The sequence below is a fragment of the Microbacterium tenebrionis genome (assembly GCF_020682665.1).
GTDB classification, from domain to species: domain Bacteria; phylum Actinomycetota; class Actinomycetes; order Actinomycetales; family Microbacteriaceae; genus Microbacterium; species Microbacterium tenebrionis.
In genome coordinates this window covers 391,861-505,334 of record NZ_JAGTTM010000001.1, presented here as the reverse complement: position 1 = coordinate 505,334, position 113,474 = coordinate 391,861, and the positions used below count along the sequence as shown (strand labels likewise).

110 protein-coding genes and 4 pseudogenes (2 of these 114 only partly in view) are annotated in these 113,474 nt (G+C 68.8%); 80 read left to right on the top strand and 34 right to left on the bottom strand.

The features are described from left to right. The 7 genes from KEC56_RS02535 to KEC56_RS02505 all read right to left on the bottom strand — a co-directional run. Positions 1-723: the 5' portion of a DNA-directed RNA polymerase subunit beta family protein gene (locus KEC56_RS02535; protein ID WP_227529680.1), read on the bottom strand. The gene continues 822 nt to the left of window position 1, outside the view; the window shows 723 of its 1,545 coding nt (coding positions 1-723); its start codon is at positions 721-723; its stop codon lies beyond the left edge, outside the window. Continuing rightward, positions 720-1,376 (bottom strand): prepilin-type N-terminal cleavage/methylation domain-containing protein, encoded by a 657-nt coding sequence (locus tag KEC56_RS02530; RefSeq protein WP_227529679.1) that lies wholly within the window; start codon positions 1,374-1,376, stop codon positions 720-722. Before KEC56_RS02530 ends, KEC56_RS02535 begins: the two co-directional genes overlap by 4 nt. Beyond that, complete coding sequence (locus tag KEC56_RS02525; protein ID WP_227529678.1) at positions 1,373-1,990, bottom strand: type IV pilus modification PilV family protein; 618 nt, start codon at positions 1,988-1,990, stop codon at positions 1,373-1,375. Before KEC56_RS02525 ends, KEC56_RS02530 begins: the two co-directional genes overlap by 4 nt. Before the next feature lie 102 nt (positions 1,991-2,092). Then, positions 2,093-2,518 carry a type IV pilin protein gene (locus tag KEC56_RS13990; RefSeq protein ID WP_276573118.1) on the bottom strand — a complete coding sequence of 142 codons (426 nt, stop codon included), beginning with the start codon at positions 2,516-2,518 and terminating at the stop codon, positions 2,093-2,095. Between the two features lie 345 nt (positions 2,519-2,863). Then, positions 2,864-4,108, bottom strand: a complete 1,245-nt coding sequence (locus KEC56_RS02515; protein ID WP_227529677.1) for a type II secretion system F family protein — start codon at positions 4,106-4,108, stop codon at positions 2,864-2,866. A gap of 2 nt (positions 4,109-4,110) precedes the next feature. Then, positions 4,111-5,640, bottom strand: coding sequence for a type IV pilus twitching motility protein PilT (locus KEC56_RS02510; RefSeq protein WP_227529676.1), 1,530 nt, complete (start codon positions 5,638-5,640; stop codon positions 4,111-4,113). Between the two features lie 97 nt (positions 5,641-5,737). After that, positions 5,738-7,774 carry a GspE/PulE family protein gene (locus tag KEC56_RS02505; protein ID WP_227529675.1) on the bottom strand — a complete coding sequence of 679 codons (2,037 nt, stop codon included), beginning with the start codon at positions 7,772-7,774 and terminating at the stop codon, positions 5,738-5,740. 254 nt (positions 7,775-8,028) lie between these two features. Between KEC56_RS02505 and KEC56_RS02500 the strand changes: the two are divergent. The 12 genes and pseudogenes from KEC56_RS02500 to KEC56_RS02445 form a co-directional block, all read left to right on the top strand. Next, positions 8,029-8,292 (top strand): annotated as a pseudogene (locus KEC56_RS02500) (hypothetical protein); the annotation flags it as partial. Positions 8,293-8,429: 137 nt separating this feature from the next. Beyond that, positions 8,430-9,875, top strand: coding sequence for a CCA tRNA nucleotidyltransferase (locus tag KEC56_RS02495; protein WP_227529674.1), 1,446 nt, complete (start codon positions 8,430-8,432; stop codon positions 9,873-9,875). A gap of 19 nt (positions 9,876-9,894) precedes the next feature. Next, complete coding sequence (locus KEC56_RS02490) at positions 9,895-10,044, top strand: hypothetical protein (protein ID WP_227529673.1); 150 nt, start codon at positions 9,895-9,897, stop codon at positions 10,042-10,044. A gap of 69 nt (positions 10,045-10,113) precedes the next feature. Next, the gene (locus tag KEC56_RS02485; RefSeq protein ID WP_227529672.1) at positions 10,114-10,740 is read left to right on the top strand and encodes an alpha/beta hydrolase; all 627 of its coding nucleotides are present in this window, start codon (positions 10,114-10,116) and stop codon (positions 10,738-10,740) included. Between the two features lie 73 nt (positions 10,741-10,813). Next, the gene (locus tag KEC56_RS02480; RefSeq protein WP_227529671.1) at positions 10,814-11,839 is read left to right on the top strand and encodes an LLM class flavin-dependent oxidoreductase; all 1,026 of its coding nucleotides are present in this window, start codon (positions 10,814-10,816) and stop codon (positions 11,837-11,839) included. A gap of 109 nt (positions 11,840-11,948) precedes the next feature. Continuing rightward, complete coding sequence (locus KEC56_RS02475; RefSeq protein WP_227529670.1) at positions 11,949-13,271, top strand: GAF domain-containing protein; 1,323 nt, start codon at positions 11,949-11,951, stop codon at positions 13,269-13,271. Positions 13,272-13,381: 110 nt separating this feature from the next. Then, entirely contained in the window at positions 13,382-14,929 is a 1,548-nt protein-coding gene (gene exaC / locus KEC56_RS02470) for an acetaldehyde dehydrogenase ExaC (protein ID WP_227529669.1), read from the top strand. A 4-nt stretch (positions 14,930-14,933) separates the two neighbouring features. Next, on the top strand, positions 14,934-15,323 hold the full coding sequence (locus tag KEC56_RS02465) for a DUF779 domain-containing protein (protein WP_227529668.1): 390 nt from the start codon (positions 14,934-14,936) through the stop codon (positions 15,321-15,323). Between the two features lie 140 nt (positions 15,324-15,463). Then, a complete protein-coding gene (locus KEC56_RS02460; RefSeq protein ID WP_227529667.1) occupies positions 15,464-17,104 on the top strand; it encodes an ABC transporter substrate-binding protein in 1,641 nt (546 codons plus the stop codon). A gap of 63 nt (positions 17,105-17,167) precedes the next feature. Further along, positions 17,168-18,268, top strand: coding sequence for an ABC transporter permease (locus tag KEC56_RS02455; RefSeq protein WP_175987786.1), 1,101 nt, complete (start codon positions 17,168-17,170; stop codon positions 18,266-18,268). A 1-nt stretch (position 18,269) separates the two neighbouring features. Further along, the gene (locus KEC56_RS02450; RefSeq protein ID WP_227529666.1) at positions 18,270-19,259 is read left to right on the top strand and encodes an ABC transporter permease; all 990 of its coding nucleotides are present in this window, start codon (positions 18,270-18,272) and stop codon (positions 19,257-19,259) included. After that, positions 19,259-20,886: pseudogene (locus KEC56_RS02445) on the top strand (ABC transporter ATP-binding protein). Before KEC56_RS02450 ends, KEC56_RS02445 begins: the two are co-directional and overlap by 1 nt. 108 nt (positions 20,887-20,994) lie before the next feature. On the opposite strand, the gene KEC56_RS02440 reads toward KEC56_RS02445, so the two are convergent. Beyond that, entirely contained in the window at positions 20,995-22,146 is a 1,152-nt protein-coding gene (locus KEC56_RS02440) for a hypothetical protein (RefSeq protein ID WP_227529665.1), read from the bottom strand. A gap of 63 nt (positions 22,147-22,209) precedes the next feature. On the opposite strand from KEC56_RS02440, the gene KEC56_RS02435 reads away from it, so the two are divergent. The 5 genes from KEC56_RS02435 to KEC56_RS02415 all read left to right on the top strand — a co-directional run bounded on the left by KEC56_RS02435 (position 22,210) and on the right by KEC56_RS02415 (position 28,121). Further along, positions 22,210-23,190 (top strand): glycosyltransferase family 2 protein, encoded by a 981-nt coding sequence (locus KEC56_RS02435; protein WP_227529664.1) that lies wholly within the window; start codon positions 22,210-22,212, stop codon positions 23,188-23,190. After that, positions 23,187-24,536, top strand: coding sequence for a polysialyltransferase family glycosyltransferase (locus tag KEC56_RS02430; RefSeq protein WP_227529663.1), 1,350 nt, complete (start codon positions 23,187-23,189; stop codon positions 24,534-24,536). The genes KEC56_RS02435 and KEC56_RS02430 overlap by 4 nt, the downstream gene beginning before the upstream one ends. Then, complete coding sequence (locus KEC56_RS02425; protein ID WP_372456224.1) at positions 24,512-25,720, top strand: cytidylyltransferase domain-containing protein; 1,209 nt, start codon at positions 24,512-24,514, stop codon at positions 25,718-25,720. The genes KEC56_RS02430 and KEC56_RS02425 overlap by 25 nt, the downstream gene beginning before the upstream one ends. A 138-nt stretch (positions 25,721-25,858) precedes the next feature. Beyond that, a complete protein-coding gene (locus KEC56_RS02420) occupies positions 25,859-26,731 on the top strand; it encodes an N-acetylneuraminate synthase family protein (protein WP_227529661.1) in 873 nt (290 codons plus the stop codon). A gap of 4 nt (positions 26,732-26,735) precedes the next feature. Continuing rightward, complete coding sequence (locus KEC56_RS02415) at positions 26,736-28,121, top strand: DUF6716 putative glycosyltransferase (RefSeq protein ID WP_227529660.1); 1,386 nt, start codon at positions 26,736-26,738, stop codon at positions 28,119-28,121. A gap of 125 nt (positions 28,122-28,246) precedes the next feature. On the opposite strand, the gene KEC56_RS02410 is transcribed toward KEC56_RS02415, so the two are convergent. Then, the gene (locus KEC56_RS02410; protein ID WP_227529659.1) at positions 28,247-29,206 is read right to left on the bottom strand and encodes a hypothetical protein; all 960 of its coding nucleotides are present in this window, start codon (positions 29,204-29,206) and stop codon (positions 28,247-28,249) included. Between the two features lie 138 nt (positions 29,207-29,344). On the opposite strand from KEC56_RS02410, the gene KEC56_RS02405 reads away from it, so the two are divergent. From KEC56_RS02405 to rplI, 5 genes are all read left to right on the top strand, one after another. Continuing rightward, positions 29,345-30,349 (top strand): cation diffusion facilitator family transporter, encoded by a 1,005-nt coding sequence (locus tag KEC56_RS02405; protein WP_227529658.1) that lies wholly within the window; start codon positions 29,345-29,347, stop codon positions 30,347-30,349. 153 nt (positions 30,350-30,502) lie between these two features. Continuing rightward, entirely contained in the window at positions 30,503-30,871 is a 369-nt protein-coding gene (rpsF, locus tag KEC56_RS02400) for a 30S ribosomal protein S6 (protein WP_147038991.1), read from the top strand. Positions 30,872-30,876: 5 nt separating this feature from the next. Continuing rightward, positions 30,877-31,383: a single-stranded DNA-binding protein gene (locus tag KEC56_RS02395; RefSeq protein ID WP_175987729.1), complete on the top strand. Its 507-nt coding sequence runs from the start codon at positions 30,877-30,879 to the stop codon at positions 31,381-31,383. 45 nt (positions 31,384-31,428) lie between these two features. Continuing rightward, positions 31,429-31,683 (top strand): 30S ribosomal protein S18, encoded by a 255-nt coding sequence (gene rpsR, locus KEC56_RS02390; protein ID WP_071641238.1) that lies wholly within the window; start codon positions 31,429-31,431, stop codon positions 31,681-31,683. Positions 31,684-31,697: 14 nt separating this feature from the next. After that, positions 31,698-32,150 carry a 50S ribosomal protein L9 gene (gene rplI, locus KEC56_RS02385; protein ID WP_227529657.1) on the top strand — a complete coding sequence of 151 codons (453 nt, stop codon included), beginning with the start codon at positions 31,698-31,700 and terminating at the stop codon, positions 32,148-32,150. A 105-nt stretch (positions 32,151-32,255) separates the two neighbouring features. Here the strand turns inward: rplI and KEC56_RS02380 are convergent, their stop codons facing one another. Next, positions 32,256-33,575: a chaplin family protein gene (locus tag KEC56_RS02380; protein WP_227529656.1), complete on the bottom strand. Its 1,320-nt coding sequence runs from the start codon at positions 33,573-33,575 to the stop codon at positions 32,256-32,258. A gap of 93 nt (positions 33,576-33,668) precedes the next feature. Then, on the bottom strand, positions 33,669-34,781 hold the full coding sequence (locus tag KEC56_RS02375; protein ID WP_227529655.1) for a hypothetical protein: 1,113 nt from the start codon (positions 34,779-34,781) through the stop codon (positions 33,669-33,671). Positions 34,782-35,137: 356 nt separating this feature from the next. On the opposite strand from KEC56_RS02375, the gene dnaB reads away from it, so the two are divergent. The 3 genes and pseudogenes from dnaB to KEC56_RS02360 all read left to right on the top strand — a co-directional run bounded on the left by dnaB (position 35,138) and on the right by KEC56_RS02360 (position 39,970). Next, positions 35,138-37,873 (top strand): replicative DNA helicase, encoded by a 2,736-nt coding sequence (gene dnaB / locus KEC56_RS02370; protein WP_308012990.1) that lies wholly within the window; start codon positions 35,138-35,140, stop codon positions 37,871-37,873. Between the two features lie 259 nt (positions 37,874-38,132). Continuing rightward, a complete protein-coding gene (locus KEC56_RS02365) occupies positions 38,133-38,738 on the top strand; it encodes a type I restriction-modification system subunit M N-terminal domain-containing protein (RefSeq protein WP_227529654.1) in 606 nt (201 codons plus the stop codon). 46 nt (positions 38,739-38,784) lie between these two features. After that, positions 38,785-39,970, top strand: a pseudogene (locus tag KEC56_RS02360) (IS3 family transposase). 412 nt (positions 39,971-40,382) lie between these two features. Here the strand turns inward: KEC56_RS02360 and KEC56_RS02355 are convergent. Then, positions 40,383-41,582, bottom strand: coding sequence for an ROK family transcriptional regulator (locus tag KEC56_RS02355; protein ID WP_227529653.1), 1,200 nt, complete (start codon positions 41,580-41,582; stop codon positions 40,383-40,385). An 89-nt stretch (positions 41,583-41,671) separates the two neighbouring features. Between KEC56_RS02355 and KEC56_RS02350 the strand changes: the two genes are divergently transcribed. From KEC56_RS02350 to KEC56_RS02290, 13 genes are all read left to right on the top strand, one after another. Then, on the top strand, positions 41,672-42,943 hold the full coding sequence (locus tag KEC56_RS02350) for an extracellular solute-binding protein (RefSeq protein ID WP_227529652.1): 1,272 nt from the start codon (positions 41,672-41,674) through the stop codon (positions 42,941-42,943). Beyond that, the gene (locus tag KEC56_RS02345; protein ID WP_227529651.1) at positions 42,943-43,899 is read left to right on the top strand and encodes a carbohydrate ABC transporter permease; all 957 of its coding nucleotides are present in this window, start codon (positions 42,943-42,945) and stop codon (positions 43,897-43,899) included. The genes KEC56_RS02350 and KEC56_RS02345 overlap by 1 nt, the downstream gene beginning before the upstream one ends. Continuing rightward, entirely contained in the window at positions 43,896-44,735 is an 840-nt protein-coding gene (locus KEC56_RS02340; RefSeq protein WP_227529650.1) for a carbohydrate ABC transporter permease, read from the top strand. The genes KEC56_RS02345 and KEC56_RS02340 overlap by 4 nt, the downstream gene beginning before the upstream one ends. A 2-nt stretch (positions 44,736-44,737) precedes the next feature. Further along, positions 44,738-46,330, top strand: a complete 1,593-nt coding sequence (locus KEC56_RS02335) for a glycoside hydrolase family 66 protein (RefSeq protein WP_227529649.1) — start codon at positions 44,738-44,740, stop codon at positions 46,328-46,330. Further along, positions 46,317-48,053 (top strand): glycoside hydrolase family 13 protein, encoded by a 1,737-nt coding sequence (locus KEC56_RS02330; protein ID WP_227529648.1) that lies wholly within the window; start codon positions 46,317-46,319, stop codon positions 48,051-48,053. Before KEC56_RS02335 ends, KEC56_RS02330 begins: the two co-directional genes overlap by 14 nt. A gap of 56 nt (positions 48,054-48,109) precedes the next feature. Then, a complete protein-coding gene (locus KEC56_RS02325; RefSeq protein WP_227529647.1) occupies positions 48,110-50,641 on the top strand; it encodes a glycoside hydrolase family 66 protein in 2,532 nt (843 codons plus the stop codon). Positions 50,642-51,261: 620 nt separating this feature from the next. After that, entirely contained in the window at positions 51,262-52,707 is a 1,446-nt protein-coding gene (locus KEC56_RS02320) for an MFS transporter (protein ID WP_227529646.1), read from the top strand. Positions 52,708-52,727: 20 nt separating this feature from the next. After that, on the top strand, positions 52,728-53,468 hold the full coding sequence (locus tag KEC56_RS02315) for a TetR/AcrR family transcriptional regulator (protein ID WP_227529645.1): 741 nt from the start codon (positions 52,728-52,730) through the stop codon (positions 53,466-53,468). A gap of 275 nt (positions 53,469-53,743) precedes the next feature. Continuing rightward, on the top strand, positions 53,744-53,947 hold the full coding sequence (locus KEC56_RS02310; protein ID WP_227529644.1) for a hypothetical protein: 204 nt from the start codon (positions 53,744-53,746) through the stop codon (positions 53,945-53,947). Then, positions 53,944-54,333, top strand: a complete 390-nt coding sequence (locus KEC56_RS02305) for an NADPH-dependent F420 reductase (RefSeq protein WP_227529643.1) — start codon at positions 53,944-53,946, stop codon at positions 54,331-54,333. The genes KEC56_RS02310 and KEC56_RS02305 overlap by 4 nt, the downstream gene beginning before the upstream one ends. A 93-nt stretch (positions 54,334-54,426) precedes the next feature. Then, positions 54,427-54,900 (top strand): carboxymuconolactone decarboxylase family protein, encoded by a 474-nt coding sequence (locus KEC56_RS02300; protein ID WP_227529642.1) that lies wholly within the window; start codon positions 54,427-54,429, stop codon positions 54,898-54,900. Continuing rightward, positions 54,897-55,892, top strand: a complete 996-nt coding sequence (locus KEC56_RS02295) for a pirin family protein (protein WP_227529641.1) — start codon at positions 54,897-54,899, stop codon at positions 55,890-55,892. The genes KEC56_RS02300 and KEC56_RS02295 overlap by 4 nt, the downstream gene beginning before the upstream one ends. Positions 55,893-55,932: 40 nt before the next feature. After that, entirely contained in the window at positions 55,933-56,328 is a 396-nt protein-coding gene (locus KEC56_RS02290) for a hypothetical protein (protein ID WP_227529640.1), read from the top strand. Positions 56,329-56,336: 8 nt separating this feature from the next. Here KEC56_RS02290 and KEC56_RS02285 read toward each other — a convergent pair whose 3' ends face one another. The 3 genes from KEC56_RS02285 to KEC56_RS02275 all read right to left on the bottom strand — a co-directional run bounded on the left by KEC56_RS02285 (position 56,337) and on the right by KEC56_RS02275 (position 58,218). Further along, on the bottom strand, positions 56,337-57,122 hold the full coding sequence (locus tag KEC56_RS02285; protein WP_227529639.1) for a DNA/RNA non-specific endonuclease: 786 nt from the start codon (positions 57,120-57,122) through the stop codon (positions 56,337-56,339). A 70-nt stretch (positions 57,123-57,192) separates the two neighbouring features. Then, complete coding sequence (locus KEC56_RS02280; protein ID WP_227529638.1) at positions 57,193-57,849, bottom strand: histidine phosphatase family protein; 657 nt, start codon at positions 57,847-57,849, stop codon at positions 57,193-57,195. 144 nt (positions 57,850-57,993) lie between these two features. Next, positions 57,994-58,218 (bottom strand): RNA-binding S4 domain-containing protein, encoded by a 225-nt coding sequence (locus KEC56_RS02275; protein WP_227529637.1) that lies wholly within the window; start codon positions 58,216-58,218, stop codon positions 57,994-57,996. A 39-nt stretch (positions 58,219-58,257) separates the two neighbouring features. Between KEC56_RS02275 and KEC56_RS02270 the strand changes: the two genes are divergently transcribed. Continuing rightward, positions 58,258-58,437 (top strand): hypothetical protein, encoded by a 180-nt coding sequence (locus KEC56_RS02270; protein ID WP_227529636.1) that lies wholly within the window; start codon positions 58,258-58,260, stop codon positions 58,435-58,437. A gap of 16 nt (positions 58,438-58,453) precedes the next feature. Here the strand turns inward: KEC56_RS02270 and KEC56_RS02265 are convergent, their stop codons facing one another. From KEC56_RS02265 to KEC56_RS02250, 4 genes are read right to left on the bottom strand one after another with little or no spacing between them, the layout of a single operon-like run. After that, on the bottom strand, positions 58,454-59,389 hold the full coding sequence (locus tag KEC56_RS02265) for a J domain-containing protein (protein ID WP_227529635.1): 936 nt from the start codon (positions 59,387-59,389) through the stop codon (positions 58,454-58,456). Beyond that, on the bottom strand, positions 59,389-60,105 hold the full coding sequence (pnuC, locus tag KEC56_RS02260; RefSeq protein WP_227529634.1) for a nicotinamide riboside transporter PnuC: 717 nt from the start codon (positions 60,103-60,105) through the stop codon (positions 59,389-59,391). Before pnuC ends, KEC56_RS02265 begins: the two co-directional genes overlap by 1 nt. 8 nt (positions 60,106-60,113) lie before the next feature. Continuing rightward, positions 60,114-61,034 (bottom strand): DUF808 family protein, encoded by a 921-nt coding sequence (locus KEC56_RS02255; RefSeq protein WP_227529633.1) that lies wholly within the window; start codon positions 61,032-61,034, stop codon positions 60,114-60,116. 59 nt (positions 61,035-61,093) lie between these two features. Continuing rightward, positions 61,094-61,924 carry an SDR family NAD(P)-dependent oxidoreductase gene (locus KEC56_RS02250; protein WP_227529632.1) on the bottom strand — a complete coding sequence of 277 codons (831 nt, stop codon included), beginning with the start codon at positions 61,922-61,924 and terminating at the stop codon, positions 61,094-61,096. Positions 61,925-62,118: 194 nt separating this feature from the next. Here KEC56_RS02250 and msrA point away from each other — a divergent pair, with 194 nt between their 5' ends. After that, positions 62,119-62,652 (top strand): peptide-methionine (S)-S-oxide reductase MsrA, encoded by a 534-nt coding sequence (msrA, locus tag KEC56_RS02245; protein ID WP_175987677.1) that lies wholly within the window; start codon positions 62,119-62,121, stop codon positions 62,650-62,652. A gap of 24 nt (positions 62,653-62,676) precedes the next feature. On the opposite strand, the gene KEC56_RS02240 is transcribed toward msrA, so the two are convergent. Then, the gene (locus KEC56_RS02240) at positions 62,677-63,477 is read right to left on the bottom strand and encodes an alpha/beta fold hydrolase (protein WP_227529631.1); all 801 of its coding nucleotides are present in this window, start codon (positions 63,475-63,477) and stop codon (positions 62,677-62,679) included. 122 nt (positions 63,478-63,599) lie between these two features. On the opposite strand from KEC56_RS02240, the gene KEC56_RS02235 reads away from it, so the two are divergent. Together KEC56_RS02235 and KEC56_RS02230 are read left to right on the top strand one after the other, a co-directional pair. Continuing rightward, a complete protein-coding gene (locus KEC56_RS02235) occupies positions 63,600-63,995 on the top strand; it encodes a hypothetical protein (RefSeq protein WP_175987673.1) in 396 nt (131 codons plus the stop codon). 150 nt (positions 63,996-64,145) lie between these two features. Beyond that, positions 64,146-65,618 carry an MATE family efflux transporter gene (locus KEC56_RS02230; RefSeq protein WP_175987671.1) on the top strand — a complete coding sequence of 491 codons (1,473 nt, stop codon included), beginning with the start codon at positions 64,146-64,148 and terminating at the stop codon, positions 65,616-65,618. Between the two features lie 3 nt (positions 65,619-65,621). On the opposite strand, the gene KEC56_RS02225 is transcribed toward KEC56_RS02230, so the two are convergent. Continuing rightward, positions 65,622-66,086, bottom strand: coding sequence for an Lrp/AsnC family transcriptional regulator (locus tag KEC56_RS02225; protein WP_175987669.1), 465 nt, complete (start codon positions 66,084-66,086; stop codon positions 65,622-65,624). 112 nt (positions 66,087-66,198) lie between these two features. On the opposite strand from KEC56_RS02225, the gene KEC56_RS02220 reads away from it, so the two are divergent. The 4 genes from KEC56_RS02220 (at position 66,199) to KEC56_RS02210 (ending at position 70,678) form a co-directional block, all read left to right on the top strand. Next, positions 66,199-67,398: a trans-sulfuration enzyme family protein gene (locus KEC56_RS02220; RefSeq protein WP_227529630.1), complete on the top strand. Its 1,200-nt coding sequence runs from the start codon at positions 66,199-66,201 to the stop codon at positions 67,396-67,398. A 95-nt stretch (positions 67,399-67,493) separates the two neighbouring features. Beyond that, on the top strand, positions 67,494-69,281 hold the full coding sequence (locus KEC56_RS02215; RefSeq protein ID WP_227529629.1) for a YhgE/Pip domain-containing protein: 1,788 nt from the start codon (positions 67,494-67,496) through the stop codon (positions 69,279-69,281). 167 nt (positions 69,282-69,448) lie between these two features. Next, positions 69,449-69,571, top strand: coding sequence for a hypothetical protein (locus KEC56_RS13870; RefSeq protein WP_264674994.1), 123 nt, complete (start codon positions 69,449-69,451; stop codon positions 69,569-69,571). Between the two features lie 87 nt (positions 69,572-69,658). Further along, positions 69,659-70,678, top strand: coding sequence for a zinc-dependent alcohol dehydrogenase family protein (locus KEC56_RS02210; protein WP_227529628.1), 1,020 nt, complete (start codon positions 69,659-69,661; stop codon positions 70,676-70,678). Positions 70,679-70,753: 75 nt separating this feature from the next. Here KEC56_RS02210 and KEC56_RS02205 read toward each other — a convergent pair whose 3' ends face one another. Beyond that, positions 70,754-71,731, bottom strand: coding sequence for an acetylxylan esterase (locus KEC56_RS02205; protein ID WP_227529627.1), 978 nt, complete (start codon positions 71,729-71,731; stop codon positions 70,754-70,756). Positions 71,732-71,858: 127 nt separating this feature from the next. Between KEC56_RS02205 and KEC56_RS02200 the strand changes: the two genes are divergently transcribed. The 4 genes from KEC56_RS02200 (at position 71,859) to KEC56_RS02185 (ending at position 75,263) form a co-directional block, all read left to right on the top strand. Next, complete coding sequence (locus KEC56_RS02200) at positions 71,859-73,271, top strand: coiled-coil domain-containing protein (protein WP_308012989.1); 1,413 nt, start codon at positions 71,859-71,861, stop codon at positions 73,269-73,271. Between the two features lie 18 nt (positions 73,272-73,289). After that, positions 73,290-74,111, top strand: coding sequence for a sulfurtransferase (locus KEC56_RS02195; RefSeq protein WP_227529626.1), 822 nt, complete (start codon positions 73,290-73,292; stop codon positions 74,109-74,111). 157 nt (positions 74,112-74,268) lie between these two features. After that, entirely contained in the window at positions 74,269-74,889 is a 621-nt protein-coding gene (locus tag KEC56_RS02190; RefSeq protein ID WP_227529625.1) for an acyl-CoA synthetase, read from the top strand. Then, positions 74,886-75,263 carry a hypothetical protein gene (locus tag KEC56_RS02185; RefSeq protein ID WP_227529624.1) on the top strand — a complete coding sequence of 126 codons (378 nt, stop codon included), beginning with the start codon at positions 74,886-74,888 and terminating at the stop codon, positions 75,261-75,263. Before KEC56_RS02190 ends, KEC56_RS02185 begins: the two co-directional genes overlap by 4 nt. Before the next feature lie 120 nt (positions 75,264-75,383). Here KEC56_RS02185 and purB read toward each other — a convergent pair whose 3' ends face one another. Beyond that, on the bottom strand, positions 75,384-76,766 hold the full coding sequence (purB, locus tag KEC56_RS02180; protein ID WP_175987772.1) for an adenylosuccinate lyase: 1,383 nt from the start codon (positions 76,764-76,766) through the stop codon (positions 75,384-75,386). 23 nt (positions 76,767-76,789) lie between these two features. Continuing rightward, positions 76,790-77,314: a low molecular weight protein-tyrosine-phosphatase gene (locus tag KEC56_RS02175; RefSeq protein ID WP_175987651.1), complete on the bottom strand. Its 525-nt coding sequence runs from the start codon at positions 77,312-77,314 to the stop codon at positions 76,790-76,792. A gap of 113 nt (positions 77,315-77,427) precedes the next feature. Between KEC56_RS02175 and KEC56_RS02170 the strand changes: the two genes are divergently transcribed. Then, a complete protein-coding gene (locus KEC56_RS02170; protein WP_175987649.1) occupies positions 77,428-77,724 on the top strand; it encodes a hypothetical protein in 297 nt (98 codons plus the stop codon). After that, on the top strand, positions 77,721-78,944 hold the full coding sequence (locus KEC56_RS02165; protein ID WP_227529623.1) for a hypothetical protein: 1,224 nt from the start codon (positions 77,721-77,723) through the stop codon (positions 78,942-78,944). The genes KEC56_RS02170 and KEC56_RS02165 overlap by 4 nt, the downstream gene beginning before the upstream one ends. 6 nt (positions 78,945-78,950) lie before the next feature. Here KEC56_RS02165 and KEC56_RS02160 read toward each other — a convergent pair whose 3' ends face one another. From KEC56_RS02160 to KEC56_RS02150, 3 genes are read right to left on the bottom strand one after another with little or no spacing between them, the layout of a single operon-like run. Further along, complete coding sequence (locus KEC56_RS02160; protein WP_175987645.1) at positions 78,951-79,352, bottom strand: phage holin family protein; 402 nt, start codon at positions 79,350-79,352, stop codon at positions 78,951-78,953. A gap of 60 nt (positions 79,353-79,412) precedes the next feature. Then, positions 79,413-79,775, bottom strand: coding sequence for a type II toxin-antitoxin system death-on-curing family toxin (locus KEC56_RS02155; RefSeq protein WP_175987644.1), 363 nt, complete (start codon positions 79,773-79,775; stop codon positions 79,413-79,415). Beyond that, positions 79,772-79,978: a ribbon-helix-helix protein, CopG family gene (locus KEC56_RS02150; protein ID WP_175987642.1), complete on the bottom strand. Its 207-nt coding sequence runs from the start codon at positions 79,976-79,978 to the stop codon at positions 79,772-79,774. The genes KEC56_RS02155 and KEC56_RS02150 overlap by 4 nt, the downstream gene beginning before the upstream one ends. A 60-nt stretch (positions 79,979-80,038) precedes the next feature. Between KEC56_RS02150 and KEC56_RS02145 the strand changes: the two genes are divergently transcribed. The 17 genes from KEC56_RS02145 (at position 80,039) to KEC56_RS02065 (ending at position 95,063) form a co-directional block, all read left to right on the top strand. Continuing rightward, a complete protein-coding gene (locus KEC56_RS02145; protein WP_227529622.1) occupies positions 80,039-81,109 on the top strand; it encodes a pyridoxal phosphate-dependent aminotransferase in 1,071 nt (356 codons plus the stop codon). Between the two features lie 85 nt (positions 81,110-81,194). Further along, positions 81,195-82,322, top strand: a complete 1,128-nt coding sequence (locus tag KEC56_RS02140; protein ID WP_175987638.1) for a thiamine pyrophosphate-dependent dehydrogenase E1 component subunit alpha — start codon at positions 81,195-81,197, stop codon at positions 82,320-82,322. Continuing rightward, complete coding sequence (locus KEC56_RS02135; RefSeq protein WP_175987635.1) at positions 82,319-83,299, top strand: alpha-ketoacid dehydrogenase subunit beta; 981 nt, start codon at positions 82,319-82,321, stop codon at positions 83,297-83,299. The genes KEC56_RS02140 and KEC56_RS02135 overlap by 4 nt, the downstream gene beginning before the upstream one ends. Positions 83,300-83,323: 24 nt before the next feature. Then, the gene (locus KEC56_RS02130) at positions 83,324-84,658 is read left to right on the top strand and encodes a dihydrolipoamide acetyltransferase family protein (RefSeq protein ID WP_227529621.1); all 1,335 of its coding nucleotides are present in this window, start codon (positions 83,324-83,326) and stop codon (positions 84,656-84,658) included. Between the two features lie 169 nt (positions 84,659-84,827). Next, complete coding sequence (locus KEC56_RS02125; protein WP_227529620.1) at positions 84,828-85,826, top strand: metal ABC transporter solute-binding protein, Zn/Mn family; 999 nt, start codon at positions 84,828-84,830, stop codon at positions 85,824-85,826. Then, complete coding sequence (locus KEC56_RS02120; protein WP_227529619.1) at positions 85,823-86,671, top strand: metal ABC transporter ATP-binding protein; 849 nt, start codon at positions 85,823-85,825, stop codon at positions 86,669-86,671. Before KEC56_RS02125 ends, KEC56_RS02120 begins: the two co-directional genes overlap by 4 nt. Then, positions 86,671-87,558 (top strand): metal ABC transporter permease, encoded by an 888-nt coding sequence (locus KEC56_RS02115; RefSeq protein ID WP_372456239.1) that lies wholly within the window; start codon positions 86,671-86,673, stop codon positions 87,556-87,558. The genes KEC56_RS02120 and KEC56_RS02115 overlap by 1 nt, the downstream gene beginning before the upstream one ends. Before the next feature lie 10 nt (positions 87,559-87,568). Further along, positions 87,569-87,982 (top strand): Fur family transcriptional regulator, encoded by a 414-nt coding sequence (locus tag KEC56_RS02110; RefSeq protein WP_227529617.1) that lies wholly within the window; start codon positions 87,569-87,571, stop codon positions 87,980-87,982. Continuing rightward, entirely contained in the window at positions 87,979-89,007 is a 1,029-nt protein-coding gene (locus tag KEC56_RS02105) for a permease (protein WP_175987625.1), read from the top strand. Before KEC56_RS02110 ends, KEC56_RS02105 begins: the two co-directional genes overlap by 4 nt. Further along, positions 89,000-89,767 carry a TIGR03943 family putative permease subunit gene (locus KEC56_RS02100; protein WP_227529616.1) on the top strand — a complete coding sequence of 256 codons (768 nt, stop codon included), beginning with the start codon at positions 89,000-89,002 and terminating at the stop codon, positions 89,765-89,767. Before KEC56_RS02105 ends, KEC56_RS02100 begins: the two co-directional genes overlap by 8 nt. Further along, on the top strand, positions 89,757-91,433 hold the full coding sequence (locus tag KEC56_RS02095; protein WP_227529615.1) for an Ig-like domain-containing domain: 1,677 nt from the start codon (positions 89,757-89,759) through the stop codon (positions 91,431-91,433). The genes KEC56_RS02100 and KEC56_RS02095 overlap by 11 nt, the downstream gene beginning before the upstream one ends. Beyond that, entirely contained in the window at positions 91,433-92,107 is a 675-nt protein-coding gene (locus KEC56_RS02090; protein ID WP_227530126.1) for a DNA-3-methyladenine glycosylase, read from the top strand. Before KEC56_RS02095 ends, KEC56_RS02090 begins: the two co-directional genes overlap by 1 nt. A gap of 134 nt (positions 92,108-92,241) precedes the next feature. Next, positions 92,242-92,478, top strand: coding sequence for a 50S ribosomal protein L28 (rpmB, locus tag KEC56_RS02085; RefSeq protein ID WP_025102729.1), 237 nt, complete (start codon positions 92,242-92,244; stop codon positions 92,476-92,478). Further along, on the top strand, positions 92,478-92,648 hold the full coding sequence (gene rpmG / locus KEC56_RS02080) for a 50S ribosomal protein L33 (RefSeq protein ID WP_046014935.1): 171 nt from the start codon (positions 92,478-92,480) through the stop codon (positions 92,646-92,648). The genes rpmB and rpmG overlap by 1 nt, the downstream gene beginning before the upstream one ends. Before the next feature lie 2 nt (positions 92,649-92,650). Next, a complete protein-coding gene (gene rpsN, locus KEC56_RS02075) occupies positions 92,651-92,956 on the top strand; it encodes a 30S ribosomal protein S14 (RefSeq protein ID WP_175987619.1) in 306 nt (101 codons plus the stop codon). Between the two features lie 389 nt (positions 92,957-93,345). Beyond that, positions 93,346-93,633, top strand: coding sequence for an HU family DNA-binding protein (locus KEC56_RS02070; protein ID WP_017203554.1), 288 nt, complete (start codon positions 93,346-93,348; stop codon positions 93,631-93,633). Between the two features lie 119 nt (positions 93,634-93,752). Beyond that, positions 93,753-95,063 (top strand): FGGY family carbohydrate kinase, encoded by a 1,311-nt coding sequence (locus KEC56_RS02065; protein ID WP_227529614.1) that lies wholly within the window; start codon positions 93,753-93,755, stop codon positions 95,061-95,063. Here KEC56_RS02065 and KEC56_RS02060 read toward each other — a convergent pair. From KEC56_RS02060 to KEC56_RS02050, 3 genes and pseudogenes are all read right to left on the bottom strand, one after another. Then, a pseudogene (locus tag KEC56_RS02060) lies at positions 95,060-96,030 on the bottom strand (IS481 family transposase). The gene KEC56_RS02065 and the pseudogene KEC56_RS02060 sit on opposite strands and share 4 nt — an antisense overlap. A gap of 94 nt (positions 96,031-96,124) precedes the next feature. Next, positions 96,125-96,733, bottom strand: coding sequence for a beta/alpha barrel domain-containing protein (locus KEC56_RS02055; RefSeq protein WP_227529613.1), 609 nt, complete (start codon positions 96,731-96,733; stop codon positions 96,125-96,127). Further along, complete coding sequence (locus KEC56_RS02050; RefSeq protein ID WP_227529612.1) at positions 96,733-97,683, bottom strand: sugar-binding transcriptional regulator; 951 nt, start codon at positions 97,681-97,683, stop codon at positions 96,733-96,735. The genes KEC56_RS02055 and KEC56_RS02050 overlap by 1 nt, the downstream gene beginning before the upstream one ends. A 141-nt stretch (positions 97,684-97,824) precedes the next feature. Between KEC56_RS02050 and KEC56_RS02045 the strand changes: the two genes are divergently transcribed. From KEC56_RS02045 to KEC56_RS02035, 3 genes are read left to right on the top strand one after another with little or no spacing between them, the layout of a single operon-like run. Continuing rightward, positions 97,825-98,475, top strand: coding sequence for an SIS domain-containing protein (locus KEC56_RS02045; RefSeq protein ID WP_227529611.1), 651 nt, complete (start codon positions 97,825-97,827; stop codon positions 98,473-98,475). Then, positions 98,472-99,929 carry a xylulokinase gene (gene xylB, locus KEC56_RS02040; RefSeq protein ID WP_227529610.1) on the top strand — a complete coding sequence of 486 codons (1,458 nt, stop codon included), beginning with the start codon at positions 98,472-98,474 and terminating at the stop codon, positions 99,927-99,929. Before KEC56_RS02045 ends, xylB begins: the two co-directional genes overlap by 4 nt. 8 nt (positions 99,930-99,937) lie before the next feature. Next, positions 99,938-100,579 carry a transaldolase family protein gene (locus KEC56_RS02035; protein WP_227529609.1) on the top strand — a complete coding sequence of 214 codons (642 nt, stop codon included), beginning with the start codon at positions 99,938-99,940 and terminating at the stop codon, positions 100,577-100,579. Between the two features lie 14 nt (positions 100,580-100,593). Here KEC56_RS02035 and KEC56_RS02030 read toward each other — a convergent pair whose 3' ends face one another. After that, positions 100,594-101,661 carry a LacI family DNA-binding transcriptional regulator gene (locus KEC56_RS02030; RefSeq protein WP_227529608.1) on the bottom strand — a complete coding sequence of 356 codons (1,068 nt, stop codon included), beginning with the start codon at positions 101,659-101,661 and terminating at the stop codon, positions 100,594-100,596. A 179-nt stretch (positions 101,662-101,840) separates the two neighbouring features. Here KEC56_RS02030 and KEC56_RS02025 point away from each other — a divergent pair, with 179 nt between their 5' ends. The 7 genes from KEC56_RS02025 (at position 101,841) to KEC56_RS01995 (ending at position 110,021) form a co-directional block, all read left to right on the top strand. Then, complete coding sequence (locus KEC56_RS02025) at positions 101,841-102,896, top strand: NAD(P)-dependent alcohol dehydrogenase (RefSeq protein WP_227529607.1); 1,056 nt, start codon at positions 101,841-101,843, stop codon at positions 102,894-102,896. Then, entirely contained in the window at positions 102,893-104,392 is a 1,500-nt protein-coding gene (locus KEC56_RS02020) for a sugar ABC transporter ATP-binding protein (protein WP_227529606.1), read from the top strand. The genes KEC56_RS02025 and KEC56_RS02020 overlap by 4 nt, the downstream gene beginning before the upstream one ends. Positions 104,393-104,394: 2 nt before the next feature. After that, positions 104,395-105,432, top strand: coding sequence for an ABC transporter permease (locus KEC56_RS02015; protein ID WP_227529605.1), 1,038 nt, complete (start codon positions 104,395-104,397; stop codon positions 105,430-105,432). A 52-nt stretch (positions 105,433-105,484) separates the two neighbouring features. Next, entirely contained in the window at positions 105,485-106,495 is a 1,011-nt protein-coding gene (locus tag KEC56_RS02010) for a sugar ABC transporter substrate-binding protein (protein ID WP_227529604.1), read from the top strand. 78 nt (positions 106,496-106,573) lie between these two features. Beyond that, complete coding sequence (locus tag KEC56_RS02005) at positions 106,574-107,188, top strand: nucleoside/nucleotide kinase family protein (protein ID WP_227529603.1); 615 nt, start codon at positions 106,574-106,576, stop codon at positions 107,186-107,188. Then, positions 107,185-107,955, top strand: a complete 771-nt coding sequence (locus KEC56_RS02000; RefSeq protein ID WP_227529602.1) for an SDR family NAD(P)-dependent oxidoreductase — start codon at positions 107,185-107,187, stop codon at positions 107,953-107,955. Before KEC56_RS02005 ends, KEC56_RS02000 begins: the two co-directional genes overlap by 4 nt. A 47-nt stretch (positions 107,956-108,002) precedes the next feature. After that, complete coding sequence (locus tag KEC56_RS01995; RefSeq protein WP_372456222.1) at positions 108,003-110,021, top strand: bifunctional copper resistance protein CopD/cytochrome c oxidase assembly protein; 2,019 nt, start codon at positions 108,003-108,005, stop codon at positions 110,019-110,021. Here KEC56_RS01995 and KEC56_RS01990 read toward each other — a convergent pair whose 3' ends face one another. Beyond that, the gene (locus KEC56_RS01990; RefSeq protein ID WP_227529601.1) at positions 110,022-111,086 is read right to left on the bottom strand and encodes a hypothetical protein; all 1,065 of its coding nucleotides are present in this window, start codon (positions 111,084-111,086) and stop codon (positions 110,022-110,024) included. A gap of 70 nt (positions 111,087-111,156) precedes the next feature. Here KEC56_RS01990 and KEC56_RS01985 point away from each other — a divergent pair, with 70 nt between their 5' ends. Further along, complete coding sequence (locus KEC56_RS01985) at positions 111,157-112,548, top strand: ATP-dependent DNA helicase (RefSeq protein ID WP_227529600.1); 1,392 nt, start codon at positions 111,157-111,159, stop codon at positions 112,546-112,548. A 10-nt stretch (positions 112,549-112,558) separates the two neighbouring features. Here the strand turns inward: KEC56_RS01985 and KEC56_RS01980 are convergent, their stop codons facing one another. Both KEC56_RS01980 and KEC56_RS01975 read right to left on the bottom strand, forming a co-directional pair. Continuing rightward, positions 112,559-113,206 carry a biliverdin-producing heme oxygenase gene (locus tag KEC56_RS01980; protein ID WP_227529599.1) on the bottom strand — a complete coding sequence of 216 codons (648 nt, stop codon included), beginning with the start codon at positions 113,204-113,206 and terminating at the stop codon, positions 112,559-112,561. A 47-nt stretch (positions 113,207-113,253) separates the two neighbouring features. After that, positions 113,254-113,474, bottom strand: partial view of a DUF2470 domain-containing protein gene (locus KEC56_RS01975; RefSeq protein WP_175987609.1) — the 3' portion only. The gene runs 94 nt beyond the window's last position; 221 of the gene's 315 nt are visible here — the last part of the coding sequence; its start codon lies beyond the right edge, outside the window — the gene reads right to left on this strand; the stop codon is at positions 113,254-113,256.

Below are 113,474 nucleotides of genomic sequence, written 5' to 3'. Positions count from 1 at the left end.
GGTCGAGGCGAGCTTGAGCTTGTAGTCGGTGTCGTACACCCACATGTTCAGGGTGTTGTCGGTGCACTGCGCGATCGGCACGACGTTGATCGTGCTTCCCGCCGTGGCCGACGTCGCCTTCAGGCACCTGGTGCTGTCGGTGTTGCGGATCAGCCCGCCGGGGATGTTCACGGTGGTCGTGGTGAACGTGTACAGGGCCGTGATGGTGCGGGTGCTGCCACTCGCGGCGGAGTCGCTGCCCTGCGAGACGATCCGCACGTACTTCGGCTGCTTGGTGAGGTCCGCCGAGAGCGGGTACGGCAGCGCGTTGGCGGCGAGCCACGCGTCGCTGCGCGCAGTCGGGTCGAGCTGGTAGTACTTCAGGGTGACGCTGTAGCCGAGGGTGCTGCCGGCGACGCCGTCGACGGTGCCGGTGACGGTAGCCGGGAGCTTGGTCGGGTCGCCGTAGGTGACGGCCGACGGCCCGACGCCGACGGTCTTCGTGTTCGAGCGCAGCACCGAGAGGGTCGATTGGATGCCGGCTTGAGCGGCGTAGCCGGTTCGGGTGTTCTTCTGCGCGAGCTGGGCGGCCTGCGCCTGCGAGAGCAGCACCGTGAGCAGCACGAGCATGACACCGCCGGCGAAGACCGAGAAGATGACGGTCATGAGCAGGGCTGAGCCGCGCTCGCCATCGTGAGCGGAGCGGGTGGATGCCGGGCGGGCGAGTCCGCGGAATCTGATCACGGTCGGTACCCCGTTCCTGCGCACACCGGGTTGGCGCTCTGCCCATTCGTGCCCACCGCGTTGGAGATCGAATCGAAGGAGCTGTTCTTGGCGTAGATCGTCGTGGTGGTCTCGGTGCCTGCGGAGTCGGAGGTGCCGGCGATCACGTGCACGGTGAGCCCCTGGTAGTTGCTGATGCCGCCGGCCGCGGCGACGACGCTGAACGGGTAGGTCGTGGTCGCGGCGCCGCGCACGTCGCGGAGGATCACGCCCCAGGTTCCGGTGGCGGGCGAGGCGGAGGCCTTCCAGGTGCGCAGCGCCACCGTGCCGTCGTCGCTGTTGTATCGCAGCTGCGAGCACGTCTCGACTCCGGAGGATGCCGAGACGGCACTGGTGCGCCATTCCACGTAGGCGCGGTGGCCGACGGTGCCGGGGCGGTTGATGGCGTCGGCGTAGCGGACGGAGCGCTCGAGGCGCTGCAGCGAGATGCCGATCGCGCTGGAGGTCTGCGCGTCGGTGCGCGCGTCGTTGGTCACCCGCGAGACGGCGACGATGCCGCCGATGAACATGGCGAGGAAGATCGAGAAGATGCCCATCGCGATCATGATCTCGATGAGGCTGTAGCCGCGCTCGTGCTCTCGCTCGTATTCGCGGTCGTGTTCGTGCCGGGTCACTCGGTCCGCCACTTCAGGTCTCCCCTCGTGTCGAACAGGCCGGAGGCGGTGTAGCGGCAGGTGCTGCCGCTGTCGCAGGCGCCGGGGTAGGTCACGACGACGATCACGCGGATCATCTGGCTGCGGCCGGCAGCCAGGGTCGATTCGGCTCCGGGGTCGTTCGATGCGCCCGAGATCCTCGTGCACGCGCCGCCGGCGACGGGCTGGTAGCAGGTGCCGATGAGCACCGTGGAGGCGTAGGCCGATCCGCTGCGCGTCGTGGTCTGCTGGATCGGGATGGCTGGCGGGCCGCCGGAGACGACCGGCCAGGCGGGGTAGGTCTGGGCGAGACCGGGAACGCCGGATGCCGCGCTCCAGGCGGTCTTCACGGCGGTCTCGCTGCGGCCGGCGACGAGAGTGGCGAGCTGGGCGTTGGAGGTCGTCAGGCGCTGGACCTCGTCCATGCGCTGGGTGGCGACCGTGACGGCCACCTGGGTGCGCTGCTGCTGGGCCGCCAGGCGCAGGCTCTGCATCGCGAAGGCGCCGAGGGCGACCGCCACGCCGAGCAGCAGGGCGACGGCGATGATCACCTCGATGAGGGTGAAGCCCTCGTCGTGCTTCGGTCGGGTGCGCATGGGCGTCCTCCTCTCGGCGCCGGGATGGGAATCGGTTGTGCCTGCACGCCGGGGACGTGCAGGCACAACCGGTTGGGTGATGCTGTGAGCTACGGAGTCACGTCAGTCCCACGCACCGGAGCCGGTCTCGCTGTCGTAGGTGTAGGTCTCGCCCTCCACGTTTTCGTTATCACCGGTGATCGTGTAGGTCTGCCCGGTGATCGTGATCGAGATCGTGTTGCCAGGGGACACTGTGCCGTCGAACGTGCCGACGCTGTAGCCGGCTCCCGGCTCAGCCGAGTTCTCGACGGGGACCGAAGCAAGGCTGCCGTTGTTCGCGGTCGCAGCCTGCTCGACGACGAGGACGGCGTTCGCGACGTCGGTCTCGACCGAGGCCTTCCATGCACCGGTGCGCATGTTCAGGAAGATCGGGATGGCGACGGCGGCCAGGATTCCGATGATGATGACGACGACGAGGAGCTCGATCAGGGTGAAGCCCTTCTCGCCCTTCTCCTTCTTCGCGAGGGTCTCAGCGACCAGCTTGTTCATGGTGATTCCGTTCTTCTTTGTGCAATGACTATGTGCCGGCTGGGATAGACGACAGTCGAAAAATAGCGGGCCATTCAGGCGGATCACAAGAACCGAGAATCCCGGGCGTGTCGCAAAAATCCCTGGTCAGATCACATATTTTTGGGTCGACTTGGAGCGCGATGACCTCGTGTGCTTTTCACCGTCGGTGACGGCGTCCACGCAGCGGATTCGCGTTCGGAACGACGCGGCAACTGGGTCCGATGCCGGTCGTGTTGTGAGCAGTTTTGGTTGTGAGCAGTTTTGGCGGTGAGCAGTTTTTCTTCTGGGTCGGGTATTCGAAATGGGAACAGGTGCTGCAGGGGATTACATGGACTGGATGTTCTGGAAGATCATGAACATGGGCAGGTACAGGGCGACGATCATGTACCCGAGCAGACCGCCCATGAACACGATCATCAGCGGCTCGAGCATGGCGGTCAGGCCCGCGCTCATGGTCTCGACCTCGTCGTCGTAGAAGTCGGCAGTCTTCGAGAGCATGGTGTCGATCGACCCCGACTCCTCGCCGATCGCGACCATCTGCACGAGCATCTCGGGAAAGACGTCCGTTGCGGCCAGCGCCTCGGCGATCGGCCGGCCCTGGCGTACGGCATCCTGAACGCTGGTGAGCGCCTGGTTGATGACGTAGTTGTCGCTGGTCGCCCCCACGATCGCCAGCGACTGCAGGATCGGCACACCCGAGGCGAGCATGGTCGCGAAGTTGCGGGTGAAGCGCGTCAGCGCGATCTTCGAGTTGAGCTTGCCGAACACCGGCATCTTCAGCTTGACGGGGTCGACGACCCGGCGCACGGCATCCGTGTTCTTGCTGCGCCCCCACCAGATCAGGAACGCGACGACCACGACGATCGTCACCGGCGCGATGATCGGCATGGCCTTAGAAAGGTCGACCAGGCCCTGCGTCGGGCCCGGCAGCGCTCCACCCAGATCGGCGAACATCTTCTCGAACACCGGGACGATGAAGATGAGCATCGCCGCCACGGCGAGCACCGCGACGATCAGCACGACGATCGGGTACGTCAGGGCCGATTTCACCTTGCCGCGCAGCTTGCTCTCGGCCTCGAAGTTGTCGGCGACCATGACGAGCGACCGGTCGAGGAATCCGCCGGTCTCGCCCGCGCGCACCAGGTGCACCATGATGGGCGGGATCACCAGGGGGAACTCCTCCAGCGCGACCGACAGGGCCGTGCCGCCCTCGACCTTCGCGGCGATCTGCTCGACCGTGCGCCGCAGCATCGGGTTGTCGATCTGGCCCTGCACGATCGACAGGGTGCGCAGGATCGAGACGCCCGCGTTCACCATGGTCGCCATCTGGCGGGTGAGGACGGCGAGGTCCTTGAGCGAGGCCCGCTTCTCGAGCCCGGGGATCGAGATCTCCTGCTGGAGCCCGGTGCCGGCGCCCTTCGCGGTGAGCTTCTCGGGCATGACCCCGCTCGCGCGCAGCTGCTGGATCGCACTCGCCTCGGACGCGGCATCCACCACGCCCTTGACCTTGTTGCCGCCGGCATCCGTTCCGCGGTACGCCCACTGCGGGGTCTTCGCACTCGTCGCCATGATCAGTCACCGCCTCCCCGGCCGCCCACGCTCTGGCGGGTGCCCTCGGGGGTCAGGTCGACGGCGGCGCCGGCGGTGATGCCGCGCCGCCCGACCAGCTGCTCGAACTCTGTGACGTCCTGCGCGAGCTCCTGCGCCGCCGCGTACTCGATCTCGCCCGCGCGCACGAGGCGGGCGAGATCCTGATCGAGCGTGTGCATGCCGATGTCGTTGCCGGCCTGCAGCGCGGTGCGCAGCTGGTGCGTCTTGCCGGCGCGGATCAGGCTCTGGATCGCCGGGGTCGTGAACATGACCTCCGTCGCCACCGCTCGGCCCCGGCCGCCGGCGCGCGGGATCAGCGTCTGCACGACCACGGCGCGCAGGGTGGCCGCCAGCTGCGTGCGCACCTGGGCCTGCTGGTGCGAGGGGTAGACGTCGATGATGCGGTCGATCGTCTGGCCGGCATCCTGCGTGTGCAGGGTCGCGAAGACGAGGTGACCGGTCTCAGCCGCCGTCAGCGCCGTCGAGATGGTCTCGAGATCGCGCATCTCGCCGACGAGGATGATGTCGGGGTCCTGACGCAGCGCGTGCTTGAGGGCATCCGAGAAGCTGTGGGTGTCGGCGCCGATCTCGCGCTGGTTGATGATGCCGCGCTTGTGGTGGTGCAGGAACTCGATCGGGTCCTCGACGGTGATGATGTGCGAGGCGCGCGTGGAGTTCGCGCGGTCGATGATCGCAGCGAGCGTGGTCGACTTGCCGGAGCCGGTCGGGCCGCAGACCAGCACGAGGCCGCGCGGCAGGTTGGCGAGGGCGACGAGCTCGCGCGGCAGGCCCAGCTGCGAGACCGACTTGATCTCGGTGGGGATGATGCGCAGCGCCGCGCCGATGCCTCGCTGGTCGCGGAAGACGTTCACGCGGAAGCGGGCGATGTCGCCGACGGCCCACGCCAGGTCGAGCTCGAGGTCGCGGGCGAACGCCGTCATCATCGTTTCGGGAACGAAGCCGCGGATGACGCGCTCGGTGCGCTCGCGGTCCCACACCGACGTGTCGGTCACGGTCTTCAACTGGCCGTCCAGGCGCACGACCGGAGTCGACTCGGCCACGATGTGCAGGTCGGATGCGCCGAGATCGAGGATCGCTGTCACGGCCGCGACGAACTCCGGGTCGACCTCGGGATTCTCGGCGATCATCGCCTGTTCGATCTCGGTGGCGCGGCTGGGGCGCGCGGGCCGGGTCGAGCGCTCGCTGAAGTCGGGCAGGCCCGGTGCCAGTTCGGCGTCGACTGCGGCGTCCAGCGCCCTGGTCGGAGCGGCGGCGATCGCGTGGGCGGTGTCGAGGATGCTCGGGGGCGCTGGCGCCGCTGCGGTCGGTGCGTCGGCAGCGGGGTCCGTCGGCGCCGGGGCCGCCGCAGGCGGGGTCTGCGCGCCGGGCAGGGTGACTCCGGGGATGCCGGTGAGGAAGGAGTGCAGCTCGGTGTCGGCCTCGGTGCCGCCGAACAGCGCATCGAAGCGGGAGACGCCCGGTGGGAAGGCGGGCTCGTTCTCGGTCGTCACTGACGGACCTTTCGTGATCTGGGGAAGGGGTGCGCCTGGGGAGCGCACCTGGGTGAGCAGGAAGTGGGAGGTGAGCAGGAAGTGGGAAGCGGGTGGGTCAGACGGTGACGCGGAGGATCTCGTCGACCGAGGTGAGGCCGAGCAGCACCTTCGCCCAGCCGTCCTGACGGAGCCGGGTCATGCCCTGGCTCGTGGCGTACTCGGCGATCCGGGCGGTGGGGGCGTTGGCGACCGCCATCCGCTCGACCTCGTCGTCGACGGCCATGACCTCGTGCACGGCGATCCGGCCCCGGTAGCCGGTGTTCGAGCACTGCGAGCAGCCCTTGGGACGGTGGATCATCGGCGGATCCTGCAGCATCTCGGGCGGCGCGCCCACGATGCGCAGCTCGGTCTCGGTCGCCGGCGACGACGTCTTGCACCGCTCGCACAGCCGGCGGGCCAGACGCTGGGCGACGACCGAGTCGAGGGCAGAGCCGACGAGGAACGGCTCGACGCCCATCTCGATCAGTCGGGTGACCGAGCTCGGGGCGTCATTGGTGTGCAGCGTCGAGAGCACGAGGTGTCCGGTCAGCGACGCTTCGATCGCGATCTTCGCTGTCTCCTCATCGCGGATCTCGCCGAGCAGGATCACATCCGGGTCCGAGCGCAGGATCGAGCGCAGGGCGGCGGAGAACGTCAGCCCCGCACGGTTGTTGACCTGAACCTGGTTGATCCCCGGCATCCGGTACTCGACGGGATCCTCGACCGTGATGACGTTGACCGTCGGCTTCGCGATCGCCGCGAGCGTCGTGTACAGCGTGGTCGACTTGCCGGATCCGGTGGGGCCGGTGACGAGCATCATCCCGTACGGCTTGGTGAAGCTGTTGCGGAAGACCTCCATGTTGCGGTCGAGCATGCCGAGATCGCTGAGCTTCAGGCTCGCGACGGGCGAGTCGAGCACACGGGCGACGACCTTCTCGCCCCAGACCGTCGGCAGGGTCGCCACGCGCAGGTCGACCGTGCGGCCGCCGTGCATGATCGAGATGCGGCCGTCCTGCGGCTTGCGGCGCTCGCCGATGTCGAGCTCGGCCATCACCTTCAGACGGCTGATGACGCCGGCGACCATGTTGCGCGGCACGCGCTGCACCTCGGTGAGCACGCCGTCGATGCGGTACCGCACACGCAGATCCTCGCGGCCCGGTTCGATGTGGATGTCGGAGGCGCGGTCCATGACGGCCTGGCTGATGATCAGGTTCACGAAGCGGATGATCGGCGCCTCGTCGTCGCCGGCGGCATCCGCGACGTCCTGCGTCCACACCTCCTTCTCGAGCGGCGAGTCGCTCTCGAAGGCGGAGGTGAGCTCTTCGAGCTCGGAGTCGACGCGGTGATAGCGGTCGATCGCGGCGAGGATCGCCTCGCGCTCGGCGACGACGGGAGCGATCGGCATGCGCACGACCGCGGCGACGTCGTCGAGCACGATGACGTTCTCGGGGTCTGCGACGACGACGACCAGGCGTTCTCCGACGCGCGAGATCGGCAGCACGGCCTGACGGCGGCACATCTGGTCGGGGATGAGGTTCACCACACCCGGCTCGACGACGAACTCGGTCAGATCGACGTAGGCCAGCCCCAGGCGCTCGGCGAGGGCTACGGCCCGCTCGCGCGGCGTGCGGGTGTCTTCCTCCTCCACCGGTTCGACGACCGCGGCGGGGATCTCGGGTGCCGCAGGGGTAGTGGCCTCACCGGCGGCGCCGTCCGGCGCGACTGGAGCCGCAGCCGGCGCGAAGGTGGAGGCGATGGACATCGCTCGGCGGCGGGCTCGCCGCGAGGTCGGCGCCGGTTCAGCCAGCTGCGCGACGGTGGCATCCTCGGTGAAGAGCTGGTCGGCGGCATCGGTCGCCTGCGCAGCCGGAGCGCTCTGCTGCGCGGGCGCGCTGGGCGTCACGGGCAGGGGGGATGCCGGCGCCAGGGTGTCGACGGCGGTCGCCGTGCCCGCAGCGGCAGAACCTTCGGCGGTGAGCAGCGCGTTCCAGGCGAGGTCGCGGGTGGTCGGGTGCGGCTCCGCCGCCACCGTCAGCTGTCGGCGTGGACTCGGACGCGTGTTCTGAGCCCCACCGGATGCAGCATCCGGACGCTCGCGACGGAATATGGACACGGCTTTCCCCTTGTTCGCCCTGAGTCTGGCTCGCTGACGAAGCGCTGGTCAGCGCCTCGACTGCGATTCGTCTCAGGCGAAACTCGGATAGTGCCTGAAACGATGTCACGGGTCGACAGAGCAAGCCCCGAAAAATCAAGCACGATCTCCCCTAATGACTCACTATGGAGCAAAACCGGCTGTCAAGCCAAGCGCTTCTGTGAATTCGCTTGCATAGACGCCGCTTCGCCGCCTGCCGTTCACTCGCCGTCGCCTTCCCCTCCATGTTCGGCAAGACCTACGCCGCGGAACCCGACGTGCTCATCGAGCAGCTCGAGCAGGTCGACGCGGTCATGGCCGCCGCCACCCTGATGCTCACGATCCCGGCCCCCCTCCGTGCACAGCTTCGGATCGTGGGCCCGACACGCCGGGTGGGTGCTGGATGCCGCGGCGTGTCGCCCTCGGCATCCGAAGCTGTGCGCGGACCGCAGCGGGCTGCGCTGGAGCACGGCGCCGCTACGCTTCGAGCATGGGTGTGATGTCCCAGCCGCGTGCACAACTTCGGACGCCCCGTCTGACACGCCGCTCGATGGCCGCATGCCGCGGCGGGTCGCCCACAGCATCCGAAGCTGTGCACGGGGGAACCGGCGATCGTGCGCCCGGTAACCTGGAACCCATGCTGAACATGGCCGAGGGGCTTGCACGCCTGCGCGCGCTCGCCGAGGCACCGGTCGTGTCCGAGGTCGCCTCCGCGTTCCAGGCCGCCGGTTTCGAGCTCGCCGTCGTCGGAGGACCGGTGCGCGACGCGTTGCTCGGCCGCGAGACGAACGACCTCGACTTCACGACGGACGCCTCGCCCGACGAGATCCTGCGCATCGTCACGCCGATCTCCACCGCGCAGTGGGACATCGGCCGCGCGTTCGGGACGATCGGAGCCCGCGTCCAGGGCGAGCAGGTCGAGATCACGACCTACCGCGCCGACAGCTACGACGGCGTGACGCGCAAGCCTACCGTCGAGTTCGGCGACACGATCGACGGCGACCTCGCGCGCCGCGACTTCCGCGTCAATGCCATGGCCCTGCAAGTCGCGTCCCCGGAGTCCGGGCGCGAGATCAAGCTCATCGACCCGACCGGCGGCGTCGAGGATCTCGTCGCCGGCATCCTGCGGACACCTGCGGACCCGACCGTGAGCTTCGGCGACGATCCGCTCCGGATGCTGCGGGCCGCCCGCTTCAGCGCGCAGCTCGGCTTCGACATCGACCCCGCTACGCACGACGCGGTCGCGCAGTTGCGCGAGACGCTGAAGATCGTCAGCCCCGAGCGGGTGCAGGGCGAGCTCGTACGGCTCATGCAGACGGATGATCCGGTGCGCGGCATCCGCGTCCTCGTCGAGACCGGACTCATCGACGAGTTCCTGCCCGAGATCAGCGCGCTGCGGCTCGAGGTCGACGAGCACCACCACCACAAGGACGTCTACGAGCACTCGCTCACCGTGCTGCAGCAGGCGATCGAGCTCGAGCACTCCCGGCATGCCGGCGAGGCGCCGGACGTCGCGCTGCGCATCGCGGCGCTGCTGCACGACATCGGCAAGCCGCGCACCCGCAAGCTCGAGCCCGGGGGAGCGGTGACCTTCCACCACCACGACGTCGTCGGATCGCGCATGGCGCGCAAGCGCCTGCAGGCGCTGCGCTTCGACGGCGAGACGACGGATGCCGTCGCGAAGCTCATCGAGTTGCACCTGCGGTTCTTCGGGTACGCGGAGGGGGCGTGGACGGATGCCGCCGTCCGCCGTTATGTGCGCGACGCGGGCGATCTGCTCGAGCGTCTGCACATCCTGACCCGGGCCGACGTCACGACGCGCAATCGGCGCAAGGCGGCCCGGCTCGCGAGCGCCTACGACGACATCGAGACGCGCATCTCGGCCCTCGCCGAGCAGGAGGAGCTCGACGCCATGCGGCCGGAGCTCGACGGCAACCAGATCCAGGAGATCCTCGGCATCGGCCCCGGCCGGGAGGTCGGCGAGGCCTACCGGTTCCTGCTTGACATCCGCCTCGATGAGGGGATCATCGGGCCGGATGCCGCCGAGCAGCGCCTCCGCGACTGGTGGGCGGCCCGGGCGTAGCCCGCGAGAATTGCTCTGCGTGCCGAAAACGGCGCCGTCAGCGGCAGTCTCGTGCGACAGGGCGATTCTCACTGCGGCCACGCTCGCGACGGTGCGCGCGTCCGACGCCGAGGGCGCTCTCACCGGCGTTCTGGATGCCGTCACGGAGTCGTGGGCGAGGACCGCATGATCTCGCGCTCGGAATAGTTCCGACCGAGATTGGTTGCATCTGCAAGTAGCACATCGCAGAGGAGCATCCATGACCGCCATCGTCTCGGACGATTGGGAGCAGCCGGCCCCCGCCGCAGCGCTGTTCCTGCACGGCTACGGATCGAACGAGCGCGACCTCGTCGCCCTGGCATCCGCCCTTCCCGAAGGGATGCCGTGGGCGTCTCTGCGCGCCCCGATCGAGCTCGCCCCTGGCGGCTACGCGTGGTTCCGGATCGTCACACCGGGGCATCCCGACCAGGACGCGTTGGATGCCGCGACCGCCGCGATCTGGTCATGGGTGGATGCCGCACTCCCGACCTCGACGCGAATCGTGCCGATCGGATTCTCGCAGGGCGGCCTCATGGCGACCCAGTTGCTGCGCACGGCGCCGGAGCGCGTGCTCGCCCCCGTCGTCCTCGGCGGATTCGTGGCCGCGGGGGAGCAGAAGGCGGATGCCGTGCTGCGCGCGACACGTCCCGCGATGTTCCTCGGCCGGGGCGAGCAGGACAGGGTCATCGCGCCCGATGCGGTGCGCCGGACCGACGCGTGGGCACCCGAGCACACCGAGCTCGAGGATCGCCGATACCCCGGACTCGGCCACGGGATCGACGCCCGTGAACTCGCGGACGTGCAGGCGTTCCTCGCTCGCGAGACCGAGACGGGGTTTCCAGCATGAGACCCGTGTCAGCAACCCCCGTTTCATGCAGCAGACCCCGTCTCGCGACGGCGAGCAGGAGAGACGACACGCGATGACCTCCCCCTTCGAGATCGGCATCTTCACGTTCGGCGAGCTCAGCCGCACCGCGGGCGGCGCCTTCACCCCTCCGGCGGCGCGCCTCGAGCAGCTCCTGGAGTGGGCGCGCGTCGCCGACCAGGCGGGCCTCGACGTCTTCGGCGTCGGCGAGCATCATCGCCCCGACTTCGCGGTCTCCTCTCCGCAGATGGTGCTCGCAGCCGCGGCGCGCGAGACCGAGCGGATCCGCCTGACGAGCACCGTCACCGTGCTCTCCAGCGCCGACCCGGTGCGCTTGCACGAGGAGTTCGCGACCCTCGATCTGCTGAGCGCCGGCCGCGCCGAGATCACCGCCGGTCGCGGAGCCTACGTCGAGTCGTTCCCGCTCTTCGGCCAGGACCTCGCCCGCTACGACGAGTACTTCGACGACCGCCTCGACCTGCTGCTCGCCGCCCGCGAGAATGCCGAGGTCACGTGGTCGGGCACGACGCGCGCTCCGCTTCAGGATGCCGGCGTCCACCCGCGCCCGCTGCAGGAGAAGCTGCCCGTGTGGATCGCGGTCGGCGGCACACCGGCATCCGCTGCACGCGCCGGCACCCTCGGGCTGCCGATGTATCTCGCGATCCTCGGGGCACCGGCGCGGTTCACGGCCCTCGCCGACCTGCACCGGAAGGCTGCGAGCGCGGCCGGGCATCCGGCCCCGAGGCTCGGCGTCACCTCGCACTTCCACGCGGCCGAGACGACGCAGGCCGCCCGCGACGCGTTCTTCCCCCACTACGCGGCGTACTTCGCCGAGAACATGCCCCGCGGCGGACGCCTCGACCGCGACACCTTCGACGCCTGGGCGAACCCCGGCGGCGCCCTGTTCGCCGGCAGCCCCGCCGAGATCGTCGACAAGATCCTGTGGGAGCACGAACTGCTCGGGCACACGCGCTTCCTCGCACAGGTGGGTCTGGGTGGGATCGGCCAGCGCGAGACGCTCCGGTCGATCGAACTGCTCGCCACCGAGGTGCTGCCCGAGGTGCGCCGGGTGATCGGGTAGGCGGGACGCGCACCGGGCTGCAGCCGCGAAGATCCGTCGGAGCCCCTGTCCCCACGGCATCCGCCCTCGTACACTGGCCGTAGCTCCGTCACCGACGATCGGAGGCCTCATGCCGTCACCGTGGGCATCGTCACGCGATGCCGGGAGCCCTGCGTCGCGTCTGATCATCGAACGCGCGCACGAGGAGCTCGTCGCGGGCAACGTCGACGACCACCGGCTGGAGCAGGTGCGTCCGCTCGTGCGCGAGTCGTGGAAGCGCGCGTGGCAGCTGCGCGTGCGGGCCGAAGGGCTCCCGACGATCGACCTCGGCGGCGACGAGCTCGAGACCTATCGAAGCGGGCATCCGCTCGCCGGCGTCATGGACATGATCCGCGGGCTGCTGCTCCCCGGCGACCCGACCGACTCCGGGGTCATGGTCGCCGTGGGCGATCACGTCGGGCGGCTGCTGTGGGTGGAGGGCGATCTGCATCAGCGCGTCCTCACCGGCGAGATGGGCTTCATCGAGGGCGCGAACTGGTCGGAGGAGTCGGTCGGCACAGCCGCCCCCGGACTCGCCATCGCGCTCGGTCAGTCGGTGCAGGTGCACGAGGCCGAGCACTACAACCGGCTCGTGCACCCCTGGTCGTGCACGGCAGCGCCCGTCTTCGACCCCGAGACCCGAAGCCTTCTCGGTGTCATCGACGTCACCGGCGGCGCCGAGGCGGCAACGCCCCAGGCGCGCATGCTCGTGGATGCCACCGCCAGGGCCGTCGAGTCCGAACTGCTCGTCTCGCGACTGAAGGCGCGCAGCGCCGAGACTCCGGCCGTCCGGCTGCCGCGTCGCCCCGCCGTCACCCGCGCGATGCTCCGGGTGCTCGGTCGCGACAAGGCGCAGCTCGAGGTCTCCGGTCCCGAGTCGGATTCGGTCATCGCGCTCAGCGCCCGGCACGCAGAGATCCTGCTCATGCTGGCCGTGCACCGCCAGGGGCTCTCCGCCGACCGCCTCACCCAGCTCGTGTACGGCGAGGACGCCTCACCCGACACGCTCCGGCCCGAGGTCGTCCGGCTGCGCAAAGTGCTCGAGCGCCTCTCGCCCGACCTCGCCCCGGAGTCGCGTCCGTACCGGCTGACCGTGCCGCTCGAGACGGATGCGCAGAACGTGCTCTCCCTGCTGGCGCGCGGCGCGCATCGCGTCGCGCTCACCTCGTACCGCGGGCCGGTGCTGCCGGATTCGGCATCCCCCGGGGTCGAGGAGTTCCGCGACGAGGTGCGCGGCGCACTCCGCGAGGCGATGCTGACCGAGGCCAGCGTCGACGTGCTGCTCGCGTACGCCGAGATCCCCGAAGGCGCCGGCGACGTCGAGGCCCTGCGGCTCTGTCTGGAGATGCTGCCGCCGCGTTCGCCTCGCCGCGCCGGGCTCGTCAGCCGCATCGAGCGCCTCGAGCGCGACTGACCGCACCCTGCAACCGGATGCAACGTTGCGCATCTGCGTGCAACGTCCTGCGGCCTACCGTCGACGCAACGATGCAGCACCGAGGCTGCGCGAGCGTCGAAGGAGACAGCATGACCATCGTCGAAGAAACCACGTCCACGGCCTACGCCGCTCCCGGTCAGCCAGGAGCCGTGGCGAACTATCGCCCGCGCTACGGCCACTACATCGGCGGCGAGTTCGTCGAACCCGTCAAGGGCCAGTACTTCGAGAACATCAGCCCCGTCAACGGCAAGCCCTTCACCGAGGTCGGCCGGGGCACCGCCGAAGACATCGACCGCGCCGTCGACACCGCGTGGAAGGCGTTCCAGGGCTGGAAGCGCACGACCCCCGCCGAGCGCAGCGTCATCCTGAACAGGATCGCCGACCGCATCGAGGAGCACCTCGAGGAGATCGCGGTCGCCGAGACGTGGGAGAACGGCAAGCCGGTGCGCGAGACGCTCGCCGCCGACATCCCGCTCGCCGTCGACCACTTCCGCTACTTCGCCGGCGTCCTGCGCGGACAGGAGGGTTCGCTCAGCCAGCTCGACGAGAACACCGTGGCGTACCACTTCCACGAGCCGCTGGGCGTGGTCGGCCAGATCATCCCGTGGAACTTCCCGATCCTCATGGCGACGTGGAAGCTCGCCCCCGCGCTCGCCGCGGGCAACTGCGTCGTGCTCAAGCCCGCCGAGCAGACGCCGGCATCCATCCTGTATCTGTTCGAGATCATCGGCGACCTGCTGCCGGCCGGCGTCGTGAACATCGTCAACGGCTTCGGGATCGAGGCCGGCGCTCCGCTCGCGCAGCACAAGCGCATCCGCAAGATCGCCTTCACCGGCGAGACGACCACCGGTCGCCTGATCATGCAGTACGCCTCGCAGAACCTCATCCCCGTCACGCTCGAGCTCGGAGGCAAGTCCCCGAACGTCTTCTTCGAGGACGTCGCCCGTGAGGACGACCCGTTCTACGACAAGGCGCTCGAGGGCTTCACGATGTTCGCGCTGAACCAGGGCGAGGTGTGCACGTGCCCGTCGCGGGCGCTCATCCAGCGCTCCATCTACGACGGCTTCCTCGCCGACGGCCTGGATCGGGTCGGGAAGATCGTGCAGGGCAACCCGCTCAACCCTGACACGATGATCGGCGCGCAGGCCTCGAACGACCAGCTGGAGAAGATCCTCAGCTACATCGACATCGGCAAGCAGGGCGGGGCCCGTCTGCTGACGGGCGGAGAGCGGGTCGACCTCGGCGGCGACCTCTCTGGGGGCTTCTACGTCGCCCCGACGGTGTTCGAGGGCACCAACGACATGCGCATCTTCCAGGAGGAGATCTTCGGGCCGGTTCTCTCGGTGACGAGCTTCGAGAACTTCGACGACGCCATCTCGATCGCCAACGACACCCTCTACGGTCTGGGCGCCGGCGTCTGGAGCCGCAGCGGCGACACCGCGTACCGGGCGGGCCGGGCGATCGAGGCCGGTCGGGTCTGGACGAACACCTACCACCAGTACCCGGCGCACGCCGCGTTCGGCGGATACAAGCAGTCGGGCATCGGCCGCGAGAACCACCTGAAGATGCTCGACCACTACCAGCAGACCAAGAACCTGCTGGTGTCGTACGCCGAGGGCCCGATGGGCTTCTTCTGAGCTCATGGTCAGCATCGGCACCTACCAGCGGGTGGATCTGACGGATGCCGCCGCCGTGCTGCTGCGTGAACTCACGCAGCAGCACGGCCCGCTGATGTTCCATCAGTCCGGCGGATGCTGCGACGGCTCATCGCCCATGTGCTACCCGGTCGGGATGTTCATCACCGGCCCGAGCGATGTGCTCCTCGGGACGGTGGATGCCGGAACGGATGCCCCGGTCGAGGTGTACATGTCGGAGTCGCAGTTCGAGTACTGGAAGTACACCCACCTCACCATCGACGTCGTGGAAGGACGCGGCGCCGGATTCAGCGTCGAGGGCCCGACGGGGAAGAGGTTCCTCATCCGGTCCCGGATGCTGAACGACGCGGAGCTTCAGTACTTCGGACTCGCATAGAGATCCGGCGTCGCGGGGGCACGTTGCGGTCTCGTTACGAATGGCGCGCCGGATTCGTGTTGCGTCGCCCCCGCGCGCATTATTGATGGATCGCCGCGTCCGCCCGACGCGGCACCCACCTTCACAGAAGAGGGAGATCCATGTCTCTGCACATCCACAGCCGGGGCCGAGTGAGCCTGGCGATCGGCGCGATCGGCGCCACGAGTCTGATCCTGGCCGGCTGCGCAGCCGGCGGCGGAGGAACGGGCGACGGTGACGGCGGCGGAGGCGGCGGAACGGTCATCGTCGGCACGACCGACAAGGTCACCACCCTCGACCCCGCAGGCTCCTACGACAACGGCTCCCTCGCCGTCCAGACCCAGGTGTTCCCGTACCTGGTCAACACCGACTACAACAGCACCGAGGTCGTGCCCGACCTCGCCGAGTCGGCCGAGTTCACCTCGCCCACCGAGTACACGGTCACCCTCCCTGCCGACCTGAAGTGGGCCAACGGCAACGACCTGACGTCGGCCGATGTCAAGTTCTCGTTCGACCGCAACCTGAAGATCGCCGACCCGAACGGCGCGTCGAGCCTGCTGTACAACCTCGACAGCATCGACACCCCCGACGAGACCACCGTGGTCTTCAACCTGAAGACCGAGAACGACCAGGTGTTCCCGTTCATCCTCACGAGCTTCCCCGGCGCCATCGTCGACGACGAGGTGTTCTCGGCCGACGCACTCACCCCCGACCAGGACATCGTCGACGCGAACGCGTTCGGCGGCCCGTACGCGATCACCTCCTGGGACTTCAACAAGACCGTCGAGTTCGCACCGAACGAGAACTACAAGGGCCTGTTGGACGCACCCGTCAACGACGGCGTCATCCTCAGCTACTACGCCGAGTCCTCGAACCTGAAGCTCGCCGTGCAGCAGGGCGACGTCGACGTCGCGTACCGCAGCCTGTCGGCCACCGATGTCGAGGACCTCGGCAAGAACGACAAGGTCCAGGTCATCGACGGCCCCGGCGGCGAGATCCGCTACATCGTTTTCAACTTCAACACGCAGCCGTACGGCGCGACGACCGCCGACGCCGACCCGGCCAAGGCACTCGCCGTCCGCCAGGCCGTCGCCGACCTCATCGACCGCGACGCCATCTCCGACCAGGTCTATAAGGGCACCTACACCCCGCTGTACTCCTACGTCCCCGAGGGCTTCGCCGGTGCCACCGAGTCGCTGAAGGGTCTGTACGGCGACGGCAACGGAGCACCGGATGCCGACAAGGCCAAGGCCACGCTCGAGGCAGCCGGCGTCACCACCCCGGTATCGCTGAGCCTGCAGTACAGCCCCGACCACTACGGCCCGTCGTCCGGCGACGAGTACGCGCTGATCAAGTCCCAGCTCGAGGACAGCGGCCTGTTCACCGTCGACCTCAAGTCGACCGAGTGGGTGCAGTACTCCAAGGACCGCACCGCCGACGTCTACCCGGCCTACCAGCTGGGCTGGTTCCCGGACTACTCCGACGCCGACAACTACCTGACGCCGTTCTTCCTCAAGGAGAACTTCCTCGGCAACCACTACGACAACGCCGAGGTCAACGACCTGATCCTGAAGCAGGCCGTCGAGCCGGATGCCGACACCCGCACCGCGGACATCGAGAAGATCCAGGACCTCGTCGCCCAGGACCTGTCGACGGTGCCGTACCTGCAGGGCGCCCAGGTGGCTGTGGCCGGAACGAGTGTGGACGGCGTCATCCTCGACGCTTCGTTCAAGCTCCGGTTCGCTCCGATCACCAGCAACTAGCGTGTCTGGCCGTCGGGTGTGCGTGGCAAACGCACACCCGACGGCCGATGCCTGTACTTCGTCATGACGACAGATATCTCCGTCCCCTCCGCGGGCGCGCCCGACGCTCCCGGCTCTCCCGCCGCACGCCGTCGCCGCAGCGGCGGCAACTCGCTCGGGCGCTACATCCTCGTGCGGTTCCTCCTGATGATCCCCACGGTGCTGATCCTCGTCACCCTGGTGTTCTTCCTCATCCGCCTCACCGGCGATCCGATCACGGCCGCCCTCGGCGGCCGGCTTCCCGCCGACCAGCTCGCCGACCGCATCCATGAGGCCGGCTACGATCGTCCGGTTCTCGTGCAGTACTTCGAGTACCTCGGGCAGATCCTCACCTTCAATTTCGGCAACACGATCACCGACAACCAGCCGGTGACCGACGTGCTCATCAACTACGGCGGCGCCACGCTCGAACTGGTCTGCTACGCCCTCGTGATCGCCTTCCTCATCGGCATCCCGTTCGGCATGATCGCCGCGGCCAAGCGCGACCGCTGGCAGGACGCGACGCTTCGCGTCTCCGCGATCCTGTTCTACGCCACACCGGTCTTCTTCTCCGGTCTGGTCGCCAAGCTCATCTTCTCGGTGTGGCTCGGCTGGCTGCCCGTCTCCGGGCGAGCGGACGTGCGCACCGAGGTGGCGCTCAACCGCAGCGGTGGCACCGGGATCTACCTGATCGACGCGATCGCGTCCGGCAACCCGGCGTACATCCAGGACGTCCTGCTGCACGCGATCCTCCCCGCGATCACGCTCGGGCTCCTGACGGCCGGGATCTTCCTGCGCCTCGTGCGCACGAACGTCATCGGCACGTTCAACATGCCGTACATCGATGCCGCACGCTCGCGTGGCGTGCATGAGGGGCGTCTGGTGCGCAAGCACGCGTACCGGCCAGCGCTGATCCCGATCATCACCGTGATCGGACTGCAGATCGCCCTCATGCTCGGTGGCGCCGTGCTCACCGAGACGACGTTCGAATGGAACGGCCTCGGTTTCCAGCTCGCCGGGTATCTCGGATCCCGCGACTTCGTCGCCGTGCAGGGCATCGTCGCGATGATCGCCGTGATCGTCGCCGTGACGAACTTCCTCGTCGACATCATCGCGGCCTTCATCGACCCGAGGGTGAGGTACTGACATGGCTCGCACCGGCTTCTTCGCCCGGGTCCCCGTGATCCGTCAGCTGCGTCAGAGCGTGGGGCTGCAGCGCGGGATGCTCGTCGCCGGCCTGGTGCTGACAGCGGTGTTCCTCATCTGCGCGATCTTCGCGCCGTGGATCGCCCCGTACTCGTTCAATCAGCTCAAGGGCCCCGACGGCGGCTTCGGCGCGCAGCAGCCGCCGAGCTCCGCACACCTGCTCGGCACCACAGTGGGCGGCTACGACGTCCTGTCGCGAGTGATCTGGGGCGCGCAGACCGCGCTCTTCGTCATCATCGTCGCCGTCGCGCTCTCGGTCGTGGCCGGCGTGCTGCTCGGTCTCCTCTCCGGTTATCTCGGCGGCTGGATCGATCGCGTGGTCGTGGTCATCGCCGACGCCATCTACGCGTTCCCGACCCTGCTGCTGGCCATCGTCGTCGCGATCGCGATCTCGGGCGGGCAATCCGGCCTCTGGCCCGGCGTGATGGCCGCCGCCGTCTCGATCACCGTGGTCTTCATTCCGCAGTACCTGCGCGTCGTACGCGCAGAGGTCGTGCGCGTGAAGGCCGAGGCGTTCGTCGAGTCGGCCAGGGTGATCGGCGCGTCGAACGGACGGATCATGTTCCGCCACGTGCTGCGCAACTCCACGAGGACGCTGCCGCTGATCGTCACGCTCAACGCCTCCGAGGCGATCTCCACGATGGCCGCCCTCGGCTTCCTCGGATTCGGCATCGAGCCGACTGCGGCCGCTGAGTGGGGCTATGACCTGAACAAGTCGATCAGCGACGTCTCGGCGGGGATCTGGTGGACGGCCATCCCGCCAGGGCTCGCCATCGTGCTGGTGGTGCTCGGCATCACGCTCATCGGTGAGAGCCTGAACGACCTCGCCGACCCGCGCCTGCGGGCACGGCGCCGCGCAGGCAAGACTCCGGCCGACGCCGTCGCCGCGTCTCAGCCGGTCGCGCGTGAGTTCATGGGAGAGGTGGAGTGATGGCATCCGCTGTGGAGATTCGCGATCTCGACGTCACGTTCGTCACCGACTCCGGTGATGTGCACGCCGTGCGCGGCGTGAGCCTGGACGTGCGTGCCGGCGAGGTGCTCGCCATCGTGGGCGAGAGCGGATCGGGCAAGACCGTGACGGCTCGCTCGATTCTCGGGCTCCTCCCCGAGACGTCGACGATCCGCGGTGCCGTCGTGGTCGACGGCACCGACGTGACGGCTCTGGATGCTGCTGGACTGCGGTCGCTGCGCGGCGAGAAGGCCGCGATGGTCTTCCAGGAGCCGTCCACAGCGCTGAACCCGGTTTTCCCGTCGGGTGGCAGATCGCCGAGGGACTCCGGGCGCACGGCAACGTCTCCAAGCAGGAGGCCCGTCGCCGAGCCGTCGACATGCTGCGCCGTGTCGGCATCCCCGAACCGGAGCGCCGTGTCAACGACTACCCGCATCAGTTCTCGGGCGGTCAGAAGCAGCGCGTCGTCATCGCGATGGCGCTCGCGCTCGACCCCGCCGTGATCATCGCGGATGAGCCGACGACGGCCCTGGACGTCACGGTGCAGGCCGAGATCCTCGAGCTGCTGCGCACGCTCCGCGACGAGGAGGGCACGGCGATCGTGCTCATCACGCACAACATGGGCGTCGTCGCCGACCTCGCCGATCGCGTCGCCGTCATGCTCGAGGGAGAACTCGTCGAGACCGCTCCAGTGGGCGAGCTGTTCGCCCACCCGCAGCACGAATACACGAAGCGGCTGCTGGCCGCTGTGCCGCGGCTGCAGATCAGCGAGCGCGAAGCGCCGGTGTCCGAGACGGGTCCTCTGGTCAAGGCCGAGGGGCTTGTGATCGAGTACCCGGGACGCTTCGGTCGCAGTGCCTTCCAGGCCGTGAAGGGCATCGACTTCACGCTGTCGCCGGGTGAGGTCGTGGGGCTGGTCGGTGAGAGCGGATCGGGCAAGACCACGATCGGACGCGCGATCGCCGGCCTCACCCCGGTCGCCGGAGGATCGCTCGAGGTGCTCGGCGTGGAGATGAACGGCGTGAAGGAGCGGCAGTTCCGCCCACACCGCAAGGACCTCGGTTTCGTCTTCCAGGACCCGGCGACGAGCTTCAACCCGTTGCTGACGATCGCGCAGAACGTCGCCGAGCCGCTGATCGTGCACGGGCTGGCGAAGAACCCGGCGGATGCCAGGGGCAAGGTGGACGAGCTGCTCGACGCCGTGCAGCTGTCGGGGGCGTACGGCGACCGCTTCCCGCACGAGTTGTCGGGCGGTCAGCGTCAGCGCGCCTCGCTCGCCCGAGCCCTGGCCCTGGACCCGAAGCTGCTCATCGCCGATGAGCCGACCAGTGCGCTGGACGTGTCGGTGCAGGCGAAGGTGCTCGAGCTGTTCGGCGAACTGCAGGAGCGGTTCGGGTTCGCGACGCTGTTCATCACGCATGACCTCGCCGTCGTCGACATGCTCGCGCACAAGGTGGTCGTGCTGCACCATGGTGAGATCGCCGAGGCGGGCCCTACCGCCGAGGTGCTCGGCAACCCGAAGGACGACTACACGCGCAGGCTCATCGCGAGCCTGCCCGTCCCCGACCCGGAGGAGCAGGCCGCCCGCCGTGCCGCCGCCCGCGCCTGACTGCGAGACGGGGCTTGCTGCACGAGACGGGGGTGTATGGCCCGGGTATCATGCTGCAAACCCCGTCTCGTCCGTCTGGTAGCGCACGAGGACGCGCGCGGCCGCGCGTCAGCCGAGCGTGAAGTCCACGACGCGGCCGAACACCCACACCACGGCGAAGAGGATCGCCAGGGCGATGAACACCCAGCGGCCGCTGCGCTTGAGTCGACGGCCCTGCCGGGCGACACCGGGCGGCGGGCTCAGCATCCCCGCCGGCGCGGCGAACGGCAGCGCGTGCGATCCGGCGGTCGGCGTCGAGGATGACGCGGCACCGACCGTCTGCGCGTAGGTGCGCCCCTGCTCCTCGAGCAGGCGGTCGTCGCGCCACCGCGCCCACTGGTCGAGCTTGGTCATGAGCGCTCCGACGGCGCCGAACAGCCAGGCCCAGGTCGCGGCATCCAGCGTCGACGCCTCGCGCTTGGTGTACAGGAACAGCCAGTCGTCGACGATCTCGACGTCGAGCTGGGCGGCGCTGTCGATGAAGCGCGCCATGATGTCGGGCGTGAACAGGTACAGGGCGTCCCGCTCGTAGCCCTGCGGGCAGTACAGCGTGAAGTACTGGTCGAAGTCGCCCTCGAGCGACAGGCGCTGATCCTTGCCGAAGGACGCCGGCAGGTTCGACCCGAACCCGTTGTTGCCGAGGGCGTCGAGCACGATGTTCGGCAAGGGAACGTCGAGCTTCACGGCGACGTACCCCCAGCGGTACGTCGTGGAGTTCTTGCCGGACTTCACCGTGTACCGGTAGTTGCCGAACTCGACGAACCGCGGCGTGCTGCCCCGCACGAGCTGCTCCGAGACCCGGGAGCTGCCGATGCCGAAGATCATCCCCGGCAGGGGAGGGTCGAACACCTGATCCTCGTACGTCATGCCGTTGGCCGCCGCGAACCGGCTGATCCGGTAGCGGGCGACCCGCTTTCGCCGCGAGGTGACGAACGCGGCGACGCCGATGCCGACGAACACCACGAGGAACAGCACGAACGGAAGGCCGATCACGCTCGAGCCGCTGCGGATCGCCGCCGTCACCCCGAACACGAGCATCGGCACGGCGATCGCCGCCATGATCACCACGACGACGATCGCGATCACCGTTCCGGCCGCGATCCCCCGGCCGGACGAGCGGGCCCGCATGTCACGGACGAACGCCGAGACCGCCTTCGGATCGACGGGCTCGGTGAGCGGTCGCGCGTCGAATGCGATGGGCTGGGGTGCAGGCGTCGTCACGCCTCCACGGTAGCCGCCGCGACGTCACCTCGCGTTAAGGTGCGGGTGCCAGCATCCGAACCCATGCGCAGCGCACAGGTCACCGCGATCCTCCCCGCGAAGGATGCAGAGCCCTACATCGGCACGACGCTCGAGACGCTGCTGCGCCAGTTCGACGACGCCTCCGCCCTCAAGCTCATCGCGATCGACGACGGCTCGACCGACGGCACCGGCGACATCATGCGCGCGTACGCTGAACGGTTCGCGCACGCCGAGGTGCTCGTCAACGCCCGGCCGAGCGGACTCGCCACCGCCCGCAACCAGGGCCTCGGCCACGTCGAGGGCGACGCGTTCTGCTTCATCGACGGCGACGACTGGATGCAGCCGCGCCGCCTGCAGGTGCTCGCCGAGCAGTTGCAGGCCCTGGACTGCGACTTCCTGCGCACCGATCACGTGCGCGTGAGGGGGCAGGATCGCCGGCTCGTGCGTGCACCGCACCCGTGGCGCGGCATCGCCGCCTCGCCGCGCGAGGCGATCCTCCCCGCCGACGACAAGACCATGGTCGACTACCCGTACGCGTGGGCCGGCATCTTCCACCGCCGCGTGATCGACGAGGGACTCGCGGCATTCCCCGACGGGCTGTTCACCGCCGAGGACCGCCCCTGGATCTGGCGCCTGCACCTGCAGGCCAGCCGGTTCGCGGTCGTCGACGCGCCCGCGATCCTCTACCGCCGCGGGGTCACGACCTCGCTCACGCAGGTGCACGATCGCCGCCAGCTCGACTTCGCGCGCGCGATGGCGCAGGTGCTCGAGATCGTGCAGCAAGACGCCGAGGCCGAGCGCTTCCTGCCCAAGGCCGTGCAGACCGTCCTGGCGCTCAGCTCGCACCACATCGTCCGCTCGCGCCGTATGGACCCGGGGCTGCGCCGCGACATGCGCCGGAGCATCCGCGGTCTTCTCGCCACCCTTCCCGTCTCGGATGCCGCGCGGGCCCTCGCGCGGCTGGACGGCTCGCGCAGGCGAGTGCTGGCGCGATCGCTGCGCACGGCGGGGCGCGCCGCATGACGGTCCTGTTCGCGCTGCACAGTGCGTACGGTCTGGCGACCGCCGCAGCCGCGATCGACGAGGGGCGCTTCGAGGGCGGCGGCGAGCGAGTGCTCGTGCCGTTCAACTCGGCGCGCGTGCCCGAGACGACGATCGGCATCGACGAGCATCCGCAACTGGCGACCCTGCGTGCGCGCTTCGATCCCGTCGAGTCGCTCGACGCGCTGCTGCAGCCGCGGCATCCGAGCGCGTGGGAGCCGGACGACGAGGAGTTCCCTGTCCTCCAGCGGCTGCTCGAGCGGGCGTGGAGCATCGACGGCGACCTCGAGCTGTGCGTGCAGAGCCCGCAGGTGGCCCCAGCCCGCACGCTCATGGCGCTGTTCCCGGGCGCCCGGCTGACGATCATCGGCGACGGACTGATGACCTATTCGCCGATCCGCGTCGAGCTGCCCCGATCGATCGTCTCGCGCGTCGGCCGCGTCGTCTACGCCGATGTCGTCCCGGGTGTGGAGCCGCTCGTGTTCCGCGAGACGGGGGCTGCGCGGACGCCGGTTCGCGCCGCGGCGTTCGCCGCCGCACTCGCGGAGACCGGGGGAGAGGATGCCGAGCTCGACGCCCTCGTCGACGGCGCCCCGACCGCCCTCGTGCTCGGCCAGTACCTCGCGGCGCTCGGTCTCGTCTCGCCCGACGAGGAGATCCGGATGCAGCAGGACATGATCGATCGCGCGCGGCCATGGAAGCCCGCCCGCATCGTGTTCAAGCCGCATCCGTCCGCGCCTCCCGCGCTCACCGACGCCGTGCGCGAGCGCGCCGAGGAGCACGGCCTCGCGTTCGTCGTCTACCGCGGCCCGGTGCCCGCCGAGATCGTCGCCGAACGGCTGGGCGTCGTCGGCGTCGTCGCGGGGTTCTCGACCGCGCTGCCCACGATCCGCACGCTCTACGGCCGGCCCATCGCGTCGGTCGGAACGCTCGGGATGCTGCGCCGGCTGAAACCGTTCGAGAACAGCAACCGCGTGCCGACCACGATCGTGGACGCCCTGACCCGCGCGGATTCGCCGTACGCCGAGCCTGCACGGCTGCAGCTGCTGATCGACGGCGTCGGATACGCGATGCAGCCGAAGCTCGCGGCATCCTTGCGTCCGCGCGCGGAAGAGCTGCTGCGGGGCATGCCCCTGGCCGAGCGCGACCGGTATTTCGACCCTGCTCGCCTTGCGCGGCTGCGGCTGCCGGGCGCTCCCGCCGAGAGCCTGTCGCGGCGCCTGCTGCGCTCGGCAGGAGGAGTGGGGCGCGTTGAGGAGCTGCGCCTGACGGTCCACGCCGCCCGCCGCCGGCTGGCACGAGCATGGAAGGCGGTGCGGGGCCTGTGACGCACGCACTCACGGTCGCGATCATCCCGGCCCGCGGCGGGTCGAAGGGCGTTCCGCGCAAGAACCTGCGGCCGGTCGGGGGCGTGCCGCTCGTCGTCCGAGCCGCGCGGGCGGCCGCTGCGGCATCCGCCGTCGATCTCGTCGTCGTGACCACCGACGATGCCGAGATCGCGGAGGCCGCCGCCGCAGCCGGCGCGCGCATCGTGCGGCGCCCGGCCGAACTGGCCGGCGACACCGCATCGTCGGAGAGCGCCGTGCTGCACGCCATGGACGAGCTCGAGGGCGATGGCCTGACGGTCGGCGCTGTGGTGTTCATCCAGGCGACCTCGCCGTTCATCCCGTCAGGCGGGGTCGACGAGGCGATCGAGCACATTCGCGCTGACCGCTTCGACAGCGTCTTCTCCGCCCACGAGACCTACGGGTTCCTGTGGCGCCGCGACGACGACTACGCAGCCGCGATCAACCACGACGCCGCTCATCGCCCGCGCAGGCAGGATCGTGAGCCGCACTACCTCGAGACCGGTGCGTTCTACGCCTTCACCGCTGAGGGGTTCCGCGCGGCGGGGCACCGGTTCTTCGGACGCATCGGCATCGTCGAGGTTCCGGAGCGGACCGCGATCGAGATCGACGACGAGCAGCAGCTCGCCGTGGCATCCGCGATCGCCGACGTCGTCGAGCCGGGCGACGAGCCGATCCCGGCGAAGGCGATGGTCACGGACTTCGACGGCGTGCACACCGACGACACCGCATTCGTCGACGCCGACGGCCACGAGTTCGTGCGGGTGAGCCGGTCGGACGGCATGGGGGTCTCGCGGCTGCGCCGTGCCGGCATCCCGATGCTCATCCTCTCGACCGAGACGAACACCGTCGTCGGTGCGCGGGGGCGCAAGCTCGGCGTGCCGGTGGCGCAGGCGATCGACGACAAGGCGAGCGCGCTCGCCGCGTGGGCGGCGGACGAGGGGATCGACCTGGCCGATATCGCGTACCTCGGCAATGACGTCAACGATCTCGGCGCCATGGGGATCGTCGGGTGGCCGGTCGCCGTGGCGGATGCGCGCCCGGAAGTGCGTGCGGCAGCCCGCGTCGTCCTGACCCGCCGCGGCGGCGACGGCGCCGTGCGCGAGCTCATCGAGCGGGTTCTCGTCGCCGCGCCCCCTGCCGCCGAAACAGGTCCTGCCGCCTGAGACACGTGCCGTGGCACGGCCTGTGTCGGCGGGGTGGACCTGTTTCGAGGCGGACGGCCGCACGTAACCTGCCCGTCGCGCGCTGTTCAGAGTCGGAGCGTACCCAGGAGGGATGGGGGCTCGACGACAGGAGGCGACATGACCGTCAGCATCGGATCGCGCGTGATCGGCGGAGGCCGGCCCACGTACGTCATCGCGGAGATCGGCCTGAACCACAACGGCGACGTGGAGATCGCGAAGCGGCTCATCGACGTCGCCGCGAACGCCGGCGCGAACGCCGTGAAGTTCCAGAAGCGCACGCCCGAGATCGCCACCCCGGAGCACATGCGCGACGTCCCGCGCGAGACGCCGTGGGGCACCATGAGCTATCTCGACTACCGCCGCCGCGTGGAGTTCGGCCGCGACGAGTACATCGAGGTCGGCGACTACGCCACGATGCGCGGGCTCGACTGGTTCGCGTCGCCGTGGGATGTGCCGAGCGTCGAGTTCCTCGAGGAGCTGAACGTCGTCGCCCACAAGGTCGCGTCCGCCAGCCTCACCGACATCGAGCTGCTCGAGGCGCTGCGGGCCACGGGCAAGCCGATCATCCTCTCCACGGGCATGTCGACGCCCGAGCAGATCGACCGGGCGATGCAGACGCTCGACACCGATCGGGTCATCCTCATGCACGCCACCTCGACCTACCCGATGGAGCCCGAGGAGGCCAACCTCCGCGTCATCACGACGCTCCGCGACCGGTACCCCGGCGTTCCGATCGGCTACTCCGGCCACGAGCGCGGACTGCAGATCTCGCTTGCGGCCGTCGCCCTGGGCGCGGTCGCGGTCGAGCGGCACATCACGCTCGATCGCACGATGTGGGGATCGGACCACGCGGCATCCCTCGAGCCTGGTGGTCTCGAGCACCTCGTGCGCGACATCCGCATCATCGAGACAGCGATGGGCGACGGCGTCAAGCGCGTCTTCCCGGGCGAGCAGGCTCCGATGGCGAAGCTGCGCCGGGTGGGCGTCTGAGTCCATGAACGCGGAGCTTCGCGTCGTCGCGATCGCGGATGCCGACTCCTTCGTGAAGTGGTCGGCGGCGCTGCTGGATGCGGTGCCCGGCATCAGCCGGCACATGCTGCTCGTGCGGACGCCGCTGACGGTCAGCCGCGAGCAGGAGCACATGGCTCTGGCCGGTACCGTCTTCGGCACCGATTCGGTCACACGCCTGGGGTTCGACGAGCTCACCGGATGGCTGAACGGACACCTGCCCGACGTCGTCGTCCTCGCCGGGAGGGGACCGTTCGTGCGACTCGTCGCCCGGGTCATCGACCGCCTGAGGCGGCGGCCGGTCGTCGTGAGCGGCCTGCCGGGGATGTCGATCCCGGCGCTGCGCGGAGCACTGGAGTATCGCCGCGAATCCGACCTGCTCGTGCTGCACTCGCACCGCGAGATCCGGGCGTTCGAGGTTCTCGCCGACCGGCTCGGCCTCGTCGTGCCGATGGCCCTCGCCACCCTCCCCTATGCGCGGCCGGCTTCGGCGCGGGGTGCGCGCGGGCGGGCGTCGCGGGGCAGGGCGGAAGGTTCGGATGCCGTCGGCACACCCCGTTCGCACTCCGGCGGCGTGCTCGTGGCCGAGCGCGAGCGTCGGGGCACGGATCTCGTGTTCGCCGCGCAGGCGCTCGTTCCGGCGCAGCGTCACGAGCGGGAGGAGCTCGCCTGTATCCTGCGGCGCGCGGCTGAAGCGCGGCCGAACCGGCGGGTCGTCGTGAAGCTGCGCTCGCGGCCGGGGGAGGCCGAGACGCACCTCGAGCGCGATGCGTATGCCGAGCTGCTCGCGAACAGGCCCGCGAACCTCGTGCTGTCGTACGAGCCGATGGCTCTCGCGCTCGCGCGCGCCGAAGGACTGGTCACCGTCAGTTCGACGGCGGCGGTCGAGGCGATCGCCCGCGGCGTCCCGGTCATCGCGCTCGACACGTTCGGTGTCGAGAAGCGGCTCCTGAACACCGTGTTCACGGGCAGCGGCCTGCTCGCCGGGGCGGATGACGTGGTCGCGCGCCGGTTCCGGCATCCCGACCCCGCGTGGATGCAGGACAACTACTTCCACGCCCCCGAGCAGTCGGAATGGTGGATGCGCGTCGAGGAGCTCGTGATGCTCCGCCGGGGCGGAGCGCTGCCGGCGAAGACCGTGCCGACCGGACGCGGGGGAGCGCTGCGCGCCGCCTGGCATCGCAAGAGCGTGCTGGGTTCGGAAGACCGCTCGCTCGCGGGAGCCGTGGCGCTCGGCGTCGGGGCACCTCTGGTCGACGGCATCCTCGGGATGCGCCGTGCGCGCGGCCGCGCCGGCGAAGACACCTGGTCGGATGCCACGACCGACTACACGCTCGAACCCCGCCCGCAGCGCGACCCCGTCCGCCGCTGAGCATCCGCCCCACCTACCCGCCGCTACCCGTCGCCCTCACGAGACGGGGTTTGCGGCACGAGACCCGGGTCACCCACACGCGTTTCATGCTGCAGACCCCGTCTCACGCTCGGAGGCGTCGCTGTTCAGCGGTTGATCTCGTCGTCGTCCCAGTTCAGCCACGAACCTTCCCGGATCGGCAGCGCCTCGATCGCCGGATCCGCGCAGATCGCGCGGACCAGTTCGCGCGAGCCGGCCACGATCGTCGAGTCGTAGTCGATCTCGCTCACCATCACCCAGGCGAGGTCTTCGGGCCACAGGATGCTGGGATGCTCCGCGTCGGGGGCGAAGCCGCGCGCTTCGGCCTCGTGATCGCGCCAGGGCACGTCGAGGATCCAGTCGGGGTGCGCGAACGCCGAAGGGGCGGCGCTGAAGAGCACGTGCGAGCGGTCGGGCAGCTCGAGCCGAGGCCCTTTGGAGATCTCGTCGGAGAGGATGCCGGGGTGCCACCGGGGCTTGCGGAACGGGTTCTCGAAGCTCGTCTTCAGGCTGCTCCACCCGGACGGTTCGGGGAGCGGGCCGTCGCTGAACTCGAAGAACCCGCGACCGTTGCCGCCGCGTCCGCCGAGCAGCCCGCCCCAGCCCTCCCAGACCGCGACGAATCCCGCGTCCGGAGTCGAGGTGTGCGCGATGAGTGGCACGGAGAGGGCGGCAAGCAACGAAGGGGGCATCCGGCCCTCACCCGGACCGGTGTACTCGCGTCCGTCCGGTGCGATGCGGACGTCGCCGTCGCGCGGAGTGCGGACGAGCGGGTACCACTGCGCGAGCGCGTGCATGGTCGTGCCGAACACCTCGGCAGTGTCGGCCCACGTGATCTCTTCGTCGATCACGAGCTCCATCAGGTGCTGCTGCTCGGCATCCGGCATCCGGACCCAGTCGTCCATCGGCGGCATCGCACGATCCGGCAGCGACCGCACCTGTGCCGGGTGGAACACCCGTGCATACGCCTCGTACCCGTGCGGCACGAAGTGGTGCATCGACCAGTCCTCGTCCAGGCGCTCGCACAGCCACCCACCCGCCGTCGCCGGGTCCGAGATCCATTCCATGCCGCTCACGCTACCCGCCGCCCATGCGAGACGGGGTTTGCAGCACGAGACCCGCGTCACCCACACCCGTCTCATGCTGCAGACCCCGTCTCACGCATTCGGCGATGCGCGGAGCAGCACCAGGCGTACCCTGGGCGAGTGACGGTGCTCATCGCCTTCCTCGCCAACGTCCTCGTCGCGATCGCCAAGACGGTCGCGGCGATCATCACGTCCTCTGCCTCCATGGTCGCCGAGGCCGCGCACTCGTGGGCGGATGCCGGCAACGAGATCTTCCTGCTCATCGCCGACCGTCAGGGAGCGCGCAAGAAGGATGAGCGGCATCCGCTCGGCTACGGCCGCAGCGCGTTCGTCTGGTCGCTGATCGCGGCATTCGGCATCTTCACCGCCGGGGCGATCGTGTCGATCATGCACGGTATCCAGGAGCTCGGCTCCGACGAGCCCGTCGAGAGCCCGGTGATCGCGTACATCGTGCTCGGCATCGCGTTCGTGCTCGAGGGCGCGTCGTTCACGCAGGCGGTCATCCGCTCGCGCCGTCTGGCGCGCGAGCGGGGCTCCTCGACCTGGGACTTCGTGATCGAGACGAGCGATACGACGCTGCGGGCAGTGTTCTTCGAGGATGCTGCGGCGCTGATCGGCCTCGTGATCGCCGGTGGCTCCATCGCGATCCATGAGGCCACGGGCGAGGCGATATGGGATGCCGTCGGCTCGATCCTCGTCGGCATCCTGCTGGCGGTCGTCGCGGTGCTCCTCATCGGGCGCAACCTGGCGTTCATCGTCGGAACCAGCGCTTCGCCCGAGCTGCGCTCGCGCGTCGGGCGGGCGCTGCTGGAGGATCCGGCGATCGAACGGGTCACCTACCTGCACATCGAGTACGTGGGTCCGAATCGGCTGTTCATCGTCGCCGAGATCGACCTCTCCGGTGACGAGCGCGAGCACGACGTCGCCCGCCGGCTGCGGGAGGTCGAGCGGCAGATCGAGGCGCACGAGGTGGTCGAGACCGCCGTGCTGTCGCTTTCCGTCGACGACGAGCCGTCTCTGGATTTCGGCCGCGACGCTGAGGCTCTCGATTACAGCGCCACGTTGCGTGCCGGCGCTGCGACCGACCTCGTCGACCCGGGTGTGGTCGACGGCGCGCAACGATGACCCGGTTCGCGACACGCCCGCAACTGAAGTAGACTTCTGTGGTTGTCTGCCCTCCGGACCGCACTCTGCGGCGAGAATGGCCGGCACGTGCAACACACCCTCCTGCTTCCGGGAAAGTCTCGGAAGCCGTTCAAGTCCGAAGGAGGTGGGTAAGTGACGCACCAGTACGAACTCATGGTCATTCTGAACCCTGAGATCGACGAGCGCCAGGTCGCACCCACGCTCGACAAGTTCCTGAAGGTCATCACCAACGATGGCGGTTCTGTGGACAACGTCGACGTCTGGGGCAAGCGCCGGCTCGCGTACGAGATCCAGAAGAAGAACGAGGGCATCTACGCCGTCGTCAACTTCACCGCAACCAGCGAGGCCACGCAGGAGCTCGACCGTCAGCTCAAGCTGAACGAGCAGATCATGCGCACCAAGGTCCTCCGCGCTGAAGAGGCACAGGCGATGATCGCGTCTGAGGCCAAGCGCTCCGAAGAGAAGGCTGCCCGCAAGGCGGCCAAGGCTGCGAAGGCTTAAGGCTCATGGCCGGCGAAACCGTCATCACCGTGGTGGGCAACCTCACGGCCGACCCCGAACTGCGCTACACGCAGAACGGGCTGCCGGTGGCGAACTTCACCATCGCGTCGACCCCGCGGACCTTCGACCGTCAGGCGAACGAGTGGAAGGACGGCGAAGCGCTGTTCCTCCGTGCGTCCGTGTGGCGCGAGTTCGCCGAGCACGTGGCAGGGTCACTGACCAAGGGCATGCGCGTCATGGCGCAGGGCCGGTTGCGTCAGCGCTCCTACCAGGACCGTGAGGGCAACAACCGCACGGCCATCGAGCTCGAGGTCGACGAGATCGGTCCGTCGCTGCGCTACGCGACCGCTCAGGTCACCCGCGCGGCATCCGGTGGAGCCGGTGGCGGCGGCGGACAGCGTCCGGCGCAGCAGCAGCAGGTGTCGGAGGAGCCGTGGTCCACGCCCGGTTCCTCGACGAGCGCGGATGCCTGGAGCACTCCGGGCAGCTTCGGCGACGACACCCCGTTCTAACAACTTCTGGATGCCTCGGCATCCGTTCATCCCAAAGGAAAAACCATGGCTGGAAAGTCGAGCGGCGACCGCCGCAAGCCGCGGAAGGGTGGCAAGCCCACCGCTCCCGCGAAGTCGATCCGGGTCGGCGTCATTGACTACAAGGACGTCGCGACCCTTCGCAAGTTCATCTCGGAGCGTGGAAAGATCCGCGCCCGTCGTATCACCGGAGTCTCGGTGCAGGAGCAGCGTCTGATCGCCAAGGCGATCAAGAACGCGCGCGAGATGGCTCTCCTGCCCTACGCCGGCGCTGGCCGCTAAGGGGTACCGGACAAATGGCAAAGCTGATTCTCACGAACGAGGTCGCCGGGCTCGGAAGCGCCGGTGACGTTGTCGAGGTCAAGAACGGGTACGCCCGCAACTACCTCATCCCCCAGGGCTACGCGACCGCGTGGACCCGTGGTGGCGCCAAGCAGGTCGAGTCCATCCAGGCCGCCCGCAAGGCCCGTGCGATCCACGACCGCGAAGAGGCCGTGGCGCTCAAGGACAAGATCGAGGCCGCGAAGGTCCGCCTGACGGTCAAGGCCGGCAACGGCGGTCGACTGTTCGGCTCGGTCAAGACCGAGCACGTCGCCGACGCCGTCGAGGCCGCAGGCCTCGGCAGCATCGACAAGCGCAAGGTGACCATCACCTCGCCGATCAAGTCGACGGGTGACCACGAGGCCACCGTGCGTCTGCACGAGGACGTCGTCGCCGTCATCGCCCTTCAGGTCGTCGCCGCCAAGTAAGCGGCAAGGCTGGACGGATGCCCCGGAGTCTTCGGACTCCGGGGCATCCGTCGTTTGCGTGCGACATGCATCCGCTGGGGACGGATGCCAGTCACCGGATGGGGATCAGCCGGTGACCTTGCGTCGCAGCAGCCCGGCTCCGATCAGGAGCAGCGCCGCGGCGAGCAGAGCCGGTGCGACAGAGATGTCCACTCCGGTGGTGGCGAGCATGCCGCCGTCTGCTGTCGCGATGGCGCCGCCCTGCCCACTGGGGATGGGTGCGGAGCCGGGGTCTTCGCCCGGCATCGCGCCGGGATCTGTGCCGGGGTGGGTGCCCGGGTCTGTGCCGGGATCCGTTCCCGGGTCGGTTCCGGGGTCCGTTCCCGGGTCGGTGCCGGGGTCCGTTCCCGGATCGGTGACCGTCGAGTCTCCGATGATGCCGATGGCGTTGCCGCCGAGCGTGACCGGGATCGAGATCGGGGCGACGATCTGCGTGCCCCCGAGGAGCGAGTCGAGCCCGCTCGTGACCGGATCAGTCCGCGTGGCCGGTGCAGGGGCCGCCTGACCACCGTCGCCGATCACCGCACTGGTGCCTGCGACGCTGATCGCGTTACCGGTCGCCGTCACGGGTGCTGTGACCGGTGCGACGACCTGGGTGCCGCTGGCGACACTGTCGGTTCCGTCGGTGGATGCCGCGGGAGCGGTGCTGTCGGCCGGGGTCGTTGCCGCGGGGGTCGACGCCTGCGTCACATCGCTGTCGCCGAGTACTCCGATCGCGTTACCGGTCGCCGTCACGGGTGCTGTGACCGGTGCGACGACCTGGGTGCCGCTGGCGACACTGTCGGTTCCGTCGGTGGATGCCGCGGGAGCGGTGTTCTCGGCCGGAATGGTGGCCGCCGGTGTCGACGCCTGCGTCACATCGCTGTCGCCGAGTACTCCGATCGCGTTCCCCGTGACCGTCACGGGCACGTTCACGTCGACGAGTGCCTGCGTGCCGCTGAGCACGCCGTCCACGCCCGAGGTGGTGGCGGACGGCGAACTCGGCGCCGGTTCGGCAGGTGGCGTCTGTGCGGGCGACGACTCCGCGACGTCGGATGTGCCGAGGGCGCTCACGGCGTTCCCCTCGACGACGACCGGAACATCGACGGTGACCACCGCCTGTGTACCGGATGCCGTGCCGTCCGAGCCGCTGGTCGTGGTGGACGGGGCGGGCGCGGATGACGCGGGGGCCGCGGCCGGTGCGGCATCCGCTGAAGACGTCCCGAGCAGCGAGATGGCGTTTCCCGTCACATCGACAGGGACGTCGACGGGCACGAGCGCCTGCGTTCCGGAGAGGAGGCCGTCCTCTCCGTCGGTCTCCGCCGCGTTCGCGGCGGTGGCGCCGAGCAGGGTGATCCCGCCGGCGATGGCGACGCCCCAGAGGGCGCGCTTGACGAATGTGCGCATGATGTTTCAGCTCCTGACTGATCGTTTCGGATGGCGCGTGCGCGATCGACGGCACGCGTGTGCATGTCACCCCGAAAGGTGACCCGATCCTGATCAGTCGGGTGAGGCGTCGGTCTCGAAGACCGGAGCGGATGGCAGGTCGTCGTCTGTCGGACCGCGCCCGCCGAGCAGCGATCGAGTGGTGGCGGATGCCGCGAACGTGTCAGCGGCATCCGTGACGACCCCACCGCCCCCGCCGACCGGTGCAGCCGAAGCCGGCACAGCGGACGGTGCGTGAGCGGCAGGCACGGGTGCGCCGGGGAAATCGGTCTCGTTCGAGACGAGAGCATCCGCGGAAGCCTCGACGCGCTGGGCGTCGAGGAAGAGCTGTGCGGTGATCGAGGCGGACAGCGACGGGCTGCCGGCGGATGCGCTGAGCACCGACGCCTGGGCGGCGGGGGCGGCATCCGGCTGCGCGGCCGGTTTCTGGTCCGTCACGGCGGGATCGGGCGGATCCTGGACGGTCGAGTCATGGACGGGCGAACGCGGCGCGACCGGGTCCGGATCGCCTGGTGCCGACGGGACGGCGCGATCCACGACGTCGACCGCGGCGGGGACGACGGCCTGGGCGGTGCGGCCGAGCGAGGCTGTCGTCGCGTCGAGCGCTGCGGTGGCTTCGGCGACGGCATCCGCAACGGAGAGCTCGTCGAGCAGGTCGCCGACGACCGGCACGGAGCGCGCGGTCTCGACGACGGGATCCGTGAGCCGCGAAGCCGGAGAGTCCTGGAGAAGATCGGTCACCGGCGCTGTGACGGTCGGGGGGACCTCGACGACGGCATCCGAAACCGGTGCGACGGCAGCGGGGACGACATCGCGGACGACAGGAACGGCCTGAACCGTGGTGGACACGGCGGCCGAGACCGGCGCGGCCGCTGCCGGGAGGGTCTCGGTGACGGCAGGGGCGACATGATCGACTGCGGGGAGCACGACGTCGTCGACGACGGCGCCCGCGATCTCGGCGCCAGCGCCGACCGTCGACCCGACGACCGAGGTGAGGCTGTCGAGGGGGCCGCCGGGATTCTCTTCGGCGTGCGCGGTGCCCGTGGACGAGAGCAGGGTGAACGCGGCCCAGCCGAGCACGGCGAAAGCCCCCCATGCGAAACCGCCCCTGACGCGGCGAGATGCGATGGTCTTCACGTTCACCTCCCCCTCCGAGGGAAACGTCATCGACGAAACCTGTGTCGCGGCCGACCATACCCCCGGGGCAGCCGTGTGTCCAGGGGCACTCGGGTTCACCGGGTGATCCGGCGGGCGAATCACGGCCGGGAACGCGGGACGCGCCCGGGGAAAGTCAAGGCTTGACTTTCCCCAAGTTGTACACATGACGCACCGGCGGGGGAAACCTTCAAGGAGTCGTTGAAGCAGGTTTTCATCCACAGCCTGAGGAAACCGAAAAGCCCAGTTCCCGCGGCATAAAATAACTTCGCATCTCCGGTCAGCACAGGGTTATCCACATCGGTTCTGCACAGACACTCCGAAGTTGTTCGCATCCTCTCCACATAGTTATCCACAGGCCGTTTTGCATGGGGAAAATGCGACTCCTAGCGTGGACGGGCGACGAGATGTCGGTGGTGCGTGGTTCGCTCGAAGTGGCCGCGGAACGCATCCGCTGTCGCCGGGTCGGGAGCATCCTTGACCTCACTGCCAACCGCACCGAAGGGAGCCCCGTGTCGATCGCCGACATCTCTGAGGAGCGCATGGGTGGGCAGCGTCAGCCGGAACGCACCCCGCCGCACGATCTCCTCGCCGAACAGAGCGCGCTGGGCGGCATGCTGTTGTCGAAGGACGCCGTCGCCGACGTGATCGAGACGCTCAAGGGCGCCGACTTCTACATCCCCAAGCACGAGCTCATCTTCGAGGCGATCCTCTCGCTGTACTCGCACGGCGAGCCGACCGACGTCGTGGCCGTCACTGACGAGCTCATCAAGACCGGCGAGCTCGGTCGCGCGGGCGGTGCCGACTATCTGCACACGCTGACCTCGATCGTGCCGACGGCCGCGAATGCCGGCTACTACGCGGGCATCGTGTCGGAGCGCGCGATCCTGCGCCGCCTGGTGGATGCCGGCACCCGCATCGTGCAGCTCGGCTACGACGGCCAGGGCGACGCGACCGACATCGTCAACAACGCGCAGGCCGAGATCTACTCGGTCACCGGCACGCAGGAGGCCGAGGACTACGTCCCGCTGACCGTGGCGGTGGATGCCGCGGTCGAGGAGATCGAGGCGGCCAGCGGCCGCGACGGCTCGATGACCGGCGTCCCCACCGGGTTCAAGGAGCTCGACGAGCTCACCAACGGCCTGCACGGCGGTCAGATGATCGTCGTCGCGGCGCGCCCCGCTATGGGCAAGGCGCTCGCCCTCGACACGCCTCTGCCCACTCCTACCGGGTGGACGACGATGGGCGAGGTGCAGGTCGGCGACGAGCTGTTCGACGCCGACGGACGCCCGACGCGCGTCGTCGCGGCGACAGAGGTCATGCTCGATCGCACCTGCTACGAGGTCGAGTTCTCCGACGGCTCGACGATCATCGCGGATGCCGAGCACCAGTGGCTGACCGAGACCAGGGCGACGCGTCGCTCGCCCGCAGGCGGATCCGCGGTCATCACGACCGAGCAGATCCTCGAGACGCTTACGGTCGGCGCCGACGAGCGGGCGAACCATTCGATCCCCAACGCGGCACCGCTTCGCGCAGCCGAGGCAGAGCTTCCCATCCCGCCGTACGCGCTCGGCGCGTGGCTGGGCGACGGGCACAGCGCCGGCGCACGGCTGACGAGCGAGTCCGACGAGATCCCCGGATTCGTTCGGGATGCCGGCGTCCGCGTCGAGGCGCGCGGGGGGATGCTCTACTCGCTCAAGCTCGCCGAGCGCCCTGTGCTCGTGCGCGAGTGCGAGGTGTGCGGTGCCGAGTTCACAGCACGGCACCCGCACGTGCGCACCTGCGGTCGCACGTGCGGTCCGAAGAACAAGGGCGCGCATCCCGAGCGGCTTTCGTGCCCCGACTGCGGTGAGCCGTTCTCCGGCGAGGCGCAGGTCTGCGCGAGTTGCTACCGCGACCACGGGTCGTTCACGGCGCTGCTGCGCGGCCTCGGCGTGCTCGGCGACAAGCACGTGCCGCAGCAGTATCTGCGCGCATCCACTCGTCAGCGCCGCGAGCTGCTCGCAGGTCTCATGGACACCGACGGCACGGTCGTCAAGGGCGTCGGGTCGTGCCAGTTCGCCGTGACGAGCAAGCACCTGGCTGACACCGTGTACGAGCTCATCGTCAGCCTCGGCTACAAGTGCGGGCGGACGACGAAGCAGGTGGCGGGCCGGTCGGAGGAATCGTCGACCTCCTACATCCTCAACTTCTCCACGGTCGACGACGTCTTCCGCCTCGAGCGCAAGCGCCAGTTGCACGAGCAGGAGCGTCCGGTGAGCCTGGTGCGCATCGGGCGACGCTACGTGAAGGCAGTGCGTCCGGTGGAGAGCGTGCCCGTGCGCTGCGTCCAGGTCGACAACGCCGACCACCTGTACCTCGCGGGTGAATCGATGATCCCGACGCACAATTCGACACTGGCTCTGGATTTCGCGCGCGCTGCGGCGATCGGCCACAACCAGCCCGCCATCTTCTTCTCACTCGAGATGGGCAAGAGCGAGATCGCGATGCGTCTGCTCAGCGCCGAGGGCGCGATCCCGCTGCAGCACATGCGCAAGGGAACGCTCGACCCGCGAGACTGGACGACGGTCGCCGCGACCCGCGGTCGCATCAACGACGCCCCGCTGTACATCGACGACTCTCCGAACATGACGCTCGTCGAGATCCGCGCCAAGTGCCGCCGGCTCAAGCAGCGCGCGGGGCTCAAGATGGTCGTGATCGACTACCTGCAACTGATGACGAGCGGCAAGCGCGTCGAGTCGCGTCAGCAGGAGGTCTCGGAGTTCTCACGTGCCCTGAAGCTGCTGGCGAAGGAGCTGCAGGTTCCGGTCATCGCGCTGTCGCAGCTGAACCGCGGCTCGGAGGCCCGGCAGGACAAGAAGCCGCAGATCAGCGACCTGCGCGAGTCGGGATCGATCGAGCAGGATGCCGACATGGTGATCCTGCTGCACCGCGACTCGGTCTACGACAAGGACGTGCGTCCTGGCGAGGCCGACCTCATCGTCGCCAAGCACCGCAACGGTCCGACGGCGACGCTTCAGGTCGCGTTCCAGGGCCACTACTCGCGCTTCGCCGACATGGCGCCCGGCGACTTCGGAGGCGGCGGGGGCGGCGACTTCAACTAGATGTGGGTGTGGGCTCAACGTGAGTTCGGCAACACCCACCGCTAACTTGGCAGGAATGCCGAGTTTGTCTGGCTGTGGTTGAAGAACGACACGGGGTCGTCACCGGTCGCTCGTGAGGCATCTCCGCGTGACGGGTTTGATCGACATCGAGAGTAGTTAGTAACGCGGCTCGGGCGGCACATCACGATTCGCGGTCCGTGCGCCAGGATAGGGAGATGAGGCCTGATCGGTCTCGTCGAGCTGTCAGGAGTCCCCGCCGTTGGTCAATCACGTCAACTTCATCTGGAACATCGCGGAGTCGCTGCGTGGCCCGTTCAAGCCCGCGGAGTACGGATCGGTTGTCCTTCCGTTCACGGTGTTGCGGCGACTGGATGCTGTGCTCGCGGAGACCAAGCCGAAGGTGCTGAACGTCGCGAAGACGACGGAGTTGATGCCCGACATGCTGCGGCATCTCCGACTGACCGAGACGGCCGGGCACCAGTTCTACAACACCAGCCCGTTCGACTTCTCGAAGCTCGTCGCCGACCCGCAGGATCTTCGCGCGAACCTGTCGGCCTACCTCGCGGGGTTCTCGGAGAACGTCCGTGACATCTTCGAGCGCTTCGAGTTCGACAAGACGCTGAACAAGCTGGCTGAGAAGAACAAGCTGTTCGCGGTGACGGAGATCCTCATGAAGCTGTGGCTGCTGGAGCAGAACCACCCGCATCAGTTCCGCGATCTTGTCGGGACAAGCGCGGACCAGCGTTCGCAGCTGCTCGCTGATTGGGAGGCTGACTCTGAGGACGTGCCTGCGGAGATTGCCGCCTGGGCGAACGAGCCACCCAAGGCCTCGGACGTCGTGGGGGACTGCTGCACGAGTAGGTGACATCTGATCTGGCTTGCCCGAGGGGTTGGCCTGGAAGGATGTTGCTGTGCCCAAGCCCTACCCGAGCGAGTTTCGTGACGACGTGTTGCGCGCAACCGCGAGCCCGGCGTGACAATCGAGCAGATCGCGAAAGACTTCGGGGTTCACCCGATGACGTTGCAGAAGCGGTTGCGTCGTGCTGATGTCGACGAGGGCGCAAAGCCGGGCCACTCTCGGGCTGAGGCAACCGAATTGCGGGAGGCGCGCAAACGGATCCGGCTGCTGGAGCAGGAGAACGAGGTCCTGCGGCGGGCGGCGGCGTATCTGTCGCAGGCGAACCTGCCGGGAAAAGGCTCTACCCGCTCGTGAGAGAGCTCGCCGTTGACGGGGTTCCCGTCGTGGTGACGTGTCGGGTGCTCAAGCTCTCTCGCCAGCCCTACTACCGCTGGCTGGCTGAGCCTGTCACCGCGAGCGAGGTGGCGGAGGCGTATCGCGCGAACGCGTTGTTCGACGCGCACCGGGATGACCCGGAGTTCGGGCACCGGCTCCTCGCCGACGAGGCCCGCGACAACGGTGAGCCGATGTCGGACCGGACGGCGTGGCGGATCGCTTCGAGCAATGGCTGGTTCAGCGCGTTCGGGAAGCCCAAGCGGGGCAAGGCCCGTAGGCCAGGGCCGCCCGTTCACGACGACCTGTGCGCCGTCGTCGACGAGCACGGCCGCACTCGGCACGTCTTCGCCGCCGATGCGCCGAACCAGCTGTGGCTGACGGACATCACCGAGCACAAGACCGCCGAAGGCAAGCTCTACCTCTGCGCGATCAAGGACGTGTTCAGCGGCCGGATCGTCGGTTACTCAATCGACTCGCGAATGAAGTCCCGTTTGGCCGTCCAGGCGCTCGACAACGCCGTCGCCATGCGCGGCGACGTCTCCGGCTGCGTGGTCCACTCTGACCGCGGCTCTCAATTCCGAAGCAGGAAGATGCTCCGCGCCCTGGCCCGTCATCGCATGGTCGGAAGCATGGGAAGAGTCGGGTCCAGCGGGGACAATGCCGCTATGGAGAGCTTCTTTGCGTTGCTGCAGAAGAACGTCCTCAACCGCCGGTCCTGGACCACCCGGGATCAGTTACGCATCGCGATGGTCACCTGGATCGAACGCACCTACCACCGCCGCCGACGCCAGGCACGCCTGGGCCGTTTGACGCCCATCGAGTTCGAGACCATCATGAACACGACCGTCGCATTGGCGGCGTGACTACAACCTGTCACCTACTCGTGCAGCAGTCCCTGGAGTGGGTGGATCGCTATGTCTCCTTTGCCGCGGCGACGGTGGCCACGCTTCAATCAGCGGCGGTTCTGGATGACGAGCAGAGCTCTCTTCTAGCCCAGCTGACCGATGCGAGCAGCGTGATGCGAGCGCGGAGGCCATCCAACGGCTGGTCGATGTGCCCTCGACCGGAGATGAGGACGTTGCACGGCACCTTGCGACCGCGATCGTGGGTGATCGATCAGACCAGGCCCTGGATTCTCCGCAGACGTTGGCGGTGAAGCGTGCGGATCTCAGATCGGCGATGAGCTCCTCGCTCCTGGACGAGTTTGTCCTCGGGGCGCTCTCGGTGCAGCACGTCCCATGGCTCGCGGCTTCCTTCCCCGAGGTTCTCGCGGCTCTACGTAGCGGGAGACGGCTTTCGGCGGTTCCGATTGCGTACGTAGCCTTGGATGGCGACGACGGCTGCGCCCCGACACCAGCTTTCGTTGCCGCCAGGGACCAGCTCGACGCGCACCGCGGATGCGCGAGGATCTCTGTTCTCCTCGATGCCGGCCAGCATGGCATCGTGGGCGACGGTTGCCAGTCCGACACCTTCCCCGCCGATGACCACCAGGTCGGGCGCGGTCAGGTTTGCGACGGCTGCGATGAGCGCTCCCAGTGCTCTCCCGGACGCGTCGAGGATGCGAGTGACGGCCGGTTCTCCCGCGGCCGCCAGTTCCAGGACCTCGTCCCACAGCACCTCCCGCCCGAGTGCCGTCGAGACGTCGCGCTCGATCGCAGGGACGGTCAGCATCGCCTCAGCGCAGCCACGGTGGCCCCTTCTGCAGAGCGGGCCGAGCGGGTCCAGCGGCCAGTGACCTACCAGGCCGACTCCTGAGTCGGCGTTGCTGAGCAGCCGGCCGTTCGCGATACACCCGTAGCCGATGCCCACCCCGAGGGTGAGGGTGGCGAAGTTCGAGTGACCGGTGCCTTCGCCGAACCAGTGTTGTGCTTCGGTGAACGCGGCCAAGTCGTTGGCGGCAAACGCGGGGATGGCAAGTTCGCCTTCCACCAAGGTGGCTAGTGGCACGTTCGTCCACTCCAGGAACGGAGCGCTGCTGACCGTCCCGTCTGCGTCGACGACACCGCCCAGTCCGATGCCGATAGCGTCGATCGGATAAGCATCAGCGGCCCTTCGCGCGAGGCGTACGATCTGGGCCGTGACGGCCGCAGGATCACGAGAGCCCAGTGGTTCCTCCTGGTACTCGATGACCTCCGCGCGCAAGTCGGTGATGGCACTGGCGATCTGGTCGCCCGACAGCTTCACCCCGAGGAAGTGGTGCGCGTCGGGAACGACATCCAACGGGATCGAGGGGCGTCCGGCGCCGCGCTTGATTGCGTGCGGAGCTTCGATGAGCAGGCCCGCGTTGATGAGCTCCGTGCTGATGCGTGTCAGCGTCGCGGGGGCGAGGTCCAGACGCCTGGCAATCTCGGATCGCCCGAGTGGTCCGTGCAGCAGCACCTCGAGTGCTACCGCCTGCGCGAGCTCGTCAGTCGGCTGCCACGCCATCATCGGCCTTTCTTCCACGGCGAAGGAATATGTCTTCGAAGCCAGCATATACGTACGTCTTGACGCGATCTTTTTTCCTGTGATGAAATAAGCACGCGGTCAACCCGTGGCCGCTCCTGACAATGGAGACACTTGCAATGAGGCAATCACGTTTCGCCGCCACTGGCGCATTCGCGCTCGCTGGCGTCCTGGTGCTCGGCGGATGCGCGGCGTCCGGCGGCAGTGCTGATGAGCCCGTCACTCTCACGTTCTGGGGAACGTATGGCAACGGTGGGAACAGTGCGCAGACCGAGGTCCTGGAGAACGAGCTGATCCCCGCCTTCGAGAAGGCGAACCCGGGCATCGAGGTCGACTACGTCGACATGCCGTACGACGGTCTGAAGCAGAAGCTCACCACCAGCGCGGCAGGCGGCGAGCTCCCCGACCTGATCCGCTCCGACATCGGATGGGTGGCGCAGTTCGCCGAGCTCGGCGTGTTCAAGCAGCTGGACGGCCAGATGCCCGACTTCGAGGATCTCGCGAACGCGGTGTACCCCGGCACCCTGCAGACGACATCCTGGGACGGTCACTACTACGGTCTCCCGCTGAACACCAACACGCGGGTTCTGGTCGCCAACCAGAGCGCGTTGGACGCTGCCGGGGTCGCGGCCCCGCCGGCGACGTTCGACGAGTTGCGTGCCCTGGCTGCCGGGCTGGCGGGGAAGGGGATCGCCGCGTTCGCCGACAGCGGGCTGAACGCGTGGAACGTGATGCCGTGGATCTGGTCGGCAGGTGGTGACATCGCCGACGAGGACCTCACCACCTCGACCGGCTATCTCGACTCCGACGAGAGCGTGGCCGGCGTGCAGCTGCTGGTCGATCTGTACCAGGACGGCGCCATCCCGAACCTGATCACGGGCAACACCGGCGCGACGTCCACCAGTGACGGACTGCCGTCGGGCGAGTACGCCACGATCCTCGACGGGCCTTGGATGCAGGACATCTGGGCGGGTCAGTATCCGGACTTCACTCCGATATACGCACCCGTTCCCGCGGGTGACGGCGGGTCGATCAGTGTTGTGGGTGGTGAGAGCATCGTGGTCACCGAAGCCACCGAGCACGCCGACGCGGCGTACAAGTTCGTCGAGTTCACGCAGTCCGAGGAGTACCAGCTCGGCATGGCCAAGGCCGGCCAGATGACGGTCAAGCCCGAGTTCGCGGCCGCGCAGGCCGAGATCGCCCCCTACTACGAGGCGTTCTCCAACCAGCTCGAGACCGCGCGTGCACGCCTCCCCATCCCGCAGGCCGGCGAGGTCGACACCATCCTGAACACCGAACTCGTCCCGGCCTTCGAAGGCGAAGTCTCCGTGAAGGAGGCGCTGACCGCAGCAGCCAAGCAGATCGACGCCCTGCTCGCAGAAAACCAGTGATGACCGTACTCGAGCACCGACAGCGCGGGGCGGCTCCGGCCGCCCCGCGCCCCGAACCACCCACCCCGCGGCGTCGCCGCCAGGTGTCCCTGACGCCCTACCTGTTCCTGCTGCCTGGCGTGATGCTGTTCGGGTTGTTCATCCTGTACCCGATCGTGCAGGCCGCACAGATGAGCTTCTACGACTGGAACATCCTCCGCGGCTCCGCCAGCGAGTTCATCGGACTCGACAACTACATCCGCGCGTTCCAGGACGACCGATTCTGGCTCAGCCTCAGTAACAGCGGCATCTACATGCTCCTCACGGTGCCACCGCAGATCATCCTCGGCCTTGCCGTCGCGATGCTGCTGCGGTCGAAAGCACCCGCGCAGCCGCTGTTCAGGGTGCTGTTCTACCTGCCGGTGGTCACCAGCTGGGTCGTTGTCTCCCTGCTGTTCAAGTATCTGTTCGCCGACGAAGGCCTCATCAACTACACCCTCGGTGATCTGCTCCACCTCACCGACGGCGACACCTCCTGGCTGTCCGGACGGTGGACCGCGATCGTCGCGATCTGCGCGCTCGGAGTGTGGAAAGGCGTCGGCTGGTCCATGATGATCTTCCTGGCCGCGCTGCAGGGCGTGCCCCAGTCGCTCGAGGAAGCGGCACGCGTCGACGGCGCAGGATGGTGGCAGCGCTTCCGCGCCGTCACACTGCCCGCGATCTGGCCGGCCATGATCTTCGTCATCGTCATGCTCGTCATCGGCGGGTTCAACGTCTTCACCTCCGTACTGCTGATGACCGGGGGCGGACCCGGCGGGCAGACCGAGGTGCTGCTGACCTACATGTACCAGCAGGCGTTCTCCGACCTCGACTTCGGATACGGTTCCGCGCTCGCGGTCATCCTGACGGTCATCGTCTTCGTGGCTTCCGTCATTCAGCTCCGCGCGTTCCGCGACCGAGACGGAGACGCCGCATGACCGCTAAGACCTCCCGTCGCGCCCTGACGTCGCTGCGCGTCGTTGTCCTCATCGTCGGCGCGATCGTCATGGTGACGCCGTTCCTGTACATGCTGTCGACGTCGTTCAAACCGCAGGCGTACGTTCTGACCACGCCGCCGCAGTTCATCCCCGACCCGTTCACGTTCGACAACTACGTCCAAGCCTGGACGACGCAAGACTTCTCCCTCTATGCGATGAACTCGCTCATCGTTGCGGTCATCGCGACCGGGCTGTCGGTGCTGTTCAGCTCGATGATGGCGTACGCCTTCACCCGGTTCGAGTTCCCCGGCCGCGAATGGATCTTCCGGATTCTCCTGATCGGGCTGATGGTGCCCGCGATGATGCTGATCATCCCGCAGTTCGTGCTCGCCAAGTACTTCGGGCTGCTCGACTCGCTGGCCGGACTGATCGTCTTCTACGTCGCCGGATCGCTCGCCCTGAACACATTCCTGCTGCGCGGATTCTTCGCCGCGTTGCCTGCAGAGCTGGATCAGGCAATGCAGATGGACGGCGCGAATGCGTGGACCCGGTACTGGAAGCTCGCGCTCCCGCTTGCCCGGCCTGCGCTGGCCACCGCGACCATCTTCACCTTCCTCGCCTGCTGGGACGAGTTCGCGTGGGCGCTGACCATCATCAACAGTCCGCAAAACCGCACGCTGCCGATCGCGATCCAGCTCTTCCAGGGTCAGAACGCCACCCAGTGGGGGCTCGTGTTCGCCGCTTCCGTCATCGCGATCATCCCCGTCATCGTCGTCTACCTGATCTTCCAACGCCACTTCGTACAGGGCCTCACCTCCGGGGCCGTCAAAGGATGAACATGCCGCTCACCCTCCTGCCCACCCGCGCGAGCTACGGTCTCGCCGACCCGATCCACATCGAGGTCCGCGACGCCGAAGCACCGCTCGACGGAACTCTCACCGTCTGGAGGCTCGGAGAGCTGGTGCATACGCAGCCGCTCCAGCCGGGCCCCATCCAGACATTGCCGGACCTTGCGGCGGGCGGTTACGGCATCGAACTCGACGGCCCCGTGGGCACGGCCCGCACCGCCGTAGAGGTCACCGCCGATCCCCGATCGCGTCTGCGCTATGGTTTCGTCGCGTCCTACAACCCGGGGAAGGACGTTGGCGCGGTCGCCGACTTCGCCCGCCGGCTGCACCTGAACGGTATCCAGTTCTACGACTGGGCGTACCGGCACGCCGACCTGCTCGGTGGCGGCGAACAGTACGACGACGCGCTGGGCCAACCGATCACCCTCTCGACCGTTCGGGAGCTCGTCGCGGCGCTCCGTGACGCGGGCTCAGCATCCTACGGATACGCCGCGGTGTATGCGGTCGGGCCGAATGAATGGCCCGACTGGCAGCAGCATGCGCTTCTCCGCCCGACCGGTGAACCCTACGCGCTCGGCGACTTCCTCTTCATCCTCGACCCGGCAGCCCCCGAGTGGTTGGCACACTTCACCGCCGACCTGACCGCCTCGGTCGACACGGTGGGCTTCGACGGCTTCCACCTGGATCAGTACGGCTACCCGAAGCATGCGGCCACCCCCGACGGGACCGCCGTCGATGTCGCCGCCTCCTTCACGCGCCTGATCGACGACGTGCGGCAGGCCCTACCCGACAGCCGCCTCATCTTCAACAACGTCAACGACTTCCCCACCTGGGACACCGCATCAGCGCCTCAGGACGCGGTCTACATCGAACCATGGAAACCGGTCGTCACGCTGCAGGCACTGGCGAACGTGGCCACACGTGCTCGCGCCGTCGCCAGCGGACTGCCGGTGGTGCTCGCCGCCTACCAGCACACCTACGACCTCGCGCCCGCCGAGGCCTCCGACCGCGCGGCCGCGTTCACCATGGCCACGCTGCTCTCCCACGGTGCCACCCAGCTGCTGGCCGGTGAGCACGGCAAACTGCTCGTGGACCCGTACTACGTCCGCAACCACGACGCTGAGCCGGACACCGTAGAGTTCCTCACCCGCTGGTACGACTTCGCCGTCGAACACGACGCGCTGCTGCTCGACCCGAGCATCGTCGATGTCACCGCCTCCTACGTTGGGGACTACAACGACGATCTGGACGTCACGTACGACGGAGTCGAGGTGACCGAGACCGCGGTCGCGGGTTCCGTGTGGCGACGTGTCACCCGCACCAGTGAGGGAACAGTCGTTCACCTCATCAACCTGGTCGGTCAGGACGACATCCTCTGGGACGCACCGCGCAACACGCCGGGGGCGACCGGAGAAGGAGAATTGCGGTTCAAGTTCGTCCGCGGACAGATCCCACGCGTTCGCGTTGCCGACCCGGACCACACTCCTCGGCTCGTCGACGTCCCCATACGTCTCGACGGCGACCACGCCGTCGCCACCCTTCCCGCACTCAACATCTGGCAGGTCGTGCATGTCGCTCTCTGAAATCCTCGTCGCCGAGAACGCCGCTTCAGCATCGTCCGAGTGGTGGAAACGCGCGGTCGTGTACCAGGTGTACCCCCGCAGCTTCCAGGACAGCGACGGTGACGGCATCGGCGACCTGCGTGGCATCCTGCAGCGCCTGGACCACCTCGAACGCCTCGGCATCGACGTCATCTGGCTCTCTCCGATCTACCGCTCCCCACACGCCGACAACGGGTACGACATCAGCGACTACCAGGACATCGACCCCGCGTTCGGCACGTTCGACGACTTCACCGAACTCCTCGACGCCGTCCACGCCCGGCGCATGAAGTTGGTCATGGATCTCGTCGTCAACCACACCTCCGACGAGCACCCCTGGTTCCTCGAATCCCGCTCGAGCCTCGACAACCCGAAACGCGACTGGTACTGGTGGCGGCCGGCCCGGGCAGGGCACCACCCGGGTGAGCTCGGCGCGGAACCTACCAACTGGGAATCGTTCTTTTCCGGCCCCACCTGGACGCTCGACGAACGTACCGGCGAGTATTACCTCCACCTGTTCGCTAAGAAGCAGCCAGACCTCAACTGGGAGAACCCCGAGGTCCGCGAGGCCGTCTACGCCATGATGCGGTGGTGGCTGGACCGCGGCGTCGACGGATTCCGCATGGACGTCATCAACCTGATCTCCAAGCACCCCGGGCTGCCCGACGGGACAGTCACCGAGGGCAAGACATACGGTGACGGATTTCCGCACTATTCGGCGGGACCGCGGCTGCACGAATACCTGCAGGAGATGCGGCGGGAAGTCTTCGACGGCAGGGGTGCGCTGCTGACCGTCGGGGAGACCCCGGGCGTCACCACCGAGGAGGCGGCGCTGTTCTCCGACCCGGCACGACGCGAGCTCGACATGGTGTTCCAGTTCGAACACGTCAGCCTCGACCACCAAGACGGGAAGTTCCGGCCACGCGAGCTCGAACCCGGCGAACTCGCCGGCTCCTTCACCACTTGGCAAGACGCGCTCGCCCAGGTCGGTTGGAACAGTTTGTACCTCGCGAACCACGACCAGCCACGTCCAGTCAGCCGCTTCGGGGACACGGCCGAGTGGTGGCGTGAATCGGCCACCGCATTGGCGACCGTCCTGCATCTGCAGCGTGGAACGCCCTATGTCTACCAGGGCGAAGAGCTCGGGATGACCAACGCGCCGTTCGACCAGATCGGCGACTACCGCGACGTCGAATCTCTCAACCACTTCACCGACGCGGTCGGGCGGGGCGAGCAGCCCGACGCTGTGATCGCCGGGCTGCTGCGAATGAGCCGCGATCACGCCCGCACCCCCGTGCAGTGGGACGACAGCTTCAACGCAGGTTTCACGGACGGGAGGCCGTGGATCCGGGTGAACCCGAACCACACCCGCATCAACGCTCTTGCGCAGTACGACGACCCGGGCTCCGTGTTCGAGCACTATCGGGCGTTGATCGAGTTGCGCCACCGGCTCCCGGTCGTCGCCGACGGCGACTTCGTGCGACTGGACGCCGGCACCCCGGCGGTGTTCGCGTTCCAACGGACCCTCGACAACGAGCGCCTGCTCGTCGTCGCCAACCTCTCCTCGTCCGCCGTGACCCCGCTGCTGCCCGACGCGATCCGCGAGGAGTGGCACGATGCCCGGCTTGTGTTGACGAACCTGGCCGGCGAACGCGACGTCGATGCAGCACTGCACCCCTGGGAAGCGAAGGCCTACACGCGTTAAGTCGCCCCAACCTCGGTCTGGGCAACCGAAACGACAACGAAGTCAGGAGTACACCTATGCGTTCTTCCCCCTTCCGACGCCGAGTCACGGCGGTCACAATCGCGGCACTCGCTGTCGCAGGAATCGTCGTTCCCGCGGCCCCCGCCGCGGCCGCCGACCTCGGCGACGCGTGGACCGACAAGGCACGCTACGCACCCGGCGAGCAGGTCACCGTCACCGCCGAAGTATCCGGCACCGGGCCCGTCCAGTTCTCCCTGGTGCACCTGGGCACCGTCGTGGACACCGGAACAGTCACCGCCACCGGCTCCGGGCAGGTCAACTGGACGGTAACTCCGCCCACGGACGACTTCACCGGCTACATGGTGCACGTCGACGCCGGAACCAGCACCGCCCAGACCGCGGTCGACGTGTCCAGCAACTGGACGCGGTTCCCCCGGACCGGATTCCTCGACACCTACCCCGCCGACCTGGACGCCACTGAACAGGCCGCCGCAGTAGACGAACTGTCCCGCAAGTACCACCTGAACTCGCTGCAGTTCTACGACTGGATGTGGAGGCACGAGAAGCCGGTGCAGCGCGAGTCGAACGGGGATCTTGTCGACACCTGGACGGCATGGAATGGTGACGTCATCGCCCCGGACACCGTCGCCGGACTCATCGACGCCACCCATGACGTGAACGCGGCCGCGCTGCCGTACTCGATGAGCTACGCAGCGCTTGAGGGCTTCCAGGCGCACGGGGTCGACGCCGACTGGCGGCTGAAGTACCGCAACAGTGGGGATGACTGGAAGTTCCAGATGCTTCCCAACGAGCCCGACACCACCCTGTGGATCATGAACCCCCAGAACCCCGACTGGGTCTCCCACATCACCGAACAGTACGCCGACCAGATCGACGCGCTCGGGTTCGACGGCACCCACATCGACCAACTCGGCAACTGGGGAGGGGCAGCCGACGGAGGCATGGACGACGTCGCCGGCGACCCGGTCGACATCCCCCAGGGATTCGCGAACCTCGTCGCGGCGACCAAGGACGCCACCGGCAAGACCACCGGGTTCAACGCCGTCGACGGATTCGGCAGCGACTGGCTGGCCGGGTCCGAGAGCGACTACCTGTACACCGAGTTGTGGGAAAACCACGAAACCTACGCGCAGGTGCAGCAGTACCTCGCCCAGCAGCGCGCAGCATCCGGCGGCAAGGGCGCCGTGCTCGCGGCCTACCTGAACTACCGCAGCAACACCGGCGACCGGTACGAAGCGGAAGCCGGAGTGCTCACCGGCGGCGTCCAAGTGGACTCCGACCACACCGGGTACACCGGCACTGGGTTCCTCGACTCGTTCGGGGCTGCCGGCGACGCCGTCACCGTGACGGTGACCGTCCCGGAGGGCCGTCGGTACGGGATCGTCCCGCGGTGGACCAACGGAACGGGAGCGACAGCGACCCGGACCGTCACCGTGGACGGCGTCAACGTGGGGCGGATCAAGCTGCCTGCCACCGCCGACTGGGACACCTGGAACATCGAGGGCGGCACCGCCGCGTACCTGACCGCCGGAACCCACACCATCACGCTCTCCGTGGGCTCCGGAGACACCGGCTACGTCAACCTCGACAGCATCACGCTGGGCACCTTCGACACACCCTCAGTGCAGCTCGCCAACGCCGCGTTCGCCGCCAACGGGGCATCCCACATCGAGATGGGCCAGGGCGACCAGATGCTCGTCGCGCCCTACTTCCTCGACGAAACCAAGCAGATGAACCACGAGCTGCAAGGGTGGATGGAGACGTACTACGACGTCATCACCGGCTACGAGAACCTCTTCTACGGCCCCACGCTCCGCCAGCTTGCCAACACCGTGACCATCAGCGGTCAACCGACCAGCACGGACGGCGCTGCGAACACGGTCTGGACCAACGTGATGCGCAACGACGGCATCGACGTCATCCACCTCATCAACCTGAAGGGCAACAACGGCACCTGGCGCGACCCCGCAGCCACCCCGCCCACCCTCACCAATCTGCCGGTGAAGTACTACCTCGGCGACAGCCCGATGCCCGCATCGGTGCACGTTGCGAGCCCCGACCGGGACGGCGGCCGTTCCACCGCACTGTCCTTCACCACAGGATCGGACGCGAACGGCACCTACCTGAGCTTCACCGTGCCCGAGCTGAAGAGCTGGGACTTCGTCTACCTTGGAAACTCCACCGCCGGTAACGGCAATGTGGTCACCAAGGCGAGCAAGTGCCTCGACGTCGCCGGCGGCAGCGCCGTGAACGGAACCGCTGTCCAGATCTGGGACTGCGCCAGCGTGCCCGCGCAAGACTGGGCATACGCGAACGAGAAGCTCACCGCGCTCGGCAAGTGCCTCGACCTGTCCCAGGGTGACACCGCCAACGGGACCGTCGCGCACCTGTGGGACTGCGCCAACGTGCCCAGCCAGCAGTGGGTGCGCACCGCCCAGTCCCAGTACTACAACCTCGCCAGCGGCCGATGCCTGGACACCGTGGGGGGTGGTGTGGCGAACGGCACGCGCGTCCACATCTGGGATTGCCACGCCGGACCCAGTCAGAAATGGACGCTGCCCGGCTGAGCACGCATCGGTGGGCGGGCGTCGGTGTCGGTGCCCGCCCACCGACCAACGGCAGTTATCAACCGCAACTACCTGACGAGCACACCGATAGGAACGAAGGCCGTGTCGATCGGGCCTGGCATGGGATGGGCTTTCAGCCGGGCGCGACTTTCAACGCGAGAGTGGCGGCCGTCGCTGGCTGTAGGAGTCCGCCATTCTCCGTGGAATCCTGACCTCGACGCCGTCGCCAACTACCGCGGAATCCGGGTCAAAATCGCCATTTCGTCGCGGAACCTACAGCCGTTGTACGTTCCGCGCCGAAATGACATATTCCACGGGTAGTTGGCAGGCGCTTGGCATCTCTGCCATTTGCTGTGGACGAAGGGGTGCGGGGGCATCGTTTCCGCGGGAGCCCCGTGGGGTGCGCGGCGGCCTATAGCCGAGAGAGAAGTGGGAGTCCGTCGTCTGGCATCTGGACGGTAAACGGACACGCCCAATCCGCGACGTTCGCGACCCGGGGTGGTCGAACGGGAGCGCATCCGATGTGGTGGGCGGGAGCGGGCCCGCCATCGGCATCTCTCCGATCCGAAAAGTAGCGTACGATGGTACTGTTGCGTACAGCGTTATCGTTAGGAATGAACATGACACAGACTGGCACAACGATCAGTCCCGCGAAGCTGGGCTTGGCGTGGGCGGTAGTTGCCGTCGTTCTTCTGGGCGACCTCCTCGATCTTCTCGATTCGTTGGTGACGACGATCGCGGGGCCGTCGATCGTTCGCGATCTTGGAGGTGGCGACGAGTTCATTCAGTGGCTGGCGGCAGGGTACACACTTGCGATGGCGGCGGGTCTTCTGATTGGCGCCCGGCTGGGCGACATGTTCGGCCGGAAACGCATGTTCCTCACCGGGATCACCGGGTTCACTCTCGCCTCGTTGCTGGCCGCTCTTGCCGTGTCGCCGGAGATGCTGGTGGCGGTGCGCATCGCTCAGGGTTCGGTTGGAGCGATGATGGTTCCCCAAGCGTTGGGGCTCATCAAGCAGAGCTTCCCCCCGGATAAGGTCGGCGTGGCGTTCGGGCTGACCGGCCCGGTGCTCGCACTCGGGGGTGTCGCCGGCCCGATCGTGGCGGGGTGGCTCGTCGATGCGAACTACTTCGGCTGGGGGTGGCGCATGATCTTCGCCATTAACGTCCCCGTCGGCATCGCGATCATCATCGCCGGCGCGATCATCCTCCCCGCGTCGACTCCCGACCGAAGCATCCGTCTCGACGTCGGCGGCGCGCTGCTGGCAGCGGTCGGCATGGGCGCGGTCGTGTTCGGGCTCGTGCACGGCCGCGACTACGACTGGGCCTGGTGGGTCATCGCGATCATCGTGGCGGGAGTCGCGTGCCTGATCGCTTTCGCACTGACGCAGCGAGTACGTGGCCGTGCAGGCAACCCCACCTTGGTCACGCCGTCGCTGTTCTCCAAGCGTGCCTTCCTGGCCGGGCTCGGGGTCGGGGCGTGCTTCTTCGGTGCGATGATGGGCTCCTCCCTGATGTTCGCACTGTTCTTCCAGCTCGGGATGGGACTGAGCCCCCTGCAGGCGGGACTTGCCGCCGCACCGCAAGCGGTCGGGATGATCGTGGGGTTCGTGCTCTCGCAGGTGTTCGGCCTCTCGCGCCGCACGATGTTCATCGGGTTTGGCGCCGTCGCGCTGGGGTTTGCGGCCCTGATCGTGCTGACGACGACCATCGGGGGAACTCTCACCGTCTGGCCTCTCCTGCTCCCTCTCGGCATCGTCGGTATCGGTATGGGTCTCGCCATCGCTCCGTTCTTCGACATCGTGCTCGCAGGTGTCGACGACAGCGAAGTGGGGTCCGCCTCCGGCAGCCTGACGGCGGTGCAACAGCTCGGGAACGCTGTCGGTGTCGCAGCTCTCGGAACCATCTTCTTCACCGCTCTGACTGGCGCTGCGGTAGACGAAGCGGCCTATGCTCACGCGCTCAGCATCACCCTGGGGTGGGCGATCGGCCTCGTGGTCCTCGTCGCGGCGATCACTGCACTTCTCCCGCGGCGCGCGCGGGAGAACGCCGTCCCGACCCATTGACCCGATAGGAAGATCAGGACATGACGACACCTGAGCGCACTGCGGCATTTGTGCCGATCTGGGACGTCGCAGCTCCGCGCCCGCGATCTGGGCCCGGACTTGACCGTGCCCGCATCGTCACCGTTGCGATGGCCGTCGCGGATGCGGAGGGGGTCGACGCGCTCACAATGCGTCGCCTTGCGGCCGAACTGGGCTCGAGTCCCATGTCTCTCTATCGCCATCTTCCCGGCGGGAAAGACGATCTGATTGACCTCATGCTCGATGCCGTTCTTGGAGAGCACGACCTCTCCGGGCTTCCGAGCGGCGATCCTGCCGCGGATCTGTCGCGACTCGCCCAGGAGCGCCGCGCCGCGGCCCTCCGCCACCCCTGGTCGATCACACCCCCCGCGCGCCCGACACTCGGCCCCCACGGCATGCGTCGGCTCGACACCGCGCTGTCGGTCTTCGGAACCGACAACACGCTCACGCCCGAGTATCGCGGCTGGGCGATCGGCGTCGTCGACGCTTATGTGATTGGCGCTGTCAGCCAAGAGCTCGCGGAGCACAACGAGCAACTCCGCACCGGGCTCGACGACGAGCAATGGCAGCACGCGGTCGCGCCATACGTCTCCCGAGTCTTGAAGGCCGGCAACTACCCTCACCTCGCCGCGTACATCACCGAGGCGCCGCGTCGCGACATAGATGCAGACTTCCGTCGAGGTGTCGACGCGGTCGTTCAATCGGTGCTGCAGGGGCAAGCGATTCAGCCTGATAGACCCTGAGCTGAGCGGAACGATTGCCATCTTCCGCGCGAACACTTCTGGTCAGACAGGCGGAGCAATACATTGCCTCCGAGGAATCCGCCATTTCGCGTGGAATCTCGACCCGCAAACCACTGCCAAATGCTGTGGAATCGCGGCGTAGCTCGCCATCTTAAGCGGGAACCTACACGGCGGAGGCGGCGACTTCAACTAGTCGACCGCGATGCCTGGGTCGGCGCGACGCCATCGATCAGCGCGTGCAACGTCGCTCCCTCGGTGTCCAGGCTGCGCGATGCGTGCACGAAACCGGTGTCGTACAGGTGCTGGCAGAGATCGCGGCACAGAGTCGAGATCGCCTTTTGCGCACCCGCGGCCACTTTGGCCAGGCGGGTTCGGTCTCGGCATCCGCTCGCCTGCGCTCGGTCGAGCTGTACGGGACGCAGGTCATCCCGCGCGTTCGCGAACTGCTGGCCGAGCAGAGCGACGGGATGCCGCGATGACGACGACCATCGGCATCCTCGGTGCGGGCAAGGTCGGCACGGTGCTGGCCCGCCTCGCCGTCGCGGCCGGCTACCGCGTCCTCGTCTCCGGGTCCGGCGACCCCGCGCGGATCGCGCTGACGGCCGAGGTCCTCACGCCCGGCACGACGCCCGGGTGGCCCGCGCAGGTGGCCGAGGATGCCGGTGTCGTGGTCCTCGCCCTCCAGCTCGGCAAGCACCGCACGCTCCCCGTGGAGCACCTCCGCGGCAAGCTCGTGATCGGCACGATGAACCATTGGTGGGAGGTCGACGGTCCCCGCAAACAGAACCCGGCGTTCGGTGCGAACGTCGACGCCGACCGGCTCCGCGCGCTCGTCGGCATCCCGTCGCTGACGCCGGGCGGCTGACCGGGCGAACGACCCGGCGCACGACCACGACCGGCTCGATACGATCGAGCCAGAGCATCCGTCCTGACGACCCTTCCGATGATCGGAGAATCCATGCGACCGTTCCTCGACAAGACCATGCCCGACGCCTGGAAGGCGGCGTCGACCTTCTCGACGGCGGTCCGCGAGGCGGCGGAGAAGGGCGGATTGAGCATTCAGGAGTCCGAGCTCATCAAGGTGCGCGCCTCCCAGATCAACCAGTGCGCCTTCTGCATGGACCTGCACGCGCGCGAGGCCCGCCATGCCGGCATCCCGCAGCAGAAGCTCGATCTGCTGCCCGGATGGCGCGAGACCGACCTGTTCGATGAGCGCGAGAAGGCTGTGCTCGCGATCGCGGAGGCGGCTACGGTGCTGCCACTGAGCGAAGAATCCAGAGCCGACCTCGAAGGCGCCCGGTCCGTGCTCGGCGATGAGACCTTCGTCGCCGCCGAGTGGGTGGCCGTGACGATCAACGCCTTCAACCGGATCTCCATCCTCAGCGAGCATCCGGTGCGTCCTCGTGATGCCGACGGGAAACTCGTGCGATGACGAACCTCGAGCGGTCGCCCGACGTCGAGGTCCTGGACGCCGGCGAGCTGTGCACGGCCACCGAGGTGCTCGAGCCGCGCCTGGTGCCGCTCGGCGGGCCGCGCGCCATGACCGTCTACCGCACCTTGCCGCAGAAGCAGCGCTCACTCGTCGGCGCCTGGTGCTTCCTCGATCACTACGGGCCCGACGACGTGTCGGAGACGGGCGGGATGCAGGTACCGCGGCATCCGCACACCGGCCTCGCCACGGTCTCGTGGCTATTCAGCGGACGGATCGACCACCTCGACTCCGGGGGTAACGCGGCCGCGGTCGTCCCCGGCGAGTTGAACCTCATGATCGCCGGCCGCGGCATCACGCACCAGGAGCTCAGCGACCCCGCGACCACCACCCTGCACGGCGTGCAGCTCTGGTACGCGATGCCGGACGCGACCCGGTTCGGCGAGAACGCGTTCGCCCACTACGAGCCGGAGCCGGTGCAGATTCCCGGTGCGACCGTGCGGGTCTTCATCGGCTCGCTCCTGGATTCTGTCTCTCCCGTCGACACCCGGACACCCGATCTGCTGGGCGCCGAGCTGATCCTCGACCCCGGCGCCGTCGTGCGGCTGCCGGTGCGCGCCGACTTCGAGCTCGCCGTGCTCGCCGAGAGCGACGCCGTGTCCGTGAACGGGGCGGCCGTCGCCCACCGCTCGCTCGCCTACGTGCCGCCCGGGTCCGACGCGATCGAGATCACAGCATCGGATGCCGGTGCCCGCATCATCCTGCTCGGCGGCGTCCCGCTCGGCGAGCAGATCGTCATGTGGTGGAACTTCGTCGGGCGCGATCACGACGAGATCGTCGAGTTCCGCCGCCGGTACCAGGCCGAGCTCGGCTTCGAGCCCGCCGACCCGCAGGATGTCGGCAAGCGAGCCCTCTTCGGAGAGTTCCCACCCGACCAGCCGAAGCCGCTGCCGGCGCCCGCGCTGCCGGCGGTCCGGCTGCGGCCGCGCGAGTAGCGGCTTCCTCCCGCCGACCCAGGACCGCTACCGTGTAGCCGTGCCCTTCGCGCTCGCACTGACGGTGATCCTCGCCCTGCTCGCGGTGTTCCAGATCGCGCTCGCCGCGCGAGCGCCCTGGGGACACTTCGCCTGGGGAGGTCAGCATCGGGTGCTGCCGCGCAACCTGCGCATCGGCAGCGCCGTCTCGATCGTCATCTACGCCCTGATCGCGTTCATCGCGTGGGAGCGGGCCGGCATCACGTCGCTGCTGCCGGACGCCGTCGCGCAGGTCGCCATGTGGATCGTCTTCGCGTACTTCGCGATCGGCATCGTCATGAACGCGATTTCGCGCAGCAAGCCGGAGCGGTACACGATGACCCCGGTCGTCCTCGTCCTCGCCGTGCTGTCGCTGCTGATCGCGATGGGGTTCGGCGAGTACGCGATGGCCATCTGACTGCGGCCTCAGAGCACGATGTCGGCGGCTGCGTCCATCACCCGCCAATCACCCGGACGCACGCCGCGCGCGCTCAGCACGTCCGCCTCGGCGAGTGCACCGAAGTCGACCCCGGTGATCTCGGCGACGTCGCCGATCGGAACCTGGAACGTCCGGAACGCTCCCAGCGGCGGCACGGCGAGAACACCCTGAGAGGTGTCGACGAGCTCGGTCTGATCCAGCACGAATCCGGCCGCCGCAGGCCCGGCAGACCCTTGCCAGGCCGCCACCTTCCAGAAACGCAGCGGCACCCGGACGCCGCGATACGGCGGATCGTCGTCCGCGAGCACCGGCGCCGTGAACACCGAGACGCGCTGATCGGTCGCCTCGGCATAGGCGAGGACATGGTCCTCGAGTCCGAGCCACAGCTCCTTCGACTGGTTGAACCCGGCGGCCTGCGGTGCGGCGTTCGTGTAGAAGAACGTCGCCTCGGTGGCATCCCGCGCCTCGTCGGCCGTGCCCCACCCGGGGTCGCGGCGGCGCACGAGGTGGCCGCGGTCGAGATCGTTGTGGGAGTACACGTCGGGGCCGGCCTGCTCATCGGCATCCACCCGTGAATCCAGACGCCAGTCGCCCGAGCGCGGCACCTCGCGCAACTGCGCTCCGTCGATGTTCACGGCGGTCACGGCGGCGAACCGCCGCGCGGGGTCGAGCAGCACCGAGAACCGCGGGTAGGCGAGGTCGCGCACGACGTCACGCGGACGGGGGAGCGGCACGGAGGTGGCCAGGAACTCGGAGTCGTACCCGTCGGTCATGCCTCCATCGTGCCCGAGACCACCGACGCCGTCAGCCCCAGAACTCTGCGAGTGCGGGCACCGCGGCGCGTCATGATCGCGGCGGCTCGAGCGGCAGCTGCGGACCGTGGTTCCACGCCAGGATCGCCGGCTGCTCGCGGTCGTATCCGAGCACCGAGACGGAACCGGCGCCGAAGGTGATGGATGCCCCGAACCGCGGGGCCTGCCGCAGGAACACCGCGGCGAGGATGCGCAGATAGTGTCCGTGCGCGACGAGGGCGACGTCTCCGTCGACCATCGCAGGGAGAACGCGGGTCAGCACGCGTGATGCCCGGGCGGCGACCTCCTCCACGGTCTCGCCGGGGGTCTCGCCGCGGATCACGCCGTGGGTGAACGCCGACCAGTTGTAGCCGAGCTCGGCGCGGATGTCCTGGGTCGTGCGGCCCTCGTACCCGCCGTAGTCCCATTCGATCAGCTGCGGATCGATCTCGGCGTCGAGGCCCGCGAGTTCCGCTGTGCGGCGCGCGCGCTGCAGGGGAGAGGTGAGCACGAGCCGGAAGTCGTAGCCGCGCACGAGCTCGCCGGCCGCACGCGCGAGTTCCTCGCCGTGCTCGGTAAGCGGAACATCGGTGCGGCCGGTGTGCCGCCCAGCGCGCGACCACTCGGTCTCGCCGTGCCGGAGCAGCACGAGCTTGCCCTGCGGGTTGTCGGGGGCAGGGCGATCGGGCAGCGGGTCGGCGGCATCCACACGGCGAGCGTACTCGCCGCCGGGCGTGACGGTGTACCGCGCCGAGCCGTGCGGCGTAGGCTCGCCCGCGAACGTCGGCCCGGCCCTCTGCGCCGTGCCAGCATCCGTCTCACCGCATAGCAGTTCTCGCGGCTCGGGCGGGAGTCACGGCCGGACGCGAACCGTCCGGCCCTCGAATGAGACGAGGTCGCCGTCGCGGAGCTGGCGCCCGCGGCGGCGCTCCTCGTCGCCGTTCACAGTCACGTATCCGTCGATGATGACCTCCTTGGCGTCGCCGCCGGAGTCGAGCAGTCCCGAGAACTTCAGGAACTGGCCGAGGCGGATCATCTCGCCGCCGATGGAGACGTCGTCTACCGGTTCGTCAGTCATTCCTGAATGCTAACCGGCGCCGGTGCGTAGGCTTGAGCCGTGAACAAGAACTCCCTGTGGACCATCGTCGGCGTGATCGTCGCCGTCGTCGTCGCCTGGTGGCTGGTCGGGGTGCTGTTCTCCGTGCTCTGGTTCATCGCGAAGCTCGCGATCGTCGCCGTCGTCGCGGTGATCGTCTACCTCGTGCTGCGCGGGCTGTTCCGCTCCGACGCGGAGTGAGCCCGGGCCTGGGACCTCAGACGAAGCGCACCGTCTGCTGCAGGCGGGTGCGCACGTCGAACAGCTCGTTGCCGCCGATGTCGCGCGCACCGGGAACGCCCTGCCGCAGGACCATGCCGAGCGTGCTGCGACGCACGACGACGACGGGGATGCCGCGCACCTTGCCGAGCGCGGTGACGGCCTGCTCGAGGTCGTCGTCGGGCAGCACGATGATCGCCCCGCCGAAGCGCACCTTCGCCGCCCGGGCGATCACGCGCATGCGGGCGAGGAGGCTGGCCACCGGAGCGCGGCCGTCGACGTTCTGGCCGATGATCTCGCCGCGTCGGAACCGGGCGGTCTCGGCGAAGTCCTCCGACATCACCCCGTACAGCCCCGACGGGCTGAGCACGACGTGGTCGAGCTTCTCGCGCGGGTCGGTGCCCGTGGCGACGTCGTGCCAGACCGTGAACCCCATGCCGAGGTCGGACACCGTGCCCGCCGTGGCCTCCTCGGCGAGGGCGTCCGCCAGCAGGCGCCGGATCTCGAGCGGCGCCGAGCGCACCAGCGCCGGGTCGTAGGGGTCGTCGAGGTCGACGCCGCGGCCGGCCCATTCGCGCATCAGGGAGAGGTAGCGCTCGCGGCGCCAGCCACCGGGATGCCCGTAAGCGCGGGCCTTGGGGCGCGTGTCCGTGCGAGGGGCCGGTGCTCGCCAGCCGCTCCAGTCCTGTTCGGGCGTCGACGCGCCGGGTGCCGTGCCGAATCCGTGCCCGCGGTCGTAGACGGACCGGGCCTCGGGGGTGCCGACGAGCTCCCACGCTCGCTGCACCTGGATGAACGCTGCGGCGTCGCCGCCGGCATCCGGGTGGGTCTGGCGGAGGCGGAGCCGGAACGCCTTCTTGATCTCGTCAGCCGTCGCGGTGGGGTCGACACCGAGCACCTCATACGCGGAGGCGGAGAGCGGGCTGTCGAACATCAGTCGTCATTCTCGTCTGCGCCGCCGATGCGCGGGTCGGGCATGATCGTCTCGATGTGCGGCTTGGCGTTCGCCTGCGCCCGCCACCACACGACGAAGCCGACGGCGGTGAACGCGCCGTAGAAGACGTACATGAGGCCGGTCGCGTAGTAGCCGGCGCTGAACAGGAGCGGCACGCCCACGACGTCGACGGCGATCCAGATGAGCCAGAACTCCGTCCAGCCCTTCGCCATGCCGTAGGTCGCCAGGAGCGACCCGACGAAGGTCCAGGCATCCGCCCACACCGGCTCGTACGAGCCGAGAAGCCGGAACAGGGGAGTGAGGGCGATCGTGCCGATGACGAGCACGAGCACGAGTCCTATGCGCGCACTGTTCGGCGCCCAGCGCGGCGTCACCTGCCCGGTGCCGGATGCCGCCTGCCGCCAGCGGACCCATCCGTAGATCGCGACCGCGATGAACATGACCTGCCGTCCGGCCTGGCCGAGCAGGTGCGGCAGGTCGTGCTCAGGGCTGAGGATGCTGCCGAGGAACACCGTCAGCAGCAGCAGATTGCCGACGATGCCGACCGGCCACGCCCACACCTTGCGGCGCATGCCGCCGAGTGCACTGGCGAGCCCGAACAGGTTGCCGACGACCTCGCGGATGAGGAGTTTCTGCCCGCCGGGGAGCATCCACTGCGAATTGAAGGCGTCGACCACCCAGTGCAGCACGTCCATCGCGGAGCTCAGTGCGCGACGACGTTGGCCGGCGACTCGCCGCCCTCGGTGAACGAGGGCTTCTTGCCCAGCATCCGCCCGATCAGCACGACGACGCCGACGACGATGAGACCGACGACGAGACCCGCCAGGGCCGAGACGAAGGTCTCGCCGATCCACGCGATCACGGCACCGGCGGGCGCGAGGAAGTCGTGGATGCCGTGCAGCATGTCGCTGAAGAAGTGCAATCCGACCTCGCCGAGGTTCGCGAGCAGCAGGTGCCCGCCGACCCACAGCATCGCGACGGTTCCGATCACGCTGATCACACGGAACACCGCAGGCATCGAGCGAACCAGACGCGTTCCGGTGTGACGCACGCGCTGCGATTCGCTCTTGGCCATCTTCAGTCCGATGTCGTCGATCTTCACCAGCAGCGCCACGGCACCGTAGACGACGAGGGTCATGATCGCGGCGATCACGGCGAGGATTCCGAGCGTCATCCAGATGCTCAGCCCGCCCTCGAGGTTCGACAGCGAGATGAGCATGATCTCGGTCGACAGGATCAGGTCGGTGCGGATCGCACCCAACACGAGCTTGTTCTCGTTGCGCGCGCCCTCGTCGTCGTGTCCGTGGAGGAACCCGAACCACTCCAGCACCTTCTCGGCGCCCTCGAAGCACAGGTATGTTCCGCCGAGGATGAGCAGGAACGGCAGCACCCACGGAGCGAACGCGGTCAGCAGCAGGGCGATCGGGATGATGATGATGAACTTGTTCGCCAGCGACCCGAGCGTGATCTTCGCGACGACGGGCAGTTCGCGCGCCGGAGTGATGCCCTGCACGTACTGCGGGGTGACGGCGGCGTCGTCGATCACGACGCCGGCCGCCTTGGCCGACGCCTTCATCGCCGCGCTCAGGATGTCGTCGACGACGGCGAGCAGACCAACCGACATGTGTCCCCCTCGTGGGTCTCAGGGAAGCAACTCTACTGCCGGAACACGCGGCGGCGATGTCACCCGCGGCCGGTGAAGTGGTCCATCGACGAGTACACCTTGAACACGTGCCGGGCCAGGAAGTCCCACGCGCCGGTCGGCAGGATGCCGCGGAGCGCCATCGACAGCTTCACGGTCCACGGCCGCAGCACGAGCGGCGTCCCGTGCAGCATCCCGTTCCAGGCCGCGGCCGTCGCGGTCTGAGGGGTGAGGATCGGCGTCAGCAGCGGCCCTCGCGCTCCTTCGAACATGCCGGTCGAGACGTAGCTCGGGCAGAACGTCGTGATCGCGATGTGCCGGTGCCCGTAAGAGGCGAGCTCCAGGCGGACCGACTCGCTCCAGCCGATCATCGCCCACTTGGATGCCGCGTACACGCTCATGTTCGGATTCGCCAGAGTCCCGGCGGCGGACGCGATGTTCAGGATGCGCTTGGGGCGTGAAGCATCCGCGATCATCTCGGGCAGAACCTCACGGGTCAGCCACATCGCCGCGAGGGTGTTGATGCGCATGGTCGCCTCGATGTGCGCGACCGGGTCGTGCTCCCAGAACGGCGCGCCGCGCACGATGCCGGCGTTGTTGATGACGACGTCGGGGGAGCCGAGATCCGCCCGAAGCTTCTCGATGCCGGCGGCGATCTCCTCGCGCTGCGACACGTCGACGCGGTAGCCGCGCACCTCCACACCGGATCGGGAGAGGTCGGCGGCCAGAGCGGTGACGGCATCCTCATCGATGTCCCACAGCGCGACGGCGCGCGCGTGCGCGGCGACCGCGCGGCGTGCGTAGAGTTCGCCCATGCCGCGGGCGCCGCCGGTGATGAGGACGAGAGCGTCGGTGATCGGGTTCTCAGTCATGGTGACGAAGCTATGCGCCCCCGGCATCCGCCCTCGTGTTTCTTGTGCCTCCCGCACAGGCCGGATGCTTTCGGTCGGTTCTGAGCGCCTCGAAACCGACGAAACGCATACCGCACGCGGTTCCTGAGTGTTCGTCCAGAACGGCTCCCGCCCCGCGATCCTGCGTCAGACTGGAAGGGCGAAAAGGAGTCCACATGACCGACACCGGCACCATCACCCGCACACCCGGCACCGAGACCGCTGTCCTCGCGGGCGGCTGCTTCTGGGGCATGGAAGACCTCATCCGCCGCCAGCCCGGAGTCCTGGACACCCGCGTCGGCTACACCGGCGGTTCGAACGACCACCCGACCTACCGCAATCACCCCGGCCACGCCGAGGCCGTCGAGATCGTGTTCGACCCGACGAAAACGACATACCGCGACATCCTGGCGTTCTTCTTCCAGATCCACGACCCGTCGACGCTGAACCGACAGGGCAACGACATCGGCTCCAGTTACCGCTCGGCCATCTTCCCGCTGAGCCCCGAGCAGGAGCAGGTCGCCCGTGACACGATCGCCGACGTGGATGCCTCGGGCCTGTGGCCCGGCAAAGCCGTCACGACGATCGAGCCCGAGGGCCCGTTCTGGGAGGCCGAGCCCGAGCACCAGGACTACCTGCTGCGCATCCCGAACGGCTACACCTGCCACTTCCCGCGCGCCGGGTGGGTGCTGCCCAAGCGCGAGGCCTGAGCCCCGGCGCTTCGGCGTCGCCGCTCAGGAACCCGCGAGGAACTCCAGCGCGGCATCCTTGAACGCCCGCGAGCCGGGCGCGTTGAAGTGGTGGCGCCCGGGGATCTCGAAGAACGTCCCGTTCGGTGCGGCCTCGGCCAGCGCGCGGGAGCCCTCGATGATGGCGTCCTCCGTGCCCGTCGCGAACAGGATGGGACGGGTCGGGGCATTGGCCGGGTCGGGGTCGACTGTGCGCGTCCGGCGCATGCCCTCGGCCAGGGCGAGAAGCGAGCGGAGATCATTGCCCGGCACGCGTTCGGTGAGGGCGATGTAGTCCTGGGTCGCCTGATCCGTCACGGGTGTGCCGTCGTCTGCATACGCGCGCACCTGGTCGAGATCGAGCCGCTCGAGCGGGATGCCGTCGGGCACGCCGCCCAGCACCGCCCGCTCGATGCGCTGCGGAAGATCGCGCACGACCTCCCACCCGACGCGCGCGCCGAGGGAGTAGCCGACATAGAACGCGTCCTCGACGAGATAGGTGTCCATGACCGTCTCGACGTCCGACACCAGAGTGCGGATGGCATAGGCATCCGGCTCGTGCGGCTTGTCACTGTTGCCGTGCCCGCGCTGGTCGAGGGCGAGCACGCGGTACCCGGCCCTGGTGAGCTCCCGGACCCAGCCGGTGAGGACCCAGTTGTCGCGCACGTTGGACGCGAACCCGTGCACGATCACCACAACCGGGGCATCGAGCTCTCCCCAGGTGTAGGTCGCCAGGCGGGTTCCGTCGGCGGCGTAGACGAGTTGCGGATCCGGCATCCGCGTCAGTTCGGAGAGAGGAACGGCCACCCCTCCATCATGGCCCTCGAGGCACGTCCGGGTGGCGTTTGCGTAACATCATCCTTCCGATGGATGCGGATGCCGGCGGGCCTGCGTACCGTGGGAAACACGAAGGCGACCGGGGGGTCACAATGTCATCGATCGGGCTGATCAGGGATCTTTCAGAGCTTTTCCTGTGGGTCGGAATCGCGGGGGCGGGCATCGCCCTGATCTGCGCGATCGTCGCCCTGATCGCGCTTGCGATGGGGGCCGCCGGCGTAGCCGGCGGAGCATCCGCGGCGTGGATCGGCGGCGCACTGCTCAGCCTTGCATCCGGTTTCTCCGGGCAGTGGGTTCCCGCGATCGTGGCCGCGGGCGGCCTCGTCGTCGCGCTCGTGCTCGGCGCCGTCGCACGGTCCATCGTGCAGGCCTTCGAGCGGCGACCGAAGCCGGAACCGATGGCCTCCTCCGCAGCAGCGGCACCGTCGTCCGCGCCGGCACCGGTGCTGGCGACGCCGCGCATCGTCGGCGTGCACAGCGACCTCTGAGACCGGCCGGTCTCTGAGGCGGGCCCGGCTCGCTGCGTTCACCGCCGTGTGGGTCATCGATCGTCCGAATCGATTCGATAGACTGGGCGCTCGCCGCACTCCGGCGAGCCGTCTGCCCCGATCCTCGTCTCCGGAAGCCGCTTCCCCCGCATGGCAACCTCCCTCACCACAGGCCGTCCCTGGCGCGTCATCCTGACCTTCGCCGTCCCTCTGCTGATCGGCAACGTCGTCCAGCAGCTCTACCAGGTCGTCGACACGGTGGTGGTCGGGCGCGAGCTCGGCGTGAACTCGCTCGCCGCCGTCGGCGCGACGGGGAGTCTCCTGTTCCTGCTCCTCGGATTCGCCTGGGGCATGACGAGCGGTTTCGCGATCCCGACGGCGCAGGCGTTCGGGGCGAAGGATGCTGCGGGCGTGCGGCGATCCGTCGCCACGGGCACCCTGCTCTCGGCCGCCGCCAGCATCGTCATCACGATCGGCGGCCCGCTGCTGGCCGAACCCGTGCTCGTGCTCATGCAGACACCGCCTGAGCTGCTCGCCGAGGCGACGCTGTTCACGCAGGTGAGCTTCCTCGGCGGCGGGGCGACGATGTTCTTCAACTACCTCTCGGCGATCATCCGCGCGATCGGCGACTCGAAGACGCCGCTGGTGTTCCTCACGATCGCGTGCGGGCTGAACGTCGTGCTTGTCATCGTGCTCGTGGGTCCCGTCGGATGGGGCGTGGCCGGCGCCGCGCTCGCGACCGTCGTCGCGCAGGCCGTCTCGGTGCTGCTGTGCCTGGAGTTCGTCCGCCGACGGATGCCGATGCTTCACATTCGGCGCGAGGACTGGCGCGTCACCCGCGACGACATCGCCGACCACCTGCGGCTGGGCCTCCCGATGGGGTTCCAGGCCTCGATCATCGCGATCGGCACGCTCGTCGTGCAGGTCGCCCTGAACGTCCTCGGCGCCGAGGCGATCGCGGCGTACACCGCGGCATCCAGGGTCGACAGCCTCGCGACGGCGCTGCTGGCCTCCCTGGGCCTCGCGGTGTCGATGTACGTGGCGCAGAACTTCGGCGGCCGGCGGCCCGACCGCATCCGCTCCGGCGTCGTGCAGGCGACGTGGATGGCCATCGTCGCCTCGCTCGTGCTCGGCATCGTGCTCATCGCCTTCGGCACGCACCTGGTGCGGCTGTTCGTCGGAGACGGTGCCGACGAGGTCGTCGAGCTCGCGCACCTCATGCTCATCATCAACGGATCCACCTACGCCCTGCTCGGCGTGCTGTTCGTGCTGCGCGGTGCGCTGCAGGGACTCGGTCAGGCGATGATCCCGACCATCACGGGTGTCGTCGAGCTGTTCGCCCGCGTGGCCGCTGCCGTCGTGCTCGGAGCTGTTCTCGGATTCGCCGGCGTCGCGATGAGCAACCCGCTCGCCTGGGTCGGCGCGGTCGTGATCCTCATCCCCGCATACGTGCGCGCGCATCGGGCGCTGGCGAAGATGCCGGTGGATCCGCTCGAACCGACGCTGACGACGCCGATCGCGATCGTCGGCCCCGACAACAGCTCCCTGAACGTGGATGCCGTGGTCACCCAGCCCGTGCCCGTGATGGTGCAGCGCCGCTGGAAGAAGCTGCTCCGCCGCTGAGACCTACCCCAGTACGCCGCGGCCGTCGCGCAGATCGAAGACCAACTGGGTCTCGGTTCCGCGCACGACCGGATGCACCGTGATGTGCTCGAGGACGATGTCGCGCAGTGCCGCGGCATCCTGCACCGCCACGTGCACGAGAAAGTCGTCGACGCCGGCGACGTGGAACACCTGCAGCACGCGGGGAGTCGCGACGAGCGCGTCGAACAGGGCGTTCACCTTCTCGCCGGTGTGGTTGGCCAGACGCACCTTGATGATCGCCTCGAGCGGGTAGCCGAGGGTCGCGGCGTCGAGTCGGATGCGGGTGTCGCGGATGACGCCGCGGTCGCGCAGGCCCCGCACGCGGTGCGCGCACGTGGACTCGGCGAGCCCCAGCCGGGCGGCGAGCGCCTTGTTCGTCAGGTCTGCGCGCGTGCTGAGCGCAGCCAGGATCTGCAGGTCGAGCTCGTCGAGTTGTGCTTTCGCCAAGATCGTCGCCCCTGTTCAGTCGCCCGTCATCGATAATCGCGGATCTGCCGTGATAGTCGGCGGATGCTGTCGAATTCTCCCACTCGCATTGGGATTCCGGCAACGTAAAGGCATGAGCCTGCACCCTGACACCGTCGCCGTGCACAGCGGCCGCGACGACCTCAACGCGCTCGGCGTCCACGCCCTGCCGATCGACCTCTCAACGACCAACCCGCTTCCCGATATCGAACGGGGTGGCGACGCCTATGAGGCGATGGCCACCGGCGGCCGTCCGATCGAGAACGGCAGCCTGGTGTACCAGCGGCTGTGGAACCCGACGGTCGCACGCTTCGAGGAGGCGCTGGCCACGATGGAGCACGCCGAGGCGTCGGTCGCGTTCTCATCGGGGATGGCGGCGATGACCGCCGTGATCCTGGCCATGACATCCGCCACCGGCAAACGCCACGTCGTGGCGGTCCGTCCCCTGTACGGCGGCACCGACCACCTGCTCGGCTCCGGGCTGCTGGGCACCGAGGTCACGTTCTGCCATCCGTCGGAGGTCGGCGTCAGCATCCGTCCCGAAACGGGCCTCGTCATCATGGAGACGCCGGCGAACCCCACTCTCGAACTCGTCGACATCGCCGCAGTCGCCGCGGCGGCGGGCGGCGTTCCCGTCGTCGTCGACAACACCTTCGCGACGCCGATCCTGCAGAACCCGCTCGATCTGGGCGCGGCGATGTCGCTGCACAGCGCGACGAAGTACCTCGGCGGGCACGGCGATGTGATCGCCGGGGTCGTCGCCTGCAGCGAGGAGCACGCCGAAGCGCTGCGCCGCGTGCGCGCCGTGACGGGAGGGCTGCTGCATCCGCTCGGCGCGTACCTGCTGCACCGCGGCCTCACGACCCTTCCGGTGCGGATCCGGCAGCAGCAGGCGAACGCGCAGCGCATCGTGCAGTGGCTGATCGACCGGCCGGAGGTCGACGAGGTGTTCTACCCGGGACTCGACGGCGACCCGCAGGGCATCCTCGATCGGCAGATGCGGGGAACGGGGGCGATGATCGCGATGCGCATGCGCGGCGGCTACGCGGCGGCGAGCTCCGTGGCCTCCGCGGCCGAGCTCTTCACGCACGCGGTCTCGCTCGGGGGAGTGGACTCGCTCATCCAGCATCCGGCCGCCCTGACCCACCGCCCTGTGCCTGCTGACGCCCGCCCGGATGCCGACGTCCTGCGTCTGTCGATCGGGCTGGAGGACGCCGATGATCTCATCGCCGATCTGGCGCGCGCATTCGCCGTTGTCGAAACGCTACAAGAAACCAAGTCTCAGAGAATCTGAAACTTAGTACTGGTCGCAAAGGCCGAGGGAAGTCGGCATCCGCACTCCTACACTCGCGGGTGGCAACGATGCCATTGACCCCTGGAGCCTCGATGATGAGTTCTCAGTCCCACGCGCACGGCAACGGCGTGCGCATAACCGTCGTCGTCCTCGCCCTGCTTCTCGCGGCGATGGTGACGATCTTCTTCCTGACGACCGGAAAGATCGCCGCGGGTGCCGCTGAGCTGTCGGACGGGACGGGCACCGCCCGGGACGGATCGGCTCAGCTCGCTGCCGGAGCGCAGGAGCTCTCCAGCGGAGCGCAGCAGCTCGCCGACGGCTCGCAGGACCTCGCCGACGGCGCGCAGAGCGCTCACGAGGGATCGCAGAAGCTCGCCGCCGGTGCGCTGAAGGCCGAGTCCGGAGCTGCGGCACTCTCCGTCGGCGCCGGCACGCTCGCCGCCGGCACCGCCAGCGCCGAGTCCGGCGCCGCCCGCCTCAACGGGGGAGCGCGGACGGCGCTCTCCGGCGCGCAGGAACTCGCCGCCGGGCTGCTGCGTGCAGATGCCGGTGCGCAGAAGGCTGTCACCGGTGCGGAGAAGCTTTCCGGCGGCGCTGCCCAGGTGGATGCTGGCGCGCAGAAGGCCGTGGACGGAGCGCAGAAGCTCTCCGGCGGCGCCGCGGAGCTGGATGCCGGTGCGCAGAAGGCCGTCACGGGTGCGCAGAAGCTTTCCGGCGGGGCTGCCCGAGTGGATGCGGGTGCCCAGAAGCTGCTCGACGGTGTGACCAGCATCGCCGCCGGCGTGGGCGGTGCGCACCAGTACGCGCAGTCGCTGAACGCCGGGGCCCAGAACCTCAGTTCCTCGCTTGCCGCCGGAACCGGCGACCAGGTCCGCTACCTCGCCGCCAATGGCGCCACCATCACCGGCACGGTCGGTTCGCTGTCGCAGAACTCGCAGGCGCTCGCCGACCAGCTCGCCGTGCTCGCGCAGACCAAACCCGAGCTCGCGCAGCTGGCGGCACTGGCTGCCGGTGTCGACAAGCAGGTCGACGGCATTGCGCCCGCAGCGGCCGCAGCGCCGCAGCTCGCTCAGGGCCTGATCAACGCCGGTGACGGCGCTGCGTCGCTCGCCGCGGGAACCAGCGCGCTCCTCAACGGCGACTCGTCGAAGGGCTGGCCCGGAACCATCGGCCTCGCCGATGCGCAGAACGGCGCTCCGGCGCTCGTTCTCGGCGCTCAGAACCTCAAGAAGGGCAGCGGCGACCTCGCCACCGGTGCGTCGGAGCTCGCCACGGGCATGGCGCCGCTGAAGTCGGGAGCATCGCAGCTGGCCTCGGGTGCGAAGGAGCTCGCCACGGGCATCGCCCCGCTGAAGTCGGGAACCTCGCAGCTGGCCTCGGGCGCGAAGGAGCTCGCCACCGGTCTTGTTCCGCTGAAGTCCGGCACCGCCGACCTGGCATCCGGCGCCGGCCGCCTCAGCGGCGGTCTGACCACGCTCTCCGAGGGCGCGGCAGCGCTGCACGACGGAGCGACGCGTCTGAACTCCGGCGCATCCAGCCTGAACGAGGGTGCGGCATCCCTTGCCGAGGGCACCTCGACCCTGCAGCAGGGCGCGTTCGACCTCGACAACGGCCTCGGCACGCTGTCCGAGGGCGCGACCGCCGTCGCCGACGGCTCGGGTGAGCTCGCCGACGGCGGCACGAAGCTCGAGACGGGCGCCGTCGCGCTCGCCGACGGCAACGGACGCATCGCAGACGGCTCGGGAACGCTCGCCACCGCGACCGCGGGTGCCGCGCCGTCGATGCTGCCCTGGATGCTCGGGATCGCCCTGATCGGTCTCATCGCGATCGGCTTCTGGGTCGGTCACCGGATCAGCCACCGACGCGCGCTCGCCGCGGGGTAGGCCGGGCAGAACGGCCAGGCGGGGGCCGCAGGACCACGAGTCCTGCGGCCCCGTCCCGCGTCGGCCGCGTGCCGTCCGCCGCAATCGCCAGCCACCATCTGCTCAGGGCAGAGCCGCCCTGAGCAGATTCCGCCCACCGGCGGACGGATGCCGCGCACAGTGGGGGCATGAGCGAAGAGAATCCGATTCCGCAGTTCGACCCCGAGGCCAGGCGCGCGCCGTTCCACGAACGCGTCCTCGTGCTCGACGACGCCCTCGATGACGACAACGGCACGCTGCTGATGACGTAGCTGCTCACCCTCTGGAATTTCCGGAGTCCGCAGATCCGGAGTTGTATGGAATCACACACCGAAGCACACATCAGAAGGAGTGCACACATGCGTGGAGTAGTCATGCACGGCCCCGGCGACGTCCGCGTCGAGGACCGCGAGAAGCCGACCATCACGAGGCCGACGGATGCCGTCATCAAGCTCGCCGCGACCTGCATCTGCGGCTCCGACCTCTGGCCGTACCGCGGTGCCGACAGCGTCGATGCGACGCCCATGGGCCACGAGTACGTCGGCGTCGTCGAGGAGATCGGCGCGGACGTGAAGAACCTGAAGGTCGGCGACTTCGTCGTCGGCTCGTTCATGGCATCCGACAACACGTGCGAGATCTGCCAGGCCGGGTACCAGTCCCGATGCGTGCACGTCGTGCCGATGGGCCGGTACGGCACCCAGGCCGAGTACGCGCTGATCCCGCATGCAGACGGCACGCTCGTCGCCACCCCTGGGCAGCCCGACGCCGACCTCATCCCCGCTCTGCTCGCCGCGTCCGACGTGCTCGGCACCGGATGGTTCGCCGCCGTCGCCGCTGAGGCCGGACCGGGCAAGACCGTCGCCGTGGTCGGCGACGGCGCGGTGGGCCTTCTCGGCATCCTCGCCGCGAAGCAGCTCGGCGCGGAACGGATCATCGCGATGAGCCGGCACGCCGATCGCCAAGAACTCGCGCGCCGTTTCGGCGCGACCGACATCGTCGAAGAGCGCGGCGACGAGGGCGTGGCGAAGATCAAGGAGCTCACGAACGGGCTCGGAGCGCACTCGACGATCGAGGCCGTCGGCACGCAGGAGTCGATGATGCAGGCGATCCGCTCGACGCGGGCCGGCGGGCACGTGGGCTACGTCGGCGTCTCGCACGACGTGGCGCTGCCCGGCGACGAGCTGTTCTTCTCCGGCGTGCACCTGCACGGCGGGCCGGCCCCTGTGCGGCGATTCCTGCCCGAGCTCATCCAGCTCATCTGGGACCGCGAGATCGACCCGGGCGTCGTCTTCGACCTGACCCTGCCGCTCGAGGACGCGGCCGAGGGTTACAAGGCGATGGACGAGCGGCGCGCCACGAAGGTGCTGCTGACCGTCTGAGCGACGACCGCGGCGCATCCACCCGTTCAAGTAACGCAAATGACCCCATCCGCGTGCGGAATGGGGTCATTTGCGTTACTTGAAACCGGCGAGCCGCTCCGCGAGGAAGGCGGCCTGTTTCTGCCACTGCAGACCCAGGCCGCCTTCGTGCTCGTTGAAGGCGTACTCGACGATGTCGGCGGTCCCGCCCCAGTGGTTCCGGGCGGCGAACACCGTCGACGGCGGGCACACCGGGTCCATGAGCGCCACCGAGAACAGAGCGGGCGCCGTGGCCCGGCGGGCGAGGTTCGCTCCGTCGAAGTACGACAGCGTCCGGAAGGTGTTCTCGACGGCGTCCCGATGCACAGCCAGGTACCGCACGATCTCGGCGTAGGGGTCGCGGTCGGTGAGTCCGACCGCCCGTTCGAAGTGACAGAGGAACGGCACGTCCGGCATCGCGGCGATCAGGCCGCTCGAGAGCGCCGCGGCGGCGATCGCGACCCCGCCGCCCTGGCTGGTGCCGGTCACGGCGACCCTGGATCCATCGATCTGATCGAGCGAGCGGATCGCGTCGATCGCGAGGACGGCGTCGGTGTAGACCCGGCGGTAGTAGTACTCGTTCGGGTCCTGGATGCCGCGGGTCATGAACCCCGGCGCCGCGGGGCCGGAGCCGTGCGGGTCGGGCGTGATGCCGCCGGTGCCCCATCCGCTGCCCTGGCCGCGGGTGTCCATGAAGAAGTGGGCGTACCCGGATGCCGCCCACCCGAGCCGCTCATGCGGAAGGCCGCGCCCGCCGCCGTACCCGTTGTACTCGACGACCGCCGGCAGAGCGTCGTCGGCATCCGCCGGCAGCAGCAGCCATCCGCCGACCGGATCTCCGCCGAACCCGCTGAAGGTGACGTCGTACACCTCGAACGCCTGCAGCGGCGAGTCGATCCGGCGCAGCCGGACGGGGGCGGCGAGGGCACGCGACTCGCCGAGGGTCTGCTCCCAGAAGTCGTCGAAGTCGGCGGGCTCCGCCACCTCGGGCCGGTAGGAGCGCAACTGCTCCGCCGGCAGGTCGAAACGCGGCATCGCTGAATCCTTCACTCGGGGTCGACCGCAGTTTATCGCCGCGACGCTGTCGCCTCACAGGCGCACTGGTTAGGCTGAACCTCCGGGTCTCTCCCGCATCTCTCCCCCGCTCTGAAAGGCGTCCATCGTGACCGAATCCGTTGAGAACACCGCCGAGCAGGGCACGGACTTCTTCGATCAGCTCGCCCAGGGCCCCGCGCGCGAGCAGGAGAGCTTCACGATCGGTTTCCGCGGCTACGACCGCGGCGAGGTGGATGCCGCGATCGCGGGTCTGCGCATGCAGATCAAGCGCGCCGAGACGGAGCTCACCGAGGCCCGCTCCGGTGTCAGCCGCGACGTCGAGTCCGTGCGCGCCGAGCTGGAGACCGCGCGGTCCGAGAGCGAGAGCCGGGCAGCCGAGAGCGAGGCGCGCATCGCCGAGATCGAGAAGCAGCAGGAGGAGCGGGTCGCTGCCGCCCGCGCGGACGATGAGAAGCGCATCGCCGCCCTCGAAGCCGATCTCGCCGCCGCTCAGGCTCGGGCCTCCGAGTCCGAGCAGCAGGTGGCGGCGCTCTCGAACGAACTCGCGGGCGCCCCGAAGGACGAGACCGACACCGAGGGGTCGCGCCTGCAGTTCGAGGCCGTGCTCCGCGTGGCCGAGGAGCAGGCATCCGTCCTCATCCAGAACGCCGCCGTGCAGGCGGAGCGCCTGCTCGAAGCCGCCCGCGACGAGGCCGAGGCCCGCCGCGCAGAGCTCGCCGCCGAGGTCGACCGGCTGACCACCCAGGCGCAGAACGACGCCGACCAGGTGCGGCTGCGCATCGAGACCGAGTACACCGCGCATGAGGCGCGCATCGAGCGCGAGGCGGCGCACGCGGCCGAGAAGGTCAATCAGGCCGAGCAGGAGGCGGCGACCATCCGCACCGAGGCCGAGAAGGGTGCGGCGGCCCTGCGCTCCCTCGTCACCCGCGAGACGACGCAGCAGCGCACGGATGCCGAGCGCGAGGTCCGCGAGATGAACGCCCGTGTCCTCGAGTTCGAGGAGACCCTGACCCGCCGTCAGGATGACGCGCAGCAGGAGTTCCTGCTGCTGCACAATCAGGCGGTCGCGCACGCCGAGCGCATCACGGCCGACGCGAACGAGCAGGTGGCGTCGTCGCTCGAGCACTCCAAGCGGATCGCGGCGAAGGCCGACGACTACGAGAAGCTCATGCGCTCGCAGGCGCAGTCGATCGAGGCGGATGCGCAGGTGCGCGCCCGCGCGACGCTCGAGCGCGCTCAGGTGAAGGCCGAGAAGATCGTCAGCACGGTGACCGGACACACCGCCGATGTGCTCCGCGATGCCGAGGACCGCACCCGTCAGCTGCGCTGGCAGCAGCAGCAGCTGAACAGCTTCATGGCCGAGGTGCGCGAGCTCATCCGCCCGGAGGGCGTGCTCGCGGCATCCGCCGGCGAGACGGAGGACGCCGACGACGTGGACGTCCTCGAGGAGGGCGACGAGGTCATCGAGCTCGCTCCCGACGCGGACGAGACGGATGCCGACGAGGACGACCGCGCCTGATCGGTCGGCGCTGCAGCCATGTCTCACCTCGTCGACGCCGCGCGGCTCACGGACCTGATCGCTGCGGATGCCCGGATCCTCGACGTCCGCTGGAAGCTGGGCCGGACCGACGGTCGTGACGCCTATCTCGCCGGCCACATCCCCGGCGCGGTGTACGTGGACCTCGAGACCGAGCTGTCACGGCACGGGCATCCCGACGAGGGCCGGCACCCGCTGCCGTCGACAGGGCAGGTGCAGGATGCTGCGCGCCGCTGGGGCCTGAACGCGGGCGACGTGGTGGTCGCCTACGACGACGCCGGGGGACTCCCGGCAGCCCGAGCGTGGTGGATCCTGCGGCAGGGCGGTGTCGACGTGCGCGTTCTCGACGGGGGCTGGCAGGCCTGGCAGACCACCGGCGGAGCGGTCGAGGCAGGCGATGTCGTGCCGGAGCCCGGACACGTCGTGCTCGCCGACATCAGTGGCGGCAGCCTCACGATCGACGAGGCCGCGGCGCTCGCCGCATCCGGCATCCTGCTCGACGTGCGCGCACCCGAGCGCTTCCGCGGCGAGGTCGAGCCGATGGACCCGATCGCCGGCCACATCCCCGACGCGGTCAATCTGCCGACGACCGCGCACGTGGATGAGTGCGGGATGCTGCGCGAGCCGGACGCCCTGCGCCGCACGTTCGCCGAACGGGGCATCACGGACGGCGTCGCGGTCGGCGCGTACTGCGGTTCGGGCATCACCGCCGCGCACACGGCGCTGGTGCTCGCCGAGATCGGCATCGACGCGAAGCTGTTCCACGGCTCGTGGAGTCAGTGGTCGAACACCCCGGGCCGGCCGGTCGCGACGGGGGAGTGAGCACTCAGTCCCGGTCGTCGTAGCCCCAGCGGTCCGCGCGCAGCGTCGCGGAGAAATCGGCACGCGAACCGATGGCGGCAGGATCCCGAGCCCCGCGTCAGCGCCGGCCGTTCGCCCCCGCGTAGACTGGAGAGACCACTCCGACCGAGGATTCGTCATGTCTGCGCCTGCTCGCACGTTCACCGTGCGCCACATCCAATTGCTGCGCGCTCTGTTCGCGGCGGCCGCGGCGCTCATGATCACCTTCTCGCCCGATCACTCAGCAGCGATCGGCTTCTCAGTGTTCGGCGGCTTCGTCGCCGCGAGCGGGTTCATCCTCATTCTCGGCGCCTGGGTGGTGGCATCCGCCGGCCACCGATGGCCGTTCATCCTGCTCGCCGCGATCGATCTCGCCGCGGCGATCGTCAGCGGCATCCCGACCTGGCGCAACGACTCGGCGTTCTTCATCGTCGTGATCATCTGGGCGGCGGCATCCGGCCTCGTCGAGCTCATCGCCGGCCTCCGTGAGCGCCGCACCGACCCCGCAGCGAAGGACGCCATCGTCGTCGGCGCCCTCGGTCTCGTGCTCGCCGTCGTGCTCCTGCTCATCCCGGCGAACTACGCGCTGCAGTACGTGGTGCCGGGAGCGGGAGAGCTGACCCTCACCGGGATCATCCTCGCCGTCGGCATGTTCGGCGGATACTCCGCGATCGTCGCAGTCTTCCTGGCGATCGCCGGGTTCTCACCGCGCCGCAGCGTTACGGCGCAGGATTCGACCACGGCGGGAGACGCCGCATGAGCGACAAGAAGTCCACCCGGCGCGAACTGCTGCGGCCGCTGCACCTCCTCGGGATCGCGCTGGCGGCCGGCATCTTCGCCGCTGTCGTCACCCTCGTCTCGACCGGTGCGTTCACCGCACGCGTCAACAACGCGATCGCCAACGGCACCTACCAGGGGCTGACCCCGGTCGGCCTCGGCCTCGTGATCGGCGGCGGTGCGTTCATCGTGACGCTCCTGATCCTCTCGATGCTCATCCTCGCCGTGGATCCGCGCCAGTACGACGAGAAGACCCTCGACCGACCGGTGCTGTTCGACGAGGACGCCGATGCCTCCGCCGCCGGCCCCGAGACGAGCCGCCCCGACACGGGCGCTCCCGGCACCGACCCCGCCTGACCGACCGAATCCGGCTCCGAAAGTAGACTTTCGGGGCCTTCTCGGCGGCGGTAGCCCCGAAAGTCTTCTTTCCGGGCGCGGGCGAGGCCGGCCGACGCGCGGGACGACGGGGCGCGAGGACTACTGCGCGAGGCGCTCGGCGAGGCCCGTGTACGTCGCGGGGGTCAGGGCGAGCAGACGCTGCTTCGCGGCATCCCCGATCTCGAGGCCCTCGACGAACTCCGCCAGCTCCGCTGCGCCCACGCGGTGACCGCGGGTGAGTTCCTTCAGCAGCGCGTATGGATCGCTGATCGTCGAACGTCCGGCCACCACCTCGGCGCGGATGACGGTCTGGATGGCCTCGGCGAGGACCTCCCAGTTGTGGTCCAGGTCGTCCAGCAGCACCTCGCGGGCGAGGGAGATCTCGCCGAGGCCGCGGCGCAGGTTGTCGAGCGCGAGCAGCGAGTGCCCGAACGCGACGCCGATGTTGCGCTGCGTGGTCGAGTCGGTCAGGTCGCGCTGCATGCGCGAGGTGACCAGCGTCTGAGACAGCGAGCCGAGGAGTGCCGCTGAGAGCTCCAGGTTCGCTTCGGCGTTCTCGAACCGGATCGGGTTGATCTTGTGCGGCATCGTCGACGAGCCGGTGGCGCCCGCGACCGGGATCTGCGTGAAGTAGCCGATCGAGATGTACGTCCAGATGTCGGTGGCGAGGTTGTGCAGGATGCCGCCGACGTGACGCACGCGGTCGTACAGCTCGACCTGCCAGTCGTGCGACTCGATCTGCGTCGTGAGCACGTTGAAGCCCAGCCCCAGGCCCTCGACGTACTCGCGGGCGATGGTCGGCCAGTCGGCATCCGGGTCGGCAGACAGGTGCGCCGACCAGGTTCCGGTCGCGCCCGAGAACTTCGCGAGGTAGTCGGATGCCGCGATCTGGGCGCGCACGCGCTCCAGACGCCACGCGAACACCGCGAGCTCCTTGCCCATGGTCGACGGGGTCGCGGGCTGGCCGTGCGTGCGGGAGAGCATCGCGGCATCCGCGTGCTCCACGCCGAGTTCGCGGAGCTTCGCGATCACGGCATCCAGTGCCGGCAGCCAGACGTTCTCGACCGCGCGCTTGACGGTCAGCGCGTACGAGACCGAGTTGATGTCCTCGCTCGTGCAGGCGAAGTGCGTGAGTTCGGCGATGGCATCCAGGCCCAGAGCCGAAAGGCGGTCGCGCACGAGGTACTCGACGGCCTTCACATCGTGGCGGGTGACCGCCTCCTTCTCGGCCAGCCAGTCGATCTCGGCCTGGCCGAAGTCGCGGTACAGGCCGCGCAGCTGCTCCTTGACGTCTCCCGGGAGCGGCGAGGTCTCGAACAGCGAACGGTCGGTCAGCGCGATCAGCCACTCGACCTCGACCTCGACGCGGGCGCGGTTCAGTCCGGCCTCGGAGAGGTAGTCGCCGAGCGGAGCGACGGCAGGACGGTAACGGCCGTCGAGCGGGCTGAGCGGCTGGACGGGGAAGGCGTTCGGGGAAGTCAGGGGAATCCTCCTGATCGGGCCCCTCAGATCCGGGGCATCGTGCGGGGCGTGCGGCTCTGACGCAGGGCGGGTTCGAGCTGTCGGAACAGGCCTCGGGTCGCCGACTCAATCATAGCCAGCACCGAATCGAACATCGCGGCGTCGGCGTAGTAGGGGTCGGGGACGTCCAGGCCGTCCGCGTCGCGGTCGTACGACAGCAGCAGGGTGACCTTGCCCTCCTGGTCGTCGTCGCGCGCCCACTGCTTGAGGATGCGCTCATGCGTGCGGTCGAGCGCGACGACGAGGTCGTTCTCGGCGAAGGAGGCTGCGGTGAACTGCTTCGCGCGATGGTTCGACCCGTCGTAACCGCGGCGCTCCAGCGCCGCGAGGGTGCGGGCGTCGGCGCGCTCGCCGACGTGCCACTCGCCGGTACCGGCGCTGCTGGAGACGATCAGCGGGCCGAGCCCCTGGTGCTCGGCGAGGTCGCGGAATACCGCCTCAGCCATGGGGGAGCGACAGATATTGCCCGTGCACACGAAGATGACGCGGAAGGGGTCTGTCGGGGACACTCGTCCATTCTGCCGCGCGGGGCGGCATCGCACACCCACCAGATCAGCTCGCGTCTCGTTGTGCACATTCGGACCGGTGCGCCCACTGTGCACCGGTCATGGGATTCCCGCTCATGGCCGATGCCAGGTCGGAGGATGCTGAGCGCATGCTCAACATCGTCGCCGCCGAGGCATGGGCTTCGGACTCCCTGTGGTTCTGGCATTCGGCGCAGCGCGCGCTGCGCGATGCGATCATCGAGCTGGAGGATGCGGGTGCCGCGCTGCTTCCGCTGATCGACGCGAGCCAGTGGCATGCGAAGGGGGCGATGGCTCTGTGCGCGCTCCTCGTCGAGGAGAGGGCGCGCACTGCGGCCGAGATCGGAGAGCTCAACACGAGGCTCTGGGAGATCGAGACGATGGTGACCTCATGAGCGACGACCTCGAGATCCGGCACGGCGGCATCGTCTCGGTCGACCCCGAGGCGCTGCGCGTCGTCGCCGACGCGCTGGTCGCGCTGGCGCCGAAGTTCGCGGATGCTGCGGCCGCCGTCCGCCAGGCGCACGGATGCCTCCTCGCCCTGCCGCCGGCGACGCTGCGCGTCGACACGTCGGCATTGTGGGGGAGTGCCGAGCGGGCCGAGGCGCTGCACGCGGAGTGCCGAGAGGCGGGGGAGAACACCCGGCTCATGGCCGATGTGTTCGAGCTGGTCGAGCGCCGGGCGGAGCTCGACGCCCTGGAGATCCAGGGCAAGGCGGTGCCGGATGCCCTGTACGACCGCATCGACGATCTCGTGGCATCCGACCCGCGGATGCTCGACATGGAGGCATGGCTTCTCTCGGAGTGGGAGGACGGGCACTACGACGGTCCCGTCATCGGCGGGATCACCGCGTTCGCGGCGCTGGGACTCGGGCGCATCCCACCCGGCGTGAAGCTGGCGGGCAGCGGCGGTCCCGTGAGTCTCACGCCCGTCAGGCAGAGCGCCCCGCTCGTGCCGCCGGGCAGCCTCGCCGAGGCGTTCCGACGCTTCCCGACCGCCGATGGTGCGCAGTTGAAGGTCGAGAAGTACACCATGCCCGACGGTGCTCGTCAGTTCGTCCTGTACTCGAAGGGCACGCAAGTGAGCCTCGATCCGGACGAGCCGTTCGACATGAAGTCGAACGCTCAGTTGTACCTGAGGCAGGAGTCGGCTTCTTACGTGGCGACGGTCGAGGCTCTGGAAGCGTCAGGGGCTCGGGCGGGAGACGAGGTGCATCTCTACGCTCACTCCCAAGCGGCGATGAACGCGGCCTATCTCATCGCCCAGAGTGATTTCGACGTGACGGTGTCGGTGACGGCGGGCGGTCCGATGCAGACGGCGGCGGGTGACGACGTGCTGAAGATCGACTTCGTTCACACCGGCGACATCGTCGGCAGCCTCGCCGACGGCGGCTTCCCCGGCGGTACTGGCTCACCCGACAGCATGGTGATCACCCGCGACACCAGCTCGGTCGATCTGGGTATCCCCGATCACCTGATGTCGGAGTACGAGCACACGGCCGAACTGGTGGACGAGTCCGGGGACCCCCGCCTGGAGGCGTGGCGCGACAAGCAGCGCGTGCTCACCCAGGCCATCTCGATCGAGTCGACGGAGTACGTCGCGAAGCGGGAGTGACGCGGGTCAGTCGCGCCGCTTGCGCTTCTGCGGACGCAGGATGGCGCCGAACACGGCGTTGATGATCGAGATGATGATCGCGGCGAGCACGCCCCACCAGAAGCTCCCGACGGAGAGCCCCCAGCCGAAGCCGGAGGTGATCCAGGCCGTCAGCCAGAGCAGGAACCCGTTGATCACCAGGCCGATCAGGCCGAGAGTCAGGATGTACAGCGGGAACGCCACGACTTTGATCACCGTGCCGATGATCGTGTTCACGAGGGCGAAGATCGCACCCACCGCGAGCAGCGTGAGTACGAGCTGCAGTGTCTCGCCGGGCGGGAACGCGACGATCGCGACCTGCAGAGCGGGGATCAGCGTCACCACCCAGATGGCGAACGCGTTGATGACGACTCGGATGATGAAGCGCATGGTGGGTTCAGTCTCGCATGGTGCCAGAGGAACTGTCGCAGAATCTGCGACGATTCGAGGTCACCGGATGTGCGCGCGGAACGCTTCGGCGATCTCTGACAGTTCGAGTCGACTCTGTGCGACGGCGAGGACGAGATCAAACGCCTCGTCGTTCGTGAACGTGATGTCGAGTCCGTTGATCCGAATGAACGCGAACGTCACATACAGCGACAGTCGCTTGTTGCCGTCGAACAATGGGTGGTTCTGGGCGAGCGAGCTGATGAGCGCTGCAGCCTTCTCCGGGATATCGGGGTAGGCGTCAACGCCGAACATGCTGGCTGAGGGGCGGGCGAGCGCCGAGAACAGCAGTCCCTGGTCGCGGACGTGGAGTCCGAGCTTTTCGACGACCGCGAGCGCCTGCTCGGGTTCGATGTACTCGATCACGCGTCTTCAAGGCGGGTGATGGTCTCGGCGTAACGGTCGCCGATCTCATCGATCGCGGCGAGCACGCGCGAGGTCTTCGACTCGGTTGCGCTGAACCGCTCCGCGGCCTCGATGAGCACCGCGTGCTTGGAGATGTGTCGGGCGCGGGCGATCGCCTCGAGCTTCGCGTCGAGTTCTTCGGGGAGGCGCACCGTCATTGCCATACCAGAATGATACCACCGCGAGTTCCGTGGCGACCACGCCGGCGCTCGTAGACTCATCTCGTGACCGAGCCGATCCTTCCCCGCATCCGCCCCGAGATCGCCGCCCTGGCGCCGTACCGACAGGGCAAGCAGGCGGGCCCCGACGCGTTCAAGCTGTCCAGCAACGAGAACCCGTTCGAGCCGCTGCCCTCGGTGCTCGAAGCGCTGCAGGCGACGACGCCGATCAACCGCTATCCGGATGCCACGGCCACCCGTCTGCGCGAGCGCCTCGGCGAGCGCTACGGCGTCGGCGTCGACCAGGTGCACGTCGCGAGCGGCAGTGTCGCGATCCTCTATCAGCTCGTGCAGGCCGCGGCCTCCGTCGGCGACGAGATCGTCTACGCATGGCGCTCGTTCGAGGCGTACCCCGGGCTCGTCCTCGTCGCGGGCGCGACAGGCGTGCCCGTGCCGCTCACCGGCGACGGCCGGCACGACCTCGACGCCATGGCGGATGCCGTGACCGACCGGACCCGCGCGATCATCGTCTGCACGCCCAACAACCCCACCGGGCCCATCATCACGAGCGACGAGTTCGAGGCGTTCGTGAATCGGGTGCCGCAGGACGTGCTCATCATCCTCGACGAGGCCTACACCGAGTTCGTCACCGCGCCCGACGCCGTCGACGGCCTCGACGAGCGCGTGTTCGACAAGCACCCGAACGTCGTCGTGTTGCGCACCTTCTCGAAGGCCTACGGGCTCGCCGGGCTCCGCGTCGGCTATGCGATCGGCCACGCGAAGGTCCTGGATGCGGCCCGCTCCACCGGCATCCCGCTGTCTGTCACTTCGGCCGCCGAGGTCGCGGCGATCGCGAGTCTGGATGCCGAGGCCGAGCTGCTCGAGCGGGTCGCCGCGATCGTCGACCGGCGCACCGCGCTCGCCGAGGGCCTGCGGGCTCAGGGGTGGGACGTCCCCGACACGCAGTCGAACTTCGTCTGGCTCCCGACCGGCACTCGCACGGACGAGATCGCCGAGGCCTTCCGTGCCGCCGACATCATCGTCCGGCCGTTCTCCGGCGACGGCATCCGCATCTCCGTCGGCGAGGAGGAATCGATCGAGAAGGTGATCCGCGTGGCCGCCGAAACGCGCGGTTGAGGCCCTATCATCCGGATTCCGGGCATTTGCAAGGAGCCCCTAATTATGCGTGACCGGGCATGCCGACGTGGGTAGCGTGGGGCCCGTGACCTCGTCAGAGACCGAATTCGTACGCGTCCTGGAGGCGGACGGCAGCTACGCGCCGAACGCCGCCGCCGAGCAGTATCTACCGTTGATCGACGCGATCAGCGACGCCGAGCTCGAGCAGTTCTACCGCGACATGGTGGTTATCCGCGCCATCGACAACCAGGCGACGAACCTGCAGCGTCAGGGGCAGCTCGCGCTGTGGCCGCCCAGCCGCGGGCAGGAGGCCGCCCAGGTCGGATCCGCCCGTGCCGCCCGCGCGCAGGACACCGTCTTCCCGTCGTATCGCGAGCACGCCGTGACCCGCGTCCGCGGCGTCGATCCGCTCGGCATCATCAAGATCATGCGCGGCGTCTCGCACGGCGGCTGGGACCCGACCGACCCCGCCAACGGCAACACCCGCCTGTACACGCTCGTGCTCGGATCGCAGACCCTGCACGCCACGGGCTACGCCATGGGTCTCGCGTTCGACGGCCGGAGCGGCACCGGCGACCCCGAGCACGACGAGGCGGTCATCGTCTACTACGGCGACGGCGCATCCAGCCAGGGCGACGTGCACGAGGCCATGGTTTTCGCCGCGAGCTACCAGGCGCCGACCGTGTTCTTCCTGCAGAACAACCAGTGGGCGATCTCGGTTCCCGTCTCGACCCAGACGCGGGTGCCGTTCGCGCAGCGCAGCAGCGGATACGGCATCCCGAGCGTGCGCGTCGACGGCAACGACGTGCTCGCCAGCTACGCCGTCTCCCGCGTGGCGCTCGACGAGGCGCGCGCCGGCAAGGGTCCGCGCGCGATCGAGGCCGAGACGTACCGGCTCGGCGCGCACACGACGAGCGACGATCCGACCAAGTACCGCACGAGCGACGAGGAGCGGTCGTGGGAGCGGCGCGACCCGATCGCGCGCATGCGGGCGTTCCTCGTCGGCAGGGGCGCCGCGGAGTCGTTCTTCGACGACGTGGATGCCGAGGGCGCCGCCGCCGCGGACGATCTGCGTGTGCGTACCCTCGAGCTCGGGCCGCCGCCCGCGAACACGGTGTTCGACCATGTCTACAGCGAGCCGCATCCGCTGATCGCCGAGCAGCGCGCCTGGCGTGAGCAGTACGAGGCATCGTTCGAAGGGGGCCAGGCATGACGCTCGAGGCGATGCCGTTCGCGAAGGCGCTCAACGCCGGACTGCGCAAGGCCATGGAGGACGACCCGAAGGTCCTGCTCATGGGCGAGGACATCGGAAAGCTCGGCGGCGTCTTCCGCATCACCGAGCACCTGCAGCGCGACTTCGGCGACAGGCGCGTGCTGGACACGCCGCTCGCCGAGTCGGGGATCGTCGGCACGGCGATCGGCATGGCGATGGCCGGGTTCCGCCCCGTCATCGAGATCCAGTTCGACGGGTTCGTCTTCCCGGCGTTCGACCAGATCACGACGCAGCTCGCGAAGCTGACGAACCGCCACGAGGGCGCCGTGTCGATGCCGATCGTCATCCGCATCCCGTACGGCGGGCACATCGGCGCCGTCGAGCACCATCAGGAGAGCCCGGAGGCGTACTTCGCGCACACCCCGGGTCTGCGGGTGGTGTCGCCATCGACGCCGAACGACGCGTACTGGATGATCCAGGAGGCGATCGCGTCGAACGACCCGGTCATCTTCATGGAGCCCAAGAGCCGCTACTGGCAGAAGGGCGAGGTCGATCTCGAGCAGTCGGCCGTTCCGCTGCACACCTCGCGGGTCGTCCGCACCGGCACCGACATCACGCTCGTCGGACACGGGGCTATGGTCACGACGCTGCTGCAGGCGGCCGCGATCGCCGAGGGTGAGGGCACGAGCTGCGAGGTCGTCGACGTGCGTTCGCTGTCGCCGGTCGACTACGGCCCGATCCTGGACTCGGCGCGCAAGACCGGACGCATGGTCTACGCGCAGGAGGCGTCGGGCTTCACGAGCATCGGCAGCGAGATCGCCGCCACGGTCATGGAGCGCGCGTTCTACGCGCTCGAGGCGCCCGTGCTGCGGGTGTCGGGCTACGACACCCCGTTCCCGCCGGCGAAGCTCGAGGGAACGTTCCTGCCGGATGCTGACCGCATCCTCGAAGCCGTCGACCGCTCGATGGCCTACTGATCCCGTCGGAATGAAGGGCACCTCATGACAACGCAGAACTTCAACCTCCCCGACGTCGGCGAAGGACTCACCGAGGCCGAGATCGTCGCGTGGAAGGTCGCGCCCGGCGACACCGTCGCGGTCAACGACGTGCTCGTCGAGATCGAGACGGCCAAGTCGCTCGTCGAGCTGCCCTCGCCCTACGCAGGCGTCGTCGGCGAGCTGCTGGTGACCGAGGGGACGACCGTCGAGGTCGGGGCGCCCATCATCAGCTTCGAGTCGGATGCCGCGGCACCTGCCGCCGCTGCTCCGGCCGTGCCGCCGACTGAGGAACCGGGCGGATCCGTTCTCGTCGGCTACGGCACGGGCGGCGGTGCCACCTCGCGCCGGACTCGCCCGGCCGTCCGCCCCGTGCGCTCGTCGGTGGGTGTGATCGCCAAGCCGCCGATCCGCAAGCTCGCCCGTGACCTCGGGGTCGACCTGTCGGCCGTGGCGCCGACCGGTGCCGACGGCGAGGTCACGCGTGACGACGTGGTGAAGCACGCATCCCAGGCGAGCGTCTTCCGCAACATCGAGACTCCGGAGTGGGGCGACGTGCGCGAGGAGACCGTTCCCGCATCGATCGCACCCGTGGGCCTGTCGCGCGGCTCAGGCCCGGCTGCGCCAGGCGCGGATGCCGAGCGCACGGAGTCGATCCCCGTCAAGGGCGTCCGCAAGGTGACTGCGGCCGGCATGGTGCGCAGCGCCTACACGGCCCCGCACGTGACGGTGTGGAAAGAGGTCGACGCGACCCGCACGATGGAGCTCGTCAAGCGGCTGAAGGCCTCGCCCGACTACGCGGACATCCGGGTCTCACCGTTGCTCGTCGTCGCGCGCGCCGTGATCTGGGCGGTGCGCCGCAACCCGATGGTCAACGCCGCATGGGTCGAGACCGAGGACGGCGCCGAGATCGCCGTGCGCCACTACGTGAACCTCGGCATCGCCGCGGCGACCCCGCGCGGACTGCTCGTGCCGAACATCAAGGACGCCCACGAGCTGAGCATGAAGGACCTCGCCCGTGCGCTGAACCGGCTCACGCTCACCGCGCGCGAAGGCAAGACGCCGCCGGCCGATCAGCAGGGCGGCACGTTCACGATCACGAACATCGGCGTGTTCGGGATGGATGCCGGCACCCCGATCATCAATCCCGGCGAGGCCGGCATCCTGGCGATGGGGACGATCAGCCAGAAACCGTGGGTCGTCGACGGCGAGGTGCGTCCGCGCTACGTCACGACGGTCGCCGGATCATTCGACCACCGCGTGGTGGACGGCGACGGCATGAGCCGTTTCATCGCCGACGTCGCCGCGATCCTCGAGGAGCCCGCGCTGCTCGTGGACTGAGCGGTCTCCGCTTTCGACTCGCTCCGCTCGCTCAAGCCGTTTCGACTGCGCGCTGCGCGCTCCACTCAACGACCCGCAACGGGCTGAGCGAGCCGCAGGCGAGTTGAAGCCGCACAAGCCTCCACTGCTCGTGTTGAGAATGGTTATCATTAGCGTGTAGCATCGGAGCATGCACAAGTTCCGCGCCGCCGTCATTCTGTCCGCATCCGCCCTCGTCCTGGCCGGATGCTCGACGACGGCGAGCGCCGGCGGCGGCGATGGCGACGGTCTCATCCGCGTCACGGCATCCACGAACGTCTACGGCTCGCTTGCCGAGCAGATCGGCGGCGATCGCGTCGAGGTCACGACGATCATCGACTCCGCGGCGCAGGACCCGCACTCCTATGAGGCGACCGCCCGCGACCGCCTCGCCGTAGCCGATGCCGACCTCGTCATCGAGAACGGCGGCGGCTACGACGCGTTCGTCGACACGCTCCTCGACGGATCGGACGCGCACGTGTTCACAGCCGCCGAGTTCTCGCACGACTACCCGGGCAATGCCGGGCACGACGACGAGGCGACTGAAGAGGGCCACGACCACGCCGAGGACGAAGCGCACGACCACGAGGGCGAAGAAGACCACGAGGGGCACGATCACATCGAGGGCTTCAACGAGCACGTCTGGTTCGACCCGCACACGATGATCCACGTCGTCGAGGGCATCGCCGACGAGCTGTCCGAGCTCGACCCCGACGGCGCCGCCGACTTCACCGCCGCGGCGGACGACATCATCTCCGACCTCGAGGACGCCGAGTCCGAGCTCGAGACCATCAAGGCGGACGCCGCCGGCGCGGGGATCTTCATGACCGAACCGCTTCCCGGTTACATCGCCGCAGCCGCCGGACTCACCGACCTGACGCCCGAGGGCTTCGCCGAGGCCGTCGAGGAGGGAACCGACGTCGCCCCGGCCACGCTGCTCGAGGCGCTCGATGTCATCGGCAGCGGCGACGTGAGGGTTCTGCTCACGAACGCGCAGACCGGCGGGTCCGAGACGGACAAGGTCGAGCAGGCCGCGCAGGATGCCGGCATTCCCGTCGTCGCGTTCAGCGAGCTTCTCGAGGACGGATCGTCGTACGCTGAGTGGATGCACGACGCGATCCAGAGCCTCGCCGACGCACTGAATTCGTGAGTGCGGACGACGCGGCGCGCGGTACGAAGCGCAGCGCCCCGATCCTCGAGATCGCGGGCGCTGCGCTCCGGCGCGGAGAGCGGGAGCTCTGGTCAGGACTTGACCTGACCGTCGAGCCCGGGGAGTTCATCGCTGTGCTCGGCCCGTCCGGCTCGGGCAAGACCACCCTGATGCGGGCGATCCTCGGCCTGCAGCCCCTGAGCGCGGGCAGCATCCGGGTCGGGGGCGAAGCGGTGCAGCGCGGCAATCCGCGCATCGGCTACATCCCGCAGCAGCGCCCGCTCCCGCCGGACACGAGCATGCGCGCCCGCGACGTCGTCGCACTGGGCGTGAGCGGCACCCGGTTCGGTCTGCCGATCCCGCGCCGCGGCGACCGCGAGCGCGTCGACCGACTCCTCGAAGGAGTGGGAGCCGCGCACTTCGCCGACCGCCGCGTCGGCCTGCTCTCCGGCGGCGAGCAGCAGCGGCTGCGCGTGGGCCAGGCCCTCGCGGACGAGCCGACCCTGCTGCTGTGCGACGAGCCGCTGTCGAACCTCGACCTCGCCAATCAGGTCGGCGTCACCGAGATCATCGACCGGCAGCGGCGCGAGCGCGACGCCGCCGTGCTGTTCGTCACCCACGACATCAACCCGATCCTGGGGCGGGTCGACCGCATCCTCTACATCGCGGGAGGCCGGTTCGTTCTCGGAACCCCGGACGAGGTGCTGCAGAGCCGGGTGCTCACCGACCTCTACGGCACGCCGGTGTTCGTGCTGCGCGCCGGCAACCGGCTGGTCGTCGTCGGAGCTCCGGACGCCACGCCGCACCACGATCACGACCACGACCACGACAAGGGCGAAGCATGATGGTCCCCGCGTTCGACTGGAGCGACATCTTCTCCTTCCAGGACTACGGAGCACTCGTCGCGCTGCTGGCGAACTCGATCATCGCCGGCGCCGTGCTCGGCGTCGTCGGCGGTCTCATCGGCGTCTTCGTCATGCAGCGCGACCTCGCCTTCGCCGTGCACGGGGTCAGCGAGCTGTCGTTCGCGGGTGCCGCTGCGGCCCTGCTGTTCGGCGGAAGCGTCGTCGCCGGCTCCCTGGGCGGCGCGCTGGTGGCCGCCATCCTCATCGGCATCCTCGGTTCGAAGGCCCGCGACCGCAACTCGATCGTCGGGGTCCTCATGCCGTTCGGCCTGGGCCTGGGCATCCTGTTCCTCTCCCTGTACGAGGGACGCAGCGCCAACCGGTTCGGCCTGTTGACCGGCCAGATCGTCTCGGTCTCGAGCCCCGACCTCGGCTGGCTCGTCGGCATCAGCGCATTCGTGCTCGTCGCGCTCCTGCTGATGTGGAACCCGCTGCGATTCGACTCGCTCGACCCGGTCGCCGCGTCCGCCCGCGGCATCCCGACCCGCTTCGTGAGCCTCGCGTTCATGGTGCTGCTGGGTCTCATCGTCGCCGTCAGCGTCCACATCATCGGGGCGCTGCTCGTGATGGCGCTGCTCGTGACTCCTGCCGCCGCCGCGATGCGCGTCACCGCAGGCCCCCTGGCGGTGCCGCTGCTTGCCGCCCTGTTCGGCTTCGTGTCCGCGGTCGGCGGCATCCTGCTCGCGCTCGCCGGCACTCTGCCGGTGAGTCCGTACATCACGACGATCTCGTTCCTCATCTACGCCGGATGCTGGGCTGCCCAGCGCATCCGCGGACGCGTGCGCCGTGCCGCCTCTCCCAGGCCCGGCACAACGCTTCCGGCCTAGAATCAAGGGCATGGCTCAGCGGAACACCTGGCAGCGCGAACGCGTGCGTGAGGCGCTCTCGGACGCGCGCGGATTCGTCAGCGCGCAGACCCTGCACGCCACTCTCCGCGAGGAGAACACCGGTATCGGTCTGGCCACTGTCTACCGCGCCCTGTCCGGGCTCGCGGCATCCGGCGACGCCGACTCGCTGCAGAGCCCCGAGGGCGAAGCCCTCTACCGCGCCTGCTCGACCGAGGGCCACCACCACCACCTCATCTGCCGTTCGTGCGGGCTCACCGTCGAGATCGAGGCCAAGGACGTCGAGGCCTGGGCCCAGCGGACTGCCGCGCTGCACGGATTCAGCGAAGCCGAGCACGTCGTCGACATCTTCGGGCTCTGCACGCCCTGCGCCAAGAAGCGCGCAGGCGCCGAAGGCACCGCGTGAGCACGGCGACCGCGACACGTCCGCCGTCGCATCGACCGCCGGCACGGCGCTCACCGTGGATCGGGGTGGGCATCGGCGTCGTCGTCATCGCCGCGCTGTTCCTCATCGACCGGTTCGCCCCGACGCTCTTCCAGGACTCCCTGCCCGACCGGGCGCAGGACGGACTCACCCTCGCCCTCAGCGTGCTCATCGAGGCGCTGCCGTTCGTCGTCCTGGGTGTCGTGCTCTCGATCGTCGTTCAGGTGTGGCTGCCGCCGGATCTCATCCACCGCTGGCTGCCGCGCGCCGGGTGGGCCCGTCGCGCCGTGCTCTCGCTGCTCGGGATGCTCATCCCGGTGTGCGAGTGCGGAAACGTGCCGTTCGCCCGCGGCCTGATGATGCGAGGGCTCGCCCCGGCCGAGGCGCTGACGTTCCTCATCGCGGCGCCCATCGTCAACCCGATCGTCATCATCACCACGCACGCTGCATTCGGCTTCGACGGCGGCATCCTCGTCATCCGCCTCATCGGCGGCTACCTCATCGCGAACCTCATCGGATGGATCTACAGCCGCCATCCCGATCCCGACGCGCTGCTCACCCGCCAGTTCACGGCGACGTGCGAGCGCGTCGTGCACGAGCACGGCACGCCGACCCGCCGGAGCCTCACGCAGTTCCTCATCGAACTGCGCGCGGTGATGCCTGCCCTCGTGATCGGATCGGCGCTCGCCGGAGCCGTGCAGGTGCTCGTGCCCCGCGACGCCCTGCTCGCGATCGGCTCGAACCCCGTGCTCTCGATCGTCGCGATGATGGCGCTCGCGATGACCGTCGCGATCTGCTCGAACGTCGACGCGTTCTTCGCGCTGTCGTTCGCATCGACGTTCTCGTCGGGCGCTCTGATCGCTTTCCTCCTCGTCGGCCCGCTCGTCGACATCAAGATGCTCGCGCTGCTGCGCACGACCTTCACCGCCCGCACGCTCGTCGGCATCGTCGCCGTCGTGCTGACGAGCGCCTTCGCGATCGGGATCGGGGTGAACGTCTTTGGCTGAGTCCTCCTCCCTGTGGGCAGCGGTCGGCAACCGCTGGCTCGGCATCGGCCTCGCCGTCGTCATCTCGATCATCACGCTCGGCCTCGCCGTCACCGGTCAGCTCACGCTCTACATCAGCCCTGAGTCGATCTGGTTCGCGTGCGCGGGCGCCGTAGTCGTCATCCTCGGCGCGATCTGGTCGTTCGCGCTGCCGCTCGGTGCGGAGTCCGATCACGGTCACGATCACGGTGACATCGACGCGTCCGCCGAGCCGTCGCGGCGCCCGCTGGCGCTCGCCGGCACCATCTCTGCCGGGGTCGTCGCGACCGGTGTCGTCGTCGCAGCGCTCGTGCTGCCCCCGGCGTCGCTGTCGGTGCAGCTCGCCCTCTCTCGAGCGGATGCCGGAGGCACGCTGTTCGCCGGCGCCGACACCCCGACCCTCGGGGTCGCCGACACCACGACGTTCGGGATCGGCGAATGGTCGAGCGTGTTCGCGACCGCCTCGCGCCCCGAGGCGTACGACGGCTCGCCCGTCACCCTGGTCGGCTTCGTCACGCCGGGCGAATCGGATGCCGTGAACCTCACCCGCATGATCATCACGCACTGCGTGATCGACGCGCAGCCGGCCGCGGTGCCGGTGACGATGGATGCCGATGAGTTCGGAACCGGACAGTGGATCGAGGTCACCGGCACAGTCAAGGCGGATGACGACGGATCGCTGCGCGTGCTCCCCACGTCTGTCGAGGCCGTGGACGAGCCTAAGGACCCGTATGAGTACTGACGACCAGCCCGGCCGTCCGCAGACCCGCGCCGAGGCCCGCGCCGCGCGCGAGGCCGCCGAGCGCGAGGCGGCTGAGGCCGCGGTTCCCGAGATCCCCCAGGCTCCCGAGGACGCGAAGCTTCGATTCCCTCCGGTCGCTCAGCCCGTTTCGGCTTCGGAGGCTTCGCCTCCTCCGCTCAACGCCCCGCATGAGTCTTCCGCTGAGGCCGGGGCTTCATCTCACGGATCGTTGAGCGACCCGCAGGCGAGACGAAACGGGTTGAGCGACGAGCGGAGCGAGGAGTCGAAACCGGCATCGCCCCGCGACCGCCGCTTCCTCACGACGATGCTCGCGGTGGTCGGCGTGCTCGTCGTGATCGCCGCTGGTCTCGGCGCCGTCAGCCTGTTCCAGGGGCCGCGCATCAGCCAGGTGACGGTCGACCCGGCCGAGGCGATCCAGGTCTCGGGCAGCCGCGTGATCCTCACCGCGAATCAGTCGCTGCAGCAGATCGATGAGTCGCAGGTGACCGTCGAGCCCGACGTCCCGTTCACGGTGGATGCCGCCGGGCGCAGCATCGGCATCCGATTCACCGTGCCGCTCGACGACGCGACCGACTACACGGTCTCGATCGCCGGCGTCGCCGGTGAGGGCGGCGGGCGGGCATCCGACCTGCGCACGTCCTTCTCGACGCCGGCATCCGAGGTCTTCCTGCTGAACCGGTCCGACAAGGACGACTCGATCTTCCGCACCGACCTCTCCGGCGAGAATGCGGTGCCGGTGTTCACGCACGCGCGCATCAACGACTACCGCGCGACGGCCACCTCGCTGGTCGTCGCGGTCGAGGACGACGACGGGTCGCGCGTGCTCGTGATGGATCACCAGGGCGAGAACGTGCACGAGTTGACCCTGCCCGGCGACGGTTACGTCAGTTCGGTGCAGGTGTCGGACCGCGGCGGACTGGTCGGCTACATCTACTCCGACCGGACCATCACGGAGGACAGCGGCCGGGCGAGCGTTCTGGTGACGCAGCTGCTGAGCGGGGATGACGAGCCGCACATCGTGGAGGTGGGCGGCGAAGAGGCGAGCATCGCCGAATGGCAGTTCGTGCCCGATTCCGCCGCCGTGCTGTTCATCGACTTCGCCGGGACTCTTTCGCTCGATGACCGCTCCGGCGATGCCGGCGCACAGAACATGGGTATCGCGATGCAGCTGCTCGGGGTCTCCCGCGGCACCTACACCGCGATCGTCGAGCGCGCCGACCAGAGCATCGTGGAGCTGAACCTGGCCGACGGGTCGGAGACGCCGCTGGAGGCATCCGATCCGGATTACGGACCTGCGACGTCGATCTCGCCGTTCCCCGGCGGAACCCTGCGCCACATCGTCGCCCGCGACGAGAGCGGTCTGCCGACCGGACAGGCGATCATCCGCGTGGACGACGACGGCGCGGCCGAACCGATCATCGAGGTGGCCGCAGGCAGTGCGATCCTGCAGGCGTGCCCGTCGCCGAGCGGTCAGTACGCGGCTGTGACGGTCGCTCCGGACCTCGTCGACAACGCGTATGACGACATGCTCGTGCCGTTGCCGACCACGCTCGAGACGCACCTGATCGATCTGCGGTCCGGCGAGGAGCTGGTCGCTCTGACCGGTTTCGACGTGTCGTGGTGTCAGACGGCGCCGGCATTCTGATGCGGCGCGCGCAGCGCTCAGACCTCGAAGGCCTGCCGCTCGAGGTCGCTCCGCGTTTGCTCGGAGCAGAGCTGCGCACGGTCGTCGACGGCACCGAGGTGCGGCTGCGCATCACCGAGGTCGAGGCGTATCACGGTCAGGGGACAGGCGATGTGCCCGACCCCGGTTCGCACGCCCGTATGGGCCGCACCGCCCGCAACGACACCATGTGGGGCGAGCCGGGTCACCTGTACGTCTACCTCAGTCACGGCATCCACTCGTGCGTCAATGTCGTGTGCGGTCCGGAGGGCCTGGCGGGCGGTGTGCTGCTCCGCGCAGGTGCGGTGACCTTCGGGGCGGATGCCGCGGCATCCCGCACCGCATCCGCGACCGGCGCCGTGCGGTCAGGGCGCGACCTGGCGCGAGGACCGGGGCGGTTCGGGCAGGTGTCGGGCCTGCGGCATCCGCTTCACGATGGCATCGACGCGATCACCGGCGAGTCGTTCGCGGGGGCGACCGCGGAGCTGTGGTGGGACGAAGCGCCGGTCGACGTCGTCTCGGGCCCGCGGGTCGGGGTGGCCGGGGTCGCGGGCACGGATGCCTTCCCCTGGCGGTTCTGGATCGACGGCGATCCCACGGTGTCGCCGTTCCGCTGGGGCCGTGGCGCGGCCGAAGCGCAGGCCGTGCTAGACTGACTCCTTGTCTGTGCACACTCCTGTGCGCAGTTCGTGTGCCGCTCGATCGCTGAGCCTGTCGAAGCGTCGGCGGCGCGCAGACAAGGGATCTTGGGTGAGGCCGTCCGGTCTCACGGTAATGAAGGAGTAATCACATGGCAGCAGTGTGCCAGGTGACTGGAGCAGTTCCCGGCTTCGGTCACAACGTCTCGCACTCGCACCGCCGGACGAAGCGCCGCTTCGACCCGAACGTGCAGAAGAAGACCTATTTCGTTCCGTCGCTCGGTCGTAAGATCACGCTCAACGTGTCCGCCAAGGGCATCAAGGTGATCGACGCCCGCGGCATCGAGAACGTCGTCAAGGACCTCCAGGCGAAGGGTGTGAAGCTCTAATGGCCAAGAAGGCTCAGGACGTCCGTCCGATCATCAAGCTGCGTTCGACGGCAGGCACCGGTTACACCTACGTGACCAAGAAGAACCGTCGTAACACCCCCGACCGTCTCGTGCTCAAGAAGTACGACCCGGTGGTCCGCAAGCACGTCGAATTCCGCGAGGAGCGCTAAACATGGCGAAGAAGAGCAAGATCGCTCGCAACGAGCAGCGCAAGGTCATCGTCGCCCGCTACGCGGAGCGCCGTGCCGAGCTGAAGAAGACCCTGGTCGACCCGAACGCGACCGACGAGGCCCGCGAGGCCGCACGCGTCGGCCTGCAGAAGCTGCCGCGCAACGCGTCGCCGGTTCGCGTGCGTTCGCGTGACGCCATCGACGGACGCCCCCGTGGAATGCTGACCAAGTTCGGCATCTCGCGCGTGCGCTTCCGTGACATGGCCCACCGTGGCGAGCTGCCCGGTGTGACCAAGTCGAGCTGGTAAGCACCGCTTGAAAGGGGCGAGGATCTTCGGATCCTCGCCCCTTTCGCGTTTCCGGGGCCCGCCTGCGGAGGGGGCGCATATGGCGGCCTGCCCCACGTGATGACGGCCACCTGCGACCCCCGCCTCTCGCTGCACGCGGGGAAGGGGCGCGTATGGCGGCCTGCGGCGTGCGACAGCGACCACACGCGACCCCTCCCGCGTGCGCAGCACCCCCGAAACGTGTGACGGATGTGACTGATGTGACTCGACACGCCTGAAAAAAGCCCAAAACCCGCGAAATGACGCGGAAATACGGGTGTCGGTTGGTACATTCGAGGCGGTCGATCGACCAGGAGCATCCGCTCCGACAAACACGACAATGCGACGTGACATCGTCGCTGGAGGATGACATGGCTGACAAGTCCATCACCAAGACCGAGCTCGTCGCGAGCATCGCTTCCGCCACCGGCCAGAGCCAGGCCACCGTCTCGGGCGTCCTCGACTCGCTCTTCGCCACGGTCTCGGACGCTGTTGCCAAGGGCAGCAAGGTCTCGATCCCGGGCTGGATCTCGTTCGAGCAGGTCGACACCGCTGCCCGCACCGGCCGCAACCCGCAGACCGGCGCCGAGATCAAGATCCCGGCCGGCAAGCGCGTCAAGGTGACCGCCGGCTCCAAGCTCAAGGCTGCCGTCAAGTAAGACTGCTCCCTTCAACGAAGGCCGCCCCGATCGGGGCGGCCTTCGTCGTTTCCACTTCGAGCGGGTGGATGGCACCCGTATTGAGCGTATAGCTGTCCAATCATGCCAAGATCACAAGTATGGTGCTCGTGGCGGGAATCGATTCCTCGACCCAATCCTGCAAGGTGGTCGTGGCGGATGCCGTCTCTGGTCGGGTGGTGCGCGAGGGGCGCGCCCCGCACCCGCCGGGCACCGAGGTCGACCCCGAGGAGTGGTGGCGGGCCCTGCGGGCGGCGATCGCGGCGGCCGGCGGTCTCGACGACGTACACGCGTGGGCCATCAGCGGGCAGCAGCACGGTCTCGTCGCCCTCGACGGCGACGGCAGGGTCGTGCGTCCGGCCCTGCTGTGGAACGACCTGCGCTCGGCCGACGCCGCCGAGGCGCTCATCGCCGAGCACGGCGCAGCGACCCTCGCCGAGCGCACCGGTCTCGTGCCGGTGCCGTCGTTCACGCTCACGAAGGTGCGCTGGCTGCGCGAGCATGAACCCGAGCACGCGGCCCGGGTGCGGGCGGTGGCGCTGCCGCACGACTGGCTGATCTGGCGATTGCGCGGATTCGGCCCGGACGCCGAGCGCGGACCCGACCTGGACGAACTCGTGACCGACCGGTCGGAGGCGTCGGGAACGGGATACTGGACCGACGCCGGATACGACCGCGAACTGCTCGGTGCAGCGCTGGGCAGGGATGCGATCCTGCCCAGGGTGCTCGCCCACGACGCGTCCGTGCGGGATGCCGCCGGTCGTCGCGTCGGCCCCGGCTCCGGCGACAACGCAGGCGCGGCGCTGGGACTCGGCGCCGGTGTGGGCGACGTGGTGGTCTCGATCGGCACCAGCGGCACGGTGTTCGCGACGAGTGCGCACCGCACGGTCGATCCGTCCGGCACGGTCGCGGGATTCGCCGACGCGGTGGGCGGCCACCTGCCCCTCGTCGCCACGGTCAGCGCCGCGCGCGTGCTCGACACGCTGGCCACCCTGCTCGGCGTGGACCACGAGGAGCTCGGTCGGCTGGCGCTCGCATCGACTCCCGGTGCGGGCGGGCTGACGCTGGAGCCGTACTTCGAGGGCGAGCGCACGCCGAACCTGCCGGATGCCACCGGCACCCTGTTCGGCATGACGCTCGCCTCCACCACGCGGGAGAACCTCGCCAGGTCCGGCTTCGAGGGCGTGCTCGCGGGCCTACGGCACGGGCTCGACGCGATCCGCGGACTCGGCGTGCCCGCGCGGCGGGGCATCCTCATCGGCGGAGGGGCGCGCTCAGCGGCCGTGCGAGCGATCGCGCCGCTCATCCTCGATATCCCGATGACCGCGCCGCCCGCCGGCGAGTTCGTCGCGTGGGGCATGGCGCGGCAGGCGGCCCGCACCCTCGGGCACGAGCTGCCGCCCGCGGCCTAGCTGTACTGACCTCGACCGTTGTTGATTCGGTCGATGGGGGTCTTGCCTCCGATGCCGAGGTGGGCTCTGTCTAGGTTGTAGTGGTCGAGCCAGGTCGTCAATGCTGCTCTGCGGTCGGTGTTGGAGGCCCAGGGGCGGGCGTAGGCCCATTCGGCGGCGAGGGTGCGGTTGAGGCGCTCGACCTTTCCGTTGGTCCAGGGGCAGTGCGGCCGGATGAACTTCTGTGTGATGCCGTGTGCGTCGATCACGCCTCGGAACGCGGTCGAGTGGCGATAGGCGAAGGCGTTGTCGCTGATCACTCGCTCGACCGTGACGCCGAGGGCCTGGTAGAACGCGATGGCCCGCTCCAAGACACCGGCGGCGGTGACGCCCTTCTCGTCGTCGTGGATCTCCGCGTATGCAACCCGGGAGTGATCATCGATCACGGTGTGGATGTAGTCGTAACCGATCCCGCGGCCGCGGACCTTCTCGCTTCGCCCGTGTGCCCGCCACCCACCACCGTCAGGGATCCGACCTAGCTTCTTCACGTCGATATGAATCAACGAGCCGGGATGGTCATACTCGTAACGGCGGGCAGAGCGGCGGGTGGCGCGGATCACGGTCCCGGTCACCGGGTCCACCTCCCGCAGCAGCGCGGCGTGATGCCGACGGAGCACTCGACCGACGGTCGAGGCCTGCATCCCGAGCTTGCTCGCGATGAACACCGGGCCGCGACGGGTGAGGTGCCGCATGATCCGCACCCGCGTCTCCCGACACGGTTCCGTCCGGCAGGGTGAGACCTGGCGACACTGGACCGATCCGCCAACCCCGCAGGGCCAGCCTCTCTGAACCTGCGCCACCACCGCCATGCCGTCGTGCGAGAGATGCCCATCTCAGCCGCCACATGCGCGACCGCACGCCCTGACTGGATGCGCTGAACCATGATCAACCTGCCGGCTGGAGTCAACCGGGCATTAGCGTGGGACACGAGAAGCCTCCGTGTGTTCGAGCTGAAGAACTAGACAGCTCCAACTCGACACCGGAGGCTTCTCCTACGTCAACAACGATCCGGGTCAGTGCACCTAGCGCTCGAGCAGGTCGGCCCAGGCCGCCTCGCCGTCGAACACGAGGTCGGTGCCGACGACGACCCAGTCCGCGCCAGCTCGTGCGAGGGCGTCCGCGTGCTCACGCCGCACGCCGCCGTCCACGCCGAGCAGGCGATCGGGCGAGGCCGTCCTGAGTGTGTCGAGCTTCGCCAGCACGCCGTGGTCGAAGGCGCTGCCGGCCTGCCCCGGCACGATCGACATGCACAGCACCGCGACGTCGGAGGGCACGGTCGCCGCATCGGTCTGAGGGGAGACGGCCAGCCCCGGTCGTGCACCGCGGCGCACGACGCGATCGAGGGCCGACTTCCAGTCGTCGCTCTCGAGATGCACGATCACGAGGTCGCAGAAGTCGGCCCACGCATCGACGTCCTGCGCCGACCGGTGCGCCATCACGTGTGCCTCCGCCTCCAGCCCCGACGCGGCGGCGAGAGCGGCGGCGGCTTCGGGCGAGAACCCGCCGGCCGCCGCGAAGCGACCGTCGGTCGTGTCCCAGTGCAGGTGGCGCAGGCCCGCGTCGCGCAGCCGCAGCGCGGTGGCGAGACGTGCGCCCTCCGGAACCGACCACAGCGACCCGGCGATCCGCATCAGGAGTCCTCCGCCAGCACGGCCTGCGCGAGTTCGTGATCCGTGAACAGCTCGGTGATGAGGCCGACGCGGGAGACGGTGCGGATGGCGTCGGCCTTCGCCGCGCCGCCAGCGACCGCCACCACCCGCGGCACCTTCTGCAGCTGCTCGTAGGAGATGTTGACGCAGCGGTCCTGGAAGTCGGCGTCGACGGGGGTGCCGTCGCTCTGGATCAGGATGCCGGCGATGTCGGCGACGCAGCCCTTGCTGAGTGCGTTCGCGAGGTCGTCGATCGGCAGCACGTCGCGCACCTGCGACACCGGCGGGTTCCAGGCGCCGACCGAGAGCAGGGCCGTGGTGACCGCGGGGAACAGGTCCATCGCCGACCGGATGTCTGGGTGGCGGCGCAGGCTGGTGGCGGTCTCCCTGTCGTCGACGATCAGCGGCGAGAAGATCGGGTACACGTCTCCGCCGGAGCGCCGCGACGTCTGCCGCACGACCTCGATGGGGGATGACGCGAGGTCGCCGGCGACCACGCCGGTGAGCTGCACGATGGACAGTCGCGGCAGGTGCTCGAACTGGCTCGCGGTGGCGGTGAGGGTGCGGCCCCACGTGACGCCGAGCACCTCGTCCTCGTGCAGCGTCTCGCTGAGAGCACGGGCCGCGACGGCTCCGATCTGACGGCGTACGTCGTCGTCGTCGCCGTGTGAGCGGACGACGAGGCAGTGGTCGAGGCCCAGCTTCTCCTGCAGGCGCTGACTCAGCTCCACGTCGGGCAGCCCCCAGTCGTGGATCTCGATCGTGACGATGCCCTCCTCCTTCGCGCGGGCGAGCAGGCGGGCCACCTTGAAGCGGGAGATGCCGAGGGAGCCGGAGATGTCGACGCGGGGGCGGTCGTCGATGTAGTGGGCTCTGGCGACGGCCGCCATGAGGGCGCGGTCCTGATCCACGCCCTTCGTGGCTTCGCTCATTTGAGCGTCGAAATCACGAAACTGTGACATATGTGACGGTTGCCTTTCCTCCGGCCCGAAGCATTTCCTATGCTCAAACGTACATCCAAGCATCACAGATGAGCGCGGCTGAGTTTCACTGCGTGATCGAAGGAGAACGTGTTGACGGTCAATGACGACATCCTGGCGGTAGCGCGCGAGCGGCTCCGAGCCGAAGCCGACGCCGTGACGGCCCTGATCGACACGCTCGACGACTCCCTCGTCACCGCCGCGTCGCTGATCCTCTCCGGCACGGGCAAGCTCTTCATCGGCGGCTCCGGCACCTCGGGCACCGTCGCGCGGCGCATGGCGCACATCCTCTCCGTCACGGGCACACCGTCGCTGCCCTTCTCGCCCATGGACGGACTGCACGGCGCATCGGGCGCCATCGCCGCGGACGACATCGTGCTGCTGATCTCGAACGGAGGCGCGTCCGACGAGGTCGTGCAGCTGGCCCGCATCGCCCGCGGTCGCGGAGCCCGCGTGATCTCGCTCACGCGCAGCCACGAGACACCGCTCGCCCTGCTCGCCGACCACAGCGTGGCCGTGGCCGTGCGGCCGGCAGCCGACATCGGTGGCATCGTCGCGACCGGCATCACGATCGCGCAGTCCGCGTGGGGCGACGCGCTCGCCGAGGTGCTCATGCGCGGACGCGGCTATACCTGGGCCGAGTTCATGACCACGCATCCCGCCGGAGCCGTCGGCCGGCTGGAGGATCTGCCCGCCGACCCCGAGCGCATCGCGGTGCCGCCGTTCGAGGGAGCGACGCGATGATCGAGGTCGTCGCCGGCGTCGACAGCTCCACGCAGTCCTGCACCGTCGAGCTGCGCGACGTCATGACCGGTGCGCTGGTCGCGACGGGTCGCGCCCCGCACCCGGTGACCCACCCGCCCGTGAGCGAACAGGACCCCGAGGCGTGGTGGAGTGCCCTAGTCGCCGCCATGGCCGATGCTCGCCGAGACGTCGACGTGCGCATCGTGGGCGTGGGCGTCGGCGCCCAGTGCCATGGGCTCGTCGCGTCCGGCGCCGACGGCACGGTGCTGCGCCCCGCGCGACTCTGGAACGACACGACCTCCGGCCCGCAGGCCGCCGCCCTGCTCGAGCGCCACCCGGCATCGTGGTGGGCGCAGCAGATCGGCATCGTGCCGTCGGCCGCCATCACCATCTCCAAGCTCGCGCTGCTCGCCGAGACCGAGCCGGAGACCTTCGCGCGCGTGCAGCACCTGTCCGTGCCGCACGACTGGCTCACCTACCGCCTCACCGGCCGTCGCATGACGGACCGCTCCGATGCATCCGGCACCGGCTACTACTCGGCAGCGACTGGGCAGTGGCGCACCGACATCCTCGACGCGCTCGTCGCCGAACGCGACTGGACCCCGCTGCTGCCCGAGGTGCTCGCGCCCGACGAGGCGGCAGGGCGCATCCTGCCCGATGTCGTCGCGGAGCTGGGCATCGATCCGTCCGCCCTGGTCAGCGCCGGAGGCGGCGACCAGCACCTCGCGGCCCAGGGCATCGGTCTCGGCGAGGGCGACATCGCCTACAGCCTCGGCACGTCCGGCGTCGTGTTCGCCACCACGCCCGACCCCGTCATCGACGTGACGGGCGCGGTCGACGGCGTCGCCAACGTGACCGGCGGCTACCTGCCCCTCGTGTGTACCCTCAACGCCACGAAGGTCACCGACACGGTCGCGCGGCTGCTCGCCGTCGACCACACCGAGCTGACAGCGCTGGCCCTCGCCGCGCCCCTCGACGCCGAGCGCCCCGTGCTCGCCGCCTACCTCGACGGGGAGCGCTCGCCGCGACTGCCCGGCGCGCGCGGCATGCTCGCCGGCCTCACCACCGCCACCACTCGCGAGGAGCTCGCGCTCGCCGCATTCGAGGGCGTCGTGCTCGGCCTGGTCCGCGGGGAGCGGGCCCTCGACGCGCTCGGCATCCCGGTGTCCGGCCACACCATCGCGATCGGCGGCGGCGCGCGCTCCCTCGCCTACCGCCAGATCATCGCCGACATGACCGGTCGCGCCGTGCACACCGTGGACGCGCCGGAGGGCACCGCCCGTGGCGCCGCGATCCAGGCCGCGGCGGTGCTGCGCGGCGAGACCGTCGCCGACGTGACGGCCCAGTGGCGCCCCGAGGTCACCTCCGTGACCGAGCCCGCCGCCGACCGCAGCGACGTGTGGGACCGCTACATCCGCGTCGCCGATCTGCAGGCCGACGGCGACCGCTTCTAGGAGGACCCATGCTCTACATCGACAGCGCCGACCGCGACCAGCTCGCCCCGCTCCTGGACACCGGACTCTTCTCCGGCGTGACGACCAACCCGACGATCCTCGACCGGTCCGGCCTCTCGGCCGCCGACCTGCCGGCGCTCGCCGCGTGGCTGCGCGACCGCGGTGTGCGTCGCTTCTACGCCCAGGCCACCGGCGAGACCGTCGAGGAGGTCCGCGCGACCGCCGCACGCATCGCCGACCTGGGCGACGACGTGGTCATCAAGCTCGTGTCGACCGCTCCGGGCCTAACGGTGGCGCGCGAGCTGACCGATGCGGGACGCTACGTGCTGGTGACCGCGGTGTACCACCCGACCCAGGCGCTGCTCGCGGCCGCGGCCGGAGCACAGGAGATCGCCCCCTACGTGGGGCGCACGAGCGAGAGCGGCCGTGACGGCATCGCGCTCGTCGCACAGATCGCACGATCCGCGCCGGACGTGCGCATCCTCGCGGCCAGCCTGCGTTCCGCCGACCAGGTGGCCGAGGTCGCCGCGGCCGGAGCCCACGACCTCACGCTCGCCCCCGCCGTCGCCCGCGCGCTGTTCGAGGACGAGCTCACCCTCGCGGCCAGCGCCGAGTTCGAGGCCCTGGTCGCCGCGGCGGTGCCGTCATGACGTGCGACGGGAACTCAGGCGCGGGGCGGCCCGCTGGTCGCCCTGACCTCGAGCGACGTGGGCAGGAAGCGACGGCGCGGCGCGTCGGCGAGTGCGCGGCTCAGCAGCATCTCCCCGGCGATGCGGCCCTTGTCGACGAGCGGCTGGCTCACGGTGGTCAGCCCGACGCGCCCCGCCTCGGGGATGTCGTCGAAGCCCGTGATGGTCAGGTCGCCCGGCACGCTGAGGCCCTGCCGGCGCGCGGCCTCCAGCGCGCCGATGGCCAGCACGTCGCCGAAGCAGCACACGGCGGTCAGGTCCGGATGGCGCTGCCGCAGCGCCTGCAGGGCGGCGGCCCCGGACTCGACGGCGTTCTCGAAGCGCTCCTCCACGACCAGCGGTACGCCCCCGAGGCCGTCGCGCAGGCCGGCGATGCGGTTGCGCTGCACGGAGTATACGGCCTGCGTCCAGCGCTCCTCGTCTGCGGGACCGTTGTACCGGCTGCGGCCGAGCCGCGACGTGATCACGCCCACCTTGCGGTGTCCGAGGCGGGCGAGGTGCGCGCCGAGCTCGGCGGCGGCCGCCCTGTCGTCGAGTCCGACCCAGTCGGCCGTGTGGTCGTCGCGGGGCTCGTCGACGACCACGGTCGGGAGCTGTCGACGGAGCGCAGCGCTGAGGTGCGGATCGCCCTCGGGCACAGAGTAGAAGACGAAACCGTCGACGACGGCCCCCATCACGTTGGAGACCCGCGAGTCGTCGAGCGGGGGACCGGCCGGCAGCAGCAGCAGGTTCAGTCGCGCCTCCTGCAGCGTGGTGGAGAGACCGGCCAGCAGAGCGACGGACGCCGGGTCGGCGAGCGCGAACGGCATCTCGTCGGTGAAGACCACGCCGATGGTCTCGGACTTGCCGCGGCGGAAGCGCCGCGCGGCCGCGTCCGGCCCGGCGTAGCCGACCGCTTCGGCCGTCGCGAGCACGCGGTTCCTGACGTCGTCGCTGACGCGCTCCGGGTGGTTGTAGACGTTCGAGATCGTCGCAGGGGACAGGCCGAGGGAGCGGGCGATGCTCGTCAGCGTCGGCGGCGTCGTACCCGGCGTCTTCGTCATTCCCTCAGCGTAGTTGATTTGACGTTTCAACAACCAGACGGTGCCGTCGTGCGCCGCAGATTTCCCGGAAAATCAAGAAAGCAAGGTGCTCTGTTGACGTCCCTAGATTTACGTTCTAATATCAACACGGCACCGAACCCCCTGCATCACCCCCGTCTCATAGGAGAGAGAGGACACTCATGACTGAGATCCCGTCCACGATGACCGCCAGCGTGCTACGAGGGGTGAAGGACCTGACGCTCGAGGAGCGTCCGGTGCCGGTGCCGGCCGCCGACGAGGTGCTGGTGGAGGTCGCGAGCGTCGGCGTCTGCGGTTCCGACGTGCACTACTACGAGCACGGCCGCATCGGCCCGTACATCGTCGAGAGCCCGATGATCCTCGGCCACGAGGTCAGCGGTCGCATCGTCGCCGTCGGCGCCGACGTCGACCCGGCCCGCATCGGCCGCCGCGTCGCCATCGAGCCGCAGCGTCCCTGCCGCCGCTGCGACTTCTGCCGGGCTGGCGATTACAACCTCTGCCCGAAGATGGAGTTCTACGCGACCCCGCCGATCGACGGCGCGTTCTGCGACTACGTGATCATCCAGGACGACTTCGCGTACGACATCCCCGACGCGATCAGCGACCACGCGGCTGCCCTCATGGAGCCGCTGTCGGTCGGCATCGCCGCATCGCAGAAGGGCGGCGTCAAGGTCGGCGACACCGTGCTGATCGCCGGCGGCGGCCCCATCGGCATCATCGCCGCGCAGGTCGCACGGGCGTTCGGCGCGGTCGACGTGGTGATCGCCGACATCAACCCGGCCCGCCGCGAACTGGCCGCCTCCTACGGCGTGCGCGTCGTGGACCCGGCCGCCGAGTCGACCACCGAACTGGCGGCGAACGTGTTCATCGACGCGTCGGGCGCCACGCCCGCCATCGTCAACGGCATCCGCTCCACCCGCGCCGGCGGCACCGTCGTGCTCGTGGGCAGCGCCGACGAGTTCCCGCTCTCGGTGCCGGAGGTCGCCATGCGCGAGCTCAACGTGACCGGCACCTTCCGCTACACCGGCACGTGGCCCATCGCCCGCGCGCTGCTGGAGTCCGGTCAGGTGGAGCTCGACTCGCTCGTCACCCACGTGTACGGCATCGAGCAGGTCGAGGAGGCGCTGTCGGGCGAGGGCGCCGTCGACTCGCTCAAGCGCATCGTGCTGCCGCGCACCCGACGGGTAGAGGAGCCATCGGTCAGGGCCGCATCATGAGCGACACCCTGCTGTCCGTCGAGGGCGTCTCGAAGTCGTTCCCCGGTGTGAAGGCGCTCGACGACGTGTCGTTCGACGTGCGTCCAGGAACCGTACACGCCCTGTGCGGCGAGAACGGTGCGGGCAAGTCGACGCTGATGAAGATCATCAACGGCATCTACCAGCCAGACGCCGGTGTGATCCGGGTGCGCGGCGAGGGGGTGCGGATCAAGAACCCGATCGACGCCCGCGCCCGTGGCATCGCGATGATCTCGCAGGAGCTCAACTACGTGCCGGGCATGACCATCGCGGAGAGCTTCTTCCTCGGTCGGCTGCCGATGAAGTTCGGCAAGGTCGACTGGAAGTTCATCCGCAGCGAGGCCCGGCGCATCCTGGCCGAGGAGGGACTCACCTTCTCGATCAACCGCCGCCTCGGCACGCTCACCGTGTCGGAGATCCAGACCCTGGAGATCCTGCGCGCCGTCTACCACAGCGCCGACGTGCTGATCATGGACGAGCCGACCTCGGCCATCGCGCACAAGGAGGTCGAGTCGCTCTTCGCGAAGATCCGCGACCTGCGCGCCCAGGGCAAGTCGATCATCTACATCTCGCACAAGATGGACGAGGTCTTCGAACTGGCCGACGACATCAGCGTGCTGCGCGACGGCACGGTCGTCAGCTCGCAGCCCGCAGCGGACATCACCTCCAGCCAGGTGATCGCGCAGATGGTCGGCCGCGACCTCGACCACCAGTCGTACCCCAAGGAGCAGGTGGAGATCGGCGACACGGTGTTCCGCGCCACCGGGCTGTCGGCCGCGCACATGTTCGAGGACATCGACCTGCACATCCGTGCCGGCGAGATCGTGGGACTGGCCGGACTCATCGGTGCCGGACGCAGCGAGGTCATCCGCGCGGTGTTCGGACTCGACAGGCTCGACGCGGGGGAGATCGAGATTGACACGCAGACCGTGAAGATCAAGAACCCCACCCAGGCGATCAAGGCGGGCGTCGCGATGCTCTCCGAGGACCGCCGTCTGGTGGGGATTGTGCCGCAGCTGAGCATTATGAAGAACGCCACGCTCGCGAGCCTCCGCAAGGTGATCCGCGGCGGCTTCGCGCGGCGCCGCGAGGAGGAGCAGCTCGTCGCCGAGTACTTCCAGAAGATGAACGTCAAGGCACCCAGCCTGCAGACGCGCATCGCGAACCTCAGCGGCGGCAACCAGCAGAAGGTGCTGCTCGCCCGCTGGCTGATCTCCGACCCGAAGGTGCTGCTGCTCGACGAACCCACACGCGGCATCGACGTGGGAGCGAAGTTCGAGATCTACAAGATCATGACGGAGCTTGCCCGCCAGGGCCGCGGCATCCTCATGATCTCCTCCGAGCTCCCCGAGCTCATCGGCATGTGCGACCGCATCTACGTGATGTCGGCCGGACGCCTCACCGCGGAACTGACGCCCGATCAGTTCTCGCAGGAAACCATCCTCACTTACGCCATGAATGAAATCGAGGTGGCATGACAATGCTCCAGACACTGAAGAGACTCGAGGTGAACCGCTTCTCGATCTACATCATCCTGTTGGTGGTGATCGTCGCGGCGAGCTTCCTCAGTCCGAACTTCCTGAGCTCGGACAACATCTTCAACGTGCTCCGCCAGGTGGCCGTGATCACGATCCTCGCTTTCGGCGCGATGACCCTCATCATCGGCGGCATGATCGACCTGTCGGCCGGTGCCGTGATGGCGTTCGCGGGCGTGGTGTCGGTCATGGTCTACAAGTCGACGGGCAACCTGCTGCTCGCGATCCTCGCCGGAATCCTTATCGGTATGCTCTGCAACCTCGTCAACGCGTTCCTCGTGGCGACGCTGAAGACACCAGCGTTCATCGTGACGCTCGGCATGATGCTGATGGCCCGCGGTGCCGTGCTGGAGCTGACCCAGGGGCAGAACATCCTGCAGCTCGGCGACTTCGTGCTCGTCGGCCAGGGCAACCTCGGCTGGCTGCCGATCCCCGTGCTGGTGCTCATCGGCGTGACCATCGTGATCTGGTACCTGATGAACCAGACCCGCTACGGCCGCTCGGTGTACGCCGTCGGCGGCAACGAGGAGGCGGCCCGTGCCGCCGGCATCTCGGTCGAGCGCGTGAAGTACCAGGCGTTCCTCGTGAACGGCGCCCTCGTCGGCATCGCCGGTGTGATCTTCATGTCGCGCGTGAACGCCGGACTCCCCAACGCGGGCGTCGGCTACGAGCTGCAGGCGATCACGGCCCCGATCATCGGTGGCACCAGCTTCTCGGGCGGTGTCGGCACCGTGATGGGCACCCTCGCCGGTGCGCTGATCGTCGGCATCCTCGGCAACATCATGAACCTCATCGGGATCGGCTCGTACATCCAGCAGATCGTGATGGGCGCCATCATCGTCGTCGCCGTCGCCTACGACGTGTTCAGCAAGCGCGGCAAGGCGAAGACCACCATCCTCAAGTCCGACGCGAAGGGCGATCCCTTCCCCGTCGGAGCATCCTCACCCGCATCCGATCCGGGAGGCGGCAGGGCGAAGTCCTGACCCTCCTTTCCGCACCATCGCTTCACCCACCCACAGAAAACAGGAGAAGACAATGAAGAGTCTTACCCGCAGGATCATCGCGTTCGGTGCTGCCGCCGCCGCAGCGATCAGCCTCGCCGGCTGCGCCGTCACCACCGGAAACCCGACCGGGAACGGCGGCGGAGGCGCGTCGGAGGACAAGGACGAGTACCGCGTCGCGTACATCGCCCGCGCCCAGGCCGACTCGTTCGCCGCGTGGCTCGCGAACGAGATGAAGGCGGAGGCCGGCAACTACGACGACATCACTCTCGAGGTGTTCGACGGCCAGGCCGACGACGAGATCGAGAACAAGATGATCGAGAACGCGATCGCGAACAAGTTCGACGCGATCATCATCCAAGCGAACAACGCCGACGCGCAGCTGCCCTACATCCAGCAGGCCATCGACGCCGGGATCGTGACCATCACGACCAACCCGCGCGTGGAGGGTCTGACCGGCGGCAGCTCGGTCGACGCCGACCCGTACAAGCAGGGTGCCGTGGTCGCCGAGCTCGCCGTGGAGCAGATCCCCGACGGCGCGAACGTCGTGGTGCTGAACGGCCCCGCCGGCAACTTCCACAGCACGGCTCGCCGTGACGCGTGGCAGGCCGAGTTCTTCGAGAAGCGTCCTGACGTGACCATCGTCGCCGAGGACATCGCGAACTGGAACAAGGACGAGGCCATGACCCTCATGGAGGACTGGTCGCTCGCCAACTCGAAGATCGACGCGATCATCTCGATGAACGACAACATGGCGTCGGGCGCCCTCGAGGCCGTGAAGGGCAAGGGCGGCTTCGACGGCATCCTCGCGTTCGGCGTGGACGGCACCCCCGAGGCCACGCTGCTGATCGAGGCGGGCACGATGACGGCGACGTCGCTGCAGAACGCCCGCGAGCTCGCGCAGCTCAACCTCAAGGCCGTGCATGACCTGCTCACCGGTGCCGAGGACGAGGTCAACGTCGACATCGGCAACCCGCTGATCACGAAGGACAACGTGCAGGAGTACATCGACCTGTACAAGGAAGCCGGACTGCTCGACAAGTGACGCCGGGTCGGGGGAACGGACGTCCGCCCGTTCCCCCGACCGCTGCCCGACACCCGCACCGAACCGGACGAAGACCCGATGCTCGCACTCACCGCCGCAGGCGCCCCAGCCAGGGTGCGCACGCTCTCCCGCGACGGACGGCCCTTCCTGCTGGGCATCGTCGGACCTCCCGGTGCCGGCAAGTCCACGCTCGCCGAAGCCCTCGGCCAGCCGATCCTGCCGATGGACGGCTTCCACTTCGCGAACGAGCACCTCGACCGCCTGGGTCTGCGTGACCGCAAGGGCGCTCCCGCGACGTTCGACGTCGACGGGTTCGCCTCCCAGCTCGCCCGCCTCCGGGCGGGGGAGGACGTGGTCGCACCGCGGTTCGACCGCGACCTCGACGCCGCCGTCGCCGGCGCGCTGCCCCTCTCCGCCCGCGACCGCCTGGTCGCGGTGGAGGGCAACTATCTGCTGCACGACGCCGACGGGTGGGAGCGCATCCGTCCGCTGCTCGACGAGGTCTGGTACATCGACGTGCCGGACGAGCTCCGTATGCGCCGGCTCGTCGCCCGCCACGAGACGTTCGGCCGCCCGCACGACGACGCCGTGCGCTGGGCCACCGACGTCGACGGCCCCAATGCCATCCTCATCCGCGCGACCCGCCACCGGGCCGACGCGATCATCACCCTGACCGAAGGAGACGACGCATGAGCGTCATGGACACATTCGCCCTCACCGACCGGACCGCCCTCGTCACGGGTGCCACCCGCGGCCTCGGACGAGAGTTCGCCCGCGCGCTTGCCGAGGCCGGGGCCGACGTGGTCGTGCACGGCCGGGACGAGGCGGCGGCCTGTGAGACTGCCGCAGAGATCGAGGCCGTCGGCCGTCGCGCCTGGGTGGTGCTGGGCGACCTGACCGAGCGCGAGAGTGTCGACCGCATCGCCGCCGAGGCGATCGAGGCCGCGGGCGGGAACCTCGACATCCTCATCAACAACGCCGGCGCATGTATCCACCGCCCGGCGCTCGAGGTGACCGACGACGAGTGGTCGCACGTGATCGACACGAACGTCACCGCGCTGTGGCGCATGTCGCAGACCGTCGGCGCGCACATGGTGGCCCGTGGCTCCGGGTCGATCGTGAACGTCGGCTCCATCTCGGCGCAGATCGTGAACCGTCCGCAGTTCCAGCCCGCGTACAACGCCTCCAAGGCGGCCGTGCATCACCTCACCAAGTCGCTCGCCGCCGAGTGGGCGCCGTCCGGCGTGCGCGTGAACGCCGTCGCCCCCGGCTACATCAAGACCGACATGTCGCCGGTGGACGAGCCGAAGTACCGCCGGTTCTGGATCGAGGACTCGGCTCAGCAGCGCTACGCCACCCCGAGCGAGGTGAGCCCTTCTGTCGTGTTCCTCGCCTCGGATGCCGCGAGCTTCATGTCAGGCACCGTGCTCGTGGTCGACGGCGGTTACACCCTGTTCTGATTCGCGCGCCGGTCGATCGGGCACAGGCGCGAGCTTAGGCTTGAGGGGTGAGTTCCTCCGGCAAGCGCACGCCCACTGCGGCCAGCGGCGCGCCCGCGTCGTCCTACCGCGCCGCCGGCATCCTGATCCTCGCCGTGACAGCTGCGATCGCCCTCGTGGTCGCCCTCGTCCTCGGCGGCGGTGCGGCGCCTCTGCTCGTCGGCGATCCCGGCGACGCCATCCGCTGGGGCCTGCCGATCGCCCGCACCGTGAACAACATCGGCGCGGCCCTCATGATCGGCCCCATGGTACTCGCCCTGTTCGCCCTGCGCGCGGGCGAGAAGTCGTTCGACACCGCGATGGATGCGGCATCCATCGGCGCGGCCGTGTTCACCGTGTCATCGGCCGCGACCGGATTCCTCACCTTCCTCGCCGCGTTCAACCCGCAGATCAGCCTCGAGCAGCAGTTCGGCGAGCAGCTGGGCCGCTTCCTCCTCGCCCTGCCCCTCGGCCAGGCGTGGCTCATCACGACCATCATGGGCGCCGCCGTCACGATCCTGGCGTTCGCGTGGCGCAGCTGGACGCCGACGCTGTTCACCGCGATCATCGCGCTCGCAGCCCTCCTGCCGATGGCGACGCAGGGCCACTCCGGCGAGCTGTCCGGTCACGTCGTGGCGGTCAACTCCATCCTGCTGCACACGATCGGCGCGGCCGTGTGGCTGGGCGGCCTCATGCTCCTCGTCATCCTGCGCCTGTCCGGGGGCGTCGACGAGAAGCACCTCGTCAGCCGTTACTCGAGCCTCGCGATCGCCGCGTTCTTCGTGGTCGCCGTCTCGGGTGTCGTGCGCTCTACCGTGGGGCTCGGCAGCTGGGATGCGCTGTGGTCGCCGTACGGACTCATCATCGTCGCCAAGGCGGTGCTGCTGAGCGCCATGGGGCTGCTCGGCGCCTGGTACCGCACGCGGCTGATCCCGAAGCTCGAGACCGAGCGCGCGTCGAACAGGTTCTGGATGCTCGTGCTCGGCGAAGTCGCCCTCATGGGCCTCGCATCCGGTGCCGCCGCCGCCCTCGCCCGCACGCCTCCACCGGTCGGCGACACGGCCGCCGTCCGGCAGACCCCGGCCGAGATCCTCACCCGCTCGCCGCTGCCGCCCGAGTTCACGCTCGACAAATGGTTCACCGGCTGGGACATCGACATCCTCTGGCTGCTCGCGGCGATCCTCGGCGCGTTCTTCTACCTCGCAGGTGTCTGGCGGCTGCACCGCCGGGGAGACCGCTGGCCCATCCACCGCACCGTGTCTTGGATGCTGGGCCTCCTCCTGCTCGTCTGGGTCACCTGCGGCCCGATCAACCTGTACCAGGAGTACCTGTTCAGCGTGCACATGCTGGGCCACATGATCCTGTCGATGGCGATACCGCTGCTGCTGGTCTCCGGGGCGCCGATCACGCTCGCCCTGCGCAGCATCCACAAGCGAGACGACGGCACCCGTGGCGGCCGGGAATGGATCCTGTGGGCCGTTCACTCGCCGTTCTCACGTGTCGTGACACACCCGTTCGTCGCGGCCGGCATCTTCATCGGCTCGCTGTGGGCGTTCTACTTCACCGATCTCGTCCGCTGGTCGATGTACGAGCACCTCGGCCACGAGTGGATGATCATCCACTTCCTCATCTCGGGCTACCTGTTCGTGATGAGCCTCGTCGGCATCGACCCGGTGCCCTACCGTCTGCCGTACCCGGGCAGGCTCATCACGCTCATCGCCGTCATGGCCATGCACGCGTTCTTCGGCATGGCGATCATGATGCAGGAGGGGCTCATGGTCGCCGAATGGTTCGGGTCGATGGGGCGCACGTGGGGCCCGACGCCGATGTTCGACCAGTACGTCGGCGGCGGCATCGCCTGGTCGGTGGGCGAGATCCCGACGCTCATCCTCGCGATCACGGTGGCGATCCAGTGGAGCCGCGACGATACCAAGGTGCAGCGCCGGCGTGACCGGCACGCCGACCGCACCGGGGAAGCCGAGCTCGAGGAGTACAACGCGAAGCTCGCGGCGCTCGCCGAGAAGGACGCGCGCGAAGCCGCCCGCTGATCAGGCGCCGTCGGGGTAGCCGACGCGGATGGACGCCGATCCGTCAGGCAGGATCGTGATCGACCCGTCGATCCGGAACGGCACGTCCTCCGAGACGTGCTCGACCGAGCCGTCGTACAGCGACTGGATGTCGACCTCGATGTGCGCCACGGCATCCGTGGGCGGAATCATCCAGTGCGCGCCCGAGGGCTCCACCGTCACGGACGGCTGCGCCGCGATCGACCACACCGGCGGGGCGACGATGCGGTTCTGCACCTCGAGTCCGAACGGGCAGGCCGTCGGCTGCAGCACCCGCTGCGTCGTGCACTCGCCGAGGAACTCCTCGACCTGCTCCTGCACGACCGCGACGAACTTGTCGGTCGGCTCGGTCTGCAGCTCCACCGGTGTCTGGGTGAGCGGCGAATCGGCGAGGAAGCTCACACCGGCAGCCCTCGAGATCGCCGTGTCGACGGTCACCGAGTACAGCCCGGGGGTGAAGACGAGAAGCGGCAGCGGATCTTCGCCCGCGGCATCGGCACCGGCGGCGGAGACCTGGTTCCGATCGACCTCGAATCCGTTCACAGCGAAACGGTCGGCGCCCAGCACGGTGAGCGCGACGGCGGCGAGCGGCGACTGCGCGAACCGCCAGTTGGGTGTGATGCCTGCCCAGCCGTCCTGTTCGACCTGGAAGGTGGAGGTGCCGGGGTGGGTGCCGGCGACGTATTCGACCGTCACGGAGGTGACACCGCGTTCCGAGGTCTTCTCCGACACGACGGCGACGTCTGTCAGCGGTGCCAGTGCGGCCTGGCGGAGCAACGCCTCGGATGCCGTCTCGTCGATGCCCGCGTCGGCGAGGGTCTCGCGGTCGATCGAGACGCCGGGCATGCGCAGGGCGTCGGCGGCGTGGCCGGTAGCGAGCAGATCGATGTAGCGCGTGACGAAGGCGGACGGGCCGTAGAACTCCTTGTACAGCACGGCGATGCCGGCGCCGAGGGCGGCGAGCAGCAGCACGCCGATGACCGCGAGGGCGGTCAGATCGAACCAGAGGCGGCGGCGCGCGCGGGGCGTCGTCGAGGGCTGATCCATGGGCCAAGTCTAGGAGCGCGGGCTGGGACACTGCCGAGCGCCGAGCGATCGGCGACGTACCATGAGAGGCGTGTCCCTCCCCGCCCTCTCCGACGAGCAGCAGGAGCTCTTCCGGCTCATCGAGGACACCAGGGAGCACGTGTTCATCACCGGCCGTGCCGGGACGGGCAAATCGACCCTGCTGCAGTACTTCGCGTGGAACACGCAGAAGCAGATCGCCATCTGCGCGCCGACGGGCGTGGCGGCGCTCAACGTCGAGGGACAGACGATCCATTCGCTCTTCCGGCTGCCGATCGGGCTCATCGCCGAGAGCGAGATCGAGCAGAACGACGCCACGCGTCGCATCCTGAACGCGATCGACACACTCGTGATCGACGAGGCGTCGATGGTCAACGCCGACCTCATGGACGGCATGGACCGCGCTCTGCGGCAGGCGCGCGGGCGCCGAGCCGAGCCGTTCGGCGGCGTGCAGGTCGTCATGTTCGGCGACCCGTATCAGCTCGCCCCCGTGCCGCCCCGCGGCGACGAGCTGCGCTACGTGCAGGACCACTACCGCTCGTTCTGGTTCTTCGATGCGAAGGTCTGGGCAGGTGCCACGATGGGCGAAGCCGACGGCCTCATCGATCTCGGCAGACACGGGGCGCCGCTGCACGTGCGCGAGCTCGTGCAGATCCATCGGCAGTCCGACGACGGTTTCAAGGCGATGCTCAACGCCGTCCGATACGGCCGGGTCACCGCCGACATCGCCGAGGTGCTCAACAAGCAGGGCACCAGGACACCCCCTGACCCCGAGCCCGGCGAGATCCCCATGATCACGCTCGCCACCCGCAACGACATCGTGAACAACATCAACCGCCGCCACCTGGCGGCCCTCCCCGGCAAAGAGCAGACCGCCCGTGCCGAGATCAATGGCGACTTCGGCAGGGGGGACGGCAACTACCCCGCGGATGCCGAGCTGAAGCTCAAGGTCGGCGCGCAGGTGATGTTTCTGCGCAACGACGTGTCGATGACCGGAGAGCCACCGCGCTGGGTGAACGGCACGATCGGGACGGTCAAGCGCATCCTCGGCGGATCTGTGCGCGTCGAGATCGACGGCGAGGACGTGGATGTCGAGCCGGCGGTCTGGGAGCGGTTCCGCTACTCGTACGACGCGAACTCGAAGACCCTCAGCCGCGACGTGATCGCGGAGTTCATGCAGTTCCCGCTGCGCCTGGCGTGGGCGGTGACGATCCACAAGTCGCAGGGCAAGACCTACGACAGGGCGGTCATCGATCTCGGCAGCGGTGCGTTCGCGCCGGGGCAGACGTACGTGGCGCTCTCGCGCCTGACATCGCTCGACGGCCTGTACCTGTCACGGCCCCTGCGGCCCAGCGACATCCGCGTCGATCAGGACGTGCGCCGATTCATGCGCGAGGCGTGGGAGGCGCGGCAGGGATCCACTCCCGAGGTCGCGGGCTCCTGAACGGCGAGGGTCACGCCGCGAGGCGTGCCCGGTCGAGGTCTTCGAAAAGCTCGGTGTTGAACCGGTACGCCAGCAGCACCTCGTCGATGACGCGCTCGCGCTCGGCGTCGTCCCACGGTGCGGCATCCAGCTGCTCGCGGTAGACGTCCTTGAACGCGTTCGGGTCGGCGATGTCGTCGAACAGGTAGAAGCCCACGCCGTTGGTCTCGAACCCGAAGCGGCGCTGCATGACGCGGCCGATGAAGATCCCGCCCGAGAGGTCGCCGAGGTAGCGGGTGTAGTGGTGCGCGACGAAGCCGCCGGCCCAGGTGGCGCCGACCCCGTCGATGCGTGCGACGTACCGTTCGGTCGTCGGCAGCGGCGCGATGCGCTCGCGCCAGTCGGGGCCGACGAGGAACTCGAGGTCGGCCTCGAGCGCGGGAAGGCGCGTGAGCTTGTCGCTGAGGAAGACCGATGCCACCGGGTCGCGGCGCATCCGCTCGCCGGCGGATTCGAGCGCCTCGTAGATGAAGTAATGCTGTGAGACGAGCGCGATGTAGTCCTCACGTGAGCCTTCGCCCTTGAGCAGGTCGGCCATGAACCCGGCGTGCTCGCTGCGGGAATGGGAACCGGAGGAGCGTTCGCGCAGTGCGGCGGAGAAGGAGAGGATATCGGCCATGCGTTCAGTGTAAGGGTCGCCTTACCTGTGGCGGAAGTGCCGAGTTCTCAGGCGTGGGGTCGCGGCTCGATGCCGAGCTTCTCGCAGGCGGCGTCGTAGAGCGCGACGACTTCGCGGCGCACTGCCGGGCGCTCGTCGATCGATCCGCCCGGCCACGGCACACGCAGTTCCTCGGGGATGCCGGCGCGGGTGATCTGCCACACGCCGCCGTCGCCGTCGAGATCGGTCATCACGGCATTCGTGATCGGCAGGTCGGATGCCGAGGCGA

Excerpts from the sequence above, each read along its gene's own strand:
- KEC56_RS02425 (WP_372456224.1), top strand. The coding sequence starts at position 24,512 with ATGGAAGGCGGTGCGGGGCCTGTGACGCACGCACTCACGGTCGCGATC.
- KEC56_RS02495 (WP_227529674.1), top strand. The coding sequence starts at position 8,430 with ATGCTGAACATGGCCGAGGGGCTTGCACGCCTGCGCGCGCTCGCCGAG.
- KEC56_RS02340 (WP_227529650.1), top strand. The coding sequence starts at position 43,896 with ATGACCGCTAAGACCTCCCGTCGCGCCCTGACGTCGCTGCGCGTCGTT.
- KEC56_RS02315 (WP_227529645.1), top strand. The coding sequence starts at position 52,728 with ATGACGACACCTGAGCGCACTGCGGCATTTGTGCCGATCTGGGACGTC.
- KEC56_RS02255 (WP_227529633.1), bottom strand. The coding sequence starts at position 61,034 with ATGTCGGTTGGTCTGCTCGCCGTCGTCGACGACATCCTGAGCGCGGCG.
- KEC56_RS02430 (WP_227529663.1), top strand. The coding sequence starts at position 23,187 with ATGACGGTCCTGTTCGCGCTGCACAGTGCGTACGGTCTGGCGACCGCC.
- rpsR (WP_071641238.1), top strand. The coding sequence starts at position 31,429 with ATGGCTGGAAAGTCGAGCGGCGACCGCCGCAAGCCGCGGAAGGGTGGC.
- KEC56_RS02025 (WP_227529607.1), top strand. The coding sequence starts at position 101,841 with ATGACTGAGATCCCGTCCACGATGACCGCCAGCGTGCTACGAGGGGTG.
- KEC56_RS02220 (WP_227529630.1), top strand. The coding sequence starts at position 66,199 with ATGAGCCTGCACCCTGACACCGTCGCCGTGCACAGCGGCCGCGACGAC.
- exaC (WP_227529669.1), top strand. The coding sequence starts at position 13,382 with ATGACCATCGTCGAAGAAACCACGTCCACGGCCTACGCCGCTCCCGGT.
- KEC56_RS02410 (WP_227529659.1), bottom strand. The coding sequence starts at position 29,206 with ATGGAATGGATCTCGGACCCGGCGACGGCGGGTGGGTGGCTGTGCGAG.
- KEC56_RS02110 (WP_227529617.1), top strand. The coding sequence starts at position 87,569 with ATGGCTCAGCGGAACACCTGGCAGCGCGAACGCGTGCGTGAGGCGCTC.
- KEC56_RS01990 (WP_227529601.1), bottom strand. The coding sequence starts at position 111,086 with ATGGATCAGCCCTCGACGACGCCCCGCGCGCGCCGCCGCCTCTGGTTC.
- KEC56_RS02170 (WP_175987649.1), top strand. The coding sequence starts at position 77,428 with ATGGCCGATGCCAGGTCGGAGGATGCTGAGCGCATGCTCAACATCGTC.
- KEC56_RS02395 (WP_175987729.1), top strand. The coding sequence starts at position 30,877 with ATGGCCGGCGAAACCGTCATCACCGTGGTGGGCAACCTCACGGCCGAC.
- KEC56_RS02285 (WP_227529639.1), bottom strand. The coding sequence starts at position 57,122 with ATGACCGACGGGTACGACTCCGAGTTCCTGGCCACCTCCGTGCCGCTC.
- KEC56_RS02305 (WP_227529643.1), top strand. The coding sequence starts at position 53,944 with ATGACGACGACCATCGGCATCCTCGGTGCGGGCAAGGTCGGCACGGTG.
- KEC56_RS02300 (WP_227529642.1), top strand. The coding sequence starts at position 54,427 with ATGCGACCGTTCCTCGACAAGACCATGCCCGACGCCTGGAAGGCGGCG.
- KEC56_RS02000 (WP_227529602.1), top strand. The coding sequence starts at position 107,185 with ATGAGCGTCATGGACACATTCGCCCTCACCGACCGGACCGCCCTCGTC.
- KEC56_RS02345 (WP_227529651.1), top strand. The coding sequence starts at position 42,943 with ATGACCGTACTCGAGCACCGACAGCGCGGGGCGGCTCCGGCCGCCCCG.
- KEC56_RS02515 (WP_227529677.1), bottom strand. The coding sequence starts at position 4,108 with ATGGCGACGAGTGCGAAGACCCCGCAGTGGGCGTACCGCGGAACGGAT.
- KEC56_RS13870 (WP_264674994.1), top strand. The coding sequence starts at position 69,449 with ATGAGCGAAGAGAATCCGATTCCGCAGTTCGACCCCGAGGCCAGGCGC.
- KEC56_RS02325 (WP_227529647.1), top strand. The coding sequence starts at position 48,110 with ATGCGTTCTTCCCCCTTCCGACGCCGAGTCACGGCGGTCACAATCGCG.
- KEC56_RS02185 (WP_227529624.1), top strand. The coding sequence starts at position 74,886 with ATGAGCGACAAGAAGTCCACCCGGCGCGAACTGCTGCGGCCGCTGCAC.
- KEC56_RS02455 (WP_175987786.1), top strand. The coding sequence starts at position 17,168 with ATGACGACAGATATCTCCGTCCCCTCCGCGGGCGCGCCCGACGCTCCC.
- KEC56_RS02265 (WP_227529635.1), bottom strand. The coding sequence starts at position 59,389 with ATGTTCGACAGCCCGCTCTCCGCCTCCGCGTATGAGGTGCTCGGTGTC.
- KEC56_RS02150 (WP_175987642.1), bottom strand. The coding sequence starts at position 79,978 with ATGGCAATGACGGTGCGCCTCCCCGAAGAACTCGACGCGAAGCTCGAG.
- KEC56_RS02205 (WP_227529627.1), bottom strand. The coding sequence starts at position 71,731 with ATGCCGCGTTTCGACCTGCCGGCGGAGCAGTTGCGCTCCTACCGGCCC.
- KEC56_RS02035 (WP_227529609.1), top strand. The coding sequence starts at position 99,938 with ATGCTCTACATCGACAGCGCCGACCGCGACCAGCTCGCCCCGCTCCTG.
- KEC56_RS02070 (WP_017203554.1), top strand. The coding sequence starts at position 93,346 with ATGGCTGACAAGTCCATCACCAAGACCGAGCTCGTCGCGAGCATCGCT.
- KEC56_RS02275 (WP_227529637.1), bottom strand. The coding sequence starts at position 58,218 with ATGACTGACGAACCGGTAGACGACGTCTCCATCGGCGGCGAGATGATC.
- pnuC (WP_227529634.1), bottom strand. The coding sequence starts at position 60,105 with ATGGACGTGCTGCACTGGGTGGTCGACGCCTTCAATTCGCAGTGGATG.
- KEC56_RS02190 (WP_227529625.1), top strand. The coding sequence starts at position 74,269 with ATGTCTGCGCCTGCTCGCACGTTCACCGTGCGCCACATCCAATTGCTG.
- KEC56_RS02090 (WP_227530126.1), top strand. The coding sequence starts at position 91,433 with ATGCGGCGCGCGCAGCGCTCAGACCTCGAAGGCCTGCCGCTCGAGGTC.
- KEC56_RS02030 (WP_227529608.1), bottom strand. The coding sequence starts at position 101,661 with ATGACGAAGACGCCGGGTACGACGCCGCCGACGCTGACGAGCATCGCC.
- KEC56_RS02295 (WP_227529641.1), top strand. The coding sequence starts at position 54,897 with ATGACGAACCTCGAGCGGTCGCCCGACGTCGAGGTCCTGGACGCCGGC.
- KEC56_RS02420 (WP_227529661.1), top strand. The coding sequence starts at position 25,859 with ATGACCGTCAGCATCGGATCGCGCGTGATCGGCGGAGGCCGGCCCACG.
- KEC56_RS02125 (WP_227529620.1), top strand. The coding sequence starts at position 84,828 with ATGCACAAGTTCCGCGCCGCCGTCATTCTGTCCGCATCCGCCCTCGTC.
- KEC56_RS02435 (WP_227529664.1), top strand. The coding sequence starts at position 22,210 with ATGCGCAGCGCACAGGTCACCGCGATCCTCCCCGCGAAGGATGCAGAG.
- KEC56_RS02330 (WP_227529648.1), top strand. The coding sequence starts at position 46,317 with ATGTCGCTCTCTGAAATCCTCGTCGCCGAGAACGCCGCTTCAGCATCG.
- KEC56_RS13990 (WP_276573118.1), bottom strand. The coding sequence starts at position 2,518 with ATGAACAAGCTGGTCGCTGAGACCCTCGCGAAGAAGGAGAAGGGCGAG.
- KEC56_RS02005 (WP_227529603.1), top strand. The coding sequence starts at position 106,574 with ATGCTCGCACTCACCGCCGCAGGCGCCCCAGCCAGGGTGCGCACGCTC.
- KEC56_RS02450 (WP_227529666.1), top strand. The coding sequence starts at position 18,270 with ATGGCTCGCACCGGCTTCTTCGCCCGGGTCCCCGTGATCCGTCAGCTG.
- KEC56_RS02055 (WP_227529613.1), bottom strand. The coding sequence starts at position 96,733 with ATGCGGATCGCCGGGTCGCTGTGGTCGGTTCCGGAGGGCGCACGTCTC.
- KEC56_RS02215 (WP_227529629.1), top strand. The coding sequence starts at position 67,494 with ATGAGTTCTCAGTCCCACGCGCACGGCAACGGCGTGCGCATAACCGTC.
- KEC56_RS02195 (WP_227529626.1), top strand. The coding sequence starts at position 73,290 with ATGTCTCACCTCGTCGACGCCGCGCGGCTCACGGACCTGATCGCTGCG.
- KEC56_RS02465 (WP_227529668.1), top strand. The coding sequence starts at position 14,934 with ATGGTCAGCATCGGCACCTACCAGCGGGTGGATCTGACGGATGCCGCC.
- rplI (WP_227529657.1), top strand. The coding sequence starts at position 31,698 with ATGGCAAAGCTGATTCTCACGAACGAGGTCGCCGGGCTCGGAAGCGCC.
- dnaB (WP_308012990.1), top strand. The coding sequence starts at position 35,138 with ATGGGGAAAATGCGACTCCTAGCGTGGACGGGCGACGAGATGTCGGTG.
- KEC56_RS02135 (WP_175987635.1), top strand. The coding sequence starts at position 82,319 with ATGACGCTCGAGGCGATGCCGTTCGCGAAGGCGCTCAACGCCGGACTG.
- KEC56_RS02485 (WP_227529672.1), top strand. The coding sequence starts at position 10,114 with ATGACCGCCATCGTCTCGGACGATTGGGAGCAGCCGGCCCCCGCCGCA.
- KEC56_RS02160 (WP_175987645.1), bottom strand. The coding sequence starts at position 79,352 with ATGCGCTTCATCATCCGAGTCGTCATCAACGCGTTCGCCATCTGGGTG.
- KEC56_RS02020 (WP_227529606.1), top strand. The coding sequence starts at position 102,893 with ATGAGCGACACCCTGCTGTCCGTCGAGGGCGTCTCGAAGTCGTTCCCC.
- KEC56_RS02475 (WP_227529670.1), top strand. The coding sequence starts at position 11,949 with ATGCCGTCACCGTGGGCATCGTCACGCGATGCCGGGAGCCCTGCGTCG.
- KEC56_RS02010 (WP_227529604.1), top strand. The coding sequence starts at position 105,485 with ATGAAGAGTCTTACCCGCAGGATCATCGCGTTCGGTGCTGCCGCCGCC.
- KEC56_RS02355 (WP_227529653.1), bottom strand. The coding sequence starts at position 41,582 with ATGCTGGCTTCGAAGACATATTCCTTCGCCGTGGAAGAAAGGCCGATG.
- rpsN (WP_175987619.1), top strand. The coding sequence starts at position 92,651 with ATGGCGAAGAAGAGCAAGATCGCTCGCAACGAGCAGCGCAAGGTCATC.
- xylB (WP_227529610.1), top strand. The coding sequence starts at position 98,472 with ATGATCGAGGTCGTCGCCGGCGTCGACAGCTCCACGCAGTCCTGCACC.
- KEC56_RS02065 (WP_227529614.1), top strand. The coding sequence starts at position 93,753 with ATGGTGCTCGTGGCGGGAATCGATTCCTCGACCCAATCCTGCAAGGTG.
- KEC56_RS02460 (WP_227529667.1), top strand. The coding sequence starts at position 15,464 with ATGTCTCTGCACATCCACAGCCGGGGCCGAGTGAGCCTGGCGATCGGC.
- KEC56_RS02115 (WP_372456239.1), top strand. The coding sequence starts at position 86,671 with ATGGTCCCCGCGTTCGACTGGAGCGACATCTTCTCCTTCCAGGACTAC.
- rpmB (WP_025102729.1), top strand. The coding sequence starts at position 92,242 with ATGGCAGCAGTGTGCCAGGTGACTGGAGCAGTTCCCGGCTTCGGTCAC.
- KEC56_RS02350 (WP_227529652.1), top strand. The coding sequence starts at position 41,672 with ATGAGGCAATCACGTTTCGCCGCCACTGGCGCATTCGCGCTCGCTGGC.
- KEC56_RS02050 (WP_227529612.1), bottom strand. The coding sequence starts at position 97,683 with ATGAGCGAAGCCACGAAGGGCGTGGATCAGGACCGCGCCCTCATGGCG.
- KEC56_RS02250 (WP_227529632.1), bottom strand. The coding sequence starts at position 61,924 with ATGACTGAGAACCCGATCACCGACGCTCTCGTCCTCATCACCGGCGGC.
- KEC56_RS02230 (WP_175987671.1), top strand. The coding sequence starts at position 64,146 with ATGGCAACCTCCCTCACCACAGGCCGTCCCTGGCGCGTCATCCTGACC.
- msrA (WP_175987677.1), top strand. The coding sequence starts at position 62,119 with ATGACCGACACCGGCACCATCACCCGCACACCCGGCACCGAGACCGCT.
- rpmG (WP_046014935.1), top strand. The coding sequence starts at position 92,478 with ATGGCCAAGAAGGCTCAGGACGTCCGTCCGATCATCAAGCTGCGTTCG.
- KEC56_RS02415 (WP_227529660.1), top strand. The coding sequence starts at position 26,736 with ATGAACGCGGAGCTTCGCGTCGTCGCGATCGCGGATGCCGACTCCTTC.
- KEC56_RS02335 (WP_227529649.1), top strand. The coding sequence starts at position 44,738 with ATGCCGCTCACCCTCCTGCCCACCCGCGCGAGCTACGGTCTCGCCGAC.
- KEC56_RS02210 (WP_227529628.1), top strand. The coding sequence starts at position 69,659 with ATGCGTGGAGTAGTCATGCACGGCCCCGGCGACGTCCGCGTCGAGGAC.
- KEC56_RS02480 (WP_227529671.1), top strand. The coding sequence starts at position 10,814 with ATGACCTCCCCCTTCGAGATCGGCATCTTCACGTTCGGCGAGCTCAGC.
- KEC56_RS02380 (WP_227529656.1), bottom strand. The coding sequence starts at position 33,575 with ATGCGCACATTCGTCAAGCGCGCCCTCTGGGGCGTCGCCATCGCCGGC.
- KEC56_RS02130 (WP_227529621.1), top strand. The coding sequence starts at position 83,324 with ATGACAACGCAGAACTTCAACCTCCCCGACGTCGGCGAAGGACTCACC.
- KEC56_RS02095 (WP_227529615.1), top strand. The coding sequence starts at position 89,757 with ATGAGTACTGACGACCAGCCCGGCCGTCCGCAGACCCGCGCCGAGGCC.
- KEC56_RS02235 (WP_175987673.1), top strand. The coding sequence starts at position 63,600 with ATGTCATCGATCGGGCTGATCAGGGATCTTTCAGAGCTTTTCCTGTGG.
- KEC56_RS02525 (WP_227529678.1), bottom strand. The coding sequence starts at position 1,990 with ATGCGCACCCGACCGAAGCACGACGAGGGCTTCACCCTCATCGAGGTG.
- KEC56_RS02165 (WP_227529623.1), top strand. The coding sequence starts at position 77,721 with ATGAGCGACGACCTCGAGATCCGGCACGGCGGCATCGTCTCGGTCGAC.
- KEC56_RS02375 (WP_227529655.1), bottom strand. The coding sequence starts at position 34,781 with ATGACGTTTCCCTCGGAGGGGGAGGTGAACGTGAAGACCATCGCATCT.
- KEC56_RS02015 (WP_227529605.1), top strand. The coding sequence starts at position 104,395 with ATGCTCCAGACACTGAAGAGACTCGAGGTGAACCGCTTCTCGATCTAC.
- KEC56_RS02320 (WP_227529646.1), top strand. The coding sequence starts at position 51,262 with ATGACACAGACTGGCACAACGATCAGTCCCGCGAAGCTGGGCTTGGCG.
- KEC56_RS01980 (WP_227529599.1), bottom strand. The coding sequence starts at position 113,206 with ATGGCCGATATCCTCTCCTTCTCCGCCGCACTGCGCGAACGCTCCTCC.